A 115,343-nucleotide genomic window follows, 5' to 3' on the forward strand; every position below is an offset into this window, starting at 1 on the left:
GATTTGCGTGTGGATGCCACTTATAAGCTTTTGCAAACCTATATTCAGGTTGTAGAACGAGATGCCAGAATTATTGGAGAGAATAAGCGAAAGGCTGATGAATTTGTAGCTGCACAAAAGGAATTTCCTTTAGAATGGAAGTTGAATAAGACCGGGGTAAACGATTTGACCTTTAAGGGCTTTGAGGCCGGACAAAAGCCCAGCACGGTAAGCGGCGCTGATCGTTTATACTATGATAGCAGCAAGCCTTACACCAAAACCATTAAAGAATGGAACAAGTTTGAACCTGCATTATCTGTTCAAAAACCTGTTGCCTACGTTATTCCGAAAGCCTGGGATCGCGTTATTGCCCTGCTTAAGCTAAATCAAGTTAAACTCAGGGAATTAAAAAGCGACCAGAAAATTGCGGTAGACAATTATTATATCGGTGATTTTAAAACCGGAACGCGCCCGTATGAAGGTCATTACCTGCACTCCGGTGTAAAAGTGAATACCATTCCTCAGAAACTGCAATACTACACCGGCGATTATGTGGTTTATGTAAATCAGCCAACTAATCGGTATATTATAGAAACTTTAGAACCTCAGGCTACAGATTCTTATTTCAACTGGAATTTTTTCGATTCTATTTTGGATATGAAAGAGCACTATTCGGCGTATGTTTTTGAAGATACGGCCACAGAACTGCTCAAAAATAATCCTGATTTAAAAAATAAACTCGAAGCGAAAAAAGCTTCAGACGCCGAATTTGCAAAGAACGCGGCTGCACAACTTGATTTTGTGTATAAAAATTCTGATTATTACGAAAAAACACACAATAGATATCCGGTAGCCCGTTTGGTTACGGACGTAAAACTTGATTTAAAATAACCCAAAATGGAATACTTCAATATCGCACCAGTTGCTTCAATAATTTTTGTTTTTACCATTATTACCAGCCTATACGCTTTCTATGATCACTCCCTTTACGGAAAGTTTATGCTGCATCCTTTTAGTGTTTCTAAAGGGCAGAATGTTTACACCCTGATTACCAGCGGGCTTGTGCATGCAGATTGGATGCACTTGTTTTTTAATATGTTTACCTTTTATGCTTTCGCCTTTACATTGGAAAGTTTAATGGGGAGCTGGCAGTTTGGATTATTGTATTTTTTAGGATTGGTGCTGAGTGATTTGCCCACCGTTTTTAAACATAAAGATCATTTTAACTACAATAGCCTTGGTGCATCAGGAGCAATTAGTGCTGTACTTTTCAGCTATATTTTGTTTAATCCAATGTCTAAAATTTACATTATGTTTATCCCGATCGGGATTCCAGCTGTAGTTTTTGGGATTTTGTATTTAATTTATTGTGCTTATGCTTCACGTAATTCACGAGATCATATCAACCACGATGCACACTTCTTCGGAGCCCTAACCGGATTGATTTTTACGATTATCTTTGTTCCGGGGATCTTGCAGAACTTTATTACGATGTTAACAGGAGGGAGATAGTATTCATTAGAAAGAATCGTCATTCCCGTGGGTGATGACACTAATACTAAAATACCTAAAGAATAAGTTCAAAGCCACATTATTAATCGAACTCAAGTTAATACATAAACATTGTCTTTTCCGCTCTATGCCGCGGGGGCATGGTAGTTTTTCGCAGTTGCTGTTGGTTTTAGCTGTGCTCAAGAATGCTGCGCATTTTGGAGCGCCAAAGTACCCAAAGCGCTTTGTCAATCTAGCAATGGGCCTTTTGCACAACCCTACACACATCAAAAAATCAGCGGCACTTCGTTTAATCAGTTGTTGTCTGTATTTTCTTTAGTCTGATTGAGCCCTTCGGGGTTTGTGTTCAATATTTCTTTAAAATTAAATTAGCGTTTAAGAACACAAAACCACTGCGTTTAGGTTTGGCAGTACTATTTGTTCTGTCCTACACCTGTTTTTTTGATTTCTCTGGCCCTTGGGATTGACGGCGTTCTTCGGTAAAACCTGTAAATTTATTAAAGCAAGCTAGCAAAACGTATAGAAACCCAAACCAAAAGATGTGTCCACACGATAGGTGAAAACGGGAATCCTAATGCAAAATGCTATATGTTTTTTCGCTTTAAGATACCTAGTCAAGCTGGGTATGACGAAACTCAAAAAATCATCCTGCCGTAGGCAAATTCGGCTTTTCGAAGAAACTCATTGGTTCTTCAGGATTTTTAATGATCTCGAATACCACATAACCCCAGGGTTTCCAGAAGTTTTCCAATACCTGCGCATATACTTTATGTTGCCAAACATCAAAAAGCGGTTTAGTCATGTTTCCACGTAAAGGCATGGCTTCGATATAGGTGGTGCCTTCAACCGGCATAAAAGTATATTCTGGTAAACGGTTAAACAGATAGGCTGAATAATAAAAGCGGGCGCTCAGCTCTTCAAACTGCTCGGCAGTTAAAGCTTTGCCTTTTATTTCGTTGATGAGATCCTGGTGATAGCGTTTATTGGTGCCATTGTCCTGTAAACAGGCAATGATGCCAAAATCTTTCATTTTTAGCGAGAAAGTTAAAGTATTAATCTCATCACGGAAACTGAATGGTGTTTCTCCGTTTTCGAGTTTTACTACCGTGATAGACCATGGTGAAAAATCTTCAAACTCCAGGCTGGTATATAGGTTCTGCATCATGAAATTCAGATTGGCAAATTTCATCATCAAAGATTGCGACATGTTTAAGCCATCAGCAGTCATTTCTTTCCGTAAAGCTGAATGCATTTCGATATACACAAAGCCATATAAAAACTTTCCGATCCAGTTGAAAAGATCCAGTTCAGGCAATGCAGAAACGGCATCGTAGCCTTTTGCAAATGCAGCTTCGATTTTATCTTCCAAAGGATTTAAAAACTGCTCGTTTATCTCAGTATTTATCGGGATAACCAGGGTATTGTACGAACGGATACTCTCATCCAAAAACTGGATCTGCTCTTCACCGCTCAAGCCTGCCTGCTCCAATAACCACTTGGGAAGCAAAGGCACCTGAATTACAGGAGAATTGAAAGTTTTTCCGCTTAAAAAGCAGGTTTTATATAAAAAATCGAAGTTTTGGAAAGGATTGTATAAGCCAGTGTTCATTACTGCAATATTAGCCATTATATTTTTAGGGCTAAGCAATGATGTTTTATTTTAACGCAGGGATTACAACCACTCTCACCCTATTTACGCGAATGGTATCGCAATGTCCAATTTCTCCCTCTCCTGCAGGAGAGGGATGCAAAGGTAGTGCGTAAAGAAGTTCATTAAATAGAAATAGGTTTTAGCTTCCTCCTTTTCAAGGAGGGCTGAGCAATGTGCCATTAAGCATAAGAAAATAATTTAACCACAGATAGTAAGGATGTACACAGATATGTAAATCCGTGTTTATCTGTGCTCATCTGTGGCTAAAACCCTTAACTTAATAACATTGGGGGCAGTTAAGCTAATAGTTGTTGTAATAATAACTGATATCGTCAACCAACTGCGTATAAATTGGTTTGGTAAATTCTAAAAATAAGGCACTTGGCGGGGGTGGTAGTGTTTCTTTTCTTCTGGTAATGGCCAATTGTTGTTTACTCAAGGCCCTGTCATCGCCCTTATAACTGGCCCAACTATCTCTCCAAATATAGGTACCAGGGAATTTCTGTTGACGAACCAATTTTTTTGTTTTCCAATCTGTAATGCTCATATCCAATAATCCTGATGATGAGATATTCTTTTCGAAAATACTTAAAGTGGCTTTTACTGTACCATAAATGGTTTTTTTATCGCGTGTTTCGCCGATTACCACACTGTCGCGTTTCAACTTTTCTACTCTTTCTTTTACATAGGTCTGGCCTACCACAAAATCGTCAAAGTTTAAACTCAAGACCTGATCGGGAACAATTTTTTGATCTGTTGCCTGTGTTTCGCCATAAAATATCACAAACTTATTTCTCGAGTAATTCCCGATAAACTGATCGATCTGCTGCTGAAAATAATCGCTGCTTAATTTGTACATATTGCTGTTTACAATAATCGGTTGTACCACAACCCTGGTTACTGCGGCCCAATAAGCATCTTCCATTTTGGCTTTTACATCTTTATAGTTTGGCTGAAGATTCTGTGTTTTCTCAAACTCGTAATAGGCTTTTTTTGCCGATTGACGGTTGTTTTCTCTTAAATAACCTAAACCAGAATTATATCTGGCTCCGGCAGCATTATACTTACTATCAGCAAGCTCATTGATGTATTTTGCTGGACCTGGAACAACCGTTAAACAGGCCGGACAACTATTGATATCATCAGCCAATTGATTGATTTTTTGATAATCATACATCACCGATTCCCATCTAAAAAGGTCGTTAGATGCTTTTGCCTCTTCAATTTTTCTTAAATGATCCTTTAGTGCTAAATCGTAAGCCGTTTTTAACACTTGCATGGCTTCGCTGTTTTTCGGTGAATTTTGTAGCCTGCTTACCGATTTTTCAACCGAAGCATCATAATCACCTTTTTGTAAGGCATTTTTTCCGGTGGTACATCCTCCAATAATTATTAAGGATAAATAAATAAAATACCGTAATCTTGAATTGTTTTTCATGGCAGTAGTAGTTGCGTTAATAAAACAAAGATAATTTGTAAAGCGATAATTACCTTATTTATTTAGAAGACGATTGATAATGAAGATTAGTTGCAGGCAATTTGAATTAGAATTAAAACATCCTTTTTCGATTTCGAAATTTACCCGTACCAGTACACCCTTAATGTTGTTAAAGATAGCGCATGAAGGTGTGACTGGTTATGGTGAGGCTTCTATGGTGCCTTATATGGGAGAGAGCTACGAAAGTGCAACAGCTTTTCTGCAGCTTGTAGATTGGGAAAAAATCCGATATCCATTCGATTTCAAAGAAATTATTAGCTATTTGGACAGCCTTGCTCCAGGTCAGCCAGCCATTAAAGCGGCGATAGATATTGCGCTTAACGATATTAAAGGGAAATTGTTAAATAAACCCTGTTATGAAATTTACGGCGCAGATCCTGCTAACATGCCGGTAACTTCTTATACCATTGGCATTGATACGCCTGAAGTAATCCGCGAAAAACTGAAAGATGCGGAAGCGTTTAAAGTGATTAAGGTTAAACTGGGGAGGGATAACGATCAGGAAATTATCGAAACCATTAGGAGCATGACCAATGTACCCTTATATGTAGATGCGAACCAGGGCTGGACAGATAAGATAAAAGCGATTGATTTAATTTATTGGCTGCATAACCAGGGTGTGGTGTTGATTGAGCAACCTATGGATAAAAATAACCTTGATGGGAATGCCTGGTTAACTGAGCGTAGCCCTATTCCATTACTTGCAGATGAAGCCGTACAGCGCTTAGCCGACATGGATAAACTGAAAGGGGCTTATCATGGCATTAACGTAAAACTAATGAAAAGCTGTGGCATGTACGAAGGGCATCAGATGATTTTGAAAGCCCGTTCTTTTGGGATGAAAGTGTTGATCGGTTGCATGAGCGAAACGAGTTGCGCCACTTTGGCTGCCGCTGCTTTGGCTCCTTTATGCAATTGGGCCGATTTAGATGGGCCATGGCTGACCAAAAATAACCCATTTACTGATCCAGCTTTCGAAGACGGGAAGTATATCTTAAAAAATCTGCCAGGTTTAGGCTTAGCAGGCATTACTCCTGATCTTTTTCTTTAAGGTAGAGTAGAAATGATGAATGACAGGATTGTAGAATGATTGAGGATCCTGAGCGAGATAAGGTAGATGAATTTTGGATAGGCGTTATGCCTTAATATTCAATCATTCAAAACTCGCTCATTCTATCATTAGATTGCTACTTCTGATCTTTTTCTTTAAAGCTTTTTCTGATGTCTTTAGTAAGTTGGTATTTAAAGTAAAACAAACAGGCCGTTGTACCTACCAAAAAACCAGCTGGAAGATACTTAGCATTGTTATAACACCAAACCAATCCGAAAATAGAAAGGATAATGGCTAAGTTATAGAAGATATTTAAAGCAAATTTTTTACCCACTGTTTGAGGATTGTTGTGTAAGAGAATTTATTTTTAATGACCAATTTACAATCACCAATTATCAAACAGTGTGCCGAGCAAAAAAATCAAAGCTTAACTCGCGATCTGCAAAGTTTGATAATTGGGATTTAGTTATTGGTTATTTATGTATTTATGAAGCTTAGTAAACCGGCATGCTCGGATCAAAAGCCTCTTGCCAGGCTAAAATACCGCCTTTTAAGTTATAAAGATTATCAAATCCGTATTGTTGCTCCAGCTGCATTACTGCTGCTGCGCTTCTTTTTCCGCTACGGCATTGAATAATTACCGGCTTATCTTTCGAAACCTTATCAGCCTCAATTAAAATTCCACCCAAAGGGATATTCTCACCTTCAAGATTGGAAACCTCGTATTCGAATGTTTCACGAACATCAATTAATTGAAAATCTTCTTTGTTATCGATTTTCTCTTTTAGTTCTTGTACCGATATTTCTTTCATTTTATAAAATGTATTTATGCAAATATAGGAAAATCAATTTTACGGTTCCTATCAAAAAAAAGCTATAAATTTTGTCTGAAACTGTAACAACTTTAACCCTTAGGCGTTTAATTATAAACAGTTATAAATGGACAAACTGAACCGTTTCTTTTGGTTCTGCTCTGGCGCTCATATCCCGACACTGGAAAAGTATCCTTCAGAACAAAATAAATATACTGGCATTGGTGCCACCATCTTTTTTACAGGCTTATTTGCTGCCCTTTCTGGAGGCTATGCGATGTATTTTGTATTTAAAGGCGACGATCTGGCTGTGGTTTTCGCTATAGTTTTCGGCTTTTTATGGGGAGCAGCCATCTTTAATATGGACCGCTACATTGTATCGAGCATTAATAAAAGCGCCAGCACCAATAAACAGTTATTACAGGCTACACCACGTATTCTGTTGGCCATTATGATCGGTATGGTTATTTCGAGACCGATAGAACTTAAAATTTTCGATAAAGAAATTAAAGAACGCCTAAAGGTGAGTTACCTGAATGGTCAACGTGCTAAAATCGACACCTTGAACAAAGCCTTCGAAAAAAAATATCAGGTAGAATTTGGCAGGTTAAATCAGCAGAAAGCCACCCGGGATTCACTTGAGAAAGGAATTAAAGCGGATAGGCAAAAGCTTAATTTCGAGATCTTCGGAAATAAAACCACCGAAACATCGGGTGTAATGGGCTATGGGCCATACGCCAAACGTAAGGAAGCGGAGATTGCACAACGCACGGCAGAATTAGATTCGCTGAAAGCCAACATCAATAAATCGGAAGGTTTTGTAGATAAACGCAAAGAATTTGATGGTCTGTTTACCGAAAAGCTATACACCAAAAAACAGTTAGACAGTTTATCGGATATTGCTGGTTTTGCTGATCGTAACTGGGCGTTGGGGCAACTTAAATTCAATGTGGATGGCACCCGGGATAACAATACCGCAATTGCGGTTACTTTTATCGGGCTGCTGTTTATCTTTTTTGAATGTTTACCTGTGTTTGTAAAACTGATGAGTGCCCGAGGACCTTATGACTACGCAATAGCGGATGGAGACGAGGTATCCATCTACCATTCGAAAAAGGATAAGGATTTTCATTTTGAGGTGGCCGATAATATTCACGAAACGCGGGTTGATTCCGAGTCGTCAAAGAAGAAAGAAATATTAAAAGGAAAAGCATACCGCGACCTCGAAAAATACGATTGGGACGGAGAATAGCATGGAAGATGGCTAATGGAAGAGGTAGCGAATGGTTCATAGTTAGATAGATCATGGCCAAAAGCGATTACACTATAAACCATTAGGCTATTAACCATGAGCAACCAGACCATGAACCAATAAACTATCAACTACAAAACCTCAGAATTATCAACCAAAAATCCTAAATTCACACCTCTATAACTTATTATATGAAGAAAATATTCCTCTTTACCCTTGTCGGGATGGCAAGTTTGCAGCTTAAAGCGCAAAACATTGATAAAATCATCACTCGCGAATATACCGATCACCTGATTAAAACCTTAAGTGCTGATGATATGCAGGGGCGTGCAACCTTTACGCCAGGGATTGATAAAGCCGCTACTTTTATTGAATCTGAATTTAAAAAGATCGGTTTGCAGCCTTTGGTTGGTGAAAAAACTTTCCGCCAAACTTTTAACAAATACCAGGTTGCTAACCAAAGTACCAGCGTTAAAATAGACGGACAGGAAATTGCACCAGAAAATATAATGGTTACCGGCGTTACCACAGAAAGCGTTACGCTTGATAAATCCAACACCACTGTTGTTAAATTAGATCCTGAAAAGCCTTTTGTAGAGCAGTTCAGGGCCATGCTGAATACTGATAAAAACCAGATCGTTTTAGTCGACAATAAGTTTGCTGATCTTTTTAACCGTTATAAAGATCATTTCAGCAAACCAACTACTATTGATGAAAAAGATGTAAATGCAACCAACGGCGCTGTACAGGTTTTTGTTTTAGGTAAAGATGCGGCAACGGATTTTTCGGCCACTATTAGAAGTAAAGTAACCAAAATGCCATTGTTCAATGTAGCAGGCGTAATTCCAGGTAAATCAAAAGCGAAAGAAATTGTAATTTTCTCGGGTCATTATGATCATCTGGGTTTCTTAAAACCGGTAGATGGCGATAGTATTGCCAATGGAGCCGATGATGATGCATCGGGCACAACGGCCATGATTGCCCTGGCGAAATATTATAAAGCACAAAAAAATAACGAACGTACCTTGATCTTTGTTGCTTTTACTGCTGAAGAAATTGGTGGTTTTGGCGCAAGATATTTCTCAGAAAAACTAAATCCTGATGATGTTATAGCCATGTTCAATATCGAAATGATCGGCAAAGATTCTAAGTTTGGAAAAAACACCGCATTTATTACCGGTTACGAAAGATCTGATTTTGGGAAGATTTTACAGAAAAACTTAGCAGGAACTGAATTTACTTTCCATCCGGATCCCTATCCGGATCAAAACTTATTTTATAGAAGCGATAATGCAACTTTAGCTGCTTTGGGCGTACCGGCACATACCATCAGTACCGATAAAATTGATATTGATAAATTGTACCACAGCGTGAAGGACGAATACAGTTCTTTAGATGTAGAGAATATCCTTTCTACTATTAGAGCAATTGCTAAGAGCGCAACCAGCATTGTAAACGGAACAGATACACCAACCAGGATTCCGAAGTTGAAACAATAACCGAGGTTTAATCCAGATCGTCATTTCGACCGAAGTGGAGAAATCTTTTACACCAGTTAAAAGATCTCTCCATTTCGCTGCATTTCAGTCGAGATGACGAAACAAAAATGGCCAGTGATTTTTTCACTGGCCATTGCTATTTTATAACCTTTGTAAGCAGATTACTTACTCAAATACATTGATTTATCTTTGTAAAGCTTGCGGAAGTAAGGATCTTCTAAATCTTTGATGAAACGGATGGCCTCACCTGTAGATTTCATTTCAGGACCTAATTCTTTCGCTACCTCCGGGAATTTCTCATAAGAGAAAACCGGTTCTTTAATGGCGTAACCTTTAAGTTTACGAACGATAGTAAAATCTTTCAGCTTTGCTACGCCTAACATAATTTTAGCCGCGATATTAATATATGGAACATCGTAAGCTTTTGCGATGAATGGAACCGTACGCGATGCCCTGGGATTCGCCTCGATTACATATACTTTCTCATCTTTAATAGCAAACTGGATGTTCAGTAAACCTCGTACATCTAATGCTTTTGCAATTTTAATGGAGTATTCTTCCATTGCTTTAGTTACCGTTTCGGATAAGCTGAATGTAGGTAATACTGCGAAAGAATCTCCTGAGTGGATACCTGCAGGCTCGATGTGCTCCATCATACCCACAATGTGTACATCATCACCATCAGAAATTGAATCGGATTCTGCTTCTTCTGCCCTATCTAAAAAGTGATCGATCAATACGCGGTTGCCCGGTAAGTCTCCCAATAATTTTACTACCGCTTTTTCAAGGTCTTCATCGTTAATTACAATGCTCATACCTTGTCCACCCAACACATAACTCGGACGGACCAATACCGGATAACCTACCTCATTTGCAACAACAATTGCCTCTTCGGCATTTTCTGCAACACCATATTTTGGATAAGGGATGTTTAATTCTTTCAATAGGTCAGAGAAACGGCCGCGGTCTTCGGCAATATCCATGTTCTCGAAAGATGTTCCGATAATTTTGATGCCTTTTTCAGTTAATTTTTCTGCCATTTTCAGCGCGGTTTGACCACCTAACTGAACAATTACACCTTCAGGTTTTTCCAGCTCGATAATTTCACGAACGTGTTCCCAGAAAACAGGCTCGAAGTATAATTTATCGGCCATGTTAAAGTCGGTAGATACCGTTTCAGGGTTACAGTTAACCATGATTGCTTCGAAACCCGATTCTTTGGCAGCCAATAAACCGTGTACACATGAATAATCGAATTCGATACCCTGGCCAATACGGTTAGGGCCTGAACCCAAGACAATTACTTTTTTCCTGTCTGATGGTTTTGATTCATTCTCTTCTTCGAAAGTAGAGTAATAATATGGTGTTTTGGCCGGAAACTCAGCAGCGCAGGTATCAACCATTTTATACACCCTGTTTATACCTAAAGCTTTACGGCGGTCGTAAACTTCATCTTCCGTAACATTGCCCAACAACCAGGCGATCTGGATATCGGAGAATCCTTTTTGTTTAAGTGTTACAAAGAAATCCTGAGGGATATTGTTTAGTGAATATCTTTTTAATTCAGTTTCAAGCAATACTAGTTCCTGAATCTGGTTTAAGAACCACTTATCAATTTTGGTAACCTTACGGATAGATTCCAAAGGGACACCCATTGTCATGGCGTCTTTTATTAAGAATAAACGGTTCCATGAAGCATGTTCCAGGCCGTCCATGATCTCTTCAATATTGCGTACCTGTCTGCCATCTGCACCTAAACCAGCGCGGTTGATCTCTAAACTCTGACAAGCTTTTTGTAGTGCTTCGATAAAGGTACGGCCAATTGCCATTACCTCGCCTACTGATTTCATCTGCAGGCCAAGCTCTTTGTTAGCACCTTTAAATTTATCGAAGTTCCAACGCGGTACTTTAACAATTACGTAATCTAAAGTAGGTTCGAAATATGCTGAAGTCGTTTTGGTAATTTGATTTTCAATTTCATCCAGGTTGTAACCAATGGCCAGTTTAGCTGCAATTTTCGCAATCGGATAACCGGTTGCCTTACTAGCCAAAGCTGATGAACGCGATACACGTGGGTTAATTTCGATAGCGATGATTTCATCGTTTGCCGGGTTAACCGAGAACTGAACATTACAGCCGCCGGCAAAGTTGCCGATTGCACGCATCATTTTAATCGCCTGGTTACGCATATCCTGGTAACAACGATCAGACAAAGTCATTGCCGGAGCAACAGTGATTGAATCTCCAGTGTGGATACCCATCGGATCGAAGTTTTCGATCGAACAGATAATGATTACGTTATCATTGCTATCTCTCAACAACTCTAACTCGTATTCTTTCCAGCCTAAAACAGCTTTCTCTACCAATACTTCGTGTGTTGGCGAAGCTTCTAAGCCGCGTTTTAAAGCAGCATCGAATTCTTCTTTTTTGTGCACAAAACCACCGCCAGAACCACCTAAAGTATATGAAGGGCGGATTACCAATGGATAACCGATTTCTTGTGCAGCTTCTTTACCTTCTAAAAATGAGTTGGCAATTTTCGATTCAGCAACTCCTACGCCGATATCAACCATTAACTGGCGGAAAGCTTCGCGGTTTTCTGTTTTTTCGATTGCTGCAACATCTACACCAACCACTTTTACACCGTATTTTTCCCAAACACTACGTTCTTCCGCTTCTTTACAGAGGTTTAGCGCGGTTTGGCCTCCCATTGTAGGAAGTACAGCATCAATTCTAGGTAAATCTGCAGAGTCGATATGCTCTTGTAAAATAACCTCTATTGAATCAACGCTTAACGGACGCAGGTAAACATGGTCGCCGATAACCTTATCCGTCATGATGGTAGCCGGATTGGAGTTGATAATAGAAACGGTAATCCCTTCTTCTTTTAAAGAAAGCGCCGCTTGCGAACCTGAATAATCAAATTCACAGGCTTGGCCAATAATAATTGGTCCAGATCCGATAATCAGTACTGAGCGTATGGAAGTGTCTTTAGGCATGATAAAGCTTAAACAATAATTAAAATTCTAAAGTGTTGAACCCGAAGGTGAAGAAGCAAGAAGGTATTATGCTTGTAAGAAGAAAAATCCCAACTGTTCTGTCGGGATGCAAAGATACATCATTAGATATGATTTTAAGGCGTTTTTTTTAAAATAAAAAAGAGCCCTATTTAAGCGCTCTTTTTAGATTTTTCTTTTGAGAAATGAGTTACTGTTGTAATTTAATTTCGCCTAAATCTGTAGTAGCGCTATCTTTTACGGCAACCTTTTCTATTACTGCATCTTTATATGGCGCATTTGCTTTTACCACAACCGTATAAACTCCTTCTTTAAGGTTTGTAAAAGTAAAAACACCTTGATTAATCTGTGCATTTAGGGTGTCTTTCTCTGCTACAAGCGAAACTGTAGAAGCTGCATCTCCCGGCGTAATTTTTCCGATGATTCCACCTAATTTAATATGAGTAAAGGCAATTGAGCCTAAAGCAAATACAATAAGAAGAGATAATACAACACACAATTTTTTCATGGGATAATGATTTTTTGCTTAATGTCTAAAATACATAACAGCGTTTAGTATATATAGTTTTAAATAGTGAACACTATTTTTCTGATTGTACTATAAATTATACATGAGTGTAAAGTGAAAATATTTATTTTTACTACAAATGTTAATTAGTGTTAATACAATTTCGCAAAAGTAGTCCTGTTGGTCAGAATTACGTCACGAAGTTGTGATGATCGAAATATTGGCAATGATGTTGTAATAAGCAGAACATATATGCGTTTTGTATATACTTTAGACAATGATCTAAAGCTTCCTCCGCGGAGTAGTTACCCGCCATGAGGATTTCTTCATAAATAGTTTGTTTGGTTTATTATCCGGTTAGAGGAGCCCTCCTCAGCCGGATTTTTTCTTTTATGGCTTTTTCTTTTACATTTGACCGTATTCAGAAAACGTATCGTGAATAAGAACATAAAAAAGATTGCTATTGTTGGCCCGGAAAGTACGGGAAAATCTACTATATCTCAGCTGCTGGCTAAATACTACAAAGTTTCGTGGGTGCCTGAATATGCCCGCTACTATTGCGAAAACCTGGTTGCCGATTATACGCTACAAGATGAAGTGAACATGTACTACGGCCAGGTAGCTTTAGAAGACGCAGTTTTGGTGATTACCGAAAGTGATTTTATTATTTGCGATACCACTTTTATTACGGTAAAGATATGGAGCGATGAAGTGCTTGGTGAAACACCCCAGGTTGTATTGGATGCACTACCGAAGAAGCCATACGACCTTTATCTGTTAATGGATATTGATTTGCCCTGGCAGGACGATCCGCTGCGCGATTTTCCAGAGAAACGCGAATATTTTATGCAGGTTTGGCATAAGGAGCTGAAAGCATTGAATGCAAATTATAAAGTAGTTGGCGGTCTGGGTAATGAAAGGCTGGCGAATGCGATTAAAGCCATTGATGATTTCCTGAAGAGATAATAAAGGATATTATTTTTTTGGAAAAGTATGGCTTGTGGTTCATGGCGGCCTGTTGTCCCGCCATACGCTATAGCCCTCATGAAAAATTCGGGGCTGCCGCTACTGTCGGGTTTATTGAACTGGGGTTTGCCTAAAACACGAAACGTTCCTACGGAACGAAAAAATAAAACATTTTTTTTCTACCTGGGAGTCGTCCCCATGAGACGGGAGAGGTAAAATAATCACAGGCCGTCCCTTCGGGACGCCTGCCGGGTAGCCAATTTACAATTGGCGTTTTCATTCCGTAGGAACGTTAGGTGATCATCCGCTAATATTGATGCCAGCTTGGCCACCTAAACCCGATTGGAACGGATGCCGATTTCCTTCAAATTGGCAGGAGGGAAAGCGGGACTGTAAATCCTATACACGCAGAACCCCCCCATTTTCTAAAATAAAAACCAATAACTTTATAAGTAATGCATAAACGGTAGATTTTAATCAATTGGAATTGAAAGTTGCCAGAATCGCACGAATTACCAAATATTTTCTACATTTGCAGCATCATTAGGGGTGCCTTGTTTAAATAACACAAAAACAGGCTGAGATCATACCCATTTTGAGGTAAGAGGTAGAAGGTAAAAAGGTAGAGGGTAATGCCATCAACCTTACAACCCTCCAGCCATCAACCTCGAATGCACCTGATCCGGGTAATGCCGGCGTAGGGATTGGAGTTATGGAAGTTTAACTGAAATCGGGGAAGCCCCTTTTTCCGATGGGTTTAACTAAAAACAATAAGATTGAAAAATTTACTTTTTGCAGCCCTTGTTGCAATGTTGCCATTCCTTGCATCGGCACAAATTTCGGTTACTGGTAGAGTAACAGACCAAAATCAGCAGCCGCTTCCGGGTGCTACGGTTAAATTAAGAAACCAAAAAACGGCAATAGTGAGTGATGCCTCAGGAAATTATGCCATTACAAACCTCGGTAATGGAAAATACACTATTGTGGTAAGTTATATTGGCTATAAAACAATTGAAAAAACTGTCGAACTTAATCAGAATACCACAGCTGATTTTAGCCTCTTACCTCAAAATTTCCTGGCTGATGAGGTAATTGTACGTGCAACCCGTGCCACAGATAAATCAGCAACTACTTATAAAAATATCAGCAAGGAAGAAATCCAGCAGAATAATTTCGGACAGGATCTGCCTTTTATCCTCCAGAATACTCCTGGCGTGGTGGTTAATTCGGACGCCGGTGCTGGTGTGGGTTATACCGGAATCCGTATACGCGGAAGCGATAACAGCAGGATTAACGTTACCGTTAACGGCATTCCTATCAACGATAGCGAAAGCCAGGGAACTTTTTATGTTAATATGCCAGATTTTGCTTCATCAGTAGATAATGTGCAGATTCAGCGTGGCGTAGGTACCTCAACCAATGGTGCAGGTGCATTTGGCGCAAGTTTGAACATCCAAACTACTGCAAGCGAAACGGAACCTTATGCAGAAGTAAACAGCACTTACGGCAGTTTCAATACCTGGAAAAATACGGTAAAAGTTGGTACGGGTTTAATTAATAATCGTTTTAGTTTCGACGGACGTTTATCAAGAATCAGTTCTGATGGTTATGTAGATCGCGGATCATCTTTACTAAAATCGTATTTTCTATCTGGTGCTTACCATGGAGATAAGGATTTATTGCGTGTAAATGTTTTCTCTGGAAATGAAAAAACCTACCAATCGTGGAACGGAATCCCGCAATCACGTTTAGAAAATGATGTAGCAGGAATGAACGCTTATATCGATAGAAATGGATTAGGTGCCGAAGATGCGGCAAATCTTTTAAACTCTGGCAGGAGGTATAATAGTTTCCTTTATAACAACCAAACGGATAATTATACACAGAATCACTATCAGCTAATTTATGCCAGACAGATTTCTGATCAGTTTTCTTTTAATGGCGCCTTACATTATACCAAAGGAGAAGGTTATTATGAAGAATACAGGGTACAGGATAGTCTGAAACATTATGGCTTGAACCCAGTTGCTGTTGCTGGTGGTACACCTATCGCCAAAACAGATCTAATCCGCCGCCGTTGGTTGGATAACGATTTCTATGGTGTTACTTATGCCTTTAACTACGTACCCCAAAAGAATTTAAACTTTACTTTGGGTGGTGCATACAACGAATATAAGGGCGCTCACTTTGGGCAGGTAATCTGGGCACAATATGCTTCAAACGGAAACATTGACAGGCATTATTATGATAATGATGGTTTTAAAACCGATTTTAATGTTTATGGCAAAGTAAATTATAGCCCTGTTGAAGATTTGAGTTTATTTGCCGATCTGCAATACCGCCGTGTATATTATGATATTGCCGGAACAGAAAATAAGTTAAATACATTGGCCATTAACCAAACCTTAAATTTCTTTAACCCGAAGTTTGGGGCAACGTATTTTATCAATCCACAGAGCAACTTTTATGCTTCGTTCAGTGTGGCGAATAAAGAACCAAACCGCGATGATTATGCGGATGCAACAGTTGGCATTACCCCTAAACCGGAGCGCTTGAACGATGTAGAATTGGGATACCGTTTTAAAGATGACAAATTTAATATAGGTGCCAATGCATATGGTATGTTCTATAAAAACCAATTGGTGGTAACCGGAAAAATAAACGATGTTGGTGGAAACTTCCGTCAGAATGTGGATAGGAGTTACCGTTTAGGGATAGAGCTTGATGGTTCTTATACCATTAGCAAACAGTTTATTGTAAATGCCAACGCTGCCTTTAGCCGCAACAAAATCAAAAACTTTACCGAGTATTATGATGATTATGATAATGGTGGACAGGTAGTAAATAATTATAACCTTACCGACATTTCGTTTTCGCCAAATACGGTCCTTTTCGGAGAGCTTGTTTATAAACCGGTTAACGGTTTTGCGGTGGCTTTGCAAAGTAAATATGTGAGCAAACAATATCTGGATAACACGCAGAACAACGATAGAACCATTAATGGTTACTGGGTAAGCAATGCACGTTTAGGTTACGATTTTAAATTTGCCGGCGTTAAAAATATTAACCTGGGTTTGTTAGTCAATAACATATTAGACAAAAAATACGAAAGCAACGGTTATACTTATGGCTACCAATATGGAGGAAGCAGAATAACCGAAAACTTTTTTTACCCACAAGCGGGCACCAACTTTTTACTAAGTTTGAATGTGAAATTTTAACCTGTCATTCAGAGTTGACAACTTTTAGGCAAATCGCTTATTAAAGTTGTCAACTCGAATCATTAATCGTTGGCTCACTAAACAAGATCCCATTCAGATGGTCTTTGCGGCATATAGTATGAAACTGAAAAAAAGGTTAGAGCTAAAATAGGATCATCATTGCAGAATATACTTGCAATGGCGATTTTGTTTATATTGCCCTCCTGATCTTAAAATCGAATCATCTTAAAAATCCTGTCCACCCAGTATGAAATACATCGAAAAACTTCATTACATCACGCACGATATCCCGCATTTAAGCCACATTGAACAGGTGCAACAGGCCTGCGAGGCGGGTGCAAAATGGATCCAGTACCGTTGCCTGAGTAAAAGTGACGAAGAACTCTTACAGGATATTAATGCGATAGCCGAAATCTGTGATGACTGGGGCACCACCTTAATTGTTACCGATCATGTTCATTTAAATGGAAAGGCCGATATCCAGGGGTTTCATATCGAAGATATGGATGCCGATTTTGTCAAACTGCGCAAACTGGTTGGAAATGATATTACCCTTGGAGGATCGGCGAATACTGTAGACAATTTAATCAGGCTTGCAAAAGAAGGTGCCGATTATGCTGGTTATGGTCCATTTGCAATAACAGAAACCAAACCCAACAATTATAACCTCCAGGGCATTGAAGGCTATCAACAAATGGTAAAAGAATTGAAAGCTCAGGCCATCAGTATTCCGGTGTTGGCTGTAGGTGGGATAAAAACATACGATGTAGAAGCTTTAATGCAAACCGGTATTTATGGCATAGCCGTTTCCGGAGCCATTAATTTTGCCGACGATTTTATTGAAACTTATCAGGATTTTTACACAGTTGTTAAAGAAAGCGCTGTTAATTAACATTTTATAATTTGAAGCCCGTGAGATAATATTTAGTTTTGGTTAAAACCGAATAAAATATGTCTGAAAACGCTCTTCAAAACAATACGCCCTGGAATATTTATAAAAAAATCTCTTTCAGGTTCTTTTTCCTGCTCTTGTCTCTTTTCATCATCTTGAATAATAATGGAGCCTTTACGTTCCTATCAAGTGTATTGCAGTTGCCGAACCTGGTATTGCACGATCTTATCCCCTGGTTCTCTAAACACATTATCCACTATAATTACGATTTTACAATTTATACCAATGGTAGTGGCGATACCTCTTATGATTGGGTATTGTTACTCTTTATATTTTTGGTATCGGTAATTGGTAGCATCATTTGGTCGGTTTTAGACCGCAAACGCAAAAGTTACAATACAGCTTACTACTGGCTTGTGGTACTGGTAAGATTTTATTTAGCCTTTACTTTGATATTATACGGCGCTATAAAAGTAATCAAACTTCAATTTCCTGATCCTTCATTAATGAGGTTACTTCAACCTTTCGGAAATGCGTCGCCAATGGGCCTTGCATGGACCTTTCTCGGTTTTTCTAAAGGCTACAATATTTTTATGGGCATCATAGAAGTTTCTGCCATTATGCTTTTGTTCCGTAGAACGGTTGTTGTGGGTGCCTTTATATCATTGGCTACAACAGCGCATGTAATGTCGATGAATTATTTTTTCGACGTTCCTGTAAAACTACTCTCAACCGCACTAGTGGTGATGTGTGTTTTTATTTTGGCCCCTCATTTCTTAAAACTATATCGCTTCTTTATCAGATATGAAAGCCAGCAGCTCGAAAAAATGTATCGCCCAGCTTTTAAAAAGAGATGGCTTTACTTTACGGCTTATGGTGCAAAATACCTATACATTACTGCTTCTCTGGTATTCCTGATATCATCATTAATTGAACAGAGAAAAACTTATGGTAGTGCAGCTCCCAAACCATTTATGTATGGCATTTATAATGTTGAAAGCATGAAAGTTAAAGGTGAAACCTTAGCGCCTTTAACTACTGATAGTACGCGATGGAGACAGATGATTATTAATTATTCAGGTTATGCAAGGATAAAGAAGATGAACGATAGCTCTGCTAATTTTACTACTGTTTTTGATCAGAAGAAAAAAGAATTGGTACTTAAATCAACTGATAAAGACTCCACTAAATATGTTTTAAACTATAATATTGTTGGAAAAGACAGACTGATGCTTTCGGGCCTGACAGAGAAAGATTCCATATCGGTAAGTTTTAAGCGAAAAGACCTTAAAGACTTTAAGCTCATTAACAGGGGTTTCCATTGGGTGAGTGAATATCCATACAATCGTTAATCATTTTACGTCCGGCTGATTCTTCCTATACTGTACTTAAAGCGAAATTTCTATATTCGCAGTATGTCTTCACACCATATTGTAAAAGAAAAACAAGAGCCAGCTTTATACATCGATGAGCTTGGGAATTTTAACGAAGAGCTTTTAGGGCAACTGCTCGAATGGAGCCCTACCCTTTTGGTTAACGGAGAAAATTACGATAAGATTTTTTCTTTAGGTTTAAAGGTAGATGTGCTGGTAAACGGGAACGGGCAGGAAGCGCAGGAAGATACCAAAGTTGTTCAAGGACCTGTTGATGCTTTAATGGTAGCCGTTAATTATCTGTACGAAGAGAAATACCCTGCGGTAAATGTAATTACGAAAAAATTCGATCTTGAGAAATTTGCAGGATTTGAAGACAAAATTAATCTGGTGGTATTTACCGAAAGAGCAAAGCACTATCCTATAAAATCGGGATTCTCTGTTTGGAAACCTGCGGGAAGTGAGTTTCTGATTCATGGTAACCGATATATGGAAGTAACCAACCTCGCGCAGAATGAAGAAGAAATTTTTACTGTAGTTAAAGATGGCTTTGTAGAATTTACCTTTTCAGGACAACCAATTTTTATTAGCGAACCTATATGATTACCCTTAGAAAAGCAAAAGAAGATGATATAGAAATCATCATGGACATTGCTGCGGCAACCTGGCCATCAACCTACCTTGATATTATCGGGCAGGCGCAGATTGATTATATGTTGGATAAAATGTATAACAAAGGCGAGCTATTGAAACAATTTATGGAAGGGCATATTTTCCTCATTGCTGAGGAAGGCGAAAATCAGTTCGGGTTTGCAGGATATTCTATTATTGGGCATGATGCACGTATTTACAAACTGCACAAGCTTTATGTGCTGCCATCTGCACATGGTAAGGGCGTTGGGAAAATCTTAATTAATGAGGTTTTTAACCAGGTAAAAGATGCAGGAGGAAGCGCCCTGCAATTGAATGTGAACAAGTATAATAAAGCCAAAGACTTTTATCTGAAAGGAGGTTTCACCATTAAAGAATCGGTAAAACTTGATATAGGTGAGGGCTACTTTATGGACGATTATGTTATGGAGTATAAGTTTTAACTCTTCTCGAATTATCGTCATTTCGAGCGTAGTGCAACGCAGCCGAGAAATCTATCTAAATAGATTTCTCCATTTCGCTGCGCTCCAGTCGAAAAGACGATCGATTTTTGGGAATGACGATCATCGCATTAATTATCTCACTAATTCTTCATCCTTCCCTGCTCTGCTTCGGTACCTGTTGAGCGGCGACGGGCCGGTTTGATTTCATTCTTACCAAAGCGATAAGTAAAGCTGATTTTGCCAATTTGAGTTTCATTTTTCTGATGTACGGAGTAAGTTAAACCCGGATAGGCACTTGATAAATTGTTTTCAGACATATTAAATACATCTGATAAGGCCAGCTTCAAACTTGCCTTTTTGTTGAACATTGATTTGCTCAAACCTGCATCAATATAGTAACGGGCTTTTAAACTTAGCGTTCCATAATCAAGCGGCGATTCGTAGCTACCATTTATTTCTGCTGTAAAACCATCCATAATAGTAAAGGTTTGCTGAGATTTAAATTGAAAAGAAGTTTTACCGGTTTTTAAAGCGCTCCCGGCCAGATCAGGTGCTTCAAAACTCAGGTAAAAAACATTTAAGTTATTATTGGTCTGCCACCATTTTGTAAGCTGTACAGGTACGTTCAAATTAGCGTTGTAGCTAATATTTGTGGCAATATTTGCATTGGTTTGATATAACGATTTATTTGCCGCATCTGGTAAAATTACCTCAGCAATTACATCGTTAATCTTGCTATAGCCTATTGAGAGCATATATTTTTGCAACAGGGTATAACTGAGCTCAAAATTATGTGTATACTGTGGGTTTAAAAACGGATTCCCTTTGTTATAGGTAAATTCGTCTAAGTAATAAATAAAGGGATTTAAGGCATCATAACTCGGGCGGTCTATTCTTCTGCTATAAGAAAAGCCTAACTGATTGTTTTTAGAAAGCGTTTGCTGAACAAATAACGTTGGAAAGAAATCCCAGTAATTTCGTTCTACAACTGTATTTGTAGTAATCAAATTTCCTTTCGAATTGGTTTGCTCAACCCTTAGACCAATCTGCACGCTGGTATTTTTAAACTGTTTGTTGATATTGGTATAGGCCGCATTTACATTTTCATCATAAACAAATTGATTACTTCGTTTTACATCGTTCTGCCAGGCATTACTTACTAATACTTCTGCCTGTAAGTCATTATCGGTTTTAACCCAGCTGCTTTTAACCCCGGCTTCAAGTTTAACCGTTTTGTTTAGCGAAACATTATAATCGATTTTAAATGCTTTGATATCAATAATCGAAGGGGTGTTGTTCCTTGTATATATGATCGGGCGGATGCTGTTTCCGTTTTGAAACCGATAATCGTTTTCATAATCAGAACCATCGTTTCCTTTGTATTTGGAATAATCTACATCTGCCGAGATTTCTGAGCCCGCGGTATCCAGAACAGATTTATAATTTAAGTTATAAGAAACATTATTGTATTTGTTTGTCTGCAATGATTTGGTTATCAGGCTGGAATCTGCCTTTTGAAAAGATGTACCAATTAAAGTATTGTTTGCGGATGCTTCGGTGCCATGGTTAAAATAACCATTTACCAATAGTCCAATGGTATTTTTCTTATCGATAAAATAATCTAATCCTGCTTTAAGGTTATTGTTATATTGTTTTCTTTTGCTCTCACCTACCTGCATAAAGTAAATATCGGGCGTGCCGTTCGAAATCCGGTCAATAGCGATCAGGTTATCTCGCTCAAACTTACCATAGTTGTAGTTGCCAAAAAGATTAAGTTTCTGTGTACGGTGGTTCAGGTTTAAACCTGCATTTCCCCTCAGGTTTTTGCCATATCCCAATGATCCGTTTATGCTGCCGTTTGTTCCGCCATTTTTATTTTTCTTTGTTTTGATGTTTATAATTCCTGAGTTTCCTGAGGCATCGTATTTGGAAGATGGATTAGTAATTAACTCAATGCTTTCTATGTCAGAACTCTGCATATTCCGTAACAGGTTGGCCACATCGGCACTACTCATGTAAGTTTGTTTGCCATCCAATTGAATTAATACCCCCTGTTTTCCCATCATCGAAATCTTATCGTTTTGATCTACCGATACGCCTGGTGCTTTTTGTAAAACTTCCAGTGCAGTAGAACCTGTCATAACCGCACTATTGGAAACGTTCATCACGATCTTATCCATTTTCCTTTCGATTAATGGCTTGGTTACCGCTACATTCACTTCTTTTAAGTTTTGAGTGCTTGCAACAAGCTGTGCCGTTCCGAAATCTACTTTTTGATTATCCTCTGTTAAAAAAATGGTTTTACTTTTAAGCGTTTTATAGCCCATGTTACTGGCCTTATAATAATAACTCCCCTTGACCGAAACATTAAAAGTAAATATCCCGCTTGGATCGGTAAATGCTGTTTTAACCACGCTGGAATCAGATGCTTTAAAGAGTACGACAGTAACGTAATCTGCAGGTTTTTTGGTCTCATCTAAAATTACTCCACTGATGTTCGGTTTAGGATTTGTTTGCGCAAAACCTATTGTAACAATAAAAAGAAGCGTAAGAGTAAATGCTATTTTGTATAGTGTTTTCATGTTTAGGTATTTATTCTTTAAAAAATGGGCAAAAAATTCCTATACCGCATCTGCATGCGCTTCAGTTTAATTGCTTGCTTATTTAAAGTTTAGCCGGAAACGAAAGGTTCCAATTGTTTAGTTACAGATAAGACGACCGTTTTTTAAAAAGGTTACAGGGAAAGTGAAAAAGTCCTGAGTCGGGTTATTCTCCATTGCGAATATTCAAATACTGCACAAAACAATACATCTACTATTTCAAACACTGCCTTTCCTGTTTTATGGTTTTAGTTTTGCTATTATTGCTACAAGTTTGATGAAAATTAAACTTAACGTTATGAAAAAGATCATCTTTATATTTCTCAGCCTCATTGTTGCGGTATCTACCGTAAATGCACAAAAAGGTATCAACTTTAATAGCATATACGCTGCAGGAGGAAAATTGCTCATGCATGTAGATAGTGGGGCTAGAAACGTTTTTTATGCCATTGGATTTCCCAATCAACCCCGCACATCCTTTAATTACTTACCTGATGTAAACAATGTAAGTATCTCGATTAATTTTAGAAAGAACATTAATATACAGCACTATCGGTACACCATTTTGGCAGATAACAAACCCATTGCGCTCAATAAGCCGATTAACATGACACAGCTGAAAGATACCCATGCAGGAGGGGATGAAGAAATATTCAGTTCGGCAACACTTGGTATTTTTCCTGTAAAAGGCAAAATCATTACAACACTTATTTATAGCATAGACAAACCGCAAGATATCGATAAGGCTGTTTTTTACGGAAAGCCTATTCCAAGCGCAAAAATCCTATCTTTTTCAATGCTGAGCAAAAGCGATCAGATCTATAGCACCAGCTGGGTAAAAGACCCAAAAGGGAGCACAAACTTTACTTTCACAGAAAAAGATCTGCAGCTAAACATTGTTAAAGACAAATCGGATATTGATTATCTTTACTATACCTCAATAAAAGACAAAAAAAACAATAAAATCATTTTCGAATCAACTACCTGGCGATATGGTGGCATCATAAGTGAAGATCATGAGCAACTACCTTTTATAGAAATTGATAAAAACATTTTCAAAAAGTCGGGCGAGTATGAAATTATTATTCAGCCATCAATTAAATGGACCAGTTGCTTTGATTGCGATATTTCACCAAAAGAAACCGAAAAATACGTAACCCGGCATACGCTTTTTATCACTTTAGCTGAAGAAAACTATACTAAAAAAGAACTTTACAGTTATGCATTAATGGGAACATTTGTTATTGGTTTAAATTTTTTACTGATACTTAACGCGATCAAAAGAAGAAACAAAAAAAGGTTGACAGTTGCAGAACAGCAAAAAAACACGGCAAAGCTTCAACTTAACTCCATCCGTGCGCAATTAAACCCTCATTTTCTGTTTAACGCACTCTCTGGCATTCAAAACTTGATGAATAAGAATGAAATAGACAATGCCAATAAATACCTGTCTAAGTTTGCCCGCTTAACCCGTAACGTACTTGATGATAAAGAACTGATTAGTTTATCACAGGAAAAAACTTTACTAGACGATTACCTGCAAATGGAGCAATTGCGGTTTGGCTTTAAGTACGAAATTAACTGTTCCGAAAACTTAGATTTGGATAACGTAGAAATACCCAGCATGTTGCTACAACCTTTTGTAGAAAATGCGGTGAAGCACGGCATATCGAAAAAAGCTACCGACGGAATAATTGTAATCACATTTACCAAGCAAGCAAATGATTTGGTATTAACTGTTATCGATAATGGAAATGGATTTGACACAGAAAAAAAGAACAATGGTTTAGGTCTTCAATTAAGTAACAGTAGAATAGCACTCTTAAATAGTATTTATAAGGAAAATCGCTTTACTTTAGCTATACAACCAAGCACAAGCGGCAGTAAAATAAGCTTAACATTAACCGATTGGCTATAATATTACAATGAAGGCAATTTTAATAGATGACGAAATTTCCAACTTACAAAACTTGCGGACTTTGTTAGAAAAGCACTGTCCGCAGGTAACTATAATGGCAACAACACAGAATATCGATGATGCGGTTAATATTATTGAAAAATATTCACCTGATTTAGTATTTCTGGATATTCAAATGGGCGAGCAAACAGGTTTTGATGTACTAAAGCTGCTTCCTGCACGTAATTTCGAAGTTATTTTTGTTACCGCTTACGATCAATATGGGATACAAGCAGTAAAATTTGCCGCCTTAGATTATCTTTTAAAACCCATTGATATTGAAGAACTGATAAACGCTGTAAATAAAGCCGAACATAAACTGGCAACACAAATACAAAATCTACAGCTTGATTTTTTGCTGCAACAATTAAAAAAGCCTGAAACAAATGTTAGCAAGATTGCCCTACAGATGCAAAGCGAAATAAGGTATGTTGCTTTATCAGAAATTATACGTTGCGAGGCAGACAATACTTATACCCGTTTCTTCCTTTCAAGTAATGAAAAAATATTGGTTTCTAAATCACTTAAAGAATATGCAGATTTACTGCGGCCTAACGGATTTTTAAGAACTCACCAAAGCCATTTAATAAATCCAAAATATGTAAAAAGCTGGTTAAAAGAAGATGGTGGTATTTTACTCTTAACCTCTGGAGAAAAGATACCCGTTTCTAAGCCCAACAAGGGCACTGTAAAACAAGCCTTGCAACAGCTCTAGTAATATAAAAGCCTTTATTTAGCTTTTCATTATTAACGGGTTTAAACAGTAAACCTAATTTATAAACTAAAAAAGCCACAGATAAACAAGCTTATGCTTGCATATCTATGGCCTTTATTCCTCGTTAAGGAAATCTTTTATTTTACCCCAAGTACATCAACACCTTGTTCGAAAACAACATCAACAGGAATATTCTTTTTAGTCAAACGTTCCAAATCTGTTTGAAGTTCTGTATGGATAACCGCTTTTTCTTTTTGTGCTTTTTCTACCGCAGCTTTGTCGCCATTACCTTGAAGCGTAAGAATAAATGCACTTAAATCATTCATAGCCGTAGCAAATTTTTCGAAGTTTACTTTGTAAGTACCTTTAGCCGTACGCTCAAAAGCTCCTTTTTCCTGAAAATAATTAAAGCACTGCATGTTCGCTTTTCCATGTGCTTCAGAAACACCAAAGCGAACTGAACGTAGAATACCGGCCATAAATGTGGTATAATAATCTTTTATATCACCTGTTAACTCGCCTTTTTTAAGTAAGCCAGTTACCATATATAAACCTAAAATATCGGCTTTGCCTTCTTCCAGCCAGCTATATTGTTCTTTTAATGCTGCCCTTACAAAACCTTTTCCGGTAATGGTTTTTTTAATTCCTAAACCATGTGCTACTTCGTGAAACATTACGTTCGCAAAAAAAGCATCAAACTTAATGTATTGTTGCTGGTCTGCTTCTATTAATTCTTTTGAAATCGGTACCAGGATTTTATCGAATTTCGCTTGCATTGCATTTTTTAGCTGCGAACGGCGCGTGCCTTTTTCCTGTTGAATTTTTTCGTCGTTTGGAAGATTAACGGCAATGGTTTTCGATCCGGCGTTACAATCGCCTGCATAATAAACCACATCATAAGCATTTAGCTCCGAGTCAGTTCCAGGTGTTTCGGTTTTATATTTTGCTGCTACAGGCAGGTTTTTCTGTAATTCCGGGAGCATTTTTACATACTTCGCCAAACGTTTGCTCCACTCTTTATCTTTGATTAAAACATAAGCTTCGTAACTGGTACGGGCATTAAAGAGTTTATCTTCGTAATTTTCAATCGGGCCGATAATGATATCCAGACCGTTGGTTTTCATGTCTAACCAGGCATAATCACTTGCGGTAAAATTATCTGTTACCAAAGCATCGGCCCTTAAGTTTAAATATTTTTTTAAGCCGGTATCCTCAGCAATCAGAGCGGCCTGTTTTAACAAAGAACTTGCTTTTTGTAATTCTGCAGCATATAATACATGATAGGGTACCGTTGATAATTTGCCGGTGCTGTCTTTTTGAATGACAGAATATGCGCCGAACTTATCCGCAAGGTCCGATTTTTCTATGGCTTCTTTTGTAATTCCGTATGGATAAAAGAATGCCCCTTCCGGTTTGGGGCCAACACCTACCACAAAAGGTTTATCGTTATTTAATCTATCCCATGGTCCATAATTGATATTGACAAAATCGCGTGTTTTTTCATCTTTAATAGTGGCCAGCAAGCTATCTCTTTGTGGATAGGCTTGTTTCCAATATAGCTGATCCATAATTTCTGCTGCCTGAATTAACAAAGGCAAAATTTTACGGTCGTTAACACTTAAATCGTTAATATTAGTAGTTAATTTAACCCTTTCGTAAATGGGTAACCGTTGTGCAACATAGTTGGTAAGACTATCTTTTTGTATCACCACAGCCTTTTCATTATTAGATTTATTATTACCAGTGCAAGACGATAAGGCGCCAACTGAAATAGCTACTGCTGATAAAAACAGTGTTGATTTGTATAAATTCTTCATATTAAAGTATATGGCTGCTAAATTAGTAAATTTTGAAAGCTTTGTATAAAGTTTGATGTATTGGGGGAAGTTTAACATAACTTTGTAACTTCGATTAGCTAACCGTTCAAGCCATGTTATTTTCCAAGTCATCAAAATCATTATCTATTTCCGCTTTTTCTCTGGTACTCATTTTATCTGCCTGCGGAAGCAGCAAATACGCTGCAACTGAAAAAATCTATAAGGAAAAGGCGAAAGATTTTTCGAAAATAATAAACACTACGCCGCCTGTTGGTCAACTTTACGATTCTTTAGAAGCATCAAATCAGGAATGGATTGGTTCTGTAAATTTTGGGATACGTAAGCCAAATTTTGTAGTGATTCACCATACCGCTCAGGATAGTTTGGCACAAACTGTTAAAACTTTTTTTTCCACTAAAGCAGGTACCAGCGCACATTACGTAATTAGTCGTGATGGTAAAGTAGTGCATATGGTGAATGATTATTTACGTGCAAACCATGCTGGCGTGAGTAAATGGGGAAAAGATACCGACCTGAATTCTTCATCAATTGGTATTGAACTGGATAATAATGGCTTAACAGATCCCTGGCCCGATGCTCAGATCAATAGCTTGTTAAAGTTGTTGGCAACTTTAAAGAAAACATACGGGATCCCTACTGCAAATTTTATCGGCCATGCTGATATTGCACCTAAACGTAAAAATGATCCAAAAAACTTCCCATGGAAAAAACTGGCCGATAAAGGTTTTGGTTATTGGTATGATGATGTGCTGAAAAACCCACCGGCAGATTTTAATACCGAAATGGCCCTAAAATATATTGGTTATGATACGAGCAATCTTGCTGCCGCAATTACCGCTTTCAAAATCCATTTTATCCAGAGTGATATTACGCCGACCTTAACACCAGTAGATATTTTGGTACTTTATAATGTGTATACGAAGTATTAGGTGGGGGCTTTAAACGTAGACTACACTCGTGCCGTCATCCTGGGGGGTAATTTTTATAAAAATCATATAGAGACAGAGGAGTTTTTTTGCAGTGATAGGCAATGACGACTCTTTCTTAAGAGATTTGTCAAAGGTAGTTCGTTCAGGATCTTTAAAAGTGGAATAAGTCCGAAGTTTATGGCGCAAACAAGGCTAATATTTGCTACACCACATTCTTCTCGGGCATGCATTTGCAGCCAAATTCTAGCACACAAAAAACACGGATAAATCTGTGTTCATCCGTGTTTATCTGTGGCCAAAAAAGCAAAAACTAGTTTGGCTTCTTAAATGTATCTTTAAGGGTTACTGTTCTATTGAAAACCAATTTATTGGCCGTAGAATCTTTATCTAAACAGAAATAACCTTTACGGATAAACTGGTAACGGCCATCCAAATCTGCATCAGCTAATGCTGGCTCGATATAAACATTGGGCAATACCGTTAAACTTTCAGGGTTTAAATAATCTTTAAAATCTCCTTCTTCAGCATCTGGTGTTTCTGAAGTAAATAAACGATCGTACAAACGGATTTCGGCAGTTTTGGCATGTGGAGCACTTACCCAATGGATGGTTCCTTTAACATTTACGCCGCTGGTATCGTTTCCGCTTTTGGATTCCGGAATATAAGTACAACGGATTTCAGTAACGTTTCCGTTTTCATCTTTCACAAAATCTTCGCATTTAACAATATAGGCGAATTTTAAGCGTACCATTGCGCCAGGAGCCAGGCGGAACCATTTTTTTGCCGGCACTTCCATAAAATCTTCGCGTTCTATCCAAAGTTCGTTGCTGAAAGGGATTACACGTGTGCCACCACCATCTTCAGCCTCCGGATTGTTTTCGCCGATTAAATCTTCTGTTCCTTTTTCGTAATTCGTAATCACCAATTTAATCGGATCTAAAACCGCCATTACGCGGTTAGCCGTTTTGTTTAAATCTTCGCGGATACAAAATTCCAATAAACTTAGCTCAATTAAGTTTTCGCGTTTGGCAATGCCAATACGTTCGCAAAACTCACGAATGCTTTTTGGAGTAAAGCCTCTTCTTCGCAAACCGCTAATGGTAGGCATGCGCGGATCGTCCCATCCATTTACTAAGTTTTCGTTAACCAGTTGAAGAAGCTTGCGTTTACTCATTACCGTACTGGTAAGATTTAAACGGGCAAATTCATACTGTTTTGAAGGGAAAATCTCTAATTGTTCGATAAACCAATCGTACAGTTCACGGTGTGAAACATATTCCAGTGTACAAATAGAGTGCGTGATGTTTTCGATACTATCACTTTGTCCGTGGGCAAAATCGTACATTGGGTAAATGCACCATTTGTTGCCTGTACGGTGGTGTTCGGCATGTTTGATACGATAGATAATCGGATCGCGCATTAACATATTTGGACTCGCCATATCGATTTTAGCCCGCAAAATATAAGCACCATCAGGAAATTCGCCATTTTTCATTTTCGTAAAAAGGTCTAAATTTTCTTCAATGCTACGGTTACGATATGGACTATCTTGTCCTGGTTCAGTTGGCGTACCTTTTAAGGCTGCAATTTCATCTGCAGCGCTCTCATCAACATAAGCCAAACCTTTTTCGATCAGCTTAACGGCAAAACCATATAAGTCATCAAAATAATCTGAGGCATATAATTCATTTTTCCAGTTAAAACCCAACCACCTGATATCTTCCTGCTGACTGTTTACATATTCTGTTTTTTCCGTAACCGGATTGGTATCGTCAAAACGCAGATTGGTATAGCCGCCGTATTTTTGTGTTAGTCCGAAATTTAAGCATATTGCTTTCGCGTGGCCGATGTGTAAATAACCATTAGGTTCAGGCGGGAAACGCGTAACCAATGTTTCATACTTACCACTATTTAAGTCGTTCTCAACAATTTCTTCAATAAAGTTCAATGACTTTTCTTCACTCATAAAAACCTGTAAATTAGGAATGCAAATGTAAAAAGATTAGTCCAATTCTACTTGTTTTAGTTAATGATTAATTTGAGAGCCAAAATTGATACATTTACATCAACTTAATATGAATGATGAGCAAAGTATTAAATCGGCCTATCCGCGTTTTAGTAGCTAAAGTTGGATTAGATGGCCATGACAGAGGGGCTAAAGTAATCGCAACTTCCTTAAGAGATGCCGGCATGGAAGTAATTTATACCGGCCTGCGCCAAACGCCGGAAATGGTGGTGAATACAGCGCTTCAGGAGGATGTTGATGCCATCGGGATTTCTATCCTATCGGGAGCACACATGACGGTTTTTCCAAAGATTATTCATTTTATGAAAGAAAAACAGTTAGATGATGTGTTATTAACCGGCGGCGGGATTATCCCTGAAGCAGATCGGTTAAAACTGGCAGGCATGGGGGTTGGAGAGCTATTTCCTCCAGGTACAACGATGGCCAGTATTGTAGAATATATTCAGAATTGGGTTACAGAAAACAGAAATTTTTAAGCTATGGCATACCAGAATTTAATCTCAGAAATAAAAGAAAACATTTTATACGTTACTATCAATCGCGAAAGGGCGTTAAATGCCTTAAATAAAGAAACTTTGGCCGAACTGGCAGATGTAATTGCTTATGCAGGTAAAACTGAGGAGGTAAGAGGTGTTATTTTAACCGGAGCAGGTGAAAAAGCCTTTGTTGCAGGGGCTGATATTAAAGAGTTCTCTGATTATAGCGGTAAACAGGGAGAAGATTTAGCAAAACTTGGTCACGATCAGGTTTTTAATGCCATTGAAAATTCTCCAAAGCCATTTATTGCAGCCATAAATGGATTTGCTTTAGGTGGAGGATTGGAGTTGGCAATGGCATGCCACATGCGCATTGCATCAGATCATGCGAAATTAGGGCTGCCGGAAGTTACTTTAGGGTTGATCCCTGGTTATGGAGGTACCCAACGCCTCACCCAATTGGTTGGAAAAGGTAAAGCAATAGAAATGATTACGACCGCAAACATGATTACTGCTTCAGTGGCAGAAAAAATAGGCCTTGTAAATTATGTTGTTCCACAACCTGATCTGATTAGTAAGGCTGAAGAAATACTAAATGCGATTAAGCAACGTGCACCGCTGGCCGTTTCGGCTGCAATAAAGGCTGTTGTCTCAGCAGTAAATAACAACAATGGCTACGCTACCGAAATTGAAGAATTTGGTAAATGTTTTGAAACAGCCGATTTTAAGGAGGGCGTAACGGCGTTTGTTGAAAAGAGAAAAGCAAATTTTTCTGGAAAGTAGTATCGATGTAGTATTAATTTTACTTTTTGCATCACAAAAATGTTGCAAAAGCTTTTCAATACAAATTTTTTTGAGTAAATTGTTATTTAATTATTAACCCTTGAGTATTTATCGCTGCATATGGGTTTTTATACTAATAACGCTACTCATGAAAAAGAAGATACTCATTGTTGACGATGAAATTAGTCTCGGCTTATTGCTTTACAAATTTTTAACTAAAAAAGGATTTCATGTTTCGAATGTAACAACAGGTAAAAAGGCTTTACAAGCCCTTGAAAAGGAGCGTTTCGATTTGGTATTGTGTGATTATCGCTTGGATGATACAGATGGGAAAGAGATTTTAATCCACCTTAAGGAGAACTATCCAAACACGGGTGTGATTATTATTACAGGTTACTCTGATATTAAACTTGCCGTAGAATTGATAAAACTGGGGGCTTATGATTATATTGTGAAGCCGCTCTACCCGGATGAAATTTTAAATACCATAAATAAAGCCCTGGAAACCCATGGAACACTAAAATCACCTAAAAATTTTGAAAGTATTAGTGGCAATGTCATTTCCGATGCGCTAAATTGCCCGGAGTATATAAATGGGGAGAGCAACGCCTCAGCTTTATTGCTGAAACAAATCCAACTCATTGCGAAAACAGGTTATACCGTTATTTTAACGGGGAAAAGTGGAACAGGCAAAGAATGCGTTGCTAAAACCATTCACTTAAATAGTTCGCGTAGCGAAAAGCCTTTCATCGCTATGGATTGCGGCTCTTTAACCAAAGATTTAGCTGCCAGTGAATTTTTTGGACACGAGAAAGGAGCATTTACCGGAGCAGCTTTTACTAAAATTGGTCACTTTGAGCAAGCTAACGGTGGTACATTATTTCTTGATGAGATCGGTAATTTGTCTTATGAGATCCAGGCAACTTTACTCAGGGCGGTTCAGGAGCGGAAAATAAAGCGCATTGGAAGTACAAAGGAGATTGATCTGGATGTGCGGCTTATTGTAGCTACAAATGAAAATTTAGAGGAAGCGATTTTAAAGGGTGCATTCAGAGAAGATTTATACCACCGTTTTAATGAATTTTCTATACATGTACCATCACTAAAACACCGGGATAATGATATCCTTATTTTTGCCAGGCACTTTCTGGCCACAGTAAATAAAGAGCTGAACAAGAATATTAAAGGCTTTTCTGATGAGGTGAAGAAATGTTTACTGGCATACAATTGGCCAGGTAATGTACGCGAGCTGAAGAATGTGATTAGGCGAATTGCTTTATTAACTGATGGTGATTGCATAGAAACTCATGTTTTACCGTTGGAGCTTGGAAGGACTGATTATGCTAAAACACCGCACGAAAAAAAAGCGCCTTTTTTGCCGTTAACATTAAATCATGATCAAGCCCTTAATTTACGAAATGCTGCCAAAGAAGCAGAATATTCTGCTATTTTAGAAGTGCTAAAAGCGGTTAATTTTAATAAAACCAAAGCGGCAAAAATTTTAAATATCGACAGAAAAACATTATATAATAAAATCAGATTTATTGAGATTGGTGATGGGCAATAAATTTTAAATTAGGAAAACAAAATTAGCCATTTCAGCATTTAAAGATTAATCTTATTGCCTAACAATGTCAGTATTCTCTTATAAACAACGCAATAACATCAACCTGGTTATTATTATTGCGCTTGGGGTGTTAATTGCATATTCCTTGCAAAGTATTTTTAGTGCCATTTTAAGTACTTTGGTGCTTTATACAATAATGAGGCCAGCCTATGTCCATTTGGCAGAAAATAAGGGGTGGAACAGAAGAGTTACGGCCATTTTTCTCATCACCATCTCTATCATACTTATTGTAATGCCTTTTTATGCATTAAGCAGTATGGTTATTAGCAAAATTTCAGAACTGAGGAACAATGAGGTTTTTTTCAAGAATCTACTGGTTAAATTACAACACCTCATTCCGGTTAAAATTAACCAGGATGTTATTCAAGATGGATTAAACCGTTTGGGAAATTGGGCTACTCAGCTTTTTCCGTCTTTAATATCGAGTGCAGTAAATATTATATTAAGCTTACTGGTGATGTACTTTTTACTCTACTTTATGTTAATAGAGCGAGAAAGATTCGAGTTTTCATTGATCAAATATGCGCCATTCAGGGAGCAGAACGCCCTTCGTTTTGGCGATGAAATGAGAAATACAACTTATGCAAATGTATTAGGACAAGGTCTGATCTGCCTCGTTCAGGGTTCGCTTTTGAGCCTCTCTTTTTATGTTTTGGGATATAAAGACCCAGTGTTTTGGGGCGTAATTACAACATTTATTTCTTTTGTGCCTGTTTTAGGTCCCCCTGTTGTCTTTGTTCCTGCTGCGATATTGCAGATTGCAAACGGGAATAATTTTGCTGGCTGGGCCATGCTTATTTTTGGTTTTGTGGTGATTATTAATATCGACAACGTGCTTAGGTTCATGATTGCGAAAAAAGTTGGAAACATTCACCCCATAATTACAGTAATTGGCGTAATTATTGGTATCCCTTTATTCGGAATATTGGGACTTGTATTTGGTCCGCTGCTGTTATCTTATTTTATATTGCTTGTTAAGATTTACGAAACCAGTACGCTTGCATCAGAAAGATTGGAAAGAATTAAAACAAATGATGAGCATAGTGAGTTATAATATAGCTTAACAACAAATAATGTAGTAATTTTATATTGTACATAATTGTTAACCCTTAAAATAAATTGATTATGAATGATAACTCAAAAGTTGTAGTTGCGCTTTTAGCAGGATTAGCTGCCGGTGCAGCCTTAGGAATTTTATTCGCACCGGATAAAGGTGATGAAACCCGCGATAAACTAAGCCAATCTTTAAAAGATCTGGGCGATTCTATCAAAGACAAAGCTGCAGACGAGATTAATAATTTGGCTAGCCTGAAAGACAAAGTAGTAAGCTCGATTAAAACCAAATTGAGAAGCGTAGAAGAAGAATATAGCGACGACGTAGAACACGCTTAATAAATAAATATTGCATAGCCGGGTATTTTGTCCGGCTAAATCTCATCTGAATTATGCAGGAGAATAAAGATAAAAGTATTGAAGATCTTGTAGACGATGCCAAGGGCTTTTTAGAAGCCAAAGTAGAGTACACCAGGCTTTATATTGTAGAAAAAGCATCCAAAATTTTTGCCGATCTGGTAACCAGTACTGCTGTTATAGTTTGCTTTATTTTAGCCTTTTTATTTGGCTCTGTAACTTTGGCCTTGTATTTATCAGACCTTTTAGGTAGTTATGCAGGAGGCTTTGGCTGTGTTTCCTTTTTTTATATTTTGCTGGCTATAATTGTTTATTTAACCAAAGACAAATACATTGAAAAAGCAATTATCAATGTAGCGATTAGAAAATACTTTGATAAACTTGCAGATAAGGAGGAAGATGAGAAGCTATAAAGACATCCGAAACTTAGAAGACCTGCAGGCTAGAAAATTAGAACTTAAGGTTGAGTACACGCTTAAGCAGAATATGCTTAAATCAGATACAAAAACTTTCTTTAAGCAGTTTACGCTTGGTGCATTGATTAAGCGTTATGCTACCCCTAATAACCTATTCAAAGCAGACGAAAAATTAAATATCAGTGGTACGGCCATGTCGTTGCTTTTACCTATGTTCATGAATAAAACCATTTTCAGAGGTGCTGGATTTTTAACTAAAGCAGCTGTAGGATTGATTTCAGGTAAAGTGGGTAAATCTTTAGATGCAGAACATTTGTCAGCGATTTTTAACTCGGTTAAAGGTTGGTTTGGCAAAAAGAAAGAAAAAAAGGATAAAAAATTTATCGATTATGGCATCCCGCCAGATAGTGAAACGTATTAGTTCAATGGTTCATTAGCCATTAGTTCATTCGTTAGCAACGCGTAAAAATGATATCATACAAAGCCTCAGAATTCCAAATTCTGAGGCTTTGTATGTTTATTGAACATGTAACACATAGCCTTGTAAATCATGCTATTCTACTCCATGACCAATGAACGAACTAGTGAACTAATTTAATCTACAAATCAGTCTTAATTTTCAATTCTTTCAATTGTTTATCATCAATTGTACTCGGACTATCAATCATTACATCTCTTCCTGAGTTGTTTTTAGGGAAAGCAATCACATCACGGATGGAATCTAAACCTGCAAAAATTGAGGTTAAACGATCGAAACCAAAGGCAATCCCGCCATGTGGAGGTGCACCGAATTCGAAAGCATCCATTAAGAAACCAAATTGTTTTTGTGCTTCTTCTGCACTGAAGCCTAAATGTTTAAACATTAAAGCCTGCAATGTACGATCGTGGATACGGATGGATCCGCCGCCAACTTCAGTACCGTTGATTACCATATCATAAGCATTCGCCCGTACGTTTTTAGGATCGGTATCTAATAAGGCAATATCCTCTGGTTTTGGCGATGTGAACGGGTGGTGCATAGCATGGTAACGCTCTGTTTCTTCATCCCATTCTAAAAGTGGGAAATCCAATACCCAAAGGGCAGAGAATGTATTTTTATCACGTAAACCTAAACGGTTACCCATTTCTAAACGAAGCTCGTTTAACTGTTTACGTACTTTATCGGTAGAGCCGGCTAAGATCAGTAATAAATCGCCTTTTTCTGTTCCGAAAGCCTCACTCCACTGCTTAAGATCTTCTTCGTTAAAGAATTTATCTACAGATGATTTAATTGTTCCATCATCATTATGGCGGGCATAAATTAAACCTGTTGCACCAATCTGCGGACGTTTAATAAAATCGGTTAATTCATCTAATTGCTTGCGGGTATAGCTTGCAGCACCTTTTGCATTGATGCCCACTACCAGTTCAGCATTATCGAAAACGGGAAATCCCTTTCCTTTAACCAGATCATTAAGTTCTACAAACTGCATCGCAAAACGGGTATCGGGTTTGTCAGATCCATATAAACGCATCGCATCTGCGTATTGCATACGCGGTACTTCCGGTAAATCGTAATTGCGTACTTCTTTAAACAAAGTACGGATCAGACCTTCAAAAGTGTTTAAGATATCTTCCTGCTCAATGAATGACATTTCGCAATCGATCTGGGTAAACTCAGGCTGACGGTCGGCTCTTAAATCTTCATCCCTGAAACATTTTACAATCTGGAAATAACGGTCGAAACCCGAAACCATCAACAATTGTTTAAAGGTTTGCGGCGATTGAGGCAAAGCATAAAACTCACCTTCGTTCATGCGGCTAGGCACCACGAAATCCCTGGCACCTTCTGGTGTTGATTTAATTAAAACAGGGGTTTCTACCTCGATAAAATCTAATGCATCCAGGTAACGGCGAACCGATTGTGCCATTTTATGGCGTAAAACCAGGTTATTACGCACCGGATTACGACGTAAATCTAAATAACGGTATTTCATGCGTAACTCATCACCACCATCTGTTTCATCATCGATCATGAAAGGAGGTAATTTTGCTGCATTTAAAATTTCTAAAGCTGAAACTTTAATTTCTACATCACCGGTTGCCATTTTAGGGTTCTTGTTGCTTCTTTCTACAACAGTGCCAATTGCTTTGATTACAAACTCACGACCCAACGTACGTGCAGTTTCGCAAAGCACTTTATTATCATCCATGTTAAAAACCAACTGGGTAATGCCATAACGATCGCGGATGTCGATAAAAGTCATACCGCCCAAATCTCTTGATTTTTGTACCCAACCACATAACGTAACACTTTCGCCTAAGTTATTTAGGTTTAATGCACCACAAGTTACTGTTCTTAACATATATATAATCTAAATTGAGCGGCAAAAATACCGATTTTGTTTTAAAGTTAGAGCTATAGCTGAAGGTTTTTGAGGCTGGATTTTTAGTAAGCTAAAAGTTTGCATTTTGAGAACTTTTAGTTACATTTGAACAATGAAAATTTTAGTGAAGAAAACTATTTTGTATTATGTTAAAGCTTACCCTTTAGCAGAAGTACCATTGTTGGTTTGGTTTCATGAATTTAGCAAGATAAGGTTTGATAATTTCAATCAGCTTAAAAATGTATATGGGAATGCAAGTATTGTAGCAAACAATCGGGTTATCTTCAACATTAAAGGCAGCGATTTTAGATTGATAGTGTCTGTAAATTTTATACAGCAGGCATGTTATGTGATCTGGTTTGGAACACACAAGGAATATGATAAAATCAATACTGAAACAATCGCCTTTGATACTAAAATTTTAACGTATAATGATCTATAGCGATGAATTGGAAAATATTAAAAAGCGAAGCCGACTATAATAGGGCATCAATGAGATTGATGGAAATTTTTCATGCAACACCGAATACACCTGAAGGTGATGAGTTAGAATTGTTACTTGTTTTGGTAAAAGATTTTGATGAAAAACATTATCAACTGCCTGAGTTGGATGCATTGGAAGTAATTAAATATAAAATGAATGAAATGGGTATAAAGGCTAAAGATTTAGAGCCGATTATAGGAAGCAAGGGACATGTATCTGCAATATTGTCAGGAAAAAGAGACATTACTTTAAAAATGGCTCAAAAACTTAAAAACTATTTTAGCATCCCCTCTGATGTGTTTCTACATTCGGCATAAATTTTTTGCAGAAGATAATACATATCCTAAATTTATGCTTTTGATTTCAATCTACTCAAAGTTTCTTGTGGAATATTTAAATAAGAGTCAACATTCCTCCAGGGCATCGCTATGAAAAGCAAAGAGACTTTTACCAGTTATCTTCAGTCATTAGTATTTCTCTTCCAGTACAATTTCAAGAGCGATTACTTTCCATTCGCCTTTAATATTTTTCCAGTGGTATATTTCCTCTGTCTGGATGGTCTGCTTTTTAGAAAAAACAAGCATTTTAGGTTTTAAAAGAACAGATTTACGGGCAATTTTTTCGGTAAAAACTTCATCTTCCATAGATGATTTAATCCGGTAATAACTGGAATGGATTTCTTTAATTCCACTAAAATATTTTTTTAAATCGATGGTAAAATCGCGTTTGTTTATGGTTGGTTTTTCAAAAGGCGTGAAGCTTAAGCCATCATCAAACATAGCTGTATATGCCGTAACATCTTTACTTTCTAGAGCCTGGTTTTCTTTTTGGTGTAGCTCGTTAATTGCTGAAAGGATTAAATCGGTTTCCATGGCATGAAGTTAATGGTTTGTATCAGGGTTTTCAAATTTATGATGATTAGGGAGCTGATTTTCCACAAAAGGACAGGACTGCCCATTTTCTAATAGGTTCATTATTTTTCATTTGGAAATGAAAGGGCAGTATTTCATAGGTATTTCAGGCCCGCCATTCGCTTTATCCCGATGAAAAATCAGATGTCCGCTCCTGTCGGGTTTATTTAACAAAGGGCCGTTTTCAGGGCACCAAACTTTGTATCTAAACCCGATTGACGGGAAGAGCTTCCGATCTTTCATCGGAACTCGTACCAAAAAGCGGGACTGAAAATGCCAAAAGCACAGAACCGCTCATTTTCTCTTAATTATAAAATATTTTTCATATTCCGGAAACGAAAAGGCTGCATTTCATAGCAGGAAATACTTCGCTCCTAAGCATAATAGCCACATTTGATTCTGATCTTAATACTGTATTAACATATTTTAAACTTTTTTTATACCTTGATGCAACGTTTTAAAATCCCTTATGTCTTATAATCAGAATATTCGAAATTTTGGAAGCCGTATACATCGATAAAAACCTGGAACTCGTAAAAAAATGCATGCAGGGTAGCCGCGCAGCACAGTTTGAATTGTATAAACTGTACGCAAAGGCCATGTATAATGTGGCACTGCGCATTTTAAATTATGAGGAAGAGGCGCAAGATGTTTTACAGGAAGCATTTTTAGATGCGTTTACCAGAATTGTTGATTTTAGGCAGGAAACAACCTTCGGGCTTTGGTTAAAACAGATCGTGATCAACAAATCCATCAATTACCTGCGTAAGCGCAAGATGGAATTTGTGAGTACAGACGAATTATCGGAAGTACCGGATGAAGATAGTTTTGATGACAGTGAAGTGCAGTTGCAGGCTGAGGAAATAAGAATAGCCATCACCCAATTGCCAGATGGCTACCGGGTTGTATTGAGTTTATACCTTTTAGAAGGTTATGACCATGAAGAGATTGCACACATTTTAAAAATAAGTGAAAATACCAGCCGTACACAGTACATGCGGGCTAAAAAGAAGTTAAAAAGTATTTTAGAAACGAAAGGGATGAGAGATGAATAATAGATTAGAAACCTTTGTAAAAGAAAACCGTAAAGCTTTCGATATCATGGAGCCATCGGCAGAACTTTGGGCAAAGATTGAACAAGGTTTAGACAATAAGAAGAAAAAAAAGCCGGTAAAGCTGTATTTATGGATAAGTACGGCAGCAGCAATAGTGGTAGTTTTCGGTTTAGCTTGGTTGTACGTAGGAAAATCGCAAAACAAAGATTTAGAAATAGCCGATGTTAGTAGCTCATATGCCAGAAAAGACATTCATTTTGCTGGTTTAATTACCGAAAAAAGAGACAGTCTGGCTATTTTTGCCTCAGCAAATCCGGAACTTTATAAAAAATTTACCGCTGATTTGAGAAAGCTTGACGAAGATTACGAAAGGTTAAAAGCAGAGCTGCCAACCTCGCCCAATCAAACTTTTGTGGTAAAGGCTATGGTAAAAAACCGTGAAATACAATTGCAATTATTAAAACAACAATTATTGATTATTAACCAGGTTGACGATTACAAAAGAGTTAACCAGATTTAAGCTAAAAGTAGCAAAAGCGAAATTATAGTAATAACAGAATCTATCTTGATACCCGATTCACACAACTTGATACTAAGAGGGGAGCGCTCACTACATCGAAAGCTTACGGCCAGCCGGCAGGTTTTAAGCGAATAGGTGTTTAAACAATTAACAACATGAAAACACTAAGAATATTTTTAGCCATTATGGCTTTAATCGCCGTAAAAACAAATGCGCAAGAAGGGGTGATAAATAGCCCTTCAGAGAAAGTAGTTGTAGAAAATGTAGAAAAATCATCAATGGTAGCGATGGTTAATACTTCAAGGTATAAACAAACGGGGGGCGATGCCGAACGTTCAAAATCTTTTAGCAAGAGTTTTAATGTAGACAATAACGATAAGATTAATTTAAACAATCAATACGGATCGATCACTATTAAAACCTGGGACAAAAAAGAAGTACGTGTAGATGTAGATATTAAAGCTTACAGCAGTTCGGATAATGATGCGCAAAAACTGATTGATGGAATAAGTATTGATGCAACTAAAAACGGCGATGCAGTTACTTTCAGAACGAATATGGGTGATAGAAGCGGACGTTATGGCCGTGGGGTAAAAAATGGGGTAACCACCTGGCGAAGGGAAGTAAAAGTAAACTATGTGGTGTATATGCCAGCAGTGAACCCATTAACGGTTTCACAAGAATATGGTAACGTAGAATTGGGTAATTTTTCCGGTCCAACTTATTTAAAGGTGGAATACGGCAATCTGGTGGCTGGCAATTTAAGCAACGTAAATAACTACATCAATGTTCAATATGGTAAATGTGATATTCAGGACCTGAATGCTGCAGTTGTAAAACATGAATATAATGGTCCGGTAACCATTGGCGTCGTAGGTACGTTACAACTTGACGCAGAGTATGTTGCTGTAAACATCAATACGATCAGGAAATCGGCTGATATTAAAGTGCAATACGGCAGGGGTTTAACCGTTGGCACTATCGGGGGGAACCTGCTTTTAAATGCAGAATATGCAAAAGTAAACATCAATACGGTTAAAGGCAATACGGTGGCTAAACAGGCTTATGGCGATCTAAATATTGCATCGGCAGGTAAAATTACAGTTAAAGCAGAATATTCAAACGTTACATTAGGCTCAATTAATGGTGATGCAAACATTAATATGGATTATAACCGGTTAAATGTGAGCGAAATTACCCCGGCCTGTAAAAACTTCACCTTCGGAGGCGAATATGTAAGTGTTGGTTTGGGCTTTGCAGATCGTTATAATGGAAATTTTAATGTCTCTACCTCGTATGCCGGCTTTAAATATGGTTCGAACGTAACATCAAATTTGGTAAGTAAAGATGATGAAACTAAAAAATATACTGGCAAGATTGGTAGCGGTGGTGCTGCAAACGTATCCATTAAAACTGAATATGGTTCTGTTACCTTTAAATAAGATTTTTTAAACCAAACAAATCTTAAAGTCCTGCCGTATTGGTGGGACTTTTTTATATTTAGCACTGATGAAGATTTACCTTTTTATTTTGCTCTCTGCTATTTCTTTTACAGCACTGGCACAAGAAGTGCCAGTTAAATGGGCTACGCAAGAAACTTTCTTCGAAGATTTAACGGGTAAAGACTTACCCTCATTTATGGTTTAACCGTCAATAAAAAGCTTTTCTCCAATGCCGATTTAAAAAATCAGGTAGTGGTCATTAACTTTTGGTTCGAAAAATGTCCGCCTTGCATTGCTGAAATGCCAGAATTAAATAATTTGGTGGCCAAATATGGCAAAAAGGCTATAAGGTTTATCGGCATTACCCATGATGGCCCTGCCAGTGCCGGGCGATTTCAAAAACAGAACGGCTACAAATACGAAATTGTATCATTGAGCAAAGACGAGATCAGAAAACTAAACATTAATCATGGTTTTCCATCGAATATATTGGTTGGAAAGAATGGAAAGATTATTTATGCCACAGCCAATATTTCTTTTTCTGACCCACAGTTCAAAGCAAAGTCGATGCTTTTTGAGGAGAAATTAAAAGCTGAATTAAACAATTAGTCGGAATTATGGAAGCTCCCAAATCGCTTAAAGCACATATTCGTTATTTATAGGTTTAACAGGCTCGGGAATCTCGTCTTCTTCGAGCATTTGCAAAAGATTGATCTCTATCGTCCTGGTGATTTGGTTAAGCGGAACACCTGCCGAATTGTTTTCGAAAGGGTTAACCAGACTCATTCCATTAATCTGCGTGGATACAAATACAAAACCGATTAACCAACCTAAAAATATCGCTGCAGGCCCTGCGTCCTGACTGATTACCAAGGTAAATGTTACCACAAATAACCAGATAAATACTTTAGTAAGGTAGGAATAAGTAGTAGGGAATATGGTGTTTTTAATGCGTTCGCTCATGCCCATAGAATCGGAAAACCGTGTAAGCATCTCATTGATCTCAATAAAACGGAAACCATCGATAACATTTGATTTTGATAACTTTTGTAAATCTCTGGATTGAATATTTAAAATAGCATTGTGTGTATTGTTGTGTTTCGCAATTTCCTTTAAATCTGCCTCAGTTAAATATTTGGTGTAAATTTCGTCTACCGTTCCTCTCAAATTCGCCTTTAAGGCATATAAAAACGCAATGTGCCTGCAAACCATCCGTTTTACACTTTCATCATCTTCATCAACATAGTTAATCAAAGCCCTTGCAAAGGATCGGGAATCGTTTACCAATGCTCCCCATATTTTACGGGCCTCCCACCACCTATCGTAAGCCTGGTTATTGTTAAAGCCAATAAAAAAGGCGATAGCCGTACCTAAAACCGTTGGAATAATGGATGGAATGGAGAAATGGTGGGCAATTAAATACTCGCGCACAAAGTACGCCGCAGTACAAGAGGCAATCATGATCAGATCAATATGCCACGTATTTCTTAAAATTCTACTTAATCTGATGTTTTGTATTAAAAGCATATAATCTGATGAAAAATAAATTCGTTACGGATGAAAATACAAAACTAAAGCCGAAATGTTTGGTCGTGTAACAAATTAAATGACAAACGGTACAGGTTGCCAATTGTCATTCAAATGTTTATCTTGGGAAACCAAATATTCTAAATCACTTATGAGCGACACTTTACCCAGGAACAATATATTTAAAGTTATCGGTGCATCATCTTTAGGTACACTGATTGAATGGTATGATTTTTATATTTTTGGTAGCCTTGCGGTTATCATTGGCCATCAGCTGTTTCCGGAAGATGCCGGGGCATCCGCTTTAATCAACACCTTGGCTATTTTCGCAGCTGGTTTTATTGTTCGCCCATTTGGTGCATTGGTTTTTGGCAGGTTGGGCGATTTAATTGGCCGGAAATATACTTTTTTGCTCACTTTGGTACTAATGGGCGGCTCGACATTTTTTATCGGTTTAATTCCCTCATACAAAAGCATAGGTTATGCTGCACCCATTTTGGTTTTAATATTAAGGTTAATTCAGGGTTTGGCTTTGGGTGGTGAATATGGTGGTGCAGCTACTTATGTGGCAGAGCATGCGCCTGAAAACAAACGTGGTTTTTTTACCAGCTGGATCCAAACTACTGCAACTTTGGGCTTGTTTCTTTCGCTGGGAATTATCGTAATTACAAAGAATATTTTAGGCGCAGAAACTTTTGGCGATTGGGGTTGGAGAATCCCTTTTCTCTTGTCGATCGTACTGGTTGTAGTCTCGATTTATATCCGCATGAAAATGCACGAATCGCCGATGTTTTCTAAATTAAAGGCTGAAGGAAATGTCTCAAAAAATCCGCTGAAAGAGAGCTTTAATAACAAAGCGAATTTTAAAATGGTGCTCCTGGCGCTGTTTGGCGCTACTATGGGGCAAGGAGTAATCTGGTATACGGGGCAGTTTTATGCACAATCGTTTCTAGAGAATACCTGTAAGCTGGATTTTAATGATTCGAGGTATATTTTACTTTGGGGAATCGCTTTTGCGACGCCATTTTTTGTGGTATTTGGTGCCTGGAGTGATAAGGTTGGCCGGAAATGGATCATGTTAAGTGGTATGCTTTTAGGTATTCTTTTTTATCGCCCCATCTATCAGCTGTTTTTGGACGATACCGATTATACTAAAATTGAACAGGCTGATATTTTATCTGCTACTCCGGCTCCTGTATCTTCTGTTTTAATTGCGAATTCTACAGATAGTTTACGGACAGTTTCGACAAAAGTAATGCTTAGAAGTGGAGCTTCCTTTAATAAGGTGCAAATTGATACGGTTTCTGCAACAAAAGGGATTCTCTTAGGGAAAGAAGTAATAAAAGACAAAGTTTTACCTACGCCAGTATTCTGGAAATTTGTTGGCTTAATCTTCTTTCAGATTTTGCTGGTAACCATGGTTTATGGGCCAATTGCGGCTTTCCTGGTAGAGTTATTCCCAACTAAAATAAGGTATACCTCTATGTCGTTGCCTTATCATATTGGTAATGGTGTTTTTGGGGGGCTAGTACCTTTTATTGCGACCTTAATAGCAAGCTTTTCAGGTTCTACACCATTATCAGGACTTTGGTACCCGATAGGTATAGCGGCATTGAGCCTGGTTATTGGCACCATTTATTTGTCGAATAAAAGAGACGAAAATATTAACGACTAGATAGGGAAAAGATGAATACTTTAAAGAAATTTTTAGGCCTGGTTTGGATGGTTTTAGGGCCATTGGCAATGACTTTTTTGTTTTTACAGGCGATTGATAAAGTCGGTTTAACACACACCGATATCGAACGCACCAATACCATGTTACAATGGGGAATTATCCTGTTTATTTTCCTCCCAATTAGTTTAGGATTGATGATATTCGGCTTTTATGCATGGAAAGGTGAGTACGATCACTTGCCGGAACGTTCCGAAGGATTATAGTTTTTAAAATTGTAATTCATTTCGAATTTGTCACGTTGAGCCTCCTGATGATCCGGGACAGGTCGTTGAAACGCCTTATAAGACATTTAAAACTGGCCCTTCGACAAGCTACCATAGGCAGAATCCATTATCACGGTCGTCATACCCGCGCAGGCCTATCGTGTGGATACATCTTTTTGAGTTTTATTTTTTAGGCGTTTTGCTAGCTTCCTCAAATAACACATTGTTTTAACCGAAGAACGCCGTCAATCCCAAGGGCCGGAGAAATCAAAAAAACAGGTGCAGAATAGAACAAATAGCATTACCAAACCTAAAACGCAGTGGTTTTGTGTTCATAAACGCTAATTTAAAGTTTTAAAGAAGTATTGAACACAAAACGAAGTGTCGCTGTTTTTTTGATGTGTATAGGGTTGTGTAAAAGGCTCATTGCTGGATTGACAGAGCGCTTTGGGTACTTTGGCGCTCCAAAGTACCATGCCACCGTGGCATAGAGCGGAAAAAAATCAACATTTATCTCTAAACTATAGTTTTTAAGATCAAAGTTTGTTATTTACAGGGAAGATGCTGAAATAAATTACAGCCTCATTTAGCCTTCTGGGTTATCAATAAGATTAAGCTTTTTTATTTTCAGGCAAGCTGATACCATGCAATCGTTCCCGACATCGTTTGCAACGTTTAATCTCAAAAAAACTTCTTTCTGATGGATATTAATGTTTAAAATTGTTCATCATATATTTTAAAACACGGCTGCGTTACAAAGTTTTATACTTTTACGTGGCCGATTTTAATTTAAGCCTAACCAAATTGATATGAAAGCAATCATCCTATTCTTACTGACAAGTATTTCATCAGCGGTTTATGCCTTAGATGTTAAACCCGATTTTGTGGTGGCTGCTGATGGAAGCGGAAATTTTAGAACTGTGCAGGAAGCGATCCACGCGGTGCCGGATTTCAGGAACAAAACAACCGTAATTTTTATTAAAAAAGGCATTTATAAAGAAAAACTGATCTTGGCGGCCTCTAAAAAGAATGTAAAGTTTATTGGAGAAAGCTTAAACGAAACCATTTTAACTTATGATGATTATGCACAGAAGAAAAATATTTTTGGCGAAGAAAAAGGGACTTCCGGCTCTTCCAGTTTTTACATTTATGGCGAAGGCTTTTCTGCTGAGAACATCACTTTCGAAAATTCGTCGGGCCCGGTGGGGCAAGCAGTGGCCGTTTGGGCCGGTGGCGATAAACTGATTTTCACCAACTGCCGGTTTTTGGGTTTCCAGGATACGCTTTATACCTATGGGGGCAATAACCGCCAGTATTATAAAAATTGTTACATTGAAGGTACGGTCGATTTTATTTTCGGTGCTTCGACAGCCTGGTTTGAAAGTTGCACCATTTTCTGCAAAAAGGCGGGTTATATTACAGCCGCTTCAACTGCTGATACCACAAAATATGGTTACGTACTCAACAAATGTAAAATCAAGGGAGATGCTCCTGCCAATAGTTTTTACTTAGGCCGCCCCTGGAGGCCTTATGCTAAAGTTGTTTACCTCAACTGCGAATTACCTGATTTTATTCATCCTGAAGGTTGGAACAACTGGGGAAAGGAAAGTAATGAGAAAACGGCTTATTATGCAGAATATAAAAGCAAGGGGAAAGGTGCAGATCCGAAAAACAGGGTAAAATGGTCGCACCAATTAACAGAGATAGAATACCAGACCTATATTTTGGAAAACGTTTTCCGTGGATGGAATCCAGAGTTGAAATAAGGGGTGTAAATCGTTGATATACAGTCTTTAATTTCGTTTATGGAGACTGTTTTTTGCCTCGTTTTCCGGTAACGATTGCATAGATTTCTCTTCTGTTTTAACTGCAAACAACGTACACTTGTTATTACGATAACCAAGTATAATTTAACAGCGCAAATAATGAAACATATTTCTGGTCGTTTATGCCATATAAAAGTAGCTCTCGCATGCTTAATTTTATCTTCTGCAGGTTCTGCCATGGCTCAACAAAAGCAAAACTTACCCATTATTCAGCAGGTTAAATTTAAAAAAGATACCACTAGCATTACCCGCTTTGGAGCAAAAGGTGATGGCATTACCTTAAATACCGAAAGCATTAATAAAACGATTGCCAGCGTTAGCCAAAAAGGCGGAGGTGTGGTATTAATCCCCTCAGGCTTGTGGTTAACCGGTCCTATCGAGTTAAAAAGTAATGTTAACCTGCACTTAAAACGTGATGCAATACTTCAGTTTACGGCTGATTTTAACCAGTATAAACTCGTTCAGGGAAATTGGGAAGGTCAGCCTGCATGGCGAAACCAGAGTCCGATTTCGGGTGTAAACCTCGAAAATATTGCCATTACCGGAAGCGGGATCATTGATGGCAACGGTGGTGCCTGGCGCATGGTTAAAAAAGATAAACTTACCGAAACACAGTGGAAAACCCTGGTTGCCTCTGGTGGTGTAGTGAGGGCCGATGGAAAAATGTGGTACCCTTCAGAGAAAACGGTTAAGGGTTCGAATACTAAAAATGCAGGCGTAATTGAGGCGGGTAAAACAGCAGCAGATTATCAAGATATTAAAGATTTTCTCCGTCCGAACTTATTGGTATTAACGGGTTGTAAAAAAATTCTTTTAGAAGGTGTTACCTTTCAGAATTCACCAGCTTGGAATTTGCATCCCTTGCTTTGCGAGGATTTAACCTTGAGAAATTTACAGGTGAAAAATCCCTGGTTTGCACAGAATGGCGATGGAGTTGATGTTGAATCTTGCAAAAATGTATTGATTGAAGGCAGCACTTTTGATGTGGGAGACGATGGCATCTGCATTAAATCTGGTCGCGATGAAGCTGGCCGTAAACGTGGTGTACCAACTGAAAATGTAATTGTAAGAAATAATATCGTTTATCATGCACATGGCGGCTTTGTAATCGGTAGCGAAATGAGCGGTGGTGCAAAAAACATCTGGGTGTACGACTGTTCATTTATCGGTACCGATATCGGTCTGCGTTTTAAAACCACCCGCGGTCGTGGTGGTGTGGTTGAAAATATTTATATCAACAACATCAACATGATTGATATTCCTGGCGAAGCCATTTTATTCGACATGTATTATGCTGCGGTTGATCCGGTTCCTTTAGCTGGCGAAAAACGTGAAGCCATTAAAACGGTTACCGTTCCTGTTACTGAAGCCACTCCACAGTTCAAAAACTTTTACATTAAAGATGTAGTAGCCAATGGTGCTGAAAAAGCCATATTTTTCAGGGGATTACCAGAAATGAACATCAAAGATGTGCATCTCGAAAACGTAACCATAAAAGCCAAAAAAGGCATCGAAATTATTGAGGCATCGGGAATTTTTTTGAAAAACGTAAATGTAATTACTGATAATACCAGTCCGGTGGTGATGATTCAGAACGGTTCTAATATCAACATCAGCAACCTTAGCTATCCAATTAACAGCAAAATTTTATTTGATGTTTCAGGCGAAAAATCAAAGGGGATAAAAATTAGCGGAACCGATGTTTCCAAAGCGAAAACGGCTTCCGTTTTGAGTACTGAAGTAGATAAAAAAGCACTGGAAATTTCAAAATAACAGCATCATGAAGCAATCAATCTTATTTAGAGCAGCTGCACTTATTGGTTTTTCCATTTTAACACAAAGTGGATTTGCCCAAAAGAAACTGTCGGAACAGTTAACCCTAACGGCAATGGAACAGCTATGGCAGGATACTACTGTTTTAAAAGGACCAAAGGGCCCTAGATGGTCGTACGATATGGGAGTGGTTTTGGAAGGTGCTGCATCGGTTTGGCGCAATACTGGCGATGGAAAATATTTCAAATACATCCAAAGTTCTATGGATGCTTATCTGGATAAAGAGGGAAATATCACCACCTATAAACCAGATGATTTTAATATCGATAACATTAAAAATGGTCGCGCTTTATTGTTGTTGTACAAAGTTACCGGACAGCAGAAATATCTGTTAGCTGCAACTAAATTATACGATCAGCTGCAAAAACAGCCGCGTACTAAAGAAGGTGGCTTTTGGCATAAGAAAATTTATCCGAACCAGATGTGGCTGGATGGTTTGTACATGGGCGAACCTTTCTATGCAGAATACGCCAAACTGATGAAAAAAGATGCTGCTTTTGATGACATTGCCAAGCAGTTTATCCTCATGGAAAAAAACGCCCGTGATGCAAAAACAGGTTTGCTTTACCATGGCTATGATGAAAGCAGAACTGAACAGTGGGCGGATAAAACAAGCGGGCGATCACCAAACTTTTGGGCCAGGGCAATGGGCTGGTACATCATGGCTTTGGTAGATGTGTTAGATAATTTTCCGGCCGATCATCCACAAAGGAAAGAATTACTGGCTATTTTAAACCGTACAGCAACAGCGGTGTTAAAGTACCAGGATCCGAAATCGGGTGTTTGGTTTGATATTTTGGATATGCCAGCCCGTAAAGGAAATTACCTGGAAAGTTCGGCATCGAGCATGTTTGTGTACGGCTTAGCCAAAGGAGTACGTAAAGGTTGGTTGGCACCTTCGTTTATGGCAGCAGCTAATAAAGGTTATGCAGGTTTAAAGAAAGAATTTATAGAAAAAGCAGGCGATGAAAGGGTAAACTTGACCAAAACCGTTTCCGTATCTGGTTTAGGCGGAAAGCCTAAATACCGCGATGGCAGCTTCGATTATTATATCAGTGAAAAAGTAATTACCAACGACCCTAAAGGGATGGGCGCATTTGTATGTGCCGCTGCCGAAATGGAAGTTGATCAGCTGCCAAAACATGGAAAAGGTTTAACAGTTACAGTTGATAATTTCTTCAACAACGAATACATGACCGGTCCAACCGGAGATAAAATCCCTTTCCATTACCTATGGGAAGAAGATGATAACAACGGATTCTCTTTATTCGGTAAAGTATTTAACGATGCTGGTGTAAAAACCAGGACGCTTAAAACTGCGCCAACAACTTCAAATCTAAAAGGAACCAACATTTACATTATTGTAGATCCAGATACCGAAAAAGAAACGGCAAACCCGAATTTCATGAATGCTGCATACGCGAAACAGATCAGTGAGTGGGTAAAAGGAGGTGGCGTTTTGGTACTGCTCTTGAACGATGTGGGCAACTGCGAAATTTCGAAATTTAATGTACTACCTGAAACGTTTGGAATTCATTTTAATGAAGATAGCCGCAATAAAGTTCAGGGCGCAAATTTTGAACAGGGTGCAATAAAAATCCCGGCAGGGAATTCTGTTTTCAAGACGGCCAAAAAAGTGTACATCAAAGAAATTTCGACCATTGTGGCGAAAAATCCCGCTGTTCCTGCTTTAACCGATAAAGGAGATGTGATTGTTGCTACTGCAAAATATGGTAAAGGAACAGTTTTCGCGGTGGGCGATCCCTGGTTTTATAATGAATATATCGACGGTAGAAAATTACCTGCTGAATTTGAAAATTTTAAAGCTACGAATGATTTGGTGAGCTGGCTGATTAAGCAGGTGCCCGGGAAGAAGTAAGGTTAACCGCAGATGAAAAGGATGAACACAGATAAATAATGGTTCGTGGAGATACGAACCATGGCGAAGGAGATACGAACCATGGCGAATAAAAAAGAAAAGTCCTCCGTGTTAATCCGTGCCTCCGTGGCAAACAAAAACCATGACATACGGAAACAAAAAGAAAATTAGTGGTCTGGACCACGGAACAAACAAAAATGATGAAAATAAAAATATTGTTCACCCTAATCTGCAGCACTTTATTACTATCGTGTTATGCCCAGCAGCCTACCGATTCTACGGCAGATAAAATGCTTGTTTATCAATTAGGCAATGGTGGCTGGCCAAAGCAACTGGATGATAAAAGTGTGGTTAACTACGGTGCAGCTTTAACCCCTGAGTTATTGGCCAAAATAAAAGCCACTAAAGATTTACATGCTACTTTCGATAATAAAGCCACCAGCAGAGAAGTGGTTTACCTGGTAAAAGCCTATAAAAAAACACAGAATAAGGCTTATTTAGCGGCAGCTGAAAAAGGATTGGATTATATTTTATCCGCTCAATATGCCAATGGTGGCTGGCCTCAATATTATCCTGATAAAGCTTCGTACCGTTCAGAAATTACTTACAACGATGATGCGATGATCAATGTTCTGAACATTTTACAGGATATTGCCACGCAAACGAACGATTTCGAAGTGGTAAATCTAGCTTATATTAAAAAGGCAGAAAAAGCAGTTACAAAAGGAATAGACTGTATTTTAAAAACACAGGTAAAACAGAATGGAACATTAAGCATTTGGGCTGCGCAATACGATAAAGATTCGATGTTGCCTGCAAAAGCCAGGGCATTTGAGCCGGCCTCATTAAGCACAAGTGAATCGGTGGGTATTGTTCGTTTCCTGATGAGGCTTAAAAACCCATCACCAGAAGTAAAAAATGCAATTGCAGCAGCAGTGAAATGGTTTGATACTTATAAAATAGTTGGTTACCGCTTCGATCGGAACAAAAATATTTCAGCTTTAGTCGCGGATCATACTGCCAACACCTGGGCGCGTTTTTACGACCTTGATAAAAATACCCCGATTTTCGGCGACCGCGACAATACAATTAAAACAAAATTGGAAGAGTTAAGTCCCGAAAGGCGCAACGGTTATGCCTGGTACGGTAACTGGGGACAAAAATTAATTGAAAAAGAATACCCGAAGTGGTTAAGCACGAATGGGAAATAAATAAAAAAATAAAAATCGTCATTGCGAGGCACGAATCAATCCTACTACTATGGGTGGGAACTCCTTCATTACTTGCAATGACGGAAACTGCAAGAATATGATTTTAAACAAAGAAAATTTAAAAAACATTAACGGCGACAAGGTTACAAAACCTACGGCCGAAATTTTAGCCTTGCCCGAAAAAGTAATCCAGTTTGGAACGGGTGTTTTATTGCGCGGTCTGCCAGATTATTTTATCGATAAAGCCAATCAAAAAGGTATTTTTAATGGTAGGGTCTTGGTCGTTAAATCTACTTCAAGAGGTGGTGCTGACGAATTTGCGAAGCAAGACAATTTATATACCCTTTGTGTAAAAGGTATTGAAGATGGTGTTAATGTTGAAGAAAACTCAATCAACGCTTCGATCAGCCGGGTTTTGTCGGCTTCACAAGATTGGACCGAAATTTTAAAAGCCGCCCATCAGGCAGAAATGCAGGTCGTAATTTCGAATACCACTGAAGTTGGAATCGTTAAAAGCGAGGATAAAATTACCGATAATCCGCCACAATCTTACCCGGGCAAATTATTGGCCTTTCTGCATGAAAGATATAAAGCCTTTAATGGTTCAGCAGAAAGCGGAATGGTGATCGTGCCAACGGAACTCATCAGCGATAACGCCGATAAATTGAAAGAAATTGTACTGGATCTTGCTATCCAGAATAAATTGGGATGGGATTTCGAAAACTGGTTAAAAACCGCCAATCACTTCTGTAAAACTTTAGTTGATCGGATTGTGCCGGGAAAACTTCCGGAGGCTGAACAAAAAGCCATCGAAAACGAATTGGGTTACGAAGACGAACTCATGATCATGGCCGAACCTTTCAGGCTTTGGGCAATCGAATCATCAAGCGAAAAAGTGAAAGAAGTGTTATCCTTCTCAAAAGCAGACAAAGGCATTTTCATTGTTCCTTCCATAGATAAATTTAAAGAACTAAAACTTCGTTTGCTTAATGGAACACATACCATTAGCTGCGGTTTGGCGATTTTAGCAGGCTTTAATACGGTAAAAGAAGCGATGGCCAATAACGATTTCGCCAGCAACGTATTAAAATTGATGAAGGAGGAAATTGCTCCTGTTGTGGTAAATGAAGACATTACTTATGATGAAGCCCTGGCATTTGCCGAAAGTGTGGTCGATCGTTTCAGTAATCCTTTTTTAGAGCACCAATGGCAGGCCATTACCTTAAACTTCACTTCAAAAATGCAGATGCGCAACATGCCGCTCATCAGAAAGTATTATGCCTTAAAAAATGAAGTGCCGCAACTTACCGCTTTGGGTGTTGCTGCTTATATTCTTTTTATGAATGTAAACAAAGATGGGGATATTTATACGGCCAGCATTAACGGAAAAACCTTCCCTATACAAGATGAATTTGCGGAAGTGTTATACGAATACTGGAAACATCCTGAAACCGTTGTAGATAATACCCTTGGCGACAGACGCCTTTGGGATAAAAACCTGAACAATTATCCCGGCTTTAACGCAGCCGTAAAATCATACGTTGAATTATTACAAAATAAGGGTGCAAAAGAAACTTTAAGTAACTTGCATTCAGAAAGAACAATTTAAAATGGTTACTAGAATTTTAAAAATCCACCCTAACGACAATGTTCTTGTTGCCCTGCAAAATCTTGCAAAAGGCGAAACCGTTATCCACGATGGGCAGGAATATATTTTACAGGATGATATCCAGGCCAAGCATAAATTTTTTATGCAGGATATGAATGCAGGAGATCACATTATGATGTATGGTGTATTGGTAGGAAAGGCACAACATTTCATTCTAAAAGGTGGGTTAATGGATACCGAAAATACCAAACATGCTTCTGATCCTTACGAATTTCGTCCATACCATTATGAGTGGCATGCGCCCGATGTTTCCAAATTTGAAGGCAGAACCTTTAATGGTTATATCCGTAGCGATGGCCGTGTTGGAACTGCCAATTACTGGTTGTTCATTCCTACTGTTTTCTGCGAAAACCGCAATTTAGATGTTATCCGTGAGGCTTTGCACAATGAATTGGGTTATGCCGTAACCGATAAATATAAATCGTATGCCCATCAGTTGGTAGAGGCTTATAAAAATGGCGAGATTTTAGAAGAAGCCGATCCAGCTTCTATCGGAATGGCCAATCCATCGGCCAACCGTGTTTTTAAAAATGTTGATGGTATTAAGTTTTTAAACCATCAGGGTGGATGTGGTGGCACCCGTCAGGATGCTGCTGTGCTGAGCAAGTTATTGGCCGCTTATGCCGATCATCCCAATGTTGCTGGTGTAACTGTGTTGAGCCTAGGCTGTCAGAACTTACAGGTGAAAGATTTTATGGACGATTTAAAACAGCGTAGTCCAAATTTCGATAAACCTCTATTTATTTTTGAGCAGCAACAATCACAGAGCGAAGAACAGCTGGTTAAGGAAGCCATCCGTAAAACCTTTATCGGTTTAACCGAAATCAATAAAATTGAACGTCAGCCTGCGCCGGTAAGTAAACTGGTTTTGGGTGTAAAATGTGGTGGTAGCGATGGTTTTAGTGGTATTAGTGCCAACCCTGCGGTAGGTTATACTTCCGATTTGTTGGTCGCTTTAGGCGGAACGGTGCTTTTGGCCGAATTCCCTGAACTTTGCGGTGCCGAACAACAGTTAATCGACCGTACAAAAGACGAAACCGCTGCCCGCAAATTTATCCAGTTAATGACGGCTTACAACCAGGCTGCGGAAAATGTAGGTTCTGGATTTTTTATGAACCCGTCGCCGGGCAATATTAAAGATGGTTTAATTACCGATGCGATTAAAAGTACAGGAGCAGCTAAAAAAGGCGGAACTTCACCAGTAGAAGATGTTTTAGACTATACTGAACCGGCCACTAAACCAGGGTTAAATTTGGTTTGTACACCTGGAAATGATGTAGAGGCTACCACTGGTAAAGCAGCATCGGGTGCAACATTAATCTTATTTACCACAGGTTTAGGCACGCCAACGGGAAACCCGGTTTGCCCGACCATTAAGGTGTCAACCAATAATGCATTGACAAAACGCATGGGCGATATCATCGATATTAACTGTGGTCCGGTAATCGAAGGAGAAAAAACCATCGAACAAATGGGAGAAGATATCCTGGAATATTGCATTAAAGCGGCTAGTGGCGAAGTAATCCCTAAGGCAGTGTTGCTTAACCAGGATGACTTTATTCCATGGAAAAGAGGAGTGAGTTTGTAGTCTGAAGTCATGAGTCCGAAGTCGTGAGTCTAAGACCAAATGCCATGGTCTGTGTCCTCACAGACCACCAATAGATAAAATATAAATTGAGTTCCGGTCTGTGGGGACACAGACCGGGGCTAATATTATCACATAAATAAAAAAATTAATAGGTATTCGTTTTGATCAGCTTAAACGATTATCTAATGTCTCAAATCACATAGCATGAAATCTTTTTTAGACGAAAATTTTCTTTTGCAAAGCAAAACAGCAGAAAAGCTTTACCACAACTTTGCAAAATCATTGCCGATTATCGATTACCATAATCACCTTATTCCGGAGCAGATTGCCAATAATACCCAGTTTGCCAATATCAGTCAGGTTTGGCTTGCCGGCGACCATTATAAATGGAGGGCCATGCGTGCCAATGGTGTGGATGAAAAATACATCACAGGTATTGGATCAGATTATGAGAAATTTGAGAAATGGGCTGAAACTGTTCCCTTTACTTTGCGTAATCCATTATACCACTGGACACATTTAGAACTTCAGCGATATTTCGGTGTAACAGATTTACTGTCGGGCAAAACAGCACAGAAAATTTATGACGAATGTTCTGCAAAACTGCAAACCCCAGAGTATTCGGTACGTGGTTTGCTGGCCAAAATGAATGTAGAGGCTGTTTGTACAACCGATGATCCATTGGATAGCTTAAACTTTCACCAGCAGTTGGCAAGAGAGGGTGCAAATTTGAAAATGTTACCTGCTTTCCGTCCGGATAAAGCGATGAACAGTGACGATATTGAAGGATTGAACGAATATATTAACAAGTTAGAAAGCGTTGCCAATAAAACCATCAGCAGTTTTCAGGATTATATCGACGCCTTAAAAAGCCGTCACGATTACTTTGCAGATAATGGCTGTTCAGTTTCTGATCATGGTTTAGAGCAGATTTATGCCGAGGATTATACTGAAGCCGAAATCTCCTCGATTTTTGATAAAATTCGCGCTAAACAAGGCATCTCTTACGAGGAAAACCTGAAATTTAAATCGGCCATGCTGGTTTATTTTGCAGAATGGGATCACGAGAAAGGCTGGGTGCAACAATATCATTTAGGTGCTTTGCGTAACAACAATGCCCGTATGTTAAGACAATTAGGTCCAGATACCGGTTGGGATTCAATCGGCGATTTTAGCCAGGCCCGTATGCTTTCTAAATTCCTGAACCGTTTGGATAATCAGGATAAACTGGCCAAAACCATTATTTATAACCTTAACCCTGCCGATAACGAATTAATTGCCACCATGATTGGTAATTTTAACGATGGTTCGGTTGCGGGTAAAGTTCAGTTTGGTTCGGCCTGGTGGTTTTTGGATCAGAAAGATGGTATGATCAAACAGTTAAACGCACTATCTAACATGGGGCTTTTAAGTCGCCTGGTAGGTATGCTTACCGATTCGCGCAGTTTCCTTTCTTTCCCACGCCACGAATACTTCAGAAGGATTGTTTGTAACCTCTTTGGAGAAGATATTGAGAACGGCGAATTGCCTAACGATTTGGAATGGGTGGGCAAAATTGTTCAGGATATTTCGTACTTTAACGCAAAAAATTACTTTAAATTTTAACCCAAACAGGCTTTAGGAGTGTATTTCATTGGAATCAAATCATTTCAATCGTTTTCCTTCCATTTTCATGCGGTTGCAGAAAACAGCATGAAATATGCCGATAAAATATAAAAATGAGCACCCAAATATTCGCTTCATCAGAAAAAGGAAAAAAAGTTTTAAGCTTTGGTGAAATCCTGTTACGCATCTGCCCCGATATGGACGGTGCCTGGTTAAAAGAAAACAAACTTCCGTTTTATGTGGGTGGTGCAGAGCTGAATGTGGCCACTGCACTTGCCCTTTGGAATGTTCCTTCGGCATATTTATCGGCTGTACCAGATAATTCGGTTACCCGCGAAATTGTAGATTATCTCTATGCCCGTAATATTGATACCACATCAATGGTTTACCATGGTGAACGTTTAGGTTTATATTATCTCCCGAAAGGAAAAGACCTTAAAAATGCCGGTGTGATTTACGATCGTGCAAATTCTGCTTATGCAAATTTAAAGGTTGGCCAGATTAACTGGGATGAAGTTTTTGAAGATGTAAGCTGGTTCCATTTCAGTGCGATATGCCCGGCAATCAACCAATCTATTGCTGATGTTTGTTTAGAAGCTTTAAAGGCGGCAAGTGCAAAAAATATTACCATTTCGCTTGATTTAAACTATCGTGCCAAACTTTGGAAATATGGTAAAGATCCCATTGATGTTTTACCAGAACTGGCTCAATATTGTACCCTGATTATGGGGAACGTTTGGGCGGCCAATAAAATGTTGGGTACTGCGCTTCACGAAGATTTAACGCAAACTGAGGGTTATGCAAAAGAAACGTTACTGCAACAGGCAACAGATACTTCTAAAGAAATATTAAGTTTGTTTCCGGCATGTAAAGCGGTGGCCAATACCTTCAGGTTCGATCATGGTAAAGGTATCAGGTATTATACGGCCATTTATACCGATGGTGAACTAACGGTTTCTGAAGAATATGTTTCTGACGAAATTTTAGATAAAGTGGGTAGTGGTGACTGTTTTATGGCAGGTTTGATTTACGGTTTTTACAACCAGTTACAGGTCAAAGAAACTTTAAACTTTGCCACCGCAGCAGCTTACGATAAATTATACATTCCAAGTGATGCTACAATCAGTACCGTAGCGGATATAGAAAAAAGAATAATACGCAATGATTAGCAACAAGCACAAAATTTTAGATGCCATTTTAGAGCAAGGTATGTTACCGCTTTTTTATCAGGATAGCGAAGCAGGTAGCGTTGAAATATTACGTACGCTATATAGAGCGGGTGTACGTGTTTTCGAATATACTAACCGCGGTAAATCAGCCCTGTCGAACTTTAAAAAACTAAAGGAAGTACGCGATGCTGAAATGCCAGATCTTTATTTGGGTATCGGAACCATTAAAACCCCTGCAGATGCAAATGCATTTATCGAAGCGGGAACAGATTTTATTGTGGCACCGATCGTAAATCCGGCTGTTGCAGAAATTGCCAACAAAATCGGTATGCTGTGGATTCCGGGCTGTATGACGCCGACTGAAATCAGTGTAGCTCAAGAGCATAAAGCCATGCTGATCAAAATTTTTCCTGCCAATATTTTAGGGCCTGAGTTTATTTCATCTATCAAAGATCTTTTCGCAGGACAGTTGTTTATGCCAACCGGCGGGGTAGAAATTAATGCTGATAACTTGAAAACCTGGTTTAAATCTGGCGTTTGTGCCGTTGGCATGGGCAGTAAATTAATCAGTAAAGACGTGATGAGTAAAGGACTTTACGAGGAGTTATTCGACAATACCAAATTAGCGCTTGATCTAATTCAGCAAAGCAAATAAAATTTAATAAACCTAACCAAATGAACCAACCCAAAACAAGCAAATATAGATGGACCATCTGTTTGCTGTTATTCTTAGCTACGACCATAAATTATTTAGATAGACAGGTCCTTTCTTTAACCTGGACAGATTTTATTAAACCGGAATTTCATTGGGACAATAACGACTATGGAAATATAACAGCCCTGTTCTCTATTTTTTATGCCATATCGATGCTTTTTGCAGGGCGTTTAGTTGATAAACTAGATACTAAAAAAGGCTTTTTATGGGCCATCGGTGTTTGGTCAATTGGAGCCTGTTTACATGCTTTCTGTGGTATTGCAACTGCAGGTATTATCAATGGCAACTGGTTTGTAGGCTTTGAAGGCGCAAAAGAAATTATTGCCCGTATTAACGATACCGGTTTAGTGGTTTCGGTAAGTGTTACCCTCTTTATTTTTGCCCGTTTTGTATTGGCGGTTGGTGAGGCAGGGAACTTTCCTGCAGCAATTAAAGCCACTGCCGAATATTTTCCTAAAAAAGACCGGGCATTTGCAACCAGTATTTTCAATGCTGGTGCTACGGTTGGTGCATTGGCTGCCCCTATTACCATCCCTTTTATTGCGAAAGCTTATGGTTGGGAAATGTCGTTCATCATTATCGGTGCCTTGGGCTTTGTGTGGATGGGATTATGGGTTTTTGTGTACAACAAACCAGAGTTACATAAACGAGTTAGTCCGGAGGAACTGGCTTATATCCAGCAGGATGTAATCAACGACCGGAAATTGGCCGATTACGTTGAAGAAACCAAAGAAAAAGTTTCGTTTATCGATTGTTTTAAATACAAACAGACCTGGGCATTTGCTTTTGGTAAATTTATGACCGATGGGGTTTGGTGGTTCTTTTTATTCTGGACACCTGCCTACCTGAAATCGGTTTATGGAATGGATTCTACTCAAAGTGCGCTTCCATTATTTGTGCTTTACATGATTACGCTGCTTTCGATTATCGGAGGATGGTTACCTACTTATTTCGTTGATAAAAAAGGTATGAATCCTTACGAAGGCAGAATGAGGGCCATGTTAATTTTTGCATTTTTCCCACTGTTGGCTTTGGCGGCGCAACCTTTAGGCCACATTACTTACTGGATTCCGGTAATCATTATTGGTATTGCAGGTGCAGCCCACCAGGCTTGGTCGGCAAATATATTTTCTACTGTGGGCGATATGTTTCCTAAAAAAGCCATTGCAACCATTACTGGTATTGGTGGTATGGCTGGAGGTTTAGGCTCTTTCATCATCAATAAAGGCTCTGGTTTGCTGTTCGATTATACGGGCAAAAACAAGATCGTTTTTATGGGTTTTAAAGGTGAAGAGGCTGGTTATTTCATTATATTTTCCATCTGTGCGGTATGTTATTTAATCGGCTGGACAGTAATGAAATCCTTAGTACCAAAATATAAAGTAATCGAACTAAAATAAACCAGGGGCTGATGTTAAAGAAAGCTTTCTGAACCATCGGCCTTTTTATACAAACGAATCTATACTTAAACGGTAGATTTAACATTAATTTAACCCTAACAACAAATAAAATTGAGTACAACGCTAAACCTCGAAAGTATTTTCGTTGAAGAGAGCCAGATTCCAGATGAATTTAGGCTCACGGAAGAAATCAATCAAAAGGAGTTTCTGTCAAATGGAGAAATGAAACCATGGAACGGACCATTTAATGAAGTTTTTTCTCCGGTATGCGTAAAAACCCCTGAGGGCTTAAAACGGAAGCGTATCGGTAGTTTCCCTGTTTGCACGGAGAAAGAGTCTAGAGAAGCTTTAGATGCAGCTGTAGCCGCTTATGATAATGGCCGCGGGCAGTGGCCAACTATGAGCGTTGCTGATCGGATTAGCTGCGTGGAAAACTTTACGCATAAAATGATTGAGCAAAAGGAGATTGTTGCGAAGCTCATTATGTGGGAGATTGGTAAATCTTATGCCGATTCGGTAAAAGAGTTCGATCGTACAGTTGAATATATCTATGCTACGATCGATGCATTAAAAGATATTGACAGACAGTCATCGCGCTTTGAAATCGAGCAGGGAATTGTGGCCCAGGTACGCCGTTCTCCACTTGGGGTGGTACTTTGTATGGGGCCGTTTAATTATCCTTTAAACGAGACTTTTACAACCCTGATCCCGGCTTTGATTATGGGCAATACGCTTTTATTCAAACCACCTAAACACGGTACTTTATTACATTACCCTTTATTGGAGGCTTTCCGTTCCAGTTTTCCTAAGGGTGTGGTAAATACGATTTATGGTCGAGGCAATACAATCGTTCCGGGATTGATGAAATCGGGAAAAATCAATGTGCTTACCTTAATTGGCTCAAGTAAGGTTGCCAACGAACTTAAAAAACTGCACCCTAAAGTAAACCGGTTAAGGGCTATTTTAGGTTTAGATGCCAAAAATGCAGCGATCATCACCAAAGATGCCGACCTGGATTTAGCGGTTTCTGAAACCGTATTAGGTTCACTTTCTTTTAACGGACAACGTTGTACAGCCATTAAAATAGTTTATGTACACCGCAGTTTAGCACAGGAATTTTTAAAACGTTTATCTGCAGAGGTAGAAAAACTGAAGTTTGGCATGCCGTGGGAAAAAGGCGTAAACCTTACCCCCCTGCCGGAGCTGAACAAACCCGAGTATTTAAAAGAATGTATTGATGATGCCGTTTCGCACGGGGCAAAAGTGGTGAACAAAAATGGTGGACAAACTTTAGAAACTTTTGTTTATCCTGCCATTGTTTATCCCGTAAACAGTAACATGAAACTGTACCGCGAAGAGCAGTTTGGACCGATTGTACCTGTTGTGCCTTTTGATGACCTGGAAGAACCTATCGAGTATTTAATTGGCTCGCCACACGGCCAGCAGGTGAGTATTTTTAGCAACAATGCTGCGGTAATTTCTTCACTGATCGATCCTTTGGTTAACCAGGTAAGTCGTGTAAATATTAATTGCCAATGTCAGCGTGGACCAGATGTTTTTCCTTTTACTGGGCGTAAAGACAGTGCCGAAGGAACACTTTCTGTGGTGGATGCCCTGCGTTCGTTCTCTATCCGCTCTTTAGTAGCCACTAAGTTTACAGAGGATAATAAAAAGTTACTTAACGAAATTGTGAGGGGAGATGATTCGAACTTCTTAAGTACGAAGTATATTTTTTAAAAGATCAGTTTATAAAAATAAGCCGCAAAACACAGGTATTAATCTGTGTTTTGCGGCTTTTTGTTTTGTATTCTTAGCTGTCATTCTGAACGCAGTGAAGAATCCCCAAACGATGAAAGGCAGAACCCAAATTAAGTTATCTCTTAAAGATTAGATTATTTGAGAGGTTAGTACGCTTAACTAAAAGATCCTTCACTAGCGTTCAGGATGACAAACTATGTTTTTTAAACTGGTTTATAAAAAGCAAGCCGTAAATCATGGATTTGCGGCTTTTTGTCTATAGTCCTCGTTTTGTAACGAGGATTAGCGAGATCCGCATTTGTAATGCGGTATTATGCTATTGGCGATACAATCGCCATTCTCAGGCATCCTCGTTGCAAACGAGGACGATGATCATATTTATACGCCCAACTCTGTGTACTCAGTGAATTTTTCGGTGCACTCGGTGGTAAAAAATATAGTTGTCATCCTTCACTGCGTTCAGGATGACAACTATATTTTTTACTTCAAACTCTTTACCAAACTCAATTTCAACTCTTTTATTCCGTTCACTACCAAACCTGCTACCTGTTTAGCGCCCTCCGGACTTAAATGCGTATTGTCTTTTTTGCCTTTAGGATAGTTTACATTCCCTGAATCAACATAATTGAATAATTTGATTGAAGGTTCATCTCCCAAGCGGATCAGTAAACTTTCCGTTTTCGCCAGCATATCGATTAAAGGAACATTCAACGAATCGGCTACCTGGCGGGTTATGCCCGGGTAATCACCATGCGAATCTATCAAAACTCCGTTTTTAAAACTTCTGCGGGAGATTGGCGTCAGTAAAACCGGGAAAGCTTTTTTGCTCCGGATTTCTTTTACATAATTCACCAGATTGGTCTTAAAATCAGCCAACGAAACACCAACCGCTGGTTTGTCAACTTTCTCATCATTATGCCCGAATTCGATAAACACATAATCTTCAGGGTTTAATTGAGCCAATATCGGATCCCAACGTTTTTCGGCCCTGAACGATTTGGTACTCCTGCCATTTAAAGCCCGGTTATCAAGCGTAATATCAGTTTTAAAATAAGACTGTAGCACCATTCCCCAACCTGTTTCGGGATAGGCTTTTTCCTCCTTATTGGCCGCGGTAGAATCGCCGATGATGTACAGCTTTGTTTTCTTTTGAACAAAAGTAAAAGAGAATAAAACGGCCAAGGCCCCTGCCGCAAAAATCTTAAGGAAATTCGTTTTCATTTAATTAATTTGTGATTGGATTCCATTGATCCGATCCGCTCAGTATATTTTTTAAAGTATAGTTTTTGGCCTCTTTATCAGTAAGCTGTTTCGTCCAGGCTAATCTTGTTTTCGGCGATGCCCCGTCGCCTTTACTTTTATATTCCGCATAAAAAACGGTTAGTTCCTTATTTGGGAACATCAGATCGCCTTTCCATGGATTCCAGCCTTCGGGTAAAATATGTTTTCCCAGATCGCAGGTAATAAATACCGTTTTTGCATAAGGCCGCCATGGTCTGCCCAGATACGCTTTGGTTACAGTTTCATCTGCAATGAGCATACAATTTATGAAAACAAATCCGAATTTTTGCTTTGATGAAGTTGAAGCTGCGGTAACATAAGAATCGCTTAAACTTTTAATGGTACAAGTTTGAAAGACTACTGTGGCCTTGCCGAAAATAAAATCGGTTGTGCCTTCGATATAACAGTCCTGAAAGAATTGACGGCTGTTTTCGATTGCAGCATAAAGCGTATCCTGGTTGCCCAGAAACCTGCAGTGTTTTGCGATAAAGCGATCGCCTTCTACATGTAAGGCAACAGCCTGACCGACTCTTCCGGATGAATTGATAATGGTTAAATTTTCGAGGTGGATATCATTGCCCTGAACCAATACCGTGAATGAGGTATAAGTGCTGAATTTGGCATTGCCAAAAACATCCCTACCCATCGGGTTTGGTTTTCCTGAATAATCACCACAAGTAATTATGGTTTTTTCGACATCTTCTCCAATAATCGAAATCCTGATTTTCCATGAGGGAATAATTAATTTCTCTTTGTATGTGCCGTTTTTAACATGAATTTTAACTTCTTTCTCGCCCAAATCCCTCACCGAATTTACAGCCTCCTGGATGGTTTTGTAATTTCCGCTGCCATCCTGTGCAACGTTTATTTCTGAAGGATATTTAGGATCCTGGGCATGGAGATAAAAAAAGGGAACGATAACTAAGATAAGTACTACAATAAATTTCAGATAGGATTTTCTTTTCATTCTCTTCGATTAATCTAAAGCATAAAGTTCATTAAAAAAGGGCAGATTAAAACCTGCCCTTATCAATTATAAAATTAGTTTCTCCACCTGGGATCGCCGACTCCATTAGTTTTTAAATCTGACTGGCTAATGGTAAAATTGCCAGTTGCAGGTGATGTAAAGCCTGGATTTAATGTAGTAGAGGCTCCTGTATCGTATTTAGCCCCTGATGTTGCACTTCCTGATAGGTAAGTTGGTGCATTGAAATAATTATTTGCGGTAAAATTAGCTGCAACAATATTTGTTAATGCCTGATTTGTTAAAATACCACCAGAGTTTGCCACAATATTTTTCGAAAAGTAAATTTCGTGTTTAGCTAACCGAACATAAAACAACCTGTTCGCCGTGCCATTACAAATTCCATTAAGTGTATTGGTGGTAACCGTAATTACCGAAGTGATGGCTGGAAAATTTGTAGAGCCTGTTGGATCCATCCGGAAGAAATCTCTTGCTAAAACTGAAGCATAAACGGTATTATTAGAAAAGTTAAGGGCTTTTGTTAATCCTGATCTAAAGTCTATAAAATCTCCACCAGTACATTCTATATTACTGATCACATTTCCTTTAATTGATACTGATTCGATAAGTGTTTTCACATTTACATACATCAAACCTTTAACATAGTTCTTGATTGTGCAATTTTCAACCGTAAGATGGCCATAGGCATTATCAGAAGCCTGATCGTATATAATGGCTTGATTGCCATTTAATGCTCCTGTACCATCAATTTCCAGATCTTTTAAACCCAGGCCAGCATTAGACTTAAGCCTTACTACCATCCCCTTAATAATTGGCTTATCGGTTGGTTTTGCTCCTTTTAATGAAATAGAGGCAGTCACAGTTACGTCTGAGTTAATGGTGTATGTGCCAGGGAAAAGTGCAAAAACATCACCAGCTTTAGCATTTGCCATTAATGTGGCTAAATTATCTGTTGGAGTAACAGCTATGGCACCGCCTAAATCAAGTAGCGTTGTAAAAGTAATAGTACCTCTTATTTTAGCTCCATTAAATAATTTTGCAGTATATAATGTTTCGCCCGTTAGACCAGTAATTGTTGCTTCGCCAGCAGTAATTTCGGCAGGGGTTAGGGTGTGCGTAATGTTGCCCGGTGTTAGGGTAATGGTTGTTGCCGTTTCGCCAACAGGCCAATTTAAAACAACAGTGTTGGATGTTAATTTGGCCGCATTTACCGCCTGGAAAATTTGTTCGGCATCTGTTTTTAATGTTGCCGTAATCCATTTAGAATCAGTAACCCCATCTCCAAGAGCTTTAACCCTAACTGAGTATTGGGTATCGCCGGCTAGTCCTGTAACCGTGTATGGTAATTGCGCAAAGGTGACATTACTTATTGATTTAGTAGGAGTGCCAGAAAAATCTGCAGTTTCAAAAACCTCAATATTATATGATTTTGCATTGTTTACTGCTTTCCACGACAATCTTATGCCTGTTTTATTTACAATGCTAGCAGTTAAATCTGTAGGAGAAAAAACCCGGTCAACCTGTAGTTTAGTTACTTCTTCAAGCTCATTATCTTTACATCCTGAAAACCCAATTAAAGTCATCAGAAAGAAAACGATGATATATATATTATTTCTTTTCATTACCAATAAGTTTATAAGCCCAAATTTTTGTTGTTTAACATTCCGTTAGATGAGTCTATAAATACCTGCCAAATAGGCCAGAACTGTTGCTTGTTTGGGTCTTTTGCATATAATGCATCCCAATAAGTTTGAGTGTCTCCTGTGGCAGACATTGTCCAGGCTTTATTTGAGGTATAACCCAATGCAACACCTTCCGCATCGGTATCGCCAAAGTTTAACCCGTAAATCTCTACAGTTTCGCCGTTTGCTGCCGTTCTATAATAGATTTTGGCGGGAAGTGCGGCGTATTTACCTTGTCTGGTTTCTAATTGTTGCAATTTTGTTTTAGCTTCAGCCAACTTCGTACCTAGTAAATTCCAACGGATTAAATCATTTTTTCTTAACATTTCGCCAGTAAATTCTAATGCCCTTTCATTTACAATTGCATCAAAAAAGGCTTGTTTAGAAGCGGTTGCTGTTGCCATAAATGTGGTTACTTTTGTGGGATTGGTGGGGAAAGCCCTATCACGTATCATTTTAAGGTATGGAGCTGCAGCTGCTGGTCCATCCAACTCGTTAATTGCCTCTGCTGCCATTAAAACAACGTCTGCATAACGCATGTACATCCAATTTAGGCCATCGTCATTGGTAGAAGTAACACGTCTTTTCATCCATTCGTAACGATATTTACCAAAATATAAGCGGCCTAAAGTGGAAGGAACCTGATAACCTCCTGTTTCTCCAACTCCACCATCCCATTCGTAAGGAACTATACTTACAGCTTTTCTTACATCATCTCTATCGTACTCATATAACATAATCGGGTTTGGTCCGTCAGTACCACCTTTATTCTGCCCGGTATATTTATCTGTTTTAAGGTGTTTAACGCCCAAATCAAAAATAACCCTGCCTCTACCTTCGCTAAAAGGAATTTCCCACATCGATTCCAGCCCTGCGGCACCAGCCTCCTCATTTAATTTTCTAAATACCTCTTCAAAGCCTAATAACCTAAGTTTGTTACTGCCGATTATATCTAAACATTCCTTTTTAGCAATGGCATACATTTTATCGCGAGATAAATCAGGATCGGTACTTAAACGAACTGTTCCATCCAAACGTTGTGCATAACCACCGGCAGATAAGGCCAAACGGGCTCTTAAACCTTTTGCAAAGGCTTTAGATACACGCTCCACTTTGGCTGTTTTAGCATTTTCTCCAGGCCATGGTAAATAACCAGCAGCTTCATTTAAATCGGCCAGTAACTGCTTGTAAATGATATCTCTATCGCTTCTTTCCAAATAGGTGGTTTGGGTTGTAATCGGTTCAAACCGGGCAGGTACATCTCCCCAGCCTTTAATTAAGTCATTATACAGGACAGCTCTTAAGGTCAAAATTTCACCTAAAATCTGAGCCATTTGAGGGTTACTGCTAATGTTGCCATATGTTCTTAAGCCCCTTATAGCTAGATTGGCTCTTTCTATGCCTTCATAGAATTTAGCCCAGGCATTATCTAAGGTGTTCATTTGGCTATTATTTGCATTGCCATCGTAATTAGATAGGTTCGATTTATCGTCAATGGTTTTTAACCCGTTATAAACTTCAGCATCATTGTTAAGTCCATAATAGACTAAGAATCTTCCGCGGTACGAGTTGGTTTCGCCAAATGATTGAAGTATACCTGGTATCGATCCTTCTGCCAAACCTGGTGTAGAAAAAATAACAGATTCATCTAAAGCAGATTTTGTTGGAGCATCTAACGTTTTCTTACAGCTGCTTATAAAAGCAAGAAAAGTAATGAAGAACAATATATATGTAATCTTTTTCATTGTTATAAAAATTAATGATGCGTTTAAAAATTAACATTTAAACCCAGAAGGAATGATTGGCTTTTTGGATAGGCAGAATAATCTACGCCTGGTGTAAGCGGTGTTCTGCGGCGTGTCGAAACTTCCGGATCGAATCCGGTATAATTTGTCCACAACCACAAATTATAAGCAGATGCATAAACCCTCAATTTTTTCATTTTTAATTTGGAAGCAATTTTATCTGGTAAGGTATAACCCAACGTTAATGTCGATAATCTTAAAAAAGACCCATCTTCAACTGCCCAGTCGCTTAATACAAAACTTTTCATGTAAGGAGACCATAAAGTGGTGTTTGCGTTCATGGCTGACAGCTCAGCAGGATCGTTACTGATTGTGCCGTCAGCACGTAGGTTTGTCCAACGGTTTCCTGTTGCCATCTCCGAAATCATGTTCCTGGAGTTATATTTACTGGTAGAGGTATATTCTATCTTATTGGCATTATAAATGTCGTTTCCATAACTCCAGTTAAAATAAGCACCGATATCGAAATTATAAATCCGGGAATTAATGGAGAAACCTCCCGTATTTAAAGGATTCGCATTGCCGATAATTGTTCGGTCGGATTGATCGATTTTACCGTCGCCAGAAATGTCTTCTATCTTCATTGTGCCTGGACGAATTGTTCCCAAAAATGCGCTTCCATCTACTATCCCAGGTTTTAATGTCCAGTTACCAGTTGTAGCATTATAGCCTGAAAAATCAGAAACTTCGTATCTGCCTGCGTTGCGGTAACCAAAAATTCTACCCACAGAAGCGTTTTCTTCTACCAGATAATCTACACCAATTTCTGTTGAAGCCCATCCAGCCGAGCCATTGATGTTTTTAACAGAACCTAATGAAAGTACCTTATTGCGGTTTATGCTAATATTCGCATTAAATGATAAATCGAAATTGGTTTTACGTATAGCATTCCAATTCAGGCTAAGTTCTAAACCTTTGTTCTGTGTAGAGCCTATGTTACGATACTGAAAATCGTAGCCCGTACCTGCCACGGGAAATGCAATTAACAGGTCTTTGGTTTTGTTTAAGTAGGCATCAACAGTACCTGTAAGTTTAGAGCCCAATAAGGAGAAGTCTAAACCGATGTTTCTGGTAACCGTAGTTTCCCATTTCAGGTCAGGGTTTGCCATTGTTTTAGAAGCAGCCCAGTAATTACCAAAACCATTTACCCATGTAGTAACCGAATTTTGGAGTGATTGGGTCATTTGACCTGGAGGGATGTTGTTATTACCCGCAGTACCATAACTCAATCTTAATTTTAAATCAGATAACCAGGATTTTGTACCTTTCATAAAATCTTCCTGAGAGATTCTCCATGCCGCAGAAGCCGAAGGAAAATATCCCCATCTGTTTTCTGGAGAAAATTTGGATGAACCATCTGCCCTAAAAGTTGCACTGATTAAATATTTGCCCAAATAATCGTAATTCGCCCTGCCAAAGAATGAAAGTAATTTATCATCAGGAGAAAAATTGTTGTCGATTGAATTTGCTTGCCCCTGGGTAGATAAAAATCTGGTATCCTGAAAGGTAAAAGATGTAGGGAATCCATGTACTGTATTGGTTAATACCTGTAATTCTGTTTTAATATATTCTTGTCCCAACAAAACATTCAAATTGTGTTTTTTATCCAGAATTTTTCCAAAGCTGTAGTTTAGGGTATTTGCATTTCGAATACTATTCCTACTTGTATTGGTAAAAATTACCGCAGGTTTATTTTGGTTGGGTCCTGATGGAACATTTCTTACATAATAAGTGGTGTTGCCATAATAACGGTCTTGATTGTTTCTAAGATCATCAAAGCCCACTTCAGACTTGAATCTTAAATTATCAATAATATCGTAGCTTAAAGCCCCATTAATATTAAAGGTTTTGCGCTGAATATACTGATCGTTATCTGAGATTGAAATTAAAGGGCTATATAGATTAAACTCCTCATTAGTTTCAGTTGTTGTAGTTAAACCGACTACCGGGAAAGGCGGATAAATCATGGCGTTTTTTAAACGCGAATCTGCAGAAGAAACCTCGTTTTGCTCATTCGAACCACCACCTTTGGTTTTAGCATTTGCATACCTAAAACCAAAATCGAGCGTAAGGCCTTTGTATAGTTTATGGTTTAGCTTAAAGTTTACATTTTGTCTCTCATAGTCAGAAAGCTGCATAATGGCTTTATCCTTAACATAACTGTGGCTTAAGCTATATTTGGTTTTTTCGCCACCACCATTTATACTTAAATTGGAGTTAAAGGTATTGCCTGTGCGGCCAAATATTATCTCTTGCCAATCGTTAGCAGCTACGTTCTGGTATAAATCGATGTCCTGGTAGTTACCAAAATACTGCGTGTAATCTGTTAATGATTTATCTAAAAGTGCTCTTTCATATTGCCAGGTTACATAATCGTATGGAGTTAAAACATCTAGTTTCTTCGCCAGGTTTCTTACGCCGCCAAATACATTTAAGCTAATGGTGGTTTTACCGTTTTTACTGTTTTTTGTAGTAACGAGAATTACCCCATTTGCGCCCCTGGAGCCATAAATGGCTGTTGATGAAGCATCTTTTAAAATGTCAATAGACTCAATATCCTGTGGTGCAATATCGGCAATAGTAGCTACAGGGAAACCATCTACGATATACAATGGAGAGTTATCTCCTGTAATGGAACCACCACCTCTAACTCTTACGGTTAATTCTGCATTTGGCGAACCCTCGGTTGATGAAATGTTAATCCCTGCTACGCGACCTTGAATAGCCTCAAGTGCAGAAGATACCGGAGCTGCAGCAATAACATCAGCACCTACGGAACCAACAGCACCAGTTAAGTCCTTTTTACGTACCACGCCGTAACCAACATTAACAGTTACTTCTTCAAGATTGTTGGCATCCTCATCTAAAGTAACTGAAAGTTTCGTTTCGTTTGTTACCGTAACATTTTTGGTTTTATAACCAATGTAGGTAAAAGTTAAAACCGCACCATTTGCCGGGATGCTGATCTTGAAAGTGCCATTAGCATCGGTACTGGTTCCGTTTTTCGTACCAGCAAGGGCAACACTCACGCCAATTAGCGTCTGGCCGTCTTTTTTGTCTTTCACCGTTCCGGTAAGCTGCCTGTTTTGTGCCTGAGCCAATGATAATCCGATAAAAGAGAGAAATGTAAATAAGAGTAAAACTCTGCTCATAATTATTAATTTAGTAGATAAGATTTGGTTTTTTTAAGATAGTGCAATCGCTTGCACATAGAATATAATTCTATTTCGGAGCGTTATACTTTGTTTATATTTGGTTATTTTTACTTAACAATTTTACAAACTAAAAAGCAATTGAAACCAGATTTAACTAAAAAAGTGTGCAAACGTTCCCAAAAACGTTATCTTAACGTTTATTAATATTGATGAGTAAATCCACCTTAAGAGATATTTTTTGTAACTTGTACGCAATACGAATATGAGATTTGAAACATCTACCATAAAAGATATTGCTAAAGCATTAGGGCTCTCTACATCTACGGTTTCCCGGGCTTTAAGAGATCGTTACGAAATTAGTGAGGAAACTAAAAAGCTGGTTTTAGCCTATGCTGAAAAGGTAAATTATCGCGCCAATCCGATCGCCAGAAGTTTAAAGGAACGTCGTAGCTATTCAATCGGCATTATTGTAAGTGAAATTGCCAACAACTTTTTTTCCCAGGTGATAAATGGCATTGAATCAATCGCCTACGATAAAGATTACCATGTAATTATTTCTCAAAGCCATGAATCGTACAAGCAGGAAAAATTAAACGTTGAACACCTGGCATCGCGTTCTATTGATGGTTTATTAATTGCGCTTTCCTCAGAAACACAGGATATTGATTATTTAAGACATTTATATGCTAAGGGTTTACCAATCGTGTTTTTTGATCGCGTACCCCAGGATTTTGAAACCCATAAAGTAATTGCCAATAACTTTAAGGGCGCTTTTGATGCCACGGAACACCTTATTTTATCAGGAAAAAGAACTATTGCCCATTTAACGAATTCAGAAAACCTTTCGATAACGAAAGAAAGGTTAGCGGGTTATAAAGCGGCTTTGGTTAAATATCATATCGGGTTTAGGCCCGAACTGGTGAAATATTGCCAGCATGGCGGTATGCACAGTGCGGAACTTGAAGAAGCGGTGAAAGAACTTTTGCCACTTAAGCCTGATGGGATTTTTATCTCGAGCGACCGTTTAACCACAGGTTGTATTATGGCCCTGAAGAAAACCAATCCTGAAGTAGCACATAAAATTGCGATTGCAGGTTTTACCAATTCCAATCTCGTCGAATTGTTTTCACCATCCTTAACCTCAGTTAAACAGCCTGCATTCGAAATGGGACAGGTGGCTACCGAATTATTGATTTCGATGATCGAAGCTAAAAGACCCGTTACCGAGTTCGAAACCAAGGTTTTAGATACGGAACTGGTGAAGAAGCGGTGAGCGCCAAGCGGTTTGCGTGTGGCGCGAGGCGTTGAGTGCCCAGCGCTAAGCGTGTGGTGGTTAGCGTTTAACGCTACGTTCAAATAAGCCTCCGATTTAACAGACGGTCTGATATGCGCTTCGTATGAAACGCTTATCGCTAAGCGCCGAACGCTACTCTCCAAACTAATTATTACCTTTGCAGCATGGTAGAGATCATATTAAAAAAGGGCAAAGAAAAAGCGGCATTACAAAGACATCCATGGGTATTTTCCGGAGCATTAGAAAAAGTTAAGGGAAAGCCTGAAGATGGTGATGTGGTTAAAGTTTTTGCTTTTGATCATGAATTTCTGGCCTATGGATATTTCAATAGCAATTCGCGTGTTGCTGTTCGCTTGTTAGAATGGGACGAAACACAAACGATTGATCACAACTGGTACCAAAACCGGTTAAAACAAGCCATTGCTTCGCGTCAATTTATTTTAAGCGAACAGACCAATACCTGTCGTTTAGTTTTTAGTGAAGCCGATTTTCTGCCGGGTTTAATTATTGATCAATATGCTGATTTTCTTTCTCTTCAGATTTTAAGTTCCGGAATTGAAAAGGTTAAAACAGAGATTGTAGAAATACTAAAAGCAGAATTAAAACCCAAAGGCATATTCGATAAAAGTGATGCAACCGCACGTACCCACGAAGGTTTACCTATTGAAAACGGATTGATCTGGGGCGAAAATCCACCAGAATTTTTGGAGGTAAGAGAAAATGGAATTATTTATCATATCAATATTGCTGAAGGACAGAAATCAGGCTTTTATTGCGATCAGCGCGATAACAGAGGTATTTTAGCCAGTTATACAAAAGGCAAAAAAGTTTTGGATTGCTTTAGCTATAGCGGAGGTTTTAGTCTAAACAGTTTGGCTAATAACGCGACAAGTGTTACTAGTGTTGATAGTTCGGCTTTGGCTGTAGAAACCTTAAAGCAAAATGTAGCCTTAAATAAATTCGATGCTGATAAAGTGATAGCCATTCAGTCGGATGTAAATAAACAACTCAGGGCTTTTAAAGATTCAGGAGAATTATTTGATGTAATTGTGCTTGATCCGCCTAAATACGCGCCATCGCGTTCAGCGTTAGATCGTGCAGCAAGGGCTTATAAAGATTTAAATCGTTTAGGCATGTTGTTGCTCGAAAAAGGAGGCTTATTGGCTACTTTCTCTTGCTCAGGGGCAGTTGATATTGAAACATTTAAGCAAATTATTGCCTGGGCAGCACTTGATGCCGGCAAGGAAGTACAGATTATTAAACAATTCTGCCAACCCGAAGACCATCCGGTTCGGATTTCTTTTCCTGAAGGAGAATACTTAAAAGGACTATTGTTAAGGGTGCTGTAAATTTCCCCCTTTAGTATTTAACTTTAAACCACAAAGACACAAATCACCAGGTTATTTTAAACATTAACCAGGTGTTATCGTGTCTTTGTGATAAACTGAAAGCGGAATCTAATTATCCAACCATCACTTTAGCGGTAATGGCCAGTCTGTTCCAGGCATTAATGGTAACTATAGCCATAATTAGCTGTGCTAATTCCTGCTCATTAAAAAAGCTTGCCGCTTTTTGATAAGTTGCATCAGAAACATGGTGGCTAATTAAGGTTACTTCTTCTGTTAAAGCCAAAACGGCTTCTTCTTTTGCCGTAAATAAGGTTGTTTCTCTCCAGGCATTTAATAAATACAAACGTTGTTCGGTTTCACCGATTTTACGGGCATCGGTTGAGTGCATATTTAAGCAAAATGCACAACCGTTAATTTGCGATGCACGCATTTTAATCAGTTCTAAAAGAATTGGATCAAGTTTGCTGGTTGATAAATATTTCTCTAAACCGTACATGGCCTTGTAAGCTGCAGGTTCTACTTTTGGGATATCAATTCTACTTTCCATTTTATTTGTTTTTTGATTACGATGTAAAGTTCAGCATCCCGATCCTGAAAAAACTTAATGTAGTTTAAGAAATGAATTTTCTAACTGCAAAGGCACAAAGACTTTCGTAAAGTGCGCTAAGTAGGGTTAAAAGTCCTGTTAGTTCGCCATTTAATTTTACTCGATAAATTTATGCGATTCGTCATTTCGACCGTAGTGGAGAAATCTATGGGTAATTATTTAATAACAGAACTTACAGATTTCTCCATTCCGCTTCGCTACAGTCGAAATGACGCAAAAACTGTAAACCCACTCTGCATACTTTGCGTTTATTTCTCTGCGTCCTTTGTGGTCAACAACAACTATTTCTTCGCCCTGATTTTACTCAAAAATTCAGGAGTAAAACCCAGATAAGAAGCCAGCATATATTGTGGCACACGCTGTACAAATTCAGGGAATAAACTGTTAAAATTGCGGTATCTTTCTTCTGCTGTTTGACTATAAAGAAATTTTATCCTTCGTTGTGATGCCTGGTGGTTTTTTTGCAGAATTAATCTGAAGTACCTTTCAAGTTTAGGTAGTTTATGGAACATCTCGTCATAATGATGATGTTCGATAGTGATGACTTCGGTAGTTTCAGCCGCCTGGATATAAAATTCAGATCGTTCCTGGAAAAGAAAGCTGGTTAGATCGGTAATCCACCAGTTTTCTATGGCAAATTGAGTGGTCTGTTCAGCACCCTTTATATCAATGAAATAAAGTCTTAAGCAGCCTTTTACCACGAAATAGTTTGCTCTGCAGGTTTGCTCTTGGGATAATAAAAAAGCTTTCTTTTTAACGGAAAAAGATTTGAGAAACGGTGCAAGAATTTCCTGTTCATCGTTGCTCAGATCTATAAATTTATTAATATGGCTATAAAGTGCACTGTACATTACTATTCTATTGATTATGCTAAAATAGACATAATTATAAGAATGGAATCTATGGTGTTAAAGTGAAAAAGCCTTATATATCGGATGTGCGTATTCGCCCCAATTTTTCATCGCACCTAGTAATATGGCTTTTAAACCTTTGTTATCAGTCGGCTTTCCTTTTGTAGGCGGCGCTAAATCTTTCTCTGGCACGGCAACTTCTGTAACTTTAGTTGCAAACCAGGTTACATTTTCATGAGGCAAAGCTAAACCTAAAATCATTCCAGGTACTCCGGTAAAAGATTCAGGACCACCAGAAACGGCAATCTGATTACTGTAATAAGCCACCACATAAACCGAATCCATAATGATGGCATTGGCCCTGCGGCATTCGTAACCTGCAATTTCTCTTGTTTCGTCGGTAATTTTCCAGTTGATTTTACGTATACTGTCTTTAACCAGGTAAGTATCTTCATATACACTTTTTTGTGTGATACTGGTTTGCTGATCGAAATTTGTGGCAATGGTATTTTTCAGGTCGGCCAGCACATCAGATGCCAACCAGTTATTGTTTACCGTTTCTTCTACCGTTGGCCATTTGTATAAACTTTTATCTTTAGTAAAATATAAAGTGCTTTTGGCAACCTTAAATTGGGGATTGTTCTTTTTATACTGCTCAAAAGCCTCATTCAGATAGCTTTCATTGTCTTTGTTGATCTTCTTTTGGATCAAAGCATACATATTTGATCTCTTTTCAAACTCAATTATGCCATTTTGTACGAAGTGTATATTCTGTGCAAAAAGATCGCTGCTAATGAAAATCACAGCAAAAAGGATGATATATTTTAGTGTAGTTTTCATAATTATTTCTGTGTTTTAATGCCGCCGCCCATTTTGTTGAAGTCCCATGATACCGAGAACATTAAATATCGTTGGATGGTGGTGTTACGTGTTTCGCTGATGGTTGTATTGGTTGCCATGCGGTTGAATCCTACATTTTGGTTTAAAATATCGTTCACCGTTAAAGAGAATTTTAAGCTTTCTGATTTAAAGAATTTTTTACCCAGCGATGCATTCCAGATAAAACGTTCGAAACTTTTGTTAAGCACTTGTGTTTTGCCGTTATACTGATAATCTCCGTCCGAAGATATTTCGAATTTGGCAGGCAACTGTACATTTCCGTAGAAATATCCAGTATATCCTATACCATCACTGTTGGAGCCTACGCTTACCCTCGAAATATTATATGTAGGGCCAAAACGGACGTAAAAATTATACTTTTTCTCTTTGTATTTCGAAACGTTTAAACCTCCACCATAAGTATAGTTTTTGGTGTTATTTAATACCCTGTTCTGGTTAGTAGTGATGTAGTTGTAGTTAGAATTTCCGTTTGCATCCACATTTAAACCAACATTCATATCCAGAAACTTAATTTTCCGACCAATCTGTCCGTACAGGTAAAAGTTTGTCTGCATTTTATCCGAAAAATTGATATAAGTGTAAGTACTCTTACCAGCACCATCGGTATTTACATCACTAATGATCGGGTTTGAGGTAAAACTATAAGAACCACTTAACCAAATGGATTGATTGGTTAACACTTTATAAGAGTTGTAATTTGTATTAATACTGCTTCTGAATGATGGCCTTAAATCCTGATTTCCTTTAACTACATTAAAAGGGTCATTGTTTACCCTAACCGGCTGTAGCTGATCGAGTGAAGGCTGGCTGGTATTCCCGTCATAATTGATCCGGAGCGATTTCTGTTGAGAAAAACGATACTGATACGATGCCTGAGGCATATAATTCACAAAATTTCTGATGTATGTTCTGTTGTGGTAAACATCATTCTGTTTAAAATTTACTCCGCTAAATTTCGAACCAAAATTGATTACCGTTTTACCCTTTTTATAATTGAAAATGGCACCACCCTGATTAATGGTTTGGTTCAGTTCAAAATTGTTACTGTATAGTGTATCCAGCATATCATATCTGCCACTTCCTGATTGATTGAACGATCTTCGGTCTGATTTTCCATTCATCAACGTTAAACCATAGTTCAAAATCACCGTTAAGGTTTTAGAGAGCGGTTCGGTATAAGCTGCATTTAATTTAAACGAATTGTTTGTGATATCGTTTACCTTTAACTGGTTGGTAAGACTATCCAATATTGTCTCTGTTTCTATAATACGTGTTTTATTTTCAGATTTTAAATAGCCTTCAGAACTGTTTTTATTAATTGATTGGTTAAGGTTTAAAGATAATGTACGCCCTTTTTTCTTCAGTTTTTTGGTTAACAACAAATTCATGTTGAAATTCTGGTCGTCCGCCTCGTTGGTGATCATTCTATCTGATGAATTTAAGAAATAGTCATTTTCTCCATTTGTAGTCGTTTTATAGTGGTTTGAAGTATTGCTTTTTTTCAAAGCGCCATCTACACTCACTTTCATGGTTAAGGTGGTATCGATTTTTATTTCGTAGGTCGCATCCAATTTTTGCCTGAACATGTCGTTATCAAAATCTTCATCTGAAGTGCTAAACTGCGAACCTGATGCTAAATTATTCTGGCTGATCGAATTCCGGCTACCTTTTACCCTGATCGATCCAATTTTATAATTCGTATTTAACGATTCTTTATCCTTATTCCATTTGTTATCGAAATGCAAACCACCTGTCCTGGCCATTGGTAAACCCTGACCATTGTACTTGCCATCATACGAATCGAAATCATCGCCCCCGCTATAGTTGAAATACATTCCGCCATCATCACTCACCGTTAAGCCACTCGAGCCGCTATATTTATCCCTATCATCCCAGCCTAAACCTACTGTCCCGTTATTGCCTAAAATGCCATAGGTAGAGAATTTCTTTTTCCCCCAGAATTTATTGAACATGGCCTGTCCCTGGTAAAAATCTTTGGTGCCATAACCTCCCTGTACTTTACCGAAATAACCGTTCTTTTTATCTTCTTTGAGTTTAATGTTTAGCGTTTTAGTTTTTTCGCCATCATCAATGCCTGTAAAACTAGCCTGATCGCTGGCTTTATCATAAAGCTGAACAGATTCTACCATATCAGCCCGAAGATTTTTCGTGACCAATGTTGGGTCGTCGCCAAAAAATTCTTCTCCATCTACCAATACCTTCGGAACCGTTTTACCCTGAGCTGTAATTTTCCCATCCTTATCTACCTGAAAGCCCGGAAACTGTTTAATCAGATCCTCTACTTTCGAATTGGGTTCTATATTATATGCCTTTGGATCAAACTCTGTAGTATCACCTTTAATTTTTATGGCTGTTCTGTTTCCTTTAATAATTACATCAGCGAGAATTTTGGCCATCCCGGTGAGGTTAATTTTTCCGTAATCTTTAACCTGAGTAGTAGAATCGAGCGTAAAATGATCTACAAAATCTGCATACTTAGGATAAGAAACTAATAAGATAAACTTCCCGTTTTTAATTCCGGTAAGCTCGAATGAGCCATTTTCTGCTGTCCGGGTAAATTTTACCAGAGTAGAATCTTTTGCATTTAAAACGGCAATAGAAGTTCCCGATAACAGGGTTGTCGATGCAGTGTCAATCGTTCGGCCCTTAATGGTATGGAGGCCCTGTGCTTTTGAATAAGTACTTGTAAAAATAAAAAAGAACAATGAGAGTAACAGCGGTTTCATAGATAGGATTTGGTTTTGTTTATCGAATTTAACTAATATATTAGTTGTTTGTGATAGTTTAACCTTTTTTAACAATTTAAAAATTGAGCTGTAGCCATTAACCATAAAAGATGATATCTTTAATCAAAAAAACCGGATGAAATTACCTTCTCTCCAACAGCTTTACTATGGTTTTAGAAACGTAATAAAGCGCTTCCCCTTACTACTTATCTGCTTATTAAAAAACTATAAGCTAAATTTCATTCCAGGAGGCCGGGTTTTAATTAATCCGGCCTTTTTTTGTTCGTCGATGTTTTCAAAATATGCTGGATTTCGTATAGGTTAATTCGGCGTTCATCTATAAATACAAGTGCATGGTATAATAGCCCATAACTGGCTGAAACGTTTTTGCCATACTGCAGTCTTAATTACAAAACCACCTAATAATTAGGGATTTAAAATAAAGATTTGTAAAAATAAAAATATTAAAGTCATGAAAACTTCTATCAAAAATTTATTCGCAGCAGCATTGGTAATGGTTACTTTAAGCAGCGCAACAGTTGTAGCACATGCAACAGAAAATAATGCCAGCTACACCGCATTAACAAATGTCAGAAACATCAGCAAAATTGTAGTTTCCGGAAACGTAAAACTGGTCCTTGTTCAGGATGCTAAAGAAAGTGTTGAGGTTTATAATCAATATTACACCAAAAATGCCCTGGTACAACAGCATGGAGAAGAACTTAGAGTTAGCTCTTTTGATAAAAATACCCTAACCGTAATCGTCCGCGTAAATAACTTAACTGCTATCGAAGCTTCAAATACTGCAAGTGTAAGTACTGCCGGAAATTTCAACCTGTTAAGCCTAAACATTGTTTTAAATGATGAGGCATCGGCAGATATTAAAGCCAACACTGTTAATTTATCAACAAATATTAAAGATGGTACATCCTTAAAATTAGAAGGGGCTACCGATTTACATCAAGCTGTAATGGGTGTAGCATCCAGAATAAACATGACTGGTTTTACTGCGCTGGAAAGTAGTATCCGATTAACAGGAAAATCTCTTTTGGCTAACAACAAGTCTCGTTATGATGACATACAGGTTTCTTTATTAGAAAAACTATTCTAACTCCATCATATATTTTACCACAAAGGCGCTGAATTTTAAGTTCAGCGCCTTTTTTAGTCTCTCGTTGGTTGGACAGACCCACAGATTTAATTACAAATCAAATTTTATCCCCTGTGCTAAGGGCAGTGTATTTGAATAATTAATGGTATTGGTTTGCCTGCGCATATAAGCTCTCCAGGCATCTGATCCGCTTTCCCTGCCACCACCTGTTTCTTTCTCGCCACCAAAAGCACCGCCAATTTCTGCACCTGAAGTACCGATATTTACATTTGCGATACCACAGTCAGATCCCTTAGCCGATAAAAACTGCTCTGCCTCTCTTAAATTTAAGGTCATAATGGCCGAAGATAATCCTTGCGGTACAGCATTTTGTAAGGCAATGGCCTCGTCTAATGTTTTGTATTTAATTAAGTATAAAATTGGTGCAAACGTTTCGTGTTGAACAATCTTGAAATCATTCTGAACCTCCGCAATGCATGGCCTTACATAACACCCACTTCTATAGGCATCGCCGGATAAAACGCCACCTTCTACCACAAAATTGCCACCCTCTTCCTTACATTTTGCAATAGAATCTAAGTATGCTGCAACCGCATCGGTATCAATCAATGGGCCTACATGGTTATTTTGATCTAAAGGATCACCAATACGCAATTGTCCGTAAGCTTTAACCAGTTTCCCGGTAAAAGCATCATATACACTTTCGTGGATAATTAACCTCCTGGTAGAAGTACAACGCTGGCCTGCGGTACCAACCGCACCAAATACAGCACCAATTAAACTCATGTCTAAATCGGCATGTTCTGAAATAATAATGGCATTATTACCGCCAAGCTCCAACAAGCTTTTTCCTAAACGCGCACCAACAGCCGCTCCAACTGCCTTGCCCATTCGTGTCGATCCGGTGGCAGAAATTAAAGGGATACGACCATCATTTGTCATGAGTTCGCCAACTTCCCTATCGCCTAAAACGAGATTACAAACGCCTTCGGCAATATCGTTATCTTTAAAAACCTTTGCAATAATATGTTGGCAGGCAATGGCGGTTAAGGGTGTTTTTTCTGAAGGTTTCCAGATGCAAACATTACCACAAACCAAAGCCAAAGCAGTGTTCCAGCTCCAAACCGCTACAGGGAAATTAAAGGCAGAAATAATTCCTACAATTCCCAATGGATGCCATTGTTCGTACATGCGGTGGTTCGGGCGTTCGCTGTGCATCGTTAAGCCATAAAGCTGCCTCGATAAACCCACTGCAAAATCGCAGATATCGATCATTTCCTGCACTTCACCAAAACCTTCCTGTAAACTTTTTCCCATTTCGTAAGAAACCAAAGTACCCAAGGCGTCTTTATGCTCACGTAAAGCATCGCCAAACTGGCGGATAATTTCGCCTCTTTTTGGAGCAGGAACCGTACGCCAATCCGCAAAAGCTGCTTGTGCCTTTACAACAACAGCATCATAGTCTGCTTTGCCTGCAACTTTTGCCGAAGCGATCAGTTTACCATCAACAGGAGAAAAACTTTCTAGTGTATCGGTATTCGATTCGCCTCCCCAATGGTTACCTGTACTATAAGCTGAATTGACCGCTTTTACGCCCAATTTATTTAAAATGGATTGAATATCTGTAGTCATATATCTAACGATTTACACAAAAAAACAAAAAAATAAAGGAAAGCAGGTATGTTTAGCGCTAATCTTATCACAATTTTGCTAAAACCTTTACTTAATAGAAATATCAAATTATTTGTGATTCTTTTTTACACATCACATTGGGTTTAGGTTGAAGTGCAAAACAAAATATTAATTGGATTTTGTAGAGATCTGTCCAAGAACTTTATTAAATAGCGCTCCCTCTTCATAGCCTGACCATTTGGAGACGATTTTTCCATCTGGATTGATGAGTACAAAAGTAGGGTAACCTGATATACCATATTTGATGATTGTTTCACCATAAAATCCTTTCCCGTCCCAGAGGCTTAGCCAGTTTGTTTGGTCTCTACTTAAGCCTTTCAGCCAGGTTTCTTTCCTGGCATCGCATGAAAATGAGACTACTGATAAATTATCACTGAGCTTTTGAGAGATCTCCTTTAACTCTGGAATTGAAGCAATACAAGGCCCACAGAATGTAGATGAAAAATCTAGTAATATATATTTGCCCGATAATTCAGATAAAGAATGTTTCTTCCCATCTTTATCGAAAGCATTAAAATTGTAAAAACTATCTCCTTTATCGATAATGTCTCCAACCTTTAAATACGTATCAATTCTTTTTGCATATAACGTATTCTTAAAATTTGAATGAAGAGAATTATAAAATTTACGTATTGTATCTCTTGGAAAATCATTTTTAAGATAGAAAAGAGCATCGAGCGCTTCAAAACTATTTAAATTCTGCCTTACAAAATTCATTCTTGTAATCTTGTCTGTACTATCTATCTTCCCAATAACCTTCCATATTGCTTTAGCCTTTAATTTAGCACTATCATCAGTCAGGGCAAAGTATTCCGCTACTAATTTATTCCGTTGCTTATAGCCTGCTTTAGTCAAGTCTATCATTTTATTATGCATATCCTGCGTTTTTGATCCCGTTATCTTCAGATCAAAAGGAAAATCCTTAATGTCTCCCTTCACATTAATTTTTTCATTTCCCATCATTAAGGTAAAGTAATAAAACTCATTTGCTACAGTTGTTTTTACCCATAGCGATTGAGGCGTTTTCCTAAGGGTGCCTTTGAAATTTAGAACATTATTTTCGATTATGGCACTATCAATGTCTGTCTCAAGCTCCGAATCGTTTAAGTAAAACTTAGTTCCATTTTCAAAGCCAGTGATTTGTGCATTAATAATATATTGCTGAGCAGAAACCAGGGTAGTGATGCCAATTGCAATAAGGAGTAAGAGCGACTTTTTCATATTTCACCAAAATAAGGATTTGTATTTACGAAAACAAGATTTTATGAACGAGCATTTTTCTACGGGCTTAGCGTAGCTTAACTTTAGCATAATTCTTAATATCTTACCCTAATTTTACTCAACCCTACTATTCAATGAAAAACTTTAAATTATTATTCATCGCCCTTTTAGGGTTCGGGCTCAGCCTTAACGCACAAACTAAAAAGGCTACTAATACCCTGCTGTGGGAAATTTCCGGTAACGGATTAAAAAAGCCCTCCTATTTGTTTGGCACCTATCATTTAATCAGTGCAAAATTTGCCGATACCATGCAAGTATTACAAGAGAAATTGGAATCGGTTGATGCAGTAGTTGGCGAAATTGTAATGGATAGTAGTACGCAAACTAAAATGGCCCCGTTTTTAATAATGAAAGATACTACGCTGGACAGTTTATTTACGAAAGCAGAGTTTAAAGAAGTCGAAGATTATTTCAAAACCAAACAACCAGGTTTTGAACTAAAACAGATGAATAAGTTTAAACCTGCAATGATCTCGATAATGATGGTACTTTTTGAAAGTCCGGATATGTTGAATGGTATAAGCGAAGGGATAGATGACAGCTTTCAGAAATATGCCAAAAAAAACGGGAAGTCGTTATATGGTTTGGAAACTGCCGAATATCAGGGTGCACTTTTATTTGATAGCGATCTGCAAAAACAAAAAAAAGCATTGCTGAAATCAATTAGGGAAGCGGATAAAAGCAAACAAAAAATGGAGGAACTAAAAGCTGATTATATCGCTCAGGATATCGATAAATTAACCGATTTTTTTAAGATAGAAGATGAGGAAACCAAAGAATTTATGACCGAACTGTTGAAAAACCGGAATAAAAGATGGTTAGATCAGTTACCTGCCTTAATGCAAAACCAGTCGCTGTTTATAGCTGTTGGAGCAGGTCATTTAGTAGGTGCCGAGGGTTTAATAAAAGGGCTACAGCTTCAAGGTTACATTTTGCAGCCTGTAGCAACCAATTAAATTTTTTAATGTTTGTAAAAACAAAAGAAAGGGAACTACATTTGCGTTTTAGCTTTGGCACGAATAGCTTGTTTAAAGTGTACTAACCGTAACAACATAAAAATGAATAAAAAAATTATTGCCTGTGGTATGATGCTGGCTTCGGCCTTAATGGCTAATCCACTTTTTGCACAGGAACAGCCTGCAGAAAAATCGAACAACTTAAATATTTACCGTGTAACGGCAACCAAAGTTAACGATCTGGTACATACCAAACTCGATGTATCTTTTGATTATGCTAAGCGATCCCTGAACGGTAAAGAATGGGTTACTTTAAAGCCTCATTTTTATGCTACAGACTCTTTAACCCTTGATGCACAGGGAATGGATATTAAAACTGTTGCATTGGTTGGCGCAAAAGGAAATACTCCGCTTAAATATGTTTATAAAGATAATAAGCTGTATATCACCTTAAATAAAAAGTACACGAATACTGAAAAGTACACGGTGTATATCGCCTACACCGCTAAACCAGATGAATTAAAAGTAAAAGGAAGTGCGGCCATAACCGATGCAAAAGGTTTGTATTTTATCAATCCGGATGGTACCGATAAAAATAAGCCAACACAGATCTGGACACAAGGTGAAACGGAATCCTCTTCGGCATGGTTTCCCACTATTGATAAGCCTGATCAGAAAACGACCGAAGAGATTTCAATAACAGTAAAATCGAAGTATACCACGCTTTCTAACGGGAAATTGGTGAGCCAGAAAGCCAATACGGATGGAACCCGAACCGATACCTGGAAAATGGATCTGCCACATTCGCCATATTTGTTTATGATGGCTGTGGGCGAATTCAAAATCACAAAAGATACTTATAAAGGCAAGGAAGTAAATTATTACCTGGAGCCTAAATACGCACCTTACGCCAAACAGATTTTTGGTAAAACACCTGAGATGATCCGGTTTTACAGCAATTTGTTAGGGGTGGATTATCCATGGAACAAATATGCACAGGTAGTGGCCAGAGATTATGTTTCAGGCGCGATGGAAAATACTACCGCTACTTTGCACGGCGAACAGGTACAAAAAACCGATCGTGAGTTATTGGATGAAAATGAAGAAGGAACCATTGCACACGAACTTTTTCACCAGTGGTTTGGCGATTACGTAACGGCCGAATCGTGGTCTAACTTAACCATGAACGAATCTTTCGCCACGTTTGGCGAGGTAATCTGGCATGGGCATGATGCAGGTCAGGATGCGGAAGATAAATCGCGTTACGAAAAACTGCAATCTTACCTCGGTTCGACTAAAAAAGGCGAAAGCCCGGTTTTAGCCCGCTTCTATTATAATGATAAGGAAGATATGTTCGATAATATCAGCTATGCCAAAGGATCTATTATTTTGTATGCCTTAAAAAATCAGATGGGTGATGAGGCTTTCTACAAATCGCTTAACCGTTACCTCACTACCAATGCCTTTAAAAACGGCGAAACTCATCAATTGCGCTTAGCGATGGAAGATGTTACCGGAAAAGATTGGAGCCCTTATTTTAATCAATGGTATTACAATGGTGGTCACCCGGTTTTAAGTATCGATTATGGTTACGAAAGCGGCAAGGCAACAATTAAAGTTAAACAAACACAGGATTCGAGCGTACAGACCTTTACGTTGCCTGTAAAAATTGATATTTACGCAGGAGGTAAAAAAATCAGGAAAGAGATTCTGATTAATAGCCGTGAGCAAAATTTTAGCTTTGAAGTGAGTTCCAAACCCGATTTAATCGATTTTGATGTGGATAAAATTTTGGTTGGCGAAACCAATGACAATAAAACTGCAGAAAACTATTATTTCCAGTACAAAAATGCCCCAAGTTATGCCAATAGAATTGAAGCCTTACAATTCATTATGCAAAGCAAAGCCAACAGCGGTCAGCAGGTGTTGTTAGAAGGTTTAAAGGATAAATCTGCAGATTTACGCGCTTTAAGTATAGATGGTATTAACTTAGAAGATGCTCAGATTAAAGCAGCCGCTTTGCCGGTTTTACTGCAGATCGCCAAAACAGATAAAAATACCGAAGCAAGATCAGCTGCAATTGTGAAACTAGCTGCAACCGGCGATCAGGCTTATAAAACTTTAGTGCTGGAAAGTTTAAAAGATAGATCGTACAAAGTAATTGCTGCCGGTATTGATGGCCTGGCCAAACTGGCACCGCAGGAAACCATTCCAGCCATAGCATCGTTAGATGAAGATACAAGAGCACATATTGCGCCTTCAATCGCATCCTTATACATCAACGAACCAAAGGATGATTATCAGGCATTTTACGATAACATTATGCTTACAGGCGATAGGAATAAAGTTTTTGGCGTAGTTGGTCAGTATTTTCAGTATCTGAGAGCCAACACTAACCCTGCAGTCACCGAGCAAGGTATAACGAACATTAGTAAGGCCATTGAAAGATTAAAATTACAAGCCTATTTAAACAAGCAATTGGCCGGGGCTTATACTGCAACTGCACAGGGTAAAGCGAAACAGGCAGCTGCTACAAGCGGAGAAGCAAAAGCAAAACTAGACAAACAGGCCGAATTATTTAAAAAAGGTGCAGCGGATTTAGAAAAAGAATAAATAGTAAATCTCATATAGAAAAGAGCTGGCATGGTAACATCGCCGGCTCTTTCTCTATGCAATAATGAAGTTTTGATTAATGCTGTTCCAAAACGATTATTTTTAGCCTTGTAAATAACGCGATCGTTATGAGGCCGTATTCATATTTGTGATTACTTGTCAAGTTGAGCTTATCGAAACGCTTTAAAGGGTGTTTAAATAGGTCCTTCGACAGGCTACCATAGGCAGAATTCACTAGCACGGCCGTCATTCCCGCGCATGCGGGAATCTTAAAACACTTGCATTACGATTATTCATAAGTTCCCCTTGTTTCAAAGGCATTCATGAGCACTCCGTGGTTCCCAATCGAGTTGGGAATGACGATCTCGCGCAGCCTACCATTTGCCAAAAGGATCTTTCTTTAATATTGATTTTATGAAATAATTACCCCTACCATTGACAGCCAAAAAAAGGTCGTCATTGCGAGGCACGAAGCAATCTTAATGCGCACGCTGTTAGCGATCGTTGTAAGATTGCTTCGTCGGCTGAAAAGGCCTTCTCGCAATGACGATTCCTCACAGTCTAATTACGCCTCAGGATGACAGTTTTATATTTATGATACAGGTCAGAGTGACCGCACACTAATAAAGTTTTTTAGAGACTTTGGAAATGAAAGGTTCTGTGCCTATAGTAACTGATAGCCCTGCTATTCCTCCAAGTCCTTACTCGTTCCTCGCTCCGGGCTTTCCGTTCTATCAGGTTTATAAACAACGATTGGTACATTTTGGCTTATGCAACCCTAAATAATAGCATGAACAGTTATTTATAAACGGGATTGAAATGGCAGCTCACGATTGAAAATCGGGACTATAATGTAAAGCCCGACTATCATTAATGGAAGTACAGGCTTTGCTTTCCTAAAAACAATAATAACTTCATGTAAAGACCATTAGTTACATTTATCTTTCCTCCTTGTATCAATAATATAAACAATCTGCCAATCTTTGTGCAAATGTGTTTGTAGTAGAATAAAGTAAAAACAGTGAAAAATGACTAATCCTTTCCTGACTTCTTCATTACGTATATGCCATAAATTTATAGTATTTTTGTAAAAGAAGGGAAAAGGAACCGCGATGTTGCAAAAAAATCTATCGATTATCCACACATCTTAATCACAGTTAATACGCTTTATAATCAGCTGTTTATGCTGCTTTAACAGGTTTATGTTAATAATTATTTTTAAAACGGATAATTAAAATTGGTAAACTTATCATGTATTTTTCTGCTAATTGGCACGGTTCTTTAATAGTATAATATATGGAAGAAGAATTCTTTTTTGAATCCAACGAAGATGCACAACGCTCGGTTGAACGTTACGAAGAGATGCTCCGGAACCAGGATCAGTATTTCTTCGATGCAGGTGCTTTCGAATACATTGTAGATTTCTACATTGAGAAAAATGATCCGGTCAAAGCTTTGCAGGTAGTTGATTTTGCAATCAGTCAACACCCCTATGCAACAGTATTTTTAATTAAACAGGCTCATCTTTACATCCTAACCAATAACAATGAAAATGCTTTTATTGCCTTGCAAAAGGCTGAGCTTTTAGAACCGTCTGAACCAGATATTTATTTGCTTCGCGGTAATATTTTCCAAAATACCGAACGTTTTGACGAGGCTTTGGAAAATTATGAAAAAGCTTTGGGACTGGCCGAGAGTACGGATGAGATTTTATTACAGATGGCTTATGTTTACCAGAGCATGAGCGATTATGAAAGCGCCATTACCTATATTAAGCTTAGTTTAGAGCAGAATATGGAGAATCAGGATGGTTTATATGAGTTGGCTTTCTGTTATGATGTATTAGATAAACAAGAAGAAAGTATTAAGTTTTACCAGCAATATATCGATACTGATCCGTATTCTTATGCCGCCTGGTATAATTTGGGCAATAGTTTCCACAAGTTGAACCTTTTTGAAAAAGCGATTGACGCTTATGATTATGCAATATTAATCAAAGAAGATTTCAGTTCAGCTTATTTTAACAAAGGAAATGCGCTTGTACAGCTGGATAAATACGATGAGGCGATAGAGGTTTATAAACAGACTTTCGAATATGAACCGCCTAATGCCGATACTTATTGTGCTATTGGCGAATGTTGCGAGAAACTGGAAAAAATGGACGAAGCCCGTTCTTACTATAAAAAATCGGTAAAAATGGATCCTAAAATGGCAGATGCCTGGTTTGGGATCGGTGTTACGCTGAACTTTGAAGAACGTTATTTCGAATCGTTGCACTTTTATAAAAAGGCGATTGATTTAGAGGCCGAGAACCCTGATTTCTGGTTTGCCATGGCCGATGCTTATTATAAATTAGGCCAGATTGATGAATCGATCGAAGCGTACGAAAAGGTATTGGAGTATAATCCTTTGGATATTGAAGCCTGGTTAGATTTTAGTACCGTGCTTTACGAGCAGGGAAAATTACTGGAAGCATCGGAAACAATGGCAGAGGCGATTAAGAATAATCCGGAAGCAGCAGAACTGTATTACCGGATGGTGGCCTACCTTTTTGCCCAGGGAAATTATAGTGATGCACTTGGATATTTGGAAACGGCTTTAACAACCGATCCGGAAAAACACTATATTCTGTTTGAATATTTACCGCAATTGCAGGATAATAGTGCCATTTTGACCGTTATAAACAGATATATAAGGTAACGACCTTGTGGGAAAAATTTAACAAATAAATCTCAAAATTTTTTTCACTTTTGTACGTATATGAATTATCCATTATTAAACGTTCCCGAACGTCCAGCTAAACCACGCCAGAAAGGCTTAACAATGGTTATGGATAAGGGATTGAGCCTGCGCCAGGTTGAAGATTTTATTGAAGTTGCCGGCGTACATACAGATATCGTAAAATTAGGTTGGGCAACATCACACGTAACACCGAAGCTTAAAGAAAAATTAGCTTTATATAAAAGTGCAGGCATTCCTACCTATTTCGGAGGAACACTATTTGAAGCCTTTATTATCCGTAACCAGTTTTCAGATTATCAACGTGTTTTAGATCAATACGGGATGGAATACGCAGAAGTTTCTGATGGTTCTATCGAAATTGAGCACGATAAAAAATGTGAGTTTATCCGCGAACTGTCTAAACAGGTAACTGTGATTTCCGAAGTAGGCAGTAAAGATGCTGCTAAGATATTTGCGCCATATAAGTGGATTAAATTAATGAAGGCTGAAATTGAGGCAGGTTCCTGGAAAGTAATTGCCGAAGCCCGCGAAGGTGGTAATGTAGGTATTTACCGTGGAAGCGGCGAAGTTAGGGAAGGGTTGGTTGATGAAATTTTAACCCAGATTCCTGAAGAAACCATTATTTGGGAAGCCCCTCAAAAAGAACAGCAGGTTTGGTTTATTAAATTAATTGGTAGCAATGTAAACCTTGGTAATATTGCCCCGGCAGAAGTAATTCCTTTAGAAACCATTCGTTTAGGATTACGTGGAGACACTTTCGACTTTTTCCTGAACCAGGTAAAATAAAGACAAAATTCGTCATTGCTAAGCGCATAGTTAAATAAACCTTACAGGTTTCAAAGACCTGTAAGGTTTGCTTATTATATCAATATGAAAACATACGGCTTAATCGGGTACCCGCTTTCTCATTCTTTCTCGAAAAAATATTTTACAGAAAAGTTTCAAAATGAGGGCATAGCCGGTCATCAATACGAGCTTTTCCCTATTGTTGATATTAAATCACTGCCCGATCTGCTGAGTGAAAACCCATCATTATGCGGCCTTAATGTTACCATTCCGCATAAAGTTAATGTGCTTTGTTATTTAAATGAAGTAGATGAAGCTGCAGAAAAAATCGGAGCCGTAAATTGTATTTCGATCAAAACCTTTGAAGGTGCAACCTATTTAAAAGGTTATAATACCGATGCGTATGGCTTTGAAGAATCGCTAAAACCATTGTTAAAGCCACAACATACTAAAGCGCTTGTTTTTGGCGATGGTGGTGCTGCAAAAGCGGTAAAGTACGTTTTAGAAAAGTTAAATATTCAATATCAGGTGGTGGTCCGGACGGCTGTTCCTGGTGCTATTCTATATTCAGAAATTACAGCAGAGATTTTAACTTCACACCAGTTATTGGTCAATACCACCCCACTCGGAATGTCGCCAAATGTAGATACCTTTCCAGAAATTGATTACAGTTTGCTTGGGTCTGAGTATTTAGCTTACGATTTAGTGTATAATCCGCTGGAGACGGCATTTTTGGCTAAAGCTGCCGAACGTGGTGCAGCAATTAAAAACGGTTTGGAAATGCTGTACAAACAAGCAGAAAAAGCCTGGGCAATCTGGAATAAATAATTTAACTTACCGTTTTTGCAGCAGGAACGACAGCCTGCCCCAACTTTTCGGGGAAACAATCTTCGATAAAATGCTATGAAACTTAAACAACTAATCTGTGTTCCATTTGTACTGCTTTTATTCATAACAGCTTGCCAGAACCATGATTATAGTCCCAAGCCAAAAGCTTATTTCAGAATCGTATTTCCTAAAAAAGACTACATCAAATTTACCAGGCCTGTTCCCTTTACGTTCAAATACCCTACTTATGCTGCGGTAGAGCAGGATCAAAGCCGTGATGCCCAAAAAAACTGGTACAATTTGCACTTTAAACAGTTTAATGGCTTTTTGCATTTAACCTATTATGATGTTTCAGGTAAAGTCGAATATGACGAAATGGTAGAAGATGCACGAAAACTTGCCTTTAAACATACCATTAAAGCCAGTGCAATTGATCAAAAACTCATCAATTACCCTGATCACAAAGTTTATGGCATTTATTACGCAATTGAAGGGAATACGGCTTCTTCCGTCCAGTTTTTTTTAACCGATAGCGCTAAACATTATTTCAGAGGAGCGCTATATTTTAATGAGCGGCCACAATACGATTCTATTGAGCCTGTTGTTAAATTTATTAAAAAGGATATTGATACGCTGATTTCTACCTTTAGGTGGAAAAAATAATTTATTATTTTGTTATCCTGCCTTTGAAAGCAGGTTTTTTCTAAAAATTATGATTACAATAAAAACCTTCACCTTTAACGCTTATAGTGAAAATACCTATGTGCTTTACGATGAAACCAAAGAATGTGTCATTATAGATCCGGGCATGTACGAAGGTTTTGAGCAAAATGAATTGGCTGCTTTCATTAAAAACGAAGACTTAAAACCTGTTTTATTGCTCAATACACATTGTCATCTCGATCATGTTTTCGGCAATAAATTTGTGTTCGATACCTATGGCTTAAAACCACAGTTTCATCAGGGCGAATTGCCAATTTTAAATGCTGTTCCCGGTTATGCACCATCAATGGGTTTTACCCGTTATGAGGTTTCTCCGCAACCTGATACTTTTTTATCCGAAACAGGAACCATATCATTTGGCGACAGTACTTTAAGCTTAATTTTTGCACCAGGCCACTCGCCCGCACATTTATGCTTTTACAGTGCTGCCAATCATATTTTGATAGGGGGCGATGTACTTTTTTATGGCAGTATTGGACGTACCGATCTTCCAGGTGGTAACCATCAGCAATTAATTCAAAACATTTCCGATAAACTTTTTGTCTTACCTGATGAAACCAAAGTTTATCCTGGCCATGGACCAGCTACCAGCATTGGTTTTGAAAAGCAAAATAATCCGTTTTTTTAATATTAATTATTGTTTTTAAGTTTTTTTTAAGCGTAGAGGCTTACAACCCTATACCTTCTACCTTTAAACCCTCAACCTTTTACCTATCTTTGCCAGCGTGAATACGTCGTTTTATATTGCCAAAAGGTATCTTTTTGCCAAAAAATCAACCAATGCCATTAACCTGATATCGGGCATATCGATGGTAGGTGTAATGGTTGGTAGCGCTGCTTTGATTATTATACTATCGGTATTTAACGGTTTAGAAACAGTGGTATTGAATATGTTCGATACCATTACCCCACAAATTGCCATTACACCGGCTAAGGGGAAAACCTTTGATCCAAATACAAGCTATTTTAATCAGCTCAGAAAAAATAAAGATGTTGCTGCTTTTACTGAGGTGCTGCAAGAAAATGCTTTGCTAAAATACAACAACAAACAGGCTGTTGGAATGGTTAAAGGGGTAAGTTCAGACTATTTGAAGAACACAAAATTAGATAGTACCATTAAGGAAGGCCATTTTATATTACATAATAGGAGTGGCGATAACGCAGTAATCGGTTCTGCTTTACAAAGTTATCTGGCTGTGAATACTGTTGACCCATTTACAGAGCTGGAAATTTATTCGCCAAAGAAAGATATCGCAGCAAATACGATAAATCCGGCCGACGATTTTGTGGTAAAGAACATCCGGGTAAGTGGCGTTTTTGAGGTGCAGCAAGATTTCGACAATGGTATTATCGTTCCACTCGATTTTGCCCGCGAACTGCTCGGAGAAGATCAGAATGTGTCTGCTATTGAGATCAATCTCCAGCCGGGTGTCGACGTAGACGATTTTAAAAAGGAAATAATCGAAAAGGCTGGTAAAGATTATGAAGTCAGAAATCAGGCCGAACAAAATAAATCACTCTACCACATTTTAAATACCGAAAAATGGGCAGTATATATTATTCTTACTTTTATTCTGATTATTGCTATATTTAATATCATAGGGTCGTTAACCATGTTAGTAATCGATAAGGTGAAGGATGTTGCCATTCTGAGCAGTTTAGGCGCAGGCAAGAATTTAATCAAACGTATATTTTTATTTGAAGGTATGATGATCACCATGTCTGGCTGCGTGTTGGGTTTAATCATAGGGATTGTATTTTACTATTTTCAGCATACCTATGGTTTAATTAAAATGGGCGATGAAGTAAACAAAACACTGGTAAGTTCTTATCCGATTGCCCTAAAATGGAAAGATTTTGTTTTAGTTTTTGTTACGGTAGGTATCTTCTCATTTTTGGCATCTGCTTTGTCATCCAATTTAAGTGTTAAAAAGATAGATCAAATTAATCAAACTATATAAAATGAAGTTATTTAAGCAAGCAATTGTACTCGTTGTGCTCCTTGGCGTAGCCGTTACAGCTTGTAGGAACGATAAAGCCGAAGGAGAAAAAAGTAATCTGAAAACTGTTAAAGGTTTGTATAGTTTTGGCCCAGAAGTTAAATCTTTCACTTTATGTGAAGATGGGCGTGAATATTGGGTTAAAGACAGTGTAAAAAATCTAGAACTTTCTTATAGCAATTTAGGCTTTGAAAAACCATACGAGCCGGTATATGTAGAGTTGGAAGGTTATTTTGCGAAATCTGATACCGGTATAGTTTCCAGTGATTTTGATTCTACTTTAGTAGTGATGAAGGTACTTAAAATCAGTAAAGAAATTCCTGATGGGCCTTGCGCACAATAATTCATTTCTTTCCCTGGTGTCCTAAGACCAATTTATTGGTCTAATTCTAATCATTTCCTGAAGCGGAATTTTATCTGTAGGTTGGTGTGTCTAACCGACTATAATAGCTTCCTAAGCCGCTTCTTGAGGCTAGCCTGTTTAGCGTTGCGCAGAGTATCTCTAAGGTTAACGAAGAAATCGAGTTTCAACACAATACCTCTAAACAAGTCGCAAACTCTGTTCCATCTATAGCCTATCTATATTCTATCACTGAAATAGATTGTAGTTAAGATGGTTGTTTAGGACAACCAGCAAGTAGACGAACAAAAAAAGGCTCGCAACTTTCATTGCGAGCCTTTTGCATATTCTTGATTTAATTTTACCAGAAAGTCGAGTAAAGCGCAATTAAAATTCCGAACACAAGTATCGATCCAACGGCAAACGAAGGATGAACTTTGAACATGCTCGAATCTACTTCTAAACCATTAGATTTATCGCCTTTGCTGTTTTCTAACATACTAATGGCAAACATCACTACAATACAGACTACAAATACAATACCCATTCTATCTAAGAAAGGTATTTCATAAATTCCATCTGCATTGGCTACCGAGAATCCAAAATCGTGAAGGAAAGACAAATCCATCATTCCCGGTAAGAATTTTAACAATACCGATAAACCAAAGCCACCTATAGTAGCAAATAAGGCTGCATTTGAAGTGGTTTTTTTCCAGAAGAAACCCAAAATAAACATGGCAAAAATACCAGGACTTACAAAACCTGTGTACTCCTGAATAAATTCGAAACCACCTTTTTTATCGATACCTAAGAAGGGAGAAATAGCGATTGCGATAGCCATTGCAATAATTACAACTACGCGTCCGGTACTTACCAGTTTTTTCTCACTGGCTTCCTTATTAATGTGTTTCTTAAAAATATCTAAAGTAAAAATAGTAGAGATACTATTAATTTTACCAGCTAGTGAGGCAACAATTGCTGCGGTTAAAGCGGCAAAAGATAAACCTTTTAATCCTGTTGGTAAAATACTCAATAAAGTAGGGTAAGCTCTATCTGGGCGAAGTTCTCCGCCAGGCATCATTGAATTTACATCAATACCTGTTTTTTCCTGGTATAACATATATACTGCAATACCTGGCAAAACCACTATTAGCGGCATTAACAGCTTTAAAAACGCTGCAAATAAAATACCTGCTCTGGCTGTTTTCAGATCAGCACCTAAAGCACGCTGGGTGATGTACTGGTTACAACCCCAATAGTTTAAGTTTACAATCCACATCCCACCAAGCAATACCGTCATGCCAGGTAATGAAGCATAATTCGCACTGTCTTTCTTAAATATCATGTGGAAGTGGTCTGGTGCTTTTTCTCTTAAGAACGCTAAACCATCTAATACGCCGTGGCCACCAAAATGATCACTTACTAAATTAAGTGCTAAATAAGTAGTTGCTAAACCGCCGAAAATTAAAAACGCTACCTGGATTACATCCGTGTAACCAATTACTTTCATACCACCTAATGCTATAATTACCGAAAAGATGGCTAATCCCATCATACAATACCAAAAGCCAATACCCGAAATACTGCTTACAGCTAAAGCTCCCAGATATAAGATTGAGGTTAAGTTTACCACAACATACAATAACAACCAAAACACAGCCATAATCATGGCTACAGTGCCATTGTAACGTTGACTTAGAAATTGGGGCATGGTGTAGATCTTATTTTTAAGATATACAGGGATAAAAAATGTAGCAACAATTACCAATGTTGCAGCAGCCATCCATTCGTAAGTAGAAATGGCTAATCCCATTTTAAATCCATCGCCGCTCATGGCTACAAATTGCTCGGCACTAATGTTCGAGGCAATTAAAGATGTGCCAATTGCCCACCAGGTAAGTGAACCTTCTGCAAGAAAATAATCCTTGCTGCTCATCTGCTTTTGCTTTTTACGATGGTAAATCCAGAAACCATAAATTGCTACAATGGCAAAGTAGGCTAGAAAAATAATGTAATCTGTGACTTTCATTTAAGTTATTTGGTTTAGAAATCTAAAAGTAGTAAAATCATAAATTAATATCCGCTTTTTTTTGAATTAAAAAATGTTAAAATGACGTTTATTAATTTGACCTTCCTAAAATTCAGGTTTGTTGAGCTCAGGTGAGCTATGTATATCGTCATTTCAATTTGCAGTGCAATGGAATGCCTGCCTATAAAGGCGTTGAGAAATTTATTTTTCAAAAATTAATATACGTATTCTCCATGATCTGTGAAGACCACGGAGAATACATGTATAAAGATGAATTTAAATATACCTGTTAATTAGGTTTTCAAGATATTCCTGCTTTCCGCTGCGTACCTCTGGTTCGCCATTTTCTGCAGCATAATTCCTTAAATCTTCTAAACTTAGTTTGCCTTGTTCAAATTCGGCACCTTTTCCACTGTCAAATGAAGCATAGCGGTCGGCCCTTACTTTTTTGTAATCAGATTTTTGAAGAATAGCATCTGCGGTAACTAATGCCCTTGCGAAAATATCCATTCCGCCTACATGCGCATAGAATAAGTCTTTCTGATCAGTAGAGTTACGGCGGATTTTCGCGTCGAAGTTTACACCTCCACCCTGTAAGCCACCACCTTCTAAAATGATTAACATGGTTTCGGTGAGTTCGTTAATATCGTTCGGGAACTGATCGGTATCCCAGCCATTTTGATAATCGCCACGGTTTGCATCGATAGAACCTAATAGGCCGTTATCTACCGCAACCTGTAATTCATGCTGGAAAGTATGACCTGCCAGTGTTGCATGGTTTACTTCTAAATTTAATTTAAAATCAGCCAACAGATCATATTGTTGTAAAAAGCCTTTTACTGTTGCCGCGTCGTAATCATATTGGTGTTTAGAAGGCTCGCATGGTTTAGGTTCAATAAAGAATGTTCCTTTGAAGCCCTGTTTGCGTGCATAGTCTTTAGCCGCGTGTAAAAATTTAGCCAGGTGCTCCTGCTCACGTTTCATGTTGGTATTCAATAAGCTCATATAGCCTTCTCTTCCTCCCCAGAAAACATAATTTTCGCCACCAAGAGCAATAGTTGCATCTAAAGCTGCTTTAACCTGGGCAGCTCCGTGTGCCAGCACATGAAAATCAGGATTGGTAGATGCACCATTCATGTAACGCTTATGGCTAAATAAATTGGCTGTTCCCCACAATAGTTTTACACCGCTATCTGCTTGTTTTTGTTTTGCATATTCAACAAGGGCCTGTAATCTGCGTTCATTTTCTGCAATATCGTCACCATAATCTACCACATCTACATCATGGAAACAATAATAAGGGATCTGCATTTTGGTGATAAATTCAAAGGCCGCATCCATTTTATCTTTTGCCCTTTCTACAGCATCTTTCTTCTCATCCCAAGGGAAAACGTGTGTTGCTCCTCCAAACGGATCGGCACCATTACCATTGAATGAATGCCAGTAAGCACAAGCAAACTTAAAATGCTCGTTCATGGTTTTGCCTGCTACTACTTTATTGGCGTCGTACCATCTAAATGCTAGTGGATTATCGCTTTCCAGACCTTCAAACTGGATCTGGTTAATGCCTTTGAAAAATTCAGTTGCTCCTGTTACTACTTTTGTCATGTTTTTTGTTTTTGATTCGTGGTTGTTGGTTCATAGTTGATAGCCGATGGCTGTGAACCATTAACCAATTGCTAATTGTTTTTCTAATATTTTTTTCCAATCCTGATAGATTGCTTCATATTCAGCTGAATGTTGTGGCATTAAAGTATTAATTACTTCGTGTTTGCTAAAAGCTTCTTCTGCATTTTTAAAAATTCCTGCGCCTATGCCCGCACCTAATGCTGCGCCTACACTGCCATCGTTTTCGTAAAGTTCTACCGGAATGCCCGTAACATCTACAAATGTTTGTGCAAATACATCACTTAAAAACAGGTTGGCCCTTCCGGCCCGGATGACTTTAGGCTGCATGCCATTTTCCCGCATAATATCCAATCCGTAACGGAAAGAGAAGGCAATCCCTTCTTGTATCGCCCTGAAGATATCTGATTGATTGTGGAGATTTAAATCTATACCCAATAACTGTGCACCAGTATATTGATTGTTTAACATCCGTTCTGCACCATTTCCAAAAGGAAGTACCTTTAAACCATTACTACCTATTGGCGCTTTCGACGCCAGGATGTTCAGGTCTGCATAAGTAGACTGTGGTGCAAAATTATGCTTTGCCCAGCGATACATGCTGCCGGTACCATTAATACAAAGTAAAACTCCTGTGTGCTTTTTTTCTTTGGAATAGGTTACGTGCGCAAAAGTATTCACTCTTGATTGTTGATCGTAAGTAAGTTCGTCGCTTACGCCATAAATTACTCCAGATGTTCCGGCTGTGGCCGCAACCTCCCCAGGTTTTAATACATTTAGTGAAAGTGCATTGTTCGGCTGATCGCCAGATTTATAGGCAACAGGAATACCTGTTGGTAAGTTCAAAGAATTGGCAATATCGGCTTTTAAATAACCATGTTCGGAGAATAAAGGTCTTACGGGTGGGATAAGGTTATCTGAAATGCCATAATACTCCATTACATCTTTAGAAATTTCGTGGTTTTCAAAATCCCAGAAAATGCCTTCAGATAGTGCCGAGATACTTGTTGTAATTTCTCCTGTTAATTTCATAGCAATAAAATCGCCAGGGAGCATTATCTTATCAATTTGGTTATAGATGTCTGGCTCATTTGCTTTAACCCAGGCCAGTTTTGATGCCGTAAAGTTTCCGGGAGAGTTTAATAAATGTTTCAGGGATTTGTCATGCCCAATGGCCTCAAAAGCACTATTGCCCAGTTCAACTGCTCTGCTATCGCACCAAATAATACTATCTCGGAGCACCTGCTGGTTTTTATCTACAACAACCAATCCGTGCATTTGGTATGCAATACCAATGGATTTAATTTCTTTTGGATCAAAAAGACCTGTCGAATTTAGTTTGAGAATGGCCTGTTGAACATTTTGCCACCAATCATCAGGAGATTGTTCTGCCCAGCCAGACTGTAAAGATTTGATGGCTGTTTCCTCCTCCGGATATTGAGCGGTAGCTATGTTTCTTTGTGTAGCTGCATCAACAATGGCAACTTTTATGGATGAGGTACCTAAATCAATTCCTAATAAATACATGCTTTCATCTAATTTTAATATTTGGTTATGCAAACGGTTGCATAAAGATAGCTGGAAAAATATAAAACGCAAATTTTTTATAAAATCGTTTGAATTAAATGCAATAATTTGAATTGTTTTAATCTTTATTTTGGAGCTAATGGCGAATTATTTAATAATTTATATTTTTACAATTAATACATTTGATTGTTTATGGAACAGATTACATGGGGCGATTTCGAAAAAGTAGAATTAAGGGTCGGAACCATTTTAGAGGTTTTCGAATTTCCTGAAGCGCGAAGACCAGCATATAAAGTTAAAGTAGATTTTGGCGAATTTGGCATTAAAATGAGTAGTGCACAGATTACCAAACATTATACATTGGAAGAATTACCTGGAAAACAAATTGTTGCGGTGGTTAACTTTCCCAAAAAACAGATCGGCAAATTCATGTCAGAATTTTTAGTTACCGGTTTTGCCGATGAAAACGGCGATATCGTATTAACTACGGTGCAAAGTAAGGTTCCTAATGGAAGTAAGCTGATTTAGCCGACTTCCGAAGTTTGCCTTAGCCTTGGCCATGTAAACTTTGAGGCATTTCCCGCAGATTTAAAAGGATAAGAAACACAGATCATTTTAATAATATAAATCTGCGATGTTTATCTGCGGCAATCTGTGGGAGAATAGAGTATCTATTTATACCGCGAAGTTCTCTTATTAAGCACAGGCCTCACCAAATAGCCCTGATTGAGTGGAAAGCCCGCAAACGAGGTACGAGTGCGGACTTGAAATGGAAAGCAGGACTGAAGTAACCGATTAGCAAGTAATTGCGCTCCAAAACCTATAACACTTCTGAAATTTCCCTGCGCATTGCTTTATTAAACTTCGGAAGTGTTACCCTATATTTGCCACATGAGTTTTTACAATTTCGAAAATACCGATCCGGAGGAAGAAGACATCCATTACATGAAACTGGCTTTGGAAGAAGCAAAAAAAGCTTTAGCTGATGATGAAATTCCGATAGGTGCTATAGTGGTAAGTAAAAACAGGATTATTGGCCGGGGCTATAATTTAACCGAACGTTTTAATGATGTAACGGCACATGCAGAAATGCAGGCCTTTACCTCAGCGGCACAAACCATTGGAGGGAAATATTTAAGGGATTGTACCTTATATGTAACCATCGAACCTTGTGTAATGTGTGCCGGGGCGAGTTACTGGACGCAGATTGGACGCATTGTGTATGGTGCCAGAGAAGAAAAAAGAGGATTCATCTCCAAAAATACAAATCTGCTCCATCCTAAAACCGTGTTAAAAGGCGGCGTAATGGCTGAGGAGTGTGGAACATTAATGAAGGGATTTTTTGCGAAAAAGAGGTAGATTGAGTTGATGTTCGGTAATACTATAGTTCATGGCCTAATTGTAGGCTGTCTCATAAATGTAGAATTGTCATCCTGAGGGATAATTTATTGTAAAATCAATATTAGTGACGTAGAATTGTTTTCTCTTGTCCTACGGCGCAGTCTTGCCTCGGCTCACCGCCGCCGAAGGGCTCTTTCTTTTTGGCATCAAAAAGAAACAAAAAATGCCGGCTGAAAATTTTTCTTTTGAAGGCACTTCTGCAGCCAGAACAGTGCAGCCCGAAAAATTTGTTAGGCCGGATTTAAGTAGAACGGCGATCCCGTGCTATGGCCTAGCTGGATGGAAATGCAAGAATAGTTAAAACGCTGATTAATAATAATTTATAAAATAACGTCAATGGTAGCTTGTCGAAGGGCCTGTTTTAGATGTCTTACTAGGCGTTTCGACAGGCAACGTGACAAATCAATTGAACTACAATTTTATGAGACGGCCTCTTATAAGAACAGCATTTGTAACACATTTAAGATATAAATGGTGATACAATCCGCCTTCTCATGCACCCTGATTGCAAAGCGGGATGATGGTAGTTTTTTCTAAAAACCTTCCAATATTAAAACATTCAACATTACAACATTAACCCGGAAAACGATTTGATGATAATAACATGAACAAATCTTAACGTTCTAATGTTATATTTGCTACAAGAAACATTTTTAAATCTTAAAACATAAACATTATGGCTTTTGAATTACCTGCGTTACATTACGCAACCGATGCATTAGAACCGCATATTGATAAAACTACCATGGAAATCCACCATGATAAACACCATCAAGCTTACGTTACCAACTTAAACAAAGCGTTAGAAGGTAAACCTGAAGCGAGCTCTAGCATCGAGGAAATTGTAAAAAACATTTCAAAATTCCCTGCTGCTGTTAGAAATAATGGTGGTGGTCATTATAACCACTCATTATTCTGGAATATCTTAGGTCCAAATAAAGGTGGCGAGCCAACTGGCGATTTAGCTAAAGCAATTAACGAAACTTTTGGTTCTTTTGCTGATCTTAAAACTAAATTACAAGAAGCTGGTGCTACCCGCTTCGGTTCTGGTTGGGCCTGGTTATCGGTAGGTGCTGATAAAAAACTTCAGGTTTCTTCTACTCCAAACCAAGACAATCCTTTAATGGATGTTGCTGAGGTAAAAGGTACACCAATTTTAGGTATTGATGTTTGGGAACACGCATATTACTTAAAATACCAAAACAAACGCCCTGATTATTTAGCGGCAATTTGGAATGTAGTAAACTGGGATGCAGTTGCTGAACTTTACAAAAAAGCTTTGTAAGCTAAATCTTCCATAAAATTTAAAAGAAGTCCCGGTGCAAATCGGGACTTCCTTGTTTTAAGATAATTAAGTAACTTCGCAGATATAAAATATTCGAAATGAAAAGGCTTGTAATTTTATTCTTAATTGTAATTGGTGTAAATGGATTGGTAAGTGCGCAGCAAAATAAAGTGCCTACTCCTTCAGAAATTGCAAAAAAGAATGTAGAGGATCTTGACAAAAGGTTAAAACTAAATGGAACGCAAAAAAGCGTAATCTACAGCTTTACCTATAACCAGGCGAAAGAACAGGCTGATTTAATTAAAAGACAACAGGCAGGCAACTCACGCGAAGAGGATGTAGATAAATTCTATAAATTGCAGAATGAGACCTCGAAGAATATCCGCAATGTTTTAAGACCAGAGCAGCAAACCGAATATGATAAAATCATAGAGGAGCGTTTAAGCGGCAAAGGCTTAAAAGCTAAAAACAAGAAAAAGAAAAAAGGCGAAGAGGAAGAAGTGGAGAGTGATATTAAAGGCTTGCTGTCTGCACCTCCGGTAGAAAAACAAAATCAGTAGTATTTTTTTCAAACTAGCTTTGGTAATCGGTTAAGTCATTAACAAATGCCAGAGATCATCTTAGGTCCTATTTAATCAATAGTCGTCACCCCTGACCTGTAGCGAAGCGAAAAGCTACGAAGTAAACCGAGCCTTAAGCGAGCTCACCGAAGGTAATTTATTTCAGGGTCTATGCAGCGGTAAAGATGCTGAAATGAATTCAGCATGACGATTGCGTGGGTTAGACTTGCGAAGTTTTTCCTGCGCACTGCCCATTTAAACTTCGCAAGAAAGTCTAAATCCCAACAACATCTTTTTTCTTTTTTTGCTTCATTGCTTTTGGGATAATTTCTAATATTTCATCTTTTAAAGCATTAAGCATCCGTTTTTTAATGAAGTTTTTATGTGTAACCAGACTGATCTCGCGTACAGGTTCAGGCGATTTAAAATGACGAACCTTATTGATCTGCTTTGCATTTAATTCTGTTATAGCAAGCTCGGGCAATAGTGTTGCACCTCCATTTAAATCAACCATACGCACCAGGGTTTCTACACTACCTGTATTATACTCCAACCCTTGTAACCTGTTGTTTTTTGTGGAGCGGCAAATGTTTAATACCTGATTACGCATACAATGGCCTTCGTTTAAGAGCCAGATGTTTTCTTCGTTCAGATCTTCAGCATCAACGGCCTTCTTTCTATAGAGTTTGCTGTTTTTGCTGATGTAGCTTACAAAGTTTTCGTAATATAATGGAATTTCGGTAATGTTCGGGTCGGTAAGTGGGGTGGCTAAAATACCACAATCGAGTACTCCTGTTTTTAGGTGATGAATAATGTCTTCGGTGGTGTATTCCCAGATTAAAAGTTTTAATTCAGGATACTTATCCAGCATGGCCGAAATCACTTCTGGAAGCAGGTATGGTGCAACAGTTGGGATTACGCCTATTCTTAATTCTCCTAAAACATCCTGCTGCTGACTGCTGATCAGTTCTTTTATTTTTCCACTTTCCTGTAAAATAATTCTGGCTTGCGCAATAATCTGGGCGCCAATTTCGGTCGGACTTACGGGTTGTTTGCTCCTGTCGAAAATTTTAACGCTGATCAGTTCCTCTAGTTTTTGCACCTGCATACTTAAGGTCGGTTGCGTTACAAAACATTTATCAGCAGCGGTAACAAAACTTCTGTAAGTATCTACAGCAACGATATATTCTAGTTGAACTAAAGTCATATAGTTAAAATTTATTTATCTTATCAAAGATATAAATTTTAACTATATAAAATTAATGACTGAGAGAATTAGTGATTGATTGAATGGGGTGGATTAAAACATTCTGTCATTCAACTCTCTCATTCAGTCATTTCTTAATATCTGCTTTCGAAATCCTGATAAGCCAGGGCAATACCTTCTTTAAGCTCAATTTTATGTTTCCAGCCCAGGTTATGCAGTTTGCTTACGTCCATCAACTTGCGTGGTGTTCCATCCGGCTTAGTGGCATCGAATACTAATTCGCCTTCAAAACCCAGTACATCTTTGATTAATAAAGCAAGGTCTTTAATGGTTAAATCTTGTCCGGTACCCACGTTAATCAAGTGCGGTTCGTTATAGTTTTGCATCAGGAAATAACAGGCATCTGCCAGGTCGTCTGCAAACAAAAATTCGCGCATAGGCGATCCGGACCCCCAAACAACAATTTCCTTTTCGTTGTTCGCTTTTGCCTCATGTACCTTACGGATCAAAGCTGGTAAAACATGCGAATTTTGAGGATGATAGTTGTCATTAAAGCCATATAAATTTGTTGGCATCACTGAGATGAAATTGCAGCCATACTGATCGCGGTAGGCATCGCACATTTTGATCCCTGCAATTTTTGCAATGGCATAAGGTTCGTTGGTGTGTTCTAAAGTTCCGGTTAAAAGATAATCTTCTTTTAAAGGTTGTGGAGCCATTTTAGGGTAAATGCAGCTCGACCCCAGGAACATTAATTTTTTAACGCCGGTTACATAAGCATTATGGATCACGTTATTTTGTATGGCTAAATTTTCGTAGAGAAAATCGGCCCTATATGTATTATTGGCTACAATGCCGCCAACCTTTGCCGCAGCAAGAAACACATAATCTGGCTTTTCATTCGCAAAGAAATCGGTAACGGCCTGCTGGTTGCGCAGATCCAGTTCATCTGAAGTTTTGGTGATGATATTTTCGTAACCTTCTTTTTGTAGTTTACGGTAAATGGCCGAACCCACCATTCCACGATGACCTGCAACATATATTTTAGCGTTTTTTTCCACGGTAATTTTTATAAGCTGCAAAAATACGATTCCTAAACAAGATTGCCATTAATCTTTATGGCAAAAGAAACTTCGATTATTGATTTAATTGTATTTTTGCAGAAAAAAAACTTTTGGGTAAAGATAAACTTAGGCGTTTTGCAGAAATCGAAACATTTGCAAACGTATATCAATTAGAACAAGGAAAAGCTTTAAAGGGAAACTGGGCTTCAGCACATTTTAAAAATGCGAACCCCATTGTGCTCGAATTGGCATGTGGAAAAGGCGAATATTCGGTAAATCTGGCAAGGTTGTTTCCGGATAAGAATTTCATCGGTGTTGATTATAAAGGTAACCGCATTTGGCGCGGGGCCAAAACAGCTATTGAAGACGGGATCGATAATGTGGCTTTTTTAAGGATACAGATTGAAAATTTGTTGGATTACTTTAACGAAGGAGAAATTGATGAGATCTGGATTACCTTTCCTGATCCTCAACCACAGGATAGCCGTGAGAAAAAACGTTTAACTTTTCCCGCATTCTTAAACCGGTATAAACTTGTTTTAAAACCAGGTGGTCATGTTAATTTGAAAACAGATAACGACCAACTGTATGCTTATACCTGCGAAAAGGTTGCAGAATTAAGTTTACCTATACAAAAAAATACCGATCATTTATATACTTCAGATCTGGTTGATGAGGTATTGTCGATCAAAACCTATTACGAGAAAAAATACTTGCTACACGATAAGAATATTAATTATATTCAATTTTCTTTTGAATAATGGATACCAACTTTTACGAACAGGTTTATGAGATTGCCCGCTTAATTCCGAAGGGAAAGGTTACTTCTTATGGAGCTATTGCGAAAAGTTTGGGTGCAGCAAAATCATCAAGAATGGTCGGGCATGCCATGCTTTATGCCGGAACAGCCCATCCTCAAGTGCCTGCACATAGGGTAGTAAACTGTAGTGGCCTGCTTACCGGAAAGTTTCATTTTAAACCTCCTGAGCTAATGGAAGAGTTGTTAAGAAAGGAAGGCGTTGAAGTTAAAAATGATAAGGTGCTTAACTTTAAAAAGGTTTTCTGGAACCCGCTGGAAGAAATCAACCTTGACTAAGTAAATTAATGAATATCATGCTCTCATTCAAAAAATCATTCATTCAATAATTATTATACATGGGAAAGTTAGTAGAAGAATTTAATGGTTATCGTGAAAAAATGAACGATAGGATCATGGAAACGGCGAATACAAACATCAAACGTTTTTTCGCTTTAGATACCACTTCCTATGCTGACGGTGCCCTGGATGTTAAAACAAAAGAAATGTTGGGCCTGGTAGCCTCAATGGTTTTGCGCTGTGATGACTGCATTAAATACCATTTAGGCAAATGTTTCGACGCGGGTGTAAACAGCGACGAAATGAACGAAATTTTTATGATCGCCAATCTTGTGGGCGGCAGTATCGTAATTCCGCATTATAGGAGAGCGGTGGAGTATTGGGATGAACTAAGTTCTAGTCCAGAGTCTTAAGTCCTAAGTCTATAGTCTCTTTCTCTTCCCAAATTATTATATTAGTTTAAAAAAAACATGGGAAAGTTTAGAGAATTAATCGCTTATAAAAAAGGATTTGCTCTTTTGATGGACGTCTTTAATTTAACGAAAGATTTCCCTAAATCAGAGCAGTACAGCCTGGTAGATCAGATGCGTAGATCTTCAAGATCTGTATGTAGCAGTATTGGTGAAGCCTACAAAAAGAGAAGATACCCTAATCATTTTATTAGTAAACTATCAGATGCAGATATGGAAAATGGTGAAACGCAAGTTTGGTTAGATGTAGCGCTCGCCTGTAATTATATCTCTGAAGAAAAATTCAATTACTTGGATGCTCAATGTGAAGAAATAAGCAAACTATTAAATTTTATGATTAGCCATCCTGCAAAATTCGCATAATATGACTCAAGACTCAGGACTCAAGACTCTGGACTCAATAGTACGTTGCACCTGGGCTGGCACCGATCCACTTTACATCAAATACCACGATGAAGAATGGGGAAAGCCTGTCTACGATGATGAAATTTTATTTGAATTCCTGATCCTTGAAGGTGCGCAGGCAGGTTTAAGCTGGATTACTATCCTTCGAAGACGGGAAAACTACCGTAAAGCCTTTGCCAATTTTGAGGTTAACAAAGTAGCTGCCTTTACTGAAAAAGATGTAGAAAGGTTAATGAATGACGAAGGCATTATTCGTAACCGTTTAAAAGTTAACGGTGCCATTACCAACGCTAAATTATTTATCGGGATTCAGAAAGAATTTGGCAGTTTCTCTAAATACATGTGGAGTTTTGGTCAGGGCGATAAACCAATCCAAAATCACATCGAAAAAATGAGTGATGTTCCGCCACGAACAGAACTTTCTGATCAGATCAGCAAAGACATGAAAAAACGTGGGTTCAAATTTTTTGGCACCACCATCTGTTATGCGCATATGCAGGCAACTGGCATGGTGAACGACCACTTGTTAAACTGCTGCGCCAGATAATGTTTGCTTCAGCTACAATACACACGGATAGATTTTTATTGAGGCAATTTTGTTCTGACGATTTAGCATTTGTTTTTGAAGGATTATCCCATCCGGATGTGATCCGCTATTATGGTGTGTGCTATGCAAGCCTGGAGGAAACCAATGAACAATTGATCTGGTTCAATGAGCTTCAAAAAAATGAAACAGGTATTTGGTGGGCAATTTGTGATCAAGAAAGCCTTGTTTGCTTAGGTGCCATTGGACTTAATGATTTAAGTAAAACGGATCAAAAGGCTGAAATCGGTTTTTGGCTGTTGCCCGAACATTGGGGAAAAGGCATCATTAAAGAAGTAGCAAATCCCATTTGTAATTATGCCTTTGAGAAATTAGGCTTAAGAAAAATCGAGGCTATGGTTGAAACTGAAAATGAAAATAGCAGAAAAGTGCTGCAAAAACTTGACTTTGACTATTACAAAACAATGGAGAACTGTGAAATTAAAAATGATAAGCTTATCAGTTTAGCCATATATGTAAAGCTAAAGCATGAAGATATTATTTAGACGATCCTGCAATCTTAAAATCTATTAAATCCTGGCTTTATTTCTTTGTCGCGTTATATTCCTTAACCCATTCAATTACCTCTCTGCTATTAAAATCGGTTCCGGCTTCTACCTTAGCTTTTAAGGCAGGTTGGTCTCCCATTTTCTGCAACAGAATATTCTTCACCTCAATCTTTTTGCTGTCCTCGGTTATCGCTTTCATGGGTACTTCCTGTAAAGGTCCGGCGCCAGGTTTTTCAATAAAGTAGCGCACAACAGGTGCGCCTGCAGGTCTTTCAGGTGCTGCATTACGTCCGCCGCCGATGCTGATGCCTCCGCCCATACCCATGCCACCATAACCACCAGTGCCTGTTCCAATACCAATTGAAGGCCTGAATTTTACCTTTTTCTCTTTCACCTGAGGAACCAGGGTGCCTCCGCCAAAGGAATAAAGGTTAACAGTTCCCATTTCGATTACTTTAACAAAACGATATTCGAAATTGCGCCCATTTGCAAATCCCTTGCTCACAAAACTATCACCATTCCAGAAGAAATTTTTCACATCCTTTGCAGGCAAAATCACATCAGCCTCATCATTGGCGCTAATAAACACCGAAAAATAATCGGTTCCTTTTATCGTTCCGCGGATTACATCGTCGTTATTTTTAACGATAAAATCCTGTGCATAAGTGGTGAACGCTATTGAAAAAAATAAAATAAAAAGGTTGAAAATCTTCATAAGTTAGCAATATCGGGATACAACGTAAATTATTTAAAAATAATATCCAAAAACAGTAATGATTGAAACGCTCTCTGCATTTTGGGATTTCTTAAAAAAGCCAAAACTTCTAAAACTCAGTAAAGATAATAAATCTCTTTGGAGAGATCTCTTATGGTTGCTCCTACTCGATTTAATATTTGCAGGTATTATAATGGGTATTTATTATATTCTGGTGCATTTTAAAGTTATTAAAGAATATGTTCAGGAAATCGATATCCTGAAAAAGTACGGGTTAACTGTGACCTTGCTTCTGATCTGTATTTTTGCTCCGGTATTAGAAGAGTTTTTATTTAGATGGCACCTAAGAAAGAAATATCTTTCAATATATTTTGTGTGTTTTACTTTGGGTCTGATATCAAATTACTTTATAAAGAGCAGTTTTCTTACGTGGCCTGTTTATATCTTTTTTCTTTTTGTGGCATTAATTGTTCATGGATATTTTAAAAGAATAGACATTCGCAAAAGACTGGTTTTTCAACAGAAATCGTTTGGCTATCTCTTTTATTATTCTGCTATCATATTTGGTTTAACACACTTGGGCAATATTAAAGGTTTAACACTAAGCGATCCCGCTTTCATTCTATTTGTCATCTCCCAAACATTTACAGGTATATCGCTTGGTTTTATACGCATCAAATATGGCTTAGGTTATTCAATGTTATTACATGGCTTCTTTAATTTTATCCTGTTATTATTAACGGTCTTTTTCTCTTAAATTGGGAGTTTATCTTTTCTAAACCTTTAACTTTTGTTACTTTTATCATCCGATAAATCTATTTGTCGGTGTAATCATAAAATCGGTGTAATCACATGAATAAAAAACTCTTTCTCCTCGACGGTATGGCGCTAATGTACAGGGCGCATTTTGCATTAAGTAAAAATCCGCGTTTTACCTCAACAGGTATCAATACATCGGCAGTAATGGGCTTTACCAATACCTTATTAGATGTTTTGAAGAAAGAAAAACCGACACACATTGCAGTAGTTTTTGATACTGAAGCCCCAACTGAAAGGCATACCTCTTTCGAAGCCTATAAAGCACACCGTCAGGCCATGCCTGAGGATCTGGCTGCTGCAATGCCTTATGTAATTAAATTGATTACCGGTTTCAATATCCCCGTAATTACTTCTGATGGGTATGAGGCAGATGATATTATTGGTACACTGGCGAAAAAAGCGGAACAAAAGGGGTATCAGGTTTACTGTATGACCCCTGATAAGGATTTTGCACAACTGGTTTCTGAAAATATTTTTATTTACAAACCTGCCCGCATGGGTAACGATATGGAAATATTGGGTGTAAAAGAAGTATTGACTAAATGGGAGATCGAAAATGTATTGCAGGTGATCGATATCCTGGGCTTATGGGGCGATGCCGTGGATAATATCCCGGGTATCCCGGGTATTGGAGAGAAAACTGCTAAAGCTCTGATCAAGCAATATGGCTCTATGGAGAACATTATTGCGAACTCCCATGAGCTAAAAGGAAAACAACGCGAAAACGTTGAGAATTTTGCAGAACAAGGTTTAATATCCAAAAAACTAGCGACAATTCTGTTGGATGTTCCCGTTGAATTGGATGAGGCCAGTTTAGAACTTTGTGATCCGAGCCGCGATTTATTAGAACCATTATTTACCGAGTTAGAATTCAGGACTTTAGGGCGCAGGGTATTTGGTGATGAATTTTCGGTAACTACAGCGCGTTTTCAGGAAGGTACGCAAACAGATTTATTCGGCAATCAATCGGGCGAAACCATTCAATATACCAACACACTGGAAGAAGAACCTGCAGAAAAACTTCCAGCCAAAACCATCGAAAATACTGAACATGATTACCAGCTAATTGACTCGGCAGAGCAGCGTGCTGATCTGATCAAATTGTTACTTGCTGAAAAGCGGATTTCCTTTGATACCGAAACTACTGGCACTGATGCAAACATGGCCGATTTAGTAGGTTTGTCATTCTCTATTAAACCTGGAACAGGTTATTATATCCCAGTGCCTGCAGAAAGGGAAGAAGCGCAATTAATTGTTGATGAATTTAGGGTGATATTGGAAAATGAGGCCATCGAGAAAATCGGTCAGAATACCAAATACGATATCCTGGTTTTAAAATGGTATGGCGTAGAAGTAAAAGGCAAACTTTTCGATACCATGCTTGCACATTATTTAATCGATCCCGATACCCGCCATGGGATGGATGTATTATCAGAGAATTACCTTGGTTATTCTCCGATTTCTATTACCAAACTAATTGGGGCGAAAGGCAAAAACCAGGGCACCATGCGTGATGTTCCTGTGGTAGATGTTGTAGATTATGCAGCCGAGGATGCCGATGTAACTTTGCAGTTAGCACACATCTTTGAACCGAAATTAAAAGAGTTAAATGCAGCCAAGCTTGCCGAAGAAATTGAAAATCCTTTGGTTTATGTACTGGCAGACATAGAAAAGGAAGGCGTTCGAATTGATATCGAAACTTTACAGGCCTATTCTAAAGAACTTGAAACTGAAATTATCAAGTTCGAACAGAATGTGTATGACAAAGCCGGAATTAAATTTAACCTGGCTTCGCCGAAACAATTGGGAGAGGTTTTATTTGATAAACTTCAGCTCGACCCGAAAGCTAAAAAAACTAAAACCGGTCAGTACCAAACCGGAGAAGATGTTTTAATGGCGCTAGCGAGTAAAAGTGATATCGTGAAGGATATTTTAGATTTCCGCCAGTTACAGAAACTTAAATCAACCTATGTTGATGCATTGCCATTAATGGTTAACCCTAAAACGGGAAGGGTACACACTTCTTACAATCAGGCCGTAGCCGCCACTGGCAGGTTAAGCTCCAATAACCCGAATTTACAGAACATCCCGATCCGTACCGAACGTGGCAGGGAAGTGCGTAAAGCTTTTATTGCAAGAGATGAAAACCACATTTTGCTGTCGGCCGATTATTCGCAGATAGAATTGCGCATTATTGCCGAAATAAGTAAAGAAGAAAATATGCTTGATGCTTTTAGCAAAGGGATCGATATCCATACGGCAACAGCAGCTAAAGTATATGGTGTAAGTATTGAAGAGGTTGATGGAACGCAGCGTAGAAATGCAAAAGCAGTTAACTTTGGTATTATTTACGGTCAGTCGGCTTTTGGTTTATCGCAGAATTTAGGCATTCCACGTAAAGAAGCTGCCGAAATTATTGAACAATACTTTGCGCAATATCCTGGTATTAAACGTTACATGAGCGATACCATGAATTTTGCCCGCGAAAATGGATTTGTAGAAACCATAATGGGTAGAAGACGCTATTTGAGAGACATTAACTCGGCCAATCAGATAGTAAGGGGTTTTGCTGAACGAAATGCCATTAACGCGCCTATACAGGGTTCTGCTGCTGATATGATCAAGATTGCTATGATCAATATCCACAAAGAGATGAAAGCACAAAATTTGCAATCAACTATGACTATGCAGGTGCATGATGAGTTAGTGTTTGATGTATTAAGGTCTGAAAAAGAAGTGATGAAAGCAATTATTCAGGATAAAATGGCCAATGCCATTAAATTAACTGTACCAATTGTTGTAGAAATTGGTGAGGGTGAAAACTGGCTGGCTGCGCATTAAAAAATAAAAATAGTTATTATCTTCATTAAAACTTCATATCGATTTATGAATTTTATATCAACAAAATAAACGAGTAAAATAAAAATCGAAAGTTATGAAACCTCTGAGTGAAACGAAGAAATTTCATAACAACTAAAAAACAAATCAAAGAATTATGAAAAAGTTATTGAGTTTAATCGCAATCGCAGCATTTGGTTTAACAACAGCATTTGCTCAAACACCAGCTACAGCTACTAAAGCTAAAACTGTTGCCAAAAAAGAAGTAAAAACAACAACTGCACCTGTTAAAGCAGGTGTAAAACAAGATGCTAAAAAAGTAGAGACTAAAACCACTACTACAGCTACTAAAGTAAAAGCAGATGGTACACCAGATAAACGTTTTAAAGAAAATAAAGCAAAAGCAGTAACTAAAGTTGCTGGTCCAACTAAAAAAGATGGTACAGCAGATATGCGTTACAAAGCAAACAAAGCTGCCGCTGCTAAAAAGAATTAGGTTCAGGTTTATAATTTGAAGGGTCTCCAATGAAAATCGGAGGCCCTTTTTTGTTTTTACGCCACATGGATTACTCCTTAAGCGTGCACTCTGCAAAAAAATCGTCATCTCGACCGGAACGCAGTGTAGCGGAGAGATCTACCTCGAGATAGATTTCTCCATTCCGTTGCACTTCAGTCAAAATGACGGCTCGCCGAAACTATAAACTTATTGTTTCACCAATTTCTGGCAACAATAAAGTTTTGTTTTCGCGCTTAAATTTATCCAAAGCAGCTTTGGTATCAATTTCAATTACCGGAAAGGTATTGTAATGAACGCCGATCACCTTGTCACAATCGAAATATTTTGTTGCCACCAAAGCATCATCAACATCCATGGTATAATTCCCGCCGATTGGTAAAATGGCATAATCCAAGTTGCAAATATCAGCCAAAACTTTCATTTCAATTGTTAGGCCTGTATCACCAGCAAAGTAGATCTGTTTGCCATCAACTTCAAGTACAAAACCAGCAGGATTTCCGCCGTAACTTCCATCTGGTAAACCTGATGAGTGTGTAGCGGGCACCATGCGTACAGTTCCCCAATCGAAAGTAAATTTACCAAAATTCATTCCATGTACTTTTTCCACGCCTTGTTTCGAAGCCCAATCGGTAATCTCAGGCATTGCAATAACGGTTGCCTGGGTTTGTTTAGCCAATTCAACCAAGTCGGCTACGTGGTCGCCATGACCATGGCTCACTAAAATATAATCAGCTTCAATCGCTTTAATATCTACATTTTTAGCTAGTGGATTATGTGATATAAATGGGTCGAACAATAATTTTTTGCCAGCTGCTTCTAGTAAGAAACAAGATTGGCCATAATAGGTGTATTTCATAGTTTTAGTATCAAGTAGATTGATTTGAGTATCAAGATTGATTTTGACGATATATTATTGTCCAAACATACCGCCTAAGCCTCCTAGCATATCTTGCGCCGAGGCCTGCATTTCGGCAGCACTAACCTGTTCGGCACTTGCCATCGCTTTGTTAATTGCAGTTAATAACAGTTCTTCCAATTCTTCCTTATCGGCATTTTTCAAAAACTCCTCATCAATGGAAATTCCGGTGATGGATTTATTGGCTGTAGCGGTGATTTTTATTGCACCATTTTCAACTTCGCCAAACACCGAGATCGTATCCAGACGCTTTTTAACTTCCTCGGCTTTTTGTTGAGCCGCAAATAATTTATCGAACATAATCGTTTTGTTTTGTAATGAAACTAAATCCGGCCTAAAATCGTGTTGGCCTCATCAAGGAAGCGCTCAATCTTTTTAGTGCCTATAAAGCTTTTAAGGTTTAAAATGGTTGTTTTATTTTTGGCAGGCAAAAAAATCTCTGCCCTGACTTCGGTACCTGAATAAATAAGATTGGTTGTTTTACGGATCACCTGAAAACGGATCAGGTCATCAAATGGGTATTCTTTTTTAAAACGGCCAGCAAAAGTAGAACGGATAATTTTCCTTTGGCTTTTATCAAAGCGGATGTTGGAGGTTGCTGCAAAAAGAAGTGCCAAGCCTATCGCCGCTGGGAAATAGGTGATGAGTATTTTTTGAATAGATCCTTCGTTTGCCAAAAAATCGGGGCTAAACAATATGGCAACAGTAGCACCGATAAAAATCAACCCCAAAATAAAACTTCCTATCTTATTATCCCGCAACAGGTAAACACCACCTTCTTCTCTGAAAAACTTAAAATCGTAAATGGTCTGTTTAGGAATTACTGGTGCATTGGCGAATACAAGCTCATCAATCTTTGGTAATACCTCCTGCTGAAAAGCAATGAGGTTGGCATTGGTGGCTTTACTATAACCGGAAGAAACAAGTAAGCCTCTGCCATGTCTGTTACTTTTTTTGAACAGTTTATAATTAAAGCCGCTTCCCAGCACTTCGTATGGCTCTACTGAGGCGATATCATCAAAAGGGATTGATCCAATCGGTAAAAACGCGATTTTTTTATATAAAACCCTGCTGTTCCCATCAAAAATTACTTTTGTTTCGGCAATAAAAATCAGCAGTAACGGAATTAATAACAGGAAGCCATAATACCCAAGAGTGAGGCCGGCAGAATAACCCTGTACCGATTTTGATAAAAAGAAAATAAAGGCCGCAATCAGTACAAAAAATATAAGCCCAACTATCCTTAAATTTCTTTTAGGATAGATGGTTAATGTACCCGGTCCGATAATCCATTTTGTTTTTGCCATAAATTTAATCTTCGTCTGAACCTGGCAAACTGCCATTGCCATGGTATGCCCCCTTACGGATAATCGGCATGTCGAAGTGTTTATACAGATCGTCGAGATGCATCAAACTTCCGTTGGTCAGGTTGCCTAAAAACACAATAACAATATTTTTGTTTAGATCTCTTACATAAATATGGCGGAAACCATGCCACCAACCCGTATGGTATACCACTTTGTCCATTTTTTCGCCATCAAACATTCTCCAACCATAACCATAGTTGAAGTGGCCATTAATAGGTTTATTGTGTCCGGTATAGGCAGAATCGAGGCTCTTTTTACTTAATAATCTTCCATTTTTCAAATATTTATCAAACAGCACCAAATCGTGTACCGTACTATAAATGCCTTTATCTCCAACTGGTCCATCCAGAAAGTTCTGTGCAACAGAATATCTAAAACTATTGCGGTCGTGGCCAACTACGTCAACCGGAATTTTTTCATACTCGGTTGTACTATATACGTGTGTATGTTTTAATCCTGCCGGTTTAAACACATGTTCCATCATGTACTGCGAATAGCGCTGACCGGTTACTTTTTCTATAATGGCACCCAACACCATAAAGTTTGAGTTGTTGTAATGGAATCGGTTATCCGGTTTGGTGTATGGATTAGGTTTACGCTCGGCAATAACATTCATTACTTCCTGGTTGGTTACCCCCTTTTTCATGTTACGCTTTTCTTTACGCCAGATATCATCGATAAAG

At 38.3% G+C, this 115,343-nt stretch carries 99 protein-coding genes (2 of these 99 running past the window's edge); 66 read left to right on the forward strand and 33 right to left on the reverse strand.

The annotated features are described in order from the left end of the window. Both BCL90_RS18530 and BCL90_RS18535 read left to right on the forward strand, forming a co-directional pair. Positions 1-870, forward strand: the end of a protein-coding gene (locus BCL90_RS18530; RefSeq protein WP_121285670.1) for a M14 family metallopeptidase. The gene continues 870 nt to the left of window position 1, outside the view; the window shows 870 of its 1,740 coding nt (coding positions 871-1,740); the start codon falls outside the window, past its left edge; it ends in the stop codon at positions 868-870. Between the two features lie 6 nt (positions 871-876). After that, the gene (locus BCL90_RS18535; RefSeq protein ID WP_121285672.1) at positions 877-1,491 is read left to right on the forward strand and encodes a rhomboid family intramembrane serine protease; all 615 of its coding nucleotides are present in this window, start codon (positions 877-879) and stop codon (positions 1,489-1,491) included. Between the two features lie 643 nt (positions 1,492-2,134). On the opposite strand, the gene BCL90_RS18540 is transcribed toward BCL90_RS18535, so the two are convergent. Next, positions 2,135-3,118 (reverse strand): hypothetical protein, encoded by a 984-nt coding sequence (locus BCL90_RS18540; RefSeq protein WP_121285674.1) that lies wholly within the window; start codon positions 3,116-3,118, stop codon positions 2,135-2,137. Positions 3,119-3,443: 325 nt separating this feature from the next. Beyond that, the gene (locus BCL90_RS18545) at positions 3,444-4,580 is read right to left on the reverse strand and encodes a hypothetical protein (RefSeq protein ID WP_121285676.1); all 1,137 of its coding nucleotides are present in this window, start codon (positions 4,578-4,580) and stop codon (positions 3,444-3,446) included. Between the two features lie 79 nt (positions 4,581-4,659). Between BCL90_RS18545 and BCL90_RS18550 the strand changes: the two genes are divergently transcribed. Then, entirely contained in the window at positions 4,660-5,691 is a 1,032-nt protein-coding gene (locus tag BCL90_RS18550) for a dipeptide epimerase (RefSeq protein WP_121285678.1), read from the forward strand. A gap of 136 nt (positions 5,692-5,827) precedes the next feature. Here the strand turns inward: BCL90_RS18550 and BCL90_RS18555 are convergent, their stop codons facing one another. Together BCL90_RS18555 and BCL90_RS18560 are read right to left on the reverse strand one after the other, a co-directional pair. Then, positions 5,828-6,025, reverse strand: coding sequence for a DUF6358 family protein (locus BCL90_RS18555; RefSeq protein ID WP_029277955.1), 198 nt, complete (start codon positions 6,023-6,025; stop codon positions 5,828-5,830). Between the two features lie 160 nt (positions 6,026-6,185). Then, positions 6,186-6,503, reverse strand: coding sequence for a rhodanese-like domain-containing protein (locus tag BCL90_RS18560; RefSeq protein ID WP_121285680.1), 318 nt, complete (start codon positions 6,501-6,503; stop codon positions 6,186-6,188). Between the two features lie 127 nt (positions 6,504-6,630). Here BCL90_RS18560 and BCL90_RS18565 point away from each other — a divergent pair, with 127 nt between their 5' ends. Both BCL90_RS18565 and BCL90_RS18570 read left to right on the forward strand, forming a co-directional pair. Next, complete coding sequence (locus BCL90_RS18565) at positions 6,631-7,755, forward strand: DUF4407 domain-containing protein (RefSeq protein ID WP_121285682.1); 1,125 nt, start codon at positions 6,631-6,633, stop codon at positions 7,753-7,755. Between the two features lie 191 nt (positions 7,756-7,946). Next, positions 7,947-9,254, forward strand: a complete 1,308-nt coding sequence (locus BCL90_RS18570) for a M20/M25/M40 family metallo-hydrolase (RefSeq protein ID WP_121285684.1) — start codon at positions 7,947-7,949, stop codon at positions 9,252-9,254. Positions 9,255-9,415: 161 nt separating this feature from the next. On the opposite strand, the gene carB is transcribed toward BCL90_RS18570, so the two are convergent. Further along, complete coding sequence (gene carB / locus BCL90_RS18575; RefSeq protein ID WP_121285686.1) at positions 9,416-12,253, reverse strand: carbamoyl-phosphate synthase large subunit; 2,838 nt, start codon at positions 12,251-12,253, stop codon at positions 9,416-9,418. Between the two features lie 208 nt (positions 12,254-12,461). Then, on the reverse strand, positions 12,462-12,779 hold the full coding sequence (locus BCL90_RS18580; RefSeq protein ID WP_121285688.1) for a carboxypeptidase regulatory-like domain-containing protein: 318 nt from the start codon (positions 12,777-12,779) through the stop codon (positions 12,462-12,464). A 435-nt stretch (positions 12,780-13,214) separates the two neighbouring features. On the opposite strand from BCL90_RS18580, the gene BCL90_RS18585 reads away from it, so the two are divergent. From BCL90_RS18585 to BCL90_RS18610, 6 genes are all read left to right on the forward strand, one after another. Beyond that, positions 13,215-13,745 (forward strand): AAA family ATPase, encoded by a 531-nt coding sequence (locus tag BCL90_RS18585; protein ID WP_121285690.1) that lies wholly within the window; start codon positions 13,215-13,217, stop codon positions 13,743-13,745. 776 nt (positions 13,746-14,521) lie between these two features. Further along, positions 14,522-16,966, forward strand: a complete 2,445-nt coding sequence (locus tag BCL90_RS18590) for a TonB-dependent receptor (protein WP_317126839.1) — start codon at positions 14,522-14,524, stop codon at positions 16,964-16,966. Positions 16,967-17,213: 247 nt separating this feature from the next. After that, positions 17,214-17,858, forward strand: a complete 645-nt coding sequence (locus tag BCL90_RS18595) for a thiamine phosphate synthase (protein WP_121285692.1) — start codon at positions 17,214-17,216, stop codon at positions 17,856-17,858. 59 nt (positions 17,859-17,917) lie between these two features. Then, a complete protein-coding gene (locus BCL90_RS18600) occupies positions 17,918-19,210 on the forward strand; it encodes a hypothetical protein (RefSeq protein ID WP_121285694.1) in 1,293 nt (430 codons plus the stop codon). Positions 19,211-19,273: 63 nt separating this feature from the next. Next, positions 19,274-19,834: a thiamine pyrophosphokinase gene (locus BCL90_RS18605; protein ID WP_121285696.1), complete on the forward strand. Its 561-nt coding sequence runs from the start codon at positions 19,274-19,276 to the stop codon at positions 19,832-19,834. Next, complete coding sequence (locus BCL90_RS18610; RefSeq protein ID WP_121285698.1) at positions 19,831-20,325, forward strand: GNAT family N-acetyltransferase; 495 nt, start codon at positions 19,831-19,833, stop codon at positions 20,323-20,325. The genes BCL90_RS18605 and BCL90_RS18610 overlap by 4 nt, the downstream gene beginning before the upstream one ends. 140 nt (positions 20,326-20,465) lie before the next feature. On the opposite strand, the gene BCL90_RS18615 is transcribed toward BCL90_RS18610, so the two are convergent. Next, positions 20,466-22,907, reverse strand: a complete 2,442-nt coding sequence (locus BCL90_RS18615) for a TonB-dependent receptor (protein WP_121285700.1) — start codon at positions 22,905-22,907, stop codon at positions 20,466-20,468. Positions 22,908-23,223: 316 nt separating this feature from the next. Between BCL90_RS18615 and BCL90_RS18620 the strand changes: the two genes are divergently transcribed. Both BCL90_RS18620 and BCL90_RS18625 read left to right on the forward strand, forming a co-directional pair. Continuing rightward, positions 23,224-24,843 (forward strand): sensor histidine kinase, encoded by a 1,620-nt coding sequence (locus tag BCL90_RS18620; RefSeq protein ID WP_121286221.1) that lies wholly within the window; start codon positions 23,224-23,226, stop codon positions 24,841-24,843. Between the two features lie 7 nt (positions 24,844-24,850). Continuing rightward, the gene (locus BCL90_RS18625; RefSeq protein ID WP_121285702.1) at positions 24,851-25,597 is read left to right on the forward strand and encodes a LytR/AlgR family response regulator transcription factor; all 747 of its coding nucleotides are present in this window, start codon (positions 24,851-24,853) and stop codon (positions 25,595-25,597) included. Between the two features lie 137 nt (positions 25,598-25,734). On the opposite strand, the gene BCL90_RS18630 is transcribed toward BCL90_RS18625, so the two are convergent. Then, positions 25,735-27,414: a dipeptidyl-peptidase 3 family protein gene (locus BCL90_RS18630; RefSeq protein ID WP_121285704.1), complete on the reverse strand. Its 1,680-nt coding sequence runs from the start codon at positions 27,412-27,414 to the stop codon at positions 25,735-25,737. Positions 27,415-27,527: 113 nt separating this feature from the next. Between BCL90_RS18630 and BCL90_RS18635 the strand changes: the two genes are divergently transcribed. Then, positions 27,528-28,364: an N-acetylmuramoyl-L-alanine amidase gene (locus BCL90_RS18635; RefSeq protein WP_121285706.1), complete on the forward strand. Its 837-nt coding sequence runs from the start codon at positions 27,528-27,530 to the stop codon at positions 28,362-28,364. Between the two features lie 310 nt (positions 28,365-28,674). On the opposite strand, the gene BCL90_RS18640 is transcribed toward BCL90_RS18635, so the two are convergent. After that, a complete protein-coding gene (locus BCL90_RS18640) occupies positions 28,675-30,330 on the reverse strand; it encodes a glutamine--tRNA ligase/YqeY domain fusion protein (protein WP_121285707.1) in 1,656 nt (551 codons plus the stop codon). 113 nt (positions 30,331-30,443) lie between these two features. On the opposite strand from BCL90_RS18640, the gene BCL90_RS18645 reads away from it, so the two are divergent. The 7 genes from BCL90_RS18645 (at position 30,444) to BCL90_RS18675 (ending at position 35,523) form a co-directional block, all read left to right on the forward strand. Next, positions 30,444-30,866, forward strand: coding sequence for a cobalamin B12-binding domain-containing protein (locus tag BCL90_RS18645; RefSeq protein WP_244094977.1), 423 nt, complete (start codon positions 30,444-30,446; stop codon positions 30,864-30,866). 3 nt (positions 30,867-30,869) lie between these two features. Beyond that, positions 30,870-31,649 (forward strand): enoyl-CoA hydratase/isomerase family protein, encoded by a 780-nt coding sequence (locus tag BCL90_RS18650; RefSeq protein WP_121285709.1) that lies wholly within the window; start codon positions 30,870-30,872, stop codon positions 31,647-31,649. Positions 31,650-31,797: 148 nt separating this feature from the next. Then, entirely contained in the window at positions 31,798-33,216 is a 1,419-nt protein-coding gene (locus tag BCL90_RS18655; protein ID WP_121285711.1) for a sigma-54-dependent transcriptional regulator, read from the forward strand. Positions 33,217-33,280: 64 nt separating this feature from the next. Next, on the forward strand, positions 33,281-34,330 hold the full coding sequence (locus BCL90_RS18660) for an AI-2E family transporter (protein ID WP_121285713.1): 1,050 nt from the start codon (positions 33,281-33,283) through the stop codon (positions 34,328-34,330). 71 nt (positions 34,331-34,401) lie between these two features. Further along, on the forward strand, positions 34,402-34,668 hold the full coding sequence (locus BCL90_RS18665) for a YtxH domain-containing protein (protein WP_025142262.1): 267 nt from the start codon (positions 34,402-34,404) through the stop codon (positions 34,666-34,668). A gap of 53 nt (positions 34,669-34,721) precedes the next feature. Beyond that, complete coding sequence (locus tag BCL90_RS18670; protein WP_121285715.1) at positions 34,722-35,099, forward strand: phage holin family protein; 378 nt, start codon at positions 34,722-34,724, stop codon at positions 35,097-35,099. Further along, positions 35,086-35,523 (forward strand): hypothetical protein, encoded by a 438-nt coding sequence (locus BCL90_RS18675; RefSeq protein WP_121285717.1) that lies wholly within the window; start codon positions 35,086-35,088, stop codon positions 35,521-35,523. Before BCL90_RS18670 ends, BCL90_RS18675 begins: the two co-directional genes overlap by 14 nt. A 178-nt stretch (positions 35,524-35,701) precedes the next feature. Here BCL90_RS18675 and aspS read toward each other — a convergent pair whose 3' ends face one another. Then, positions 35,702-37,447 (reverse strand): aspartate--tRNA ligase, encoded by a 1,746-nt coding sequence (aspS, locus tag BCL90_RS18680; protein WP_121285719.1) that lies wholly within the window; start codon positions 37,445-37,447, stop codon positions 35,702-35,704. A 133-nt stretch (positions 37,448-37,580) separates the two neighbouring features. Here aspS and BCL90_RS18685 point away from each other — a divergent pair, with 133 nt between their 5' ends. Both BCL90_RS18685 and BCL90_RS18690 read left to right on the forward strand, forming a co-directional pair. Next, on the forward strand, positions 37,581-37,910 hold the full coding sequence (locus BCL90_RS18685) for a type II toxin-antitoxin system HigB family toxin (protein ID WP_121285721.1): 330 nt from the start codon (positions 37,581-37,583) through the stop codon (positions 37,908-37,910). Positions 37,911-37,912: 2 nt separating this feature from the next. Next, positions 37,913-38,269: a helix-turn-helix domain-containing protein gene (locus tag BCL90_RS18690; RefSeq protein WP_121285723.1), complete on the forward strand. Its 357-nt coding sequence runs from the start codon at positions 37,913-37,915 to the stop codon at positions 38,267-38,269. A 150-nt stretch (positions 38,270-38,419) separates the two neighbouring features. Here BCL90_RS18690 and BCL90_RS18695 read toward each other — a convergent pair whose 3' ends face one another. Next, complete coding sequence (locus tag BCL90_RS18695; RefSeq protein ID WP_121285725.1) at positions 38,420-38,824, reverse strand: hypothetical protein; 405 nt, start codon at positions 38,822-38,824, stop codon at positions 38,420-38,422. A 584-nt stretch (positions 38,825-39,408) separates the two neighbouring features. Between BCL90_RS18695 and BCL90_RS18700 the strand changes: the two genes are divergently transcribed. From BCL90_RS18700 to BCL90_RS18715, 5 genes are all read left to right on the forward strand, one after another. Further along, a complete protein-coding gene (locus BCL90_RS18700) occupies positions 39,409-39,918 on the forward strand; it encodes an RNA polymerase sigma factor (protein ID WP_394341714.1) in 510 nt (169 codons plus the stop codon). Next, a complete protein-coding gene (locus tag BCL90_RS18705) occupies positions 39,911-40,438 on the forward strand; it encodes a hypothetical protein (protein WP_244094976.1) in 528 nt (175 codons plus the stop codon). Before BCL90_RS18700 ends, BCL90_RS18705 begins: the two co-directional genes overlap by 8 nt. 155 nt (positions 40,439-40,593) lie before the next feature. Continuing rightward, positions 40,594-41,880, forward strand: a complete 1,287-nt coding sequence (locus BCL90_RS18710) for a hypothetical protein (protein ID WP_244094975.1) — start codon at positions 40,594-40,596, stop codon at positions 41,878-41,880. Positions 41,881-41,947: 67 nt separating this feature from the next. Next, complete coding sequence (locus BCL90_RS25770; RefSeq protein WP_166792083.1) at positions 41,948-42,085, forward strand: hypothetical protein; 138 nt, start codon at positions 41,948-41,950, stop codon at positions 42,083-42,085. Beyond that, on the forward strand, positions 42,073-42,489 hold the full coding sequence (locus tag BCL90_RS18715; protein WP_121285729.1) for a peroxiredoxin family protein: 417 nt from the start codon (positions 42,073-42,075) through the stop codon (positions 42,487-42,489). Before BCL90_RS25770 ends, BCL90_RS18715 begins: the two co-directional genes overlap by 13 nt. 27 nt (positions 42,490-42,516) lie before the next feature. On the opposite strand, the gene BCL90_RS18720 is transcribed toward BCL90_RS18715, so the two are convergent. After that, positions 42,517-43,407, reverse strand: a complete 891-nt coding sequence (locus tag BCL90_RS18720; RefSeq protein WP_121285731.1) for a bestrophin family protein — start codon at positions 43,405-43,407, stop codon at positions 42,517-42,519. Between the two features lie 151 nt (positions 43,408-43,558). Between BCL90_RS18720 and BCL90_RS18725 the strand changes: the two genes are divergently transcribed. The 13 genes from BCL90_RS18725 (at position 43,559) to BCL90_RS18785 (ending at position 61,977) form a co-directional block, all read left to right on the forward strand. Next, positions 43,559-45,082 (forward strand): MFS transporter, encoded by a 1,524-nt coding sequence (locus tag BCL90_RS18725; RefSeq protein ID WP_121285733.1) that lies wholly within the window; start codon positions 43,559-43,561, stop codon positions 45,080-45,082. Positions 45,083-45,093: 11 nt separating this feature from the next. Next, complete coding sequence (locus BCL90_RS18730; RefSeq protein WP_121285734.1) at positions 45,094-45,345, forward strand: DUF6814 family protein; 252 nt, start codon at positions 45,094-45,096, stop codon at positions 45,343-45,345. Positions 45,346-46,154: 809 nt separating this feature from the next. Next, on the forward strand, positions 46,155-47,111 hold the full coding sequence (locus BCL90_RS18735; protein ID WP_121285736.1) for a pectinesterase family protein: 957 nt from the start codon (positions 46,155-46,157) through the stop codon (positions 47,109-47,111). 159 nt (positions 47,112-47,270) lie between these two features. Continuing rightward, entirely contained in the window at positions 47,271-48,944 is a 1,674-nt protein-coding gene (locus BCL90_RS18740; RefSeq protein WP_121285738.1) for a glycoside hydrolase family 28 protein, read from the forward strand. Positions 48,945-48,951: 7 nt separating this feature from the next. Further along, positions 48,952-50,883 (forward strand): glycoside hydrolase family 88 protein, encoded by a 1,932-nt coding sequence (locus BCL90_RS18745; RefSeq protein WP_121285740.1) that lies wholly within the window; start codon positions 48,952-48,954, stop codon positions 50,881-50,883. Between the two features lie 197 nt (positions 50,884-51,080). Beyond that, a complete protein-coding gene (gene pelA / locus BCL90_RS18750) occupies positions 51,081-52,094 on the forward strand; it encodes a pectate lyase (RefSeq protein WP_121285742.1) in 1,014 nt (337 codons plus the stop codon). A gap of 97 nt (positions 52,095-52,191) precedes the next feature. After that, positions 52,192-53,703 (forward strand): tagaturonate reductase, encoded by a 1,512-nt coding sequence (locus tag BCL90_RS18755; RefSeq protein WP_121285743.1) that lies wholly within the window; start codon positions 52,192-52,194, stop codon positions 53,701-53,703. Position 53,704: 1 nt separating this feature from the next. Continuing rightward, complete coding sequence (locus tag BCL90_RS18760) at positions 53,705-55,351, forward strand: UxaA family hydrolase (RefSeq protein WP_121285745.1); 1,647 nt, start codon at positions 53,705-53,707, stop codon at positions 55,349-55,351. 204 nt (positions 55,352-55,555) lie between these two features. Next, positions 55,556-56,956, forward strand: a complete 1,401-nt coding sequence (gene uxaC, locus BCL90_RS18765) for a glucuronate isomerase (protein ID WP_121285746.1) — start codon at positions 55,556-55,558, stop codon at positions 56,954-56,956. 113 nt (positions 56,957-57,069) lie between these two features. Then, positions 57,070-58,125 carry a sugar kinase gene (locus tag BCL90_RS18770; RefSeq protein ID WP_121285748.1) on the forward strand — a complete coding sequence of 352 codons (1,056 nt, stop codon included), beginning with the start codon at positions 57,070-57,072 and terminating at the stop codon, positions 58,123-58,125. Next, on the forward strand, positions 58,118-58,780 hold the full coding sequence (locus BCL90_RS18775) for a bifunctional 4-hydroxy-2-oxoglutarate aldolase/2-dehydro-3-deoxy-phosphogluconate aldolase (protein ID WP_208529768.1): 663 nt from the start codon (positions 58,118-58,120) through the stop codon (positions 58,778-58,780). The genes BCL90_RS18770 and BCL90_RS18775 overlap by 8 nt, the downstream gene beginning before the upstream one ends. A gap of 20 nt (positions 58,781-58,800) precedes the next feature. Beyond that, positions 58,801-60,240: an MFS transporter gene (locus BCL90_RS18780; RefSeq protein WP_121285750.1), complete on the forward strand. Its 1,440-nt coding sequence runs from the start codon at positions 58,801-58,803 to the stop codon at positions 60,238-60,240. A gap of 111 nt (positions 60,241-60,351) precedes the next feature. Next, the gene (locus tag BCL90_RS18785; protein WP_121285752.1) at positions 60,352-61,977 is read left to right on the forward strand and encodes an NADP-dependent glyceraldehyde-3-phosphate dehydrogenase; all 1,626 of its coding nucleotides are present in this window, start codon (positions 60,352-60,354) and stop codon (positions 61,975-61,977) included. 501 nt (positions 61,978-62,478) lie between these two features. Here the strand turns inward: BCL90_RS18785 and BCL90_RS18790 are convergent. The 5 genes from BCL90_RS18790 to BCL90_RS18810 all read right to left on the reverse strand — a co-directional run bounded on the left by BCL90_RS18790 (position 62,479) and on the right by BCL90_RS18810 (position 70,903). Further along, entirely contained in the window at positions 62,479-63,219 is a 741-nt protein-coding gene (locus BCL90_RS18790) for a rhamnogalacturonan acetylesterase (protein ID WP_121285754.1), read from the reverse strand. A 4-nt stretch (positions 63,220-63,223) separates the two neighbouring features. Next, positions 63,224-64,246: a pectinesterase family protein gene (locus BCL90_RS18795; protein WP_121285757.1), complete on the reverse strand. Its 1,023-nt coding sequence runs from the start codon at positions 64,244-64,246 to the stop codon at positions 63,224-63,226. Between the two features lie 74 nt (positions 64,247-64,320). After that, entirely contained in the window at positions 64,321-65,886 is a 1,566-nt protein-coding gene (locus BCL90_RS18800) for a DUF4957 domain-containing protein (protein ID WP_121285759.1), read from the reverse strand. An 11-nt stretch (positions 65,887-65,897) separates the two neighbouring features. Next, positions 65,898-67,691 (reverse strand): RagB/SusD family nutrient uptake outer membrane protein, encoded by a 1,794-nt coding sequence (locus BCL90_RS18805; RefSeq protein ID WP_121285761.1) that lies wholly within the window; start codon positions 67,689-67,691, stop codon positions 65,898-65,900. Positions 67,692-67,714: 23 nt separating this feature from the next. Next, positions 67,715-70,903, reverse strand: coding sequence for a SusC/RagA family TonB-linked outer membrane protein (locus BCL90_RS18810; protein WP_121285763.1), 3,189 nt, complete (start codon positions 70,901-70,903; stop codon positions 67,715-67,717). Between the two features lie 265 nt (positions 70,904-71,168). On the opposite strand from BCL90_RS18810, the gene BCL90_RS18815 reads away from it, so the two are divergent. Together BCL90_RS18815 and BCL90_RS18820 are read left to right on the forward strand one after the other, a co-directional pair. Continuing rightward, entirely contained in the window at positions 71,169-72,179 is a 1,011-nt protein-coding gene (locus BCL90_RS18815) for a LacI family DNA-binding transcriptional regulator (RefSeq protein WP_121285765.1), read from the forward strand. 185 nt (positions 72,180-72,364) lie between these two features. Next, on the forward strand, positions 72,365-73,549 hold the full coding sequence (locus tag BCL90_RS18820) for a class I SAM-dependent rRNA methyltransferase (RefSeq protein WP_121285767.1): 1,185 nt from the start codon (positions 72,365-72,367) through the stop codon (positions 73,547-73,549). A 112-nt stretch (positions 73,550-73,661) separates the two neighbouring features. Here the strand turns inward: BCL90_RS18820 and BCL90_RS18825 are convergent, their stop codons facing one another. The 4 genes from BCL90_RS18825 to BCL90_RS18840 all read right to left on the reverse strand — a co-directional run bounded on the left by BCL90_RS18825 (position 73,662) and on the right by BCL90_RS18840 (position 78,654). Further along, a complete protein-coding gene (locus tag BCL90_RS18825) occupies positions 73,662-74,096 on the reverse strand; it encodes a carboxymuconolactone decarboxylase family protein (RefSeq protein ID WP_121285769.1) in 435 nt (144 codons plus the stop codon). 341 nt (positions 74,097-74,437) lie between these two features. After that, a complete protein-coding gene (locus tag BCL90_RS18830; protein ID WP_121285771.1) occupies positions 74,438-75,007 on the reverse strand; it encodes a Crp/Fnr family transcriptional regulator in 570 nt (189 codons plus the stop codon). A 57-nt stretch (positions 75,008-75,064) separates the two neighbouring features. After that, positions 75,065-75,847, reverse strand: coding sequence for a GLPGLI family protein (locus BCL90_RS18835; protein WP_121285773.1), 783 nt, complete (start codon positions 75,845-75,847; stop codon positions 75,065-75,067). Between the two features lie 2 nt (positions 75,848-75,849). Continuing rightward, positions 75,850-78,654, reverse strand: coding sequence for a TonB-dependent receptor (locus BCL90_RS18840; RefSeq protein ID WP_121286233.1), 2,805 nt, complete (start codon positions 78,652-78,654; stop codon positions 75,850-75,852). Positions 78,655-79,126: 472 nt separating this feature from the next. Between BCL90_RS18840 and BCL90_RS18845 the strand changes: the two genes are divergently transcribed. Then, positions 79,127-79,765, forward strand: a complete 639-nt coding sequence (locus tag BCL90_RS18845; RefSeq protein WP_121285775.1) for a GIN domain-containing protein — start codon at positions 79,127-79,129, stop codon at positions 79,763-79,765. 90 nt (positions 79,766-79,855) lie between these two features. Here BCL90_RS18845 and amaB read toward each other — a convergent pair whose 3' ends face one another. Further along, positions 79,856-81,397 (reverse strand): L-piperidine-6-carboxylate dehydrogenase, encoded by a 1,542-nt coding sequence (gene amaB / locus BCL90_RS18850; RefSeq protein WP_121285777.1) that lies wholly within the window; start codon positions 81,395-81,397, stop codon positions 79,856-79,858. Between the two features lie 168 nt (positions 81,398-81,565). Further along, the gene (locus BCL90_RS18855; protein ID WP_121285779.1) at positions 81,566-82,678 is read right to left on the reverse strand and encodes a TlpA disulfide reductase family protein; all 1,113 of its coding nucleotides are present in this window, start codon (positions 82,676-82,678) and stop codon (positions 81,566-81,568) included. A 134-nt stretch (positions 82,679-82,812) separates the two neighbouring features. On the opposite strand from BCL90_RS18855, the gene BCL90_RS18860 reads away from it, so the two are divergent. From BCL90_RS18860 to BCL90_RS18900, 9 genes are all read left to right on the forward strand, one after another. Further along, positions 82,813-83,694, forward strand: a complete 882-nt coding sequence (locus BCL90_RS18860; protein ID WP_121285781.1) for a TraB/GumN family protein — start codon at positions 82,813-82,815, stop codon at positions 83,692-83,694. A gap of 102 nt (positions 83,695-83,796) precedes the next feature. Beyond that, positions 83,797-86,307, forward strand: coding sequence for a M1 family metallopeptidase (locus BCL90_RS18865; RefSeq protein ID WP_121285783.1), 2,511 nt, complete (start codon positions 83,797-83,799; stop codon positions 86,305-86,307). A 1,296-nt stretch (positions 86,308-87,603) separates the two neighbouring features. Further along, positions 87,604-89,007 (forward strand): tetratricopeptide repeat protein, encoded by a 1,404-nt coding sequence (locus tag BCL90_RS18870; RefSeq protein WP_121285785.1) that lies wholly within the window; start codon positions 87,604-87,606, stop codon positions 89,005-89,007. Between the two features lie 60 nt (positions 89,008-89,067). Next, a complete protein-coding gene (locus BCL90_RS18875; protein WP_121285787.1) occupies positions 89,068-89,835 on the forward strand; it encodes a phosphosulfolactate synthase in 768 nt (255 codons plus the stop codon). 84 nt (positions 89,836-89,919) lie between these two features. Next, positions 89,920-90,663: a shikimate dehydrogenase family protein gene (locus BCL90_RS18880; RefSeq protein WP_121285789.1), complete on the forward strand. Its 744-nt coding sequence runs from the start codon at positions 89,920-89,922 to the stop codon at positions 90,661-90,663. A 75-nt stretch (positions 90,664-90,738) separates the two neighbouring features. Next, positions 90,739-91,326 carry a gliding motility lipoprotein GldD gene (gene gldD / locus BCL90_RS18885; RefSeq protein ID WP_121285791.1) on the forward strand — a complete coding sequence of 196 codons (588 nt, stop codon included), beginning with the start codon at positions 90,739-90,741 and terminating at the stop codon, positions 91,324-91,326. A gap of 49 nt (positions 91,327-91,375) precedes the next feature. Then, positions 91,376-92,014 (forward strand): MBL fold metallo-hydrolase, encoded by a 639-nt coding sequence (locus BCL90_RS18890; protein ID WP_121285793.1) that lies wholly within the window; start codon positions 91,376-91,378, stop codon positions 92,012-92,014. Between the two features lie 97 nt (positions 92,015-92,111). After that, on the forward strand, positions 92,112-93,347 hold the full coding sequence (locus BCL90_RS18895; RefSeq protein ID WP_121285795.1) for an ABC transporter permease: 1,236 nt from the start codon (positions 92,112-92,114) through the stop codon (positions 93,345-93,347). A 1-nt stretch (position 93,348) separates the two neighbouring features. Beyond that, the gene (locus BCL90_RS18900) at positions 93,349-93,729 is read left to right on the forward strand and encodes a hypothetical protein (protein ID WP_121285797.1); all 381 of its coding nucleotides are present in this window, start codon (positions 93,349-93,351) and stop codon (positions 93,727-93,729) included. 358 nt (positions 93,730-94,087) lie between these two features. Here BCL90_RS18900 and BCL90_RS18905 read toward each other — a convergent pair whose 3' ends face one another. The 3 genes from BCL90_RS18905 to BCL90_RS18915 form a co-directional block, all read right to left on the reverse strand. After that, on the reverse strand, positions 94,088-95,755 hold the full coding sequence (locus BCL90_RS18905; protein WP_121285799.1) for a sodium/sugar symporter: 1,668 nt from the start codon (positions 95,753-95,755) through the stop codon (positions 94,088-94,090). A gap of 276 nt (positions 95,756-96,031) precedes the next feature. Beyond that, complete coding sequence (xylA, locus tag BCL90_RS18910; RefSeq protein ID WP_121285801.1) at positions 96,032-97,363, reverse strand: xylose isomerase; 1,332 nt, start codon at positions 97,361-97,363, stop codon at positions 96,032-96,034. Between the two features lie 60 nt (positions 97,364-97,423). Further along, positions 97,424-98,908 carry a xylulokinase gene (locus BCL90_RS18915; protein WP_121285803.1) on the reverse strand — a complete coding sequence of 495 codons (1,485 nt, stop codon included), beginning with the start codon at positions 98,906-98,908 and terminating at the stop codon, positions 97,424-97,426. Positions 98,909-99,100: 192 nt separating this feature from the next. On the opposite strand from BCL90_RS18915, the gene BCL90_RS18920 reads away from it, so the two are divergent. The 4 genes from BCL90_RS18920 (at position 99,101) to BCL90_RS18935 (ending at position 102,154) form a co-directional block, all read left to right on the forward strand. Then, entirely contained in the window at positions 99,101-99,436 is a 336-nt protein-coding gene (locus tag BCL90_RS18920; RefSeq protein ID WP_121285805.1) for a tRNA-binding protein, read from the forward strand. A gap of 363 nt (positions 99,437-99,799) precedes the next feature. Further along, positions 99,800-100,267: a nucleoside deaminase gene (locus BCL90_RS18925; protein WP_121285808.1), complete on the forward strand. Its 468-nt coding sequence runs from the start codon at positions 99,800-99,802 to the stop codon at positions 100,265-100,267. Positions 100,268-100,985: 718 nt separating this feature from the next. After that, the gene (locus BCL90_RS18930; protein ID WP_121285811.1) at positions 100,986-101,594 is read left to right on the forward strand and encodes a superoxide dismutase; all 609 of its coding nucleotides are present in this window, start codon (positions 100,986-100,988) and stop codon (positions 101,592-101,594) included. Between the two features lie 98 nt (positions 101,595-101,692). After that, entirely contained in the window at positions 101,693-102,154 is a 462-nt protein-coding gene (locus tag BCL90_RS18935) for a hypothetical protein (RefSeq protein WP_121285814.1), read from the forward strand. A gap of 274 nt (positions 102,155-102,428) precedes the next feature. Here the strand turns inward: BCL90_RS18935 and BCL90_RS18940 are convergent, their stop codons facing one another. Next, entirely contained in the window at positions 102,429-103,361 is a 933-nt protein-coding gene (locus tag BCL90_RS18940) for a hydrogen peroxide-inducible genes activator (protein WP_121285817.1), read from the reverse strand. Between the two features lie 134 nt (positions 103,362-103,495). Continuing rightward, positions 103,496-104,422, reverse strand: coding sequence for a GDP-L-fucose synthase (gene fcl / locus BCL90_RS18945; RefSeq protein ID WP_121285820.1), 927 nt, complete (start codon positions 104,420-104,422; stop codon positions 103,496-103,498). A 113-nt stretch (positions 104,423-104,535) separates the two neighbouring features. On the opposite strand from fcl, the gene trmB reads away from it, so the two are divergent. From trmB to BCL90_RS18975, 6 genes are read left to right on the forward strand one after another with little or no spacing between them, the layout of a single operon-like run. Continuing rightward, positions 104,536-105,186, forward strand: a complete 651-nt coding sequence (gene trmB / locus BCL90_RS18950; protein ID WP_121285823.1) for a tRNA (guanosine(46)-N7)-methyltransferase TrmB — start codon at positions 104,536-104,538, stop codon at positions 105,184-105,186. After that, a complete protein-coding gene (locus BCL90_RS18955; protein WP_121285826.1) occupies positions 105,186-105,521 on the forward strand; it encodes an MGMT family protein in 336 nt (111 codons plus the stop codon). Before trmB ends, BCL90_RS18955 begins: the two co-directional genes overlap by 1 nt. A gap of 59 nt (positions 105,522-105,580) precedes the next feature. After that, positions 105,581-105,934, forward strand: coding sequence for a carboxymuconolactone decarboxylase family protein (locus BCL90_RS18960; protein WP_025141457.1), 354 nt, complete (start codon positions 105,581-105,583; stop codon positions 105,932-105,934). 57 nt (positions 105,935-105,991) lie between these two features. Next, a complete protein-coding gene (locus BCL90_RS18965) occupies positions 105,992-106,354 on the forward strand; it encodes a four helix bundle protein (RefSeq protein WP_121285829.1) in 363 nt (120 codons plus the stop codon). A gap of 1 nt (position 106,355) precedes the next feature. Further along, positions 106,356-106,943, forward strand: coding sequence for a DNA-3-methyladenine glycosylase I (locus BCL90_RS18970; protein WP_121285832.1), 588 nt, complete (start codon positions 106,356-106,358; stop codon positions 106,941-106,943). Beyond that, positions 106,943-107,485, forward strand: a complete 543-nt coding sequence (locus BCL90_RS18975; RefSeq protein WP_121285835.1) for a GNAT family N-acetyltransferase — start codon at positions 106,943-106,945, stop codon at positions 107,483-107,485. Before BCL90_RS18970 ends, BCL90_RS18975 begins: the two co-directional genes overlap by 1 nt. Positions 107,486-107,522: 37 nt before the next feature. Here BCL90_RS18975 and BCL90_RS18980 read toward each other — a convergent pair whose 3' ends face one another. After that, positions 107,523-108,203 carry a hypothetical protein gene (locus BCL90_RS18980; RefSeq protein ID WP_121285838.1) on the reverse strand — a complete coding sequence of 227 codons (681 nt, stop codon included), beginning with the start codon at positions 108,201-108,203 and terminating at the stop codon, positions 107,523-107,525. Between the two features lie 58 nt (positions 108,204-108,261). Between BCL90_RS18980 and BCL90_RS18985 the strand changes: the two genes are divergently transcribed. The 3 genes from BCL90_RS18985 to BCL90_RS18995 all read left to right on the forward strand — a co-directional run bounded on the left by BCL90_RS18985 (position 108,262) and on the right by BCL90_RS18995 (position 112,356). Beyond that, a complete protein-coding gene (locus BCL90_RS18985; protein ID WP_121285840.1) occupies positions 108,262-108,960 on the forward strand; it encodes a CPBP family glutamic-type intramembrane protease in 699 nt (232 codons plus the stop codon). A gap of 95 nt (positions 108,961-109,055) precedes the next feature. After that, positions 109,056-111,863 (forward strand): DNA polymerase I, encoded by a 2,808-nt coding sequence (gene polA / locus BCL90_RS18990; RefSeq protein ID WP_121285842.1) that lies wholly within the window; start codon positions 109,056-109,058, stop codon positions 111,861-111,863. A 154-nt stretch (positions 111,864-112,017) separates the two neighbouring features. Beyond that, positions 112,018-112,356: a hypothetical protein gene (locus tag BCL90_RS18995; RefSeq protein ID WP_121285845.1), complete on the forward strand. Its 339-nt coding sequence runs from the start codon at positions 112,018-112,020 to the stop codon at positions 112,354-112,356. A gap of 199 nt (positions 112,357-112,555) precedes the next feature. Here BCL90_RS18995 and BCL90_RS19000 read toward each other — a convergent pair whose 3' ends face one another. The 4 genes in view from BCL90_RS19000 to BCL90_RS19015 are tightly spaced (at most 54 nt apart) and all read right to left on the reverse strand, a layout consistent with a single transcriptional unit that may run on beyond the window. Continuing rightward, positions 112,556-113,233: a metal-dependent hydrolase gene (locus BCL90_RS19000; RefSeq protein WP_121285848.1), complete on the reverse strand. Its 678-nt coding sequence runs from the start codon at positions 113,231-113,233 to the stop codon at positions 112,556-112,558. A gap of 54 nt (positions 113,234-113,287) precedes the next feature. Then, positions 113,288-113,593, reverse strand: coding sequence for a YbaB/EbfC family nucleoid-associated protein (locus tag BCL90_RS19005; protein WP_121285851.1), 306 nt, complete (start codon positions 113,591-113,593; stop codon positions 113,288-113,290). Between the two features lie 23 nt (positions 113,594-113,616). After that, positions 113,617-114,600 carry a hypothetical protein gene (locus BCL90_RS19010; RefSeq protein WP_121285854.1) on the reverse strand — a complete coding sequence of 328 codons (984 nt, stop codon included), beginning with the start codon at positions 114,598-114,600 and terminating at the stop codon, positions 113,617-113,619. Positions 114,601-114,604: 4 nt separating this feature from the next. Continuing rightward, positions 114,605-115,343, reverse strand: partial view of a serine hydrolase domain-containing protein gene (locus tag BCL90_RS19015; protein WP_121285857.1) — the 3' portion only. Its footprint extends 494 nt past the window's final position; only the last 739 of its 1,233 coding nucleotides appear in the window; its start codon lies beyond the right edge, outside the window — the gene reads right to left on this strand; the stop codon is at positions 114,605-114,607.

It is taken from the genome of Pedobacter alluvionis (assembly GCF_003664035.1).
GTDB lineage: Bacteria > Bacteroidota > Bacteroidia > Sphingobacteriales > Sphingobacteriaceae > Pedobacter > Pedobacter alluvionis.

Excerpts from the sequence above, each read along its gene's own strand:
- BCL90_RS18875 (WP_121285787.1), top strand. The coding sequence starts at position 89,068 with ATGAATTATCCATTATTAAACGTTCCCGAACGTCCAGCTAAACCACGC.
- BCL90_RS18540 (WP_121285674.1), bottom strand. The coding sequence starts at position 3,118 with ATGGCTAATATTGCAGTAATGAACACTGGCTTATACAATCCTTTCCAA.
- carB (WP_121285686.1), bottom strand. The coding sequence starts at position 12,253 with ATGCCTAAAGACACTTCCATACGCTCAGTACTGATTATCGGATCTGGA.
- BCL90_RS18905 (WP_121285799.1), bottom strand. The coding sequence starts at position 95,755 with ATGAAAGTCACAGATTACATTATTTTTCTAGCCTACTTTGCCATTGTA.
- BCL90_RS18710 (WP_244094975.1), top strand. The coding sequence starts at position 40,594 with ATGAAAACACTAAGAATATTTTTAGCCATTATGGCTTTAATCGCCGTA.
- BCL90_RS18845 (WP_121285775.1), top strand. The coding sequence starts at position 79,127 with ATGAAAACTTCTATCAAAAATTTATTCGCAGCAGCATTGGTAATGGTT.
- BCL90_RS18820 (WP_121285767.1), top strand. The coding sequence starts at position 72,365 with ATGGTAGAGATCATATTAAAAAAGGGCAAAGAAAAAGCGGCATTACAA.
- BCL90_RS18650 (WP_121285709.1), top strand. The coding sequence starts at position 30,870 with ATGGCATACCAGAATTTAATCTCAGAAATAAAAGAAAACATTTTATAC.
- BCL90_RS18980 (WP_121285838.1), bottom strand. The coding sequence starts at position 108,203 with ATGAAGATTTTCAACCTTTTTATTTTATTTTTTTCAATAGCGTTCACC.
- BCL90_RS18730 (WP_121285734.1), top strand. The coding sequence starts at position 45,094 with ATGAATACTTTAAAGAAATTTTTAGGCCTGGTTTGGATGGTTTTAGGG.
- BCL90_RS18995 (WP_121285845.1), top strand. The coding sequence starts at position 112,018 with ATGAAAAAGTTATTGAGTTTAATCGCAATCGCAGCATTTGGTTTAACA.
- BCL90_RS18880 (WP_121285789.1), top strand. The coding sequence starts at position 89,920 with ATGAAAACATACGGCTTAATCGGGTACCCGCTTTCTCATTCTTTCTCG.
- gldD (WP_121285791.1), top strand. The coding sequence starts at position 90,739 with ATGAAACTTAAACAACTAATCTGTGTTCCATTTGTACTGCTTTTATTC.
- BCL90_RS18615 (WP_121285700.1), bottom strand. The coding sequence starts at position 22,907 with ATGAAAACACTATACAAAATAGCATTTACTCTTACGCTTCTTTTTATT.
- aspS (WP_121285719.1), bottom strand. The coding sequence starts at position 37,447 with ATGTTAAGAACAGTAACTTGTGGTGCATTAAACCTAAATAACTTAGGC.
- BCL90_RS18655 (WP_121285711.1), top strand. The coding sequence starts at position 31,798 with ATGAAAAAGAAGATACTCATTGTTGACGATGAAATTAGTCTCGGCTTA.
- BCL90_RS18805 (WP_121285761.1), bottom strand. The coding sequence starts at position 67,691 with ATGAAAAAGATTACATATATATTGTTCTTCATTACTTTTCTTGCTTTT.
- BCL90_RS18935 (WP_121285814.1), top strand. The coding sequence starts at position 101,693 with ATGAAAAGGCTTGTAATTTTATTCTTAATTGTAATTGGTGTAAATGGA.
- BCL90_RS18550 (WP_121285678.1), top strand. The coding sequence starts at position 4,660 with ATGAAGATTAGTTGCAGGCAATTTGAATTAGAATTAAAACATCCTTTT.
- BCL90_RS18815 (WP_121285765.1), top strand. The coding sequence starts at position 71,169 with ATGAGATTTGAAACATCTACCATAAAAGATATTGCTAAAGCATTAGGG.
- BCL90_RS18695 (WP_121285725.1), bottom strand. The coding sequence starts at position 38,824 with ATGGAAACCGATTTAATCCTTTCAGCAATTAACGAGCTACACCAAAAA.
- BCL90_RS18985 (WP_121285840.1), top strand. The coding sequence starts at position 108,262 with ATGATTGAAACGCTCTCTGCATTTTGGGATTTCTTAAAAAAGCCAAAA.
- BCL90_RS18975 (WP_121285835.1), top strand. The coding sequence starts at position 106,943 with ATGTTTGCTTCAGCTACAATACACACGGATAGATTTTTATTGAGGCAA.
- BCL90_RS19000 (WP_121285848.1), bottom strand. The coding sequence starts at position 113,233 with ATGAAATACACCTATTATGGCCAATCTTGTTTCTTACTAGAAGCAGCT.
- BCL90_RS18605 (WP_121285696.1), top strand. The coding sequence starts at position 19,274 with ATGTCTTCACACCATATTGTAAAAGAAAAACAAGAGCCAGCTTTATAC.
- BCL90_RS18955 (WP_121285826.1), top strand. The coding sequence starts at position 105,186 with ATGGATACCAACTTTTACGAACAGGTTTATGAGATTGCCCGCTTAATT.
- BCL90_RS18960 (WP_025141457.1), top strand. The coding sequence starts at position 105,581 with ATGGGAAAGTTAGTAGAAGAATTTAATGGTTATCGTGAAAAAATGAAC.
- BCL90_RS18790 (WP_121285754.1), bottom strand. The coding sequence starts at position 63,219 with ATGAAAACGAATTTCCTTAAGATTTTTGCGGCAGGGGCCTTGGCCGTT.
- BCL90_RS18745 (WP_121285740.1), top strand. The coding sequence starts at position 48,952 with ATGAAGCAATCAATCTTATTTAGAGCAGCTGCACTTATTGGTTTTTCC.
- BCL90_RS18775 (WP_208529768.1), top strand. The coding sequence starts at position 58,118 with ATGATTAGCAACAAGCACAAAATTTTAGATGCCATTTTAGAGCAAGGT.
- BCL90_RS18705 (WP_244094976.1), top strand. The coding sequence starts at position 39,911 with ATGAATAATAGATTAGAAACCTTTGTAAAAGAAAACCGTAAAGCTTTC.
- BCL90_RS18725 (WP_121285733.1), top strand. The coding sequence starts at position 43,559 with ATGAGCGACACTTTACCCAGGAACAATATATTTAAAGTTATCGGTGCA.
- BCL90_RS18930 (WP_121285811.1), top strand. The coding sequence starts at position 100,986 with ATGGCTTTTGAATTACCTGCGTTACATTACGCAACCGATGCATTAGAA.
- BCL90_RS18740 (WP_121285738.1), top strand. The coding sequence starts at position 47,271 with ATGAAACATATTTCTGGTCGTTTATGCCATATAAAAGTAGCTCTCGCA.
- BCL90_RS18810 (WP_121285763.1), bottom strand. The coding sequence starts at position 70,903 with ATGAGCAGAGTTTTACTCTTATTTACATTTCTCTCTTTTATCGGATTA.
- BCL90_RS18630 (WP_121285704.1), bottom strand. The coding sequence starts at position 27,414 with ATGAAGAATTTATACAAATCAACACTGTTTTTATCAGCAGTAGCTATT.
- BCL90_RS18600 (WP_121285694.1), top strand. The coding sequence starts at position 17,918 with ATGTCTGAAAACGCTCTTCAAAACAATACGCCCTGGAATATTTATAAA.
- amaB (WP_121285777.1), bottom strand. The coding sequence starts at position 81,397 with ATGACTACAGATATTCAATCCATTTTAAATAAATTGGGCGTAAAAGCG.
- BCL90_RS18690 (WP_121285723.1), top strand. The coding sequence starts at position 37,913 with ATGAATTGGAAAATATTAAAAAGCGAAGCCGACTATAATAGGGCATCA.
- BCL90_RS18560 (WP_121285680.1), bottom strand. The coding sequence starts at position 6,503 with ATGAAAGAAATATCGGTACAAGAACTAAAAGAGAAAATCGATAACAAA.
- BCL90_RS18640 (WP_121285707.1), bottom strand. The coding sequence starts at position 30,330 with ATGAGTGAAGAAAAGTCATTGAACTTTATTGAAGAAATTGTTGAGAAC.
- BCL90_RS18830 (WP_121285771.1), bottom strand. The coding sequence starts at position 75,007 with ATGTACAGTGCACTTTATAGCCATATTAATAAATTTATAGATCTGAGC.
- BCL90_RS18720 (WP_121285731.1), bottom strand. The coding sequence starts at position 43,407 with ATGCTTTTAATACAAAACATCAGATTAAGTAGAATTTTAAGAAATACG.
- BCL90_RS18800 (WP_121285759.1), bottom strand. The coding sequence starts at position 65,886 with ATGAAAAGAAATAATATATATATCATCGTTTTCTTTCTGATGACTTTA.
- BCL90_RS18870 (WP_121285785.1), top strand. The coding sequence starts at position 87,604 with ATGGAAGAAGAATTCTTTTTTGAATCCAACGAAGATGCACAACGCTCG.
- uxaC (WP_121285746.1), top strand. The coding sequence starts at position 55,556 with ATGAAATCTTTTTTAGACGAAAATTTTCTTTTGCAAAGCAAAACAGCA.
- BCL90_RS18610 (WP_121285698.1), top strand. The coding sequence starts at position 19,831 with ATGATTACCCTTAGAAAAGCAAAAGAAGATGATATAGAAATCATCATG.
- BCL90_RS19010 (WP_121285854.1), bottom strand. The coding sequence starts at position 114,600 with ATGGCAAAAACAAAATGGATTATCGGACCGGGTACATTAACCATCTAT.
- BCL90_RS18835 (WP_121285773.1), bottom strand. The coding sequence starts at position 75,847 with ATGAAAACTACACTAAAATATATCATCCTTTTTGCTGTGATTTTCATT.
- BCL90_RS18595 (WP_121285692.1), top strand. The coding sequence starts at position 17,214 with ATGAAATACATCGAAAAACTTCATTACATCACGCACGATATCCCGCAT.
- BCL90_RS18645 (WP_244094977.1), top strand. The coding sequence starts at position 30,444 with ATGATGAGCAAAGTATTAAATCGGCCTATCCGCGTTTTAGTAGCTAAA.
- BCL90_RS18795 (WP_121285757.1), bottom strand. The coding sequence starts at position 64,246 with ATGAAAAGAAAATCCTATCTGAAATTTATTGTAGTACTTATCTTAGTT.
- BCL90_RS18545 (WP_121285676.1), bottom strand. The coding sequence starts at position 4,580 with ATGAAAAACAATTCAAGATTACGGTATTTTATTTATTTATCCTTAATA.
- BCL90_RS18535 (WP_121285672.1), top strand. The coding sequence starts at position 877 with ATGGAATACTTCAATATCGCACCAGTTGCTTCAATAATTTTTGTTTTT.
- polA (WP_121285842.1), top strand. The coding sequence starts at position 109,056 with ATGAATAAAAAACTCTTTCTCCTCGACGGTATGGCGCTAATGTACAGG.
- BCL90_RS18675 (WP_121285717.1), top strand. The coding sequence starts at position 35,086 with ATGAGAAGCTATAAAGACATCCGAAACTTAGAAGACCTGCAGGCTAGA.
- BCL90_RS18670 (WP_121285715.1), top strand. The coding sequence starts at position 34,722 with ATGCAGGAGAATAAAGATAAAAGTATTGAAGATCTTGTAGACGATGCC.
- BCL90_RS18780 (WP_121285750.1), top strand. The coding sequence starts at position 58,801 with ATGAACCAACCCAAAACAAGCAAATATAGATGGACCATCTGTTTGCTG.
- BCL90_RS18755 (WP_121285743.1), top strand. The coding sequence starts at position 52,192 with ATGATTTTAAACAAAGAAAATTTAAAAAACATTAACGGCGACAAGGTT.
- BCL90_RS18970 (WP_121285832.1), top strand. The coding sequence starts at position 106,356 with ATGACTCAAGACTCAGGACTCAAGACTCTGGACTCAATAGTACGTTGC.
- BCL90_RS18855 (WP_121285779.1), bottom strand. The coding sequence starts at position 82,678 with ATGAAAAAGTCGCTCTTACTCCTTATTGCAATTGGCATCACTACCCTG.
- BCL90_RS18580 (WP_121285688.1), bottom strand. The coding sequence starts at position 12,779 with ATGAAAAAATTGTGTGTTGTATTATCTCTTCTTATTGTATTTGCTTTA.
- BCL90_RS18735 (WP_121285736.1), top strand. The coding sequence starts at position 46,155 with ATGAAAGCAATCATCCTATTCTTACTGACAAGTATTTCATCAGCGGTT.
- BCL90_RS18620 (WP_121286221.1), top strand. The coding sequence starts at position 23,224 with ATGAAAAAGATCATCTTTATATTTCTCAGCCTCATTGTTGCGGTATCT.
- BCL90_RS18920 (WP_121285805.1), top strand. The coding sequence starts at position 99,101 with ATGGAACAGATTACATGGGGCGATTTCGAAAAAGTAGAATTAAGGGTC.
- BCL90_RS18865 (WP_121285783.1), top strand. The coding sequence starts at position 83,797 with ATGAATAAAAAAATTATTGCCTGTGGTATGATGCTGGCTTCGGCCTTA.
- BCL90_RS18940 (WP_121285817.1), bottom strand. The coding sequence starts at position 103,361 with ATGACTTTAGTTCAACTAGAATATATCGTTGCTGTAGATACTTACAGA.
- BCL90_RS18570 (WP_121285684.1), top strand. The coding sequence starts at position 7,947 with ATGAAGAAAATATTCCTCTTTACCCTTGTCGGGATGGCAAGTTTGCAG.
- BCL90_RS18565 (WP_121285682.1), top strand. The coding sequence starts at position 6,631 with ATGGACAAACTGAACCGTTTCTTTTGGTTCTGCTCTGGCGCTCATATC.
- BCL90_RS18965 (WP_121285829.1), top strand. The coding sequence starts at position 105,992 with ATGGGAAAGTTTAGAGAATTAATCGCTTATAAAAAAGGATTTGCTCTT.
- BCL90_RS18840 (WP_121286233.1), bottom strand. The coding sequence starts at position 78,654 with ATGAAACCGCTGTTACTCTCATTGTTCTTTTTTATTTTTACAAGTACT.
- xylA (WP_121285801.1), bottom strand. The coding sequence starts at position 97,363 with ATGACAAAAGTAGTAACAGGAGCAACTGAATTTTTCAAAGGCATTAAC.
- BCL90_RS18660 (WP_121285713.1), top strand. The coding sequence starts at position 33,281 with ATGTCAGTATTCTCTTATAAACAACGCAATAACATCAACCTGGTTATT.
- BCL90_RS18890 (WP_121285793.1), top strand. The coding sequence starts at position 91,376 with ATGATTACAATAAAAACCTTCACCTTTAACGCTTATAGTGAAAATACC.
- BCL90_RS18925 (WP_121285808.1), top strand. The coding sequence starts at position 99,800 with ATGAGTTTTTACAATTTCGAAAATACCGATCCGGAGGAAGAAGACATC.
- pelA (WP_121285742.1), top strand. The coding sequence starts at position 51,081 with ATGATGAAAATAAAAATATTGTTCACCCTAATCTGCAGCACTTTATTA.
- BCL90_RS18770 (WP_121285748.1), top strand. The coding sequence starts at position 57,070 with ATGAGCACCCAAATATTCGCTTCATCAGAAAAAGGAAAAAAAGTTTTA.
- BCL90_RS18685 (WP_121285721.1), top strand. The coding sequence starts at position 37,581 with ATGAAAATTTTAGTGAAGAAAACTATTTTGTATTATGTTAAAGCTTAC.
- BCL90_RS18900 (WP_121285797.1), top strand. The coding sequence starts at position 93,349 with ATGAAGTTATTTAAGCAAGCAATTGTACTCGTTGTGCTCCTTGGCGTA.
- BCL90_RS18860 (WP_121285781.1), top strand. The coding sequence starts at position 82,813 with ATGAAAAACTTTAAATTATTATTCATCGCCCTTTTAGGGTTCGGGCTC.
- BCL90_RS18635 (WP_121285706.1), top strand. The coding sequence starts at position 27,528 with ATGTTATTTTCCAAGTCATCAAAATCATTATCTATTTCCGCTTTTTCT.
- BCL90_RS18760 (WP_121285745.1), top strand. The coding sequence starts at position 53,705 with ATGGTTACTAGAATTTTAAAAATCCACCCTAACGACAATGTTCTTGTT.
- BCL90_RS25770 (WP_166792083.1), top strand. The coding sequence starts at position 41,948 with ATGAAGATTTACCTTTTTATTTTGCTCTCTGCTATTTCTTTTACAGCA.
- BCL90_RS18665 (WP_025142262.1), top strand. The coding sequence starts at position 34,402 with ATGAATGATAACTCAAAAGTTGTAGTTGCGCTTTTAGCAGGATTAGCT.
- BCL90_RS19005 (WP_121285851.1), bottom strand. The coding sequence starts at position 113,593 with ATGTTCGATAAATTATTTGCGGCTCAACAAAAAGCCGAGGAAGTTAAA.
- BCL90_RS18825 (WP_121285769.1), bottom strand. The coding sequence starts at position 74,096 with ATGGAAAGTAGAATTGATATCCCAAAAGTAGAACCTGCAGCTTACAAG.
- BCL90_RS18915 (WP_121285803.1), bottom strand. The coding sequence starts at position 98,908 with ATGTATTTATTAGGAATTGATTTAGGTACCTCATCCATAAAAGTTGCC.
- BCL90_RS18700 (WP_394341714.1), top strand. The coding sequence starts at position 39,409 with ATGCAGGGTAGCCGCGCAGCACAGTTTGAATTGTATAAACTGTACGCA.
- BCL90_RS18625 (WP_121285702.1), top strand. The coding sequence starts at position 24,851 with ATGAAGGCAATTTTAATAGATGACGAAATTTCCAACTTACAAAACTTG.